The sequence below is a fragment of the Streptomyces sp. Ag109_O5-1 genome, from assembly GCF_003814875.1.
Taxonomy (GTDB): Bacteria; Actinomycetota; Actinomycetes; order Streptomycetales; family Streptomycetaceae; genus Streptomyces; species Streptomyces sasae.
Map to the genome: position 1 here is coordinate 10,780,345 of NZ_RKQF01000001.1, position 113,549 is coordinate 10,893,893.

Genomic DNA, 113,549 nt, shown 5'->3' on the forward strand with positions numbered 1-113,549 from the left:
GGGCATGGGCAGGGTGGCGAACCAGCCGAAGCGGCCCGGGTGGAGGGCGGGGAGCGCGGCGGCGAAGTCGTTGAGGCGCCGGGCCAGTCCGGCGGCTTCGCCGGGGTCGGCGAGGAAGGCGGTGCCGGGGGTGGAGACGGACAGGATCGCGGTCTCGGTGCCCAGCAGGTTCATGAGCTCCAGAGCCGCCTCGGGGCTCCACTCGGGCAGGGCGCGGCCGCCCGCTTCGGTGATGCCGGACCTGGCGAGGGCGTCCCGGTAGAAGCCCGGGACGAGGTGCTGGTGGACATCGATCCGGCGGGGTGACGTGGTCATGGGGCTGGCCCTCGGCTTTCTCGGTACCGGCGACCGCCGCGACGGCCCTTGACCGTCCCTTACGGCGTGCTTACCGTAGCGTTCATTCCAATTGGAGTGGACGCTACAGCAAAGAGCCGTGACAGGAACGACAGCGAGGTGGCTTGGTGACCGGGATCAGCTCCGAGAACAGGGCCCACGACAACGCCTACGACGTGGCGGTGATCGGCTACGGGCCCACAGGGGTGACCGCGGCGAACCTGCTGGGTGCGACGGGCCTCAGGGTCGTCGTGCTGGAGCGGGACGCCGAGGTCTACTCCCGGGCCCGGGCGATCTCCACGGACGAGGAGGTCATCCGGATCTGGCAGCGCATCGGCCTGGCCGACCGGCTGAAGCAGGACATGCTCGCCGAGCGCCCGCTCGACTTCGTCGACGCCCGGGGCCGTACCTTCCTCAGCGCCTCCCCGACATCCCGCGGCCACGGTCATCCGCCGCAGATGTTCATCTACCAGCCCGCGCTGGAGAAGGTCCTCCGCGAGGGCGTCGACCGCTACCCGAACGTGGAAGTCCTGCTGCGCCACGAGTGCCTGAGACTGCGTCAGGACGCCGAGGGCGTGGAGCTGACGGTGGCCGGGACCGCCGACGACTCGGTACGGCGGCTGCGCGCGGCCTACGTCGTCGCGGCCGACGGCGGCTCCAGCCTCACCCGCGCCCAGCTCAACGTGGGCTACGAGGGGCGGACGTACGAGGACCGCTGGGTCGTCGTCGACACCGAGATGCTGAAGCCGTGGCCGGACCACGACCGGCTGCGGTTCCGCTGCGACCCCGCCCGACCGGCCGTGGACTGCCCGACCCCGCTGGGACATCACCGCTGGGAGTTCCCGATCCTGCCCGGCGACGACGAGAAGCACCTGACCACCGACGACGCGATCCACACGATGGTCTCCCGGTACGGCATCGGCCGGGACCGGATCAGGATCCTGCGCGCCACCGTCTACAGCCACCATGTCCGCTTCGCCGCCCGTTTCCGGGCGGGCAGGGTCTTCCTCGCCGGGGACGCGGCGCACGCGATGCCGCCGTGGATCGGCCAGGGCATGGCCGCCGGCGTGCGGGACGCGGCGAACCTGTGCTGGAAACTCGCCGCCGTGCTGCGCGGCGAACTGCCCGAGACGGTCCTCGACTCCTACGAGGCCGAACGCAAGCCGCACGTCAAGGAGGTCACCCGGCGGGCCGTGTTCGTCGGCCGGATCATCACCGAACGCCGGCTCCCGGTGGCCCGCGTCCGGGACACCGCGCTCCGCGCGCTCCGCCCGCTGTCGGGCCTCACCTCCCGGCTGACGGACTCCCACTGGATCCCGGCCGCGTCCTACGCCGAGGGCCTCCAGGCCCACCCCCGCACCAAGGCCTCCGGACACCAGATCCCACAGCCCTGGGTCACCGCACCCGACGGCACCCGGGCCCGCCTGGACGACGTCCTCGCCGGCCGCTGGCTGCTGCTGCACGGCGGCCCGCCCGCCTCGCAGCCCGCGTGGGAGCGGGCGGGAGTCCCGTCACTCGCCGTCCTGCCCGCGGGCTCGCAGCCGGCCGACGGCGCCGTCGTCGACAGCGACGGCGTGCTGCTGGCCTGGCTTGCCGGGCACCGTGCCACCACCGTCGCGCTGCGCCCGGACGCCTACGTCTACGCGGCCGCGCCCGCCGGCGCCCCGCTCCCGCCGCCCCCGGCCGGGTTCGCAGCCGTACCGACCACCGCCGCCGCACGTTAGGGACCGCCATGACCACGCACGCGCCACTTCCGCCGATGCAGGAGTACCTGCTCGACGTCCCGGGCAAGACAATCTTCGTCGCGGAGACCGGCGACGGCCCGCCGGTCCTGCTCCTGCACGGCGGCGGCCCCGGCGCCTCGGGCGTCTCCAACTACAGCCGCAACATCGCCGAGCTGGCCAGGGAGTACCGGGTCATCGTCCCCGACCTGCCCGGCTACGGCCGCAGCACCAAGGGAGTTGACGGTACCGACCCCTTCGGAGACCTCGCCGACGGCATCCGCGGCCTGCTCGACGCACTCGGCCTGGACCGGGCCCACCTGGTGGGCAACTCCTACGGCGGCGCCTGCGCCCTGCGGCTCGCCCTGGACACCCCCGACCGGGTCGACCGGATGGTCCTGATGGGTCCCGGCGGCATCGGCACCACCCGCGCCTTGCCCACCCCCGGCCTCAACAGCCTCCTCGACTACTACACCGGGGACGGCCCTTCGCGGCCGAAGCTGGAGAAGTTCATCCGCAACCACCTCGTCTTCAACGCCGCCGACGTCCCGGACTCGGTGATCGACGCCCGCTACCTGGCGAGCATCGACCCGGAAGTCGTGGCAGCCCCGCCGCTGCGCCGCCCCTCCGGCCCGAACGCGCTGCGCACCCTGTGGAGGACGGACTTCACCCGCGACGAACGGCTGTCCCGGCTGCCCGTTGCGACCCTGGTGCTCTGGGGCGCCGCCGACAAGGTCAACCGCCCTTCCGGCGGCCGGATGCTGGCCGCCCGGATGCCCAACTGCGATCTGTACGAGGTCGCCAACACCGGGCACTGGGTGCAGTTCGAACGAGCCGAACTCTTCAACCGGGTCTGTGCCGACTTCCTGGCAGGCCGTCGATGAACGCCACCTCCGTCTTCGGGGCCGTCCACCTCGGCCACCTCGTCATAGAGACCGACAGGTTCGCCGACTGGCGCCGGTTCGGCACCGACGCCATCGGCATGCACCACGACGACCTCGACACCGGCCTGATGCGGTTCCGTCTCGACGACCGGGAATGCCGTTTCCTGCTGCGCCGCGGACCTGCCGAGGACGTCGTCGCGACGGGCTGGCACGTCGACGACCACGCCGCCTTCGAGCAGATCGAGGCCCGCGTCCGCGCCCACGGCGTCCCCGTGGCCGAGGGCACCGCCGAGGAGGCGAAGCAGCGCGGCGTCGAACGCCTGCTCCGATTCCCCGGGCCCAAGGGCATCACCCAGGAGATCTGCACCACCCCGGTGCGCTCGGCCGAACCCCTGGACATGCTCGCCTCCGGCTGGGTCACCGGCGACGCGGGCATGGGCCATGTGGCGATCACCTCGACCCGACCCGCCCTGATGCACGGCTACTTCGACACCGTCTTCGACGCCCGCCTCACCGACTACATCGACGAGACCATCAGCGGCGTCAAGCTCAAGATCCGCTTCCTGCGCGTCAACGAACGCCACCACTCCCTCGCGATCGCCGCCGTACGCGGCCTGCCGATCGACCCCGTCCGCACCCGCGTCCAGCACCTCAACATCCAGGCCGCCTCCCTGGACGACCTGGCCCGCAGCTACCAGCGCGTGCACGAACTCGGCTTCGACATGGCCCTGTCCGTCGGACAGCACACCAACGACAAGGAACTCTCCTACTACGCCCGTACCCCCTCGGGCTTCGAGTGGGAGGTCGGCTGGAACCCCATCGTCATCGACGAGTCGACCTGGGAACCCGGCACCCACCAGGGCATCAGCGTCTGGGGCCACACCCCGGTCGGCCAGACGATCATCGACAGGCTCGACCGGTTCCGCCTCGGCGTCCGCTCCCTGGCCCACCCGGAGCGGACCGTCCCCGCGCTCAGCGGAGCCGGCATCCCCGACGACTGAGGGCCGCCCGGCCGCTTGACGTGCCGCGCCGGGCGGACCCGGGTCGCTCAGCGCAGTACGGCCGCGAGCAGGTCGGGTCCCAGATCCGTCAGATCAGGCAGATTGAGGGTGTAGCGGACGTAACGGCCTTGCCGGCGGGACGTGAGCAGGCCCGCGCGGCGCAGCACGGCGAGGTGGCGGGACACCTCCGGGGGTGAGAGTTCCCAGAAGTGGGCCAGCTCGGCGGTGGTGTGCGGGCCACGGGCCAGGGTGCGCAGCAGCCGCAGCCGTACCGGATGCGCGAGCGCCTCCAGGCGGAGGGTGACCGTCTCCAGGGAGACCGGCGCCGCCGGACCCGGCTCGGCCACGGGGTACTGCACGACCGGATGCCATCCGGGCGCGTGCACCGCGACCAGGTGCGGGCGGCCGAAGACGCTGGGGATGAAGGTGACCCCCGCGCCACGGGCGGCGGTCGCCTTGTCCTGCACCTTGTCCACGATGATGCAGCCGCCGTCCGGTGCCAGGGTGACCGCGCCGGAGACCGAGGCCAGTGCCGCCCCGATGCCTTGGCGCCTGAGCAGTTCGTTCTTCAGCCGCAGATCGGTGGCGAGTCGCACCGCGACGCCCGCCCAGGCGTCGTCGAAGAACGCCTCGGCGCATGCTTCGAGGGTGTGGCGCACCCGTGCCCGCACCGCGGCCGGGTCCGCGAGCAGCCGTTCCGCGAAGGCCTCCTGCAGTGCGCCGCGGGCCTGGGCCAGGTCCAGGGCCTGCTCGCGCGCGGTCGTGTCGGTGAGCGGCGACGCCCCGCGGAAATGGACCCGGTTGCTGCCGCACGTGGTGACGAGCGCGGCGGTCACATAGGTCTCGTCGTCGATCCGGTCCACGTCGTCCAGTTCCTCGGCGAGGGTCGGCCGGGGCCGCGCCGGGATCAGGAAGTCGGCCTGTGAGGAACGCCAGAGGAACTCCGCCTCCCTGAGCCGCTCGGCCGACTCCGGCCGCAGCCCGGCCCAGACGTCCGCGGCCCAGCCGGCGAACTGCGGATGGTGACCGGGTTCGGCCAGCACATGCAGCATCGCGGTCAGCTCGGCCAGCGGGGAGGCGGCGAACCGCACCGGCTCGGACGGCAGACCGCTGATGTCGATCCTCAGCGTCATCCCCCCATCATCAGCGCCAGGACACCCAGGTGACGGCGTCGATTGACGAAGGACGTCAATCGACGCGCCCTGCACCGGCGGCCGGACGCACCGTCTGACGCCATGACAACCATCACCGGAATCCGGCCCCGCACCCTCGTCCGCGCCTCCGGAGGCCCCCGCTACACCGTCGCCCTGGCCGTGGACGCGCTCGGCACCGGCCTGCTGCGGCCTTTTCTGCTGCTCTACGGCGTTACGGTGCTGAAACTGTCCGCTCCCGTCACGGGCACCGCCATGACGGCCGGCGTCGTCGCGGGTCTCGCATGCATGCCCGCGGTGGGCCGCTGGCTGGACCGGGGCGCACGCAGCACGGTCGTGGCGGCGGCCATGCTGGTACGGGTGCTGGGCGTGGCGCTGTTGCTGGCCGCCCCGGCGGGGGACGTCCGGCTCTTCGCGACGGCGGCGCTCTTCCTCGGCATCGGCAACCAGGCCTGGCCGGCCGCCCACGCCGCTCTCGTGGCCACGGTCGCCCACGGCCGGGAACGCGACACCGCGCTCGCGGGAGCCCGTGCCCTGCGCAACGCCGCCCTGGGCGTCGGAGCACTCCTCGCCACCGCATGCCTGGCCGGCGGCACCACCGCGTTGCGGGCGCTGGCGGTTGTCACCGGGCTCGCCTACCTCGCCGCAGCCTCCTTGGCATGGTCGGTCCACGTACACGCACAGCCGGAGGCCGCCGCACAGGCCGGGGACGGTCACGACGGGCCCGCGCCCCGGATGCGCACGCTGCTCGCCGCCAATGTGATCTACGTCTTCTGCCTCAACGTCCCCGAGATCGCACTCCCGTTGGTCCTGGTGACGCAGCTCCACGCGTCCCCGATGTGGCCGGCGGCCGTCTTCGTGGCCAACACGGTGCTGGTGGTCACCCTGCAGGTGCCGGTCACCGTCCTGATGTCCCGCTACTCCCGGCGGGCCGTGCTGGCTCTCTCCGGCGTGGTGCTGGCCGTGTCCTACCTGGGCTTCCTCGCGGCCGCCGCACTGGGACACGGCTGGGCTGTCCCGGCCGTCGCCGCGGTGTCCGTGGTCTGCACGATCGGCGAGATCATCTACGCCGGCAGCGCCACCGCGCTCGTCACCGCCCTCGCCCCGGCCCATGTCCTGGGCCGGGCCCTCGCTCGCTTCCAGCTCTCCACGGGCTTCGGCCTCGCCGTCTCCCCGGCGGTCATCACCACGCTCGCACCCCACGGCCCGGCCGCCCTCTGGGGCAGTCTCACCGCCGCGACAGTCGTCTCCGCCGCCGTCGTGGCCCGCGAGCAGGAGGAACAGGGAACCCGGGGCGAACTGGAGTGATCACGGCCGCGATCGAGCCCGCGTCGGCAGCCTGAACGAATCACCGGTTCTCGCGTTGCGCCGTCCACGGAACAGGACCGTGCTTCACTTTTTCGCATGGCGACGACTCTCGGCGCACCCCGACCGGACCCTGCCGTCTACATGCTGCGAGGCGCGGCCGGCGTCGGCCGCGCCTACAAGCAGGAGTTGCTGGAACTGCTGGACGTCCGGCCGGGCCAGACCGTGCTCGACGTGGGATGCGGCCCGGGCACGGACCTTCCCGCACTGTCGGAGCGCGTCGGCGTGAGCGGCACGGTGATCGGAGTGGACCGCGACCCGGCGATGCTGGCCGAAGCCCGCCGACGCACCGGCGACCTGCCGGCCGTCGAGATCCGCGAAGCCGACGTCCACGCGTTGCCCGTCGAGCCCGGCACGGTCGACAGGGCCAAGATCGACCGGGTCCTCATGCATGTCGACGAGCCGACCGAAGTGCTGGCGCAACTCCACGCGGCAACGCGTCCGGGATCCCGGATCGCTCTGGCGGAGCCCGACTGGGACACCCTGATCGTCGATGCGGAGGATCTCGAAACGAGCCGCGCCTTCACGCGGTACACCACCTCGGAAGCGGTCCGGCACGCCACCATCGGCCGCAGCCTCGCCCGTCACGCACAGCGCACGGGCTTCGTGGTCGAGACCGTGCGGGCCACCACACCCGTCTTCCTCGACTTCCCGGAAGCGGACCACACCCTGGGACTCGGCCGGAACATGCAGCGGGCCATCCAGGACGGTCATGTGGAAGAGGCCCGCGGCCGCCGGTGGTTCACCTCGCTCTCCGAGGGGCCCTTCTTCGCCTCCTTCACCCTCGTCACCGTGATCTGCTCCCGCTGACGATCCGGGTCCGCACCAACTCCGCCTGAACCAAAGGGAGTCGGCAGCCGGTGTCCAGCCCGCGGGCGCTGCGTCAGTAGATTGGGCCCATGATCGAGAAGACGACGACGGAGCGTTCGGCGCGGTCGCACGCGAAGCCCAGGAGCGGCGGCGGGCTGGCGCGTTCGTCCGCACTGATGGCGGCGGGCACGGTGGTCTCGCGCGCCACCGGGCTGATACGGATGGTGTTACAGGCCGCCGCACTGGGGACCGGTCTGTTCGCCACCACCTACAACCAGGCCAACACCGTCCCCACCAGCCTGTACTTCCTGCTGATCGGCGGTGCGCTCAACTCCGTCCTGGTGCCCCAACTGGTCCGGGCCCGCACCGAGGACCCCGACGGCGGCGCCGCCTTCGAACAGCGCCTGGTCACGCTGGTGCTGTGTGTCCTCGGCCTCGGGACCGCACTGGCCACCTGGGCCGCGCCCGAGATCATCAGCGTCTACCAGCGGGACACGCCGGCCACCCACGACGCGTTCGAGCTGACCGTGGTCTTCGCCCGCTTCCTGCTCCCGCAGATCTTCTTCTACGGTGTCTTCAGCATCTTCGGCCAAGTCCTCAACGCCCGGAACCGGTTCGGCGCCATGATGTGGACACCGGTCCTCAACAACGTCGTCCTGATCACCATGTTCGGGCTCTACCTCGGCCTGCTGACCGTTCCGGAACAGGTCTCGGACATCAGCGGCGCCCAGGTCAGGCTGCTCGGGATCGGCACCACCGTCGCCCTGGCCGTCCAGGCGCTCGCGTTGATCCCCTACGCCATCGCGGCCGGGTTCCGGTTCCGCCCGCGCTTCGACTGGCGCGGCACCGGCCTGCGCAAGAGCGTCTCCGCGGCGCGCTGGACCCTGCTGTTCGTGCTGGCCAACCTCGTGGCGAGCACGGTCGTCACCAGGCTGGCCTCCGCGGCCGACGCGGCCCGGCCGGACGACGGCGTCGGCTTCACCGCGTACAGCTACGCCCAGCAGATCTGGATGCTGCCCCAGTCGATCGTCACCGTCTCCCTGGTGACCGCGCTGCTGCCGAGGATGAGCCGGGCCGTGGCCGAGGACCGGCTCGGCGATCTGCGCACGGACCTGTCCCGGGCGCTGCGGGTCAGCGGTGTCGTCATCGTCCCGGCCGCCTTCTTCTTCCTCGCCTTCGGACCCCGGATCGCCCGGCTGATCTTCGCCCACGGCACCGCCGACGTCGCCGAGACCGTCCCGTTGGGCGAAATGCTGCAGGCCTTCGGCCTGGGACTGATCCCGTTCTCCGCGCAGTACCTGCTGCTGCGCGGCTTCTACGCCTTCGAGGACACCCGCACGCCGTTCCGGATGGCCGTCTGGATCAGCGGTATCGACATCGCGCTCGCCCTGGCCTGCCATCTGCTGCTCTCCCCGCGCTGGGCGGTCACCGGGATGGCCGCCGCCTACTCCCTGTCCTACGGGATCGGCCTGCTGCTGACGGCCGTGCGGCTGCGGCGGCGCACCGAGGGACTGCTCGACGGACGGCGGATCTGCCGTACGTACGCGAAGCTGGTCGCGGCCGCCACCGCCGCCGGTGTCGCCGGCTGGTTCATCACCCGTGCCTGCGACCGGAGTTCGATGTCGGGCTATCTCTCGCTGGCCGCGGGCGGGCTGACGATGGTGCTGCTGTTCCTGGCCTTCGCACGACTCCTGCGCACGACGGAACTGCGCAGCCTGCCGGGACTGGGATGAGTTCCGGGCGGGGCGGCGCCGCCCCGCCCGGAACCGGAGGAGTTCACCGGGTGAGTTCGGCAGGCTCGTCCAGCCGGGTCAGCTTCCGCGGGGCGGCGACCGCGTGGATGCGAGTGACCCGGCCGTCGGCCACCTCCACGCTCACCGTGGCCATTCGGCCACCGGCCTCGATCCGGCCCGCGGGTGCGCCGTTGAGCCACACCGGCGACACCGTGCGGTCCTGCTGTGCGAGCAGCCTCGCCACCAGCTCGGCTCCGTGGGCCGGTGCGAGCGCGGCGTTCGCGAGCCCGCCGCCGTCGGTGACCAGGACCACGTCGGGTGCCATCACCTCCATCAGCTCCTGTACCTGCCCGGTGCGCAGCGCGGCCAGGAACCGCTCCACGACGGTCCGCCGCTCCGACGGGCTCACCCGGACCCGGGGCCGCCGGGCCGTCACATGCTCACGGGCCCGCCGGGCGATCTGCCGTACCGCGGCCGGGGACCTGCCCACCGCCTCCGCGATCTCGCCGTACGGCACCTCGAAGACCTCGCGGAGCACGAACACCGCCCGCTCGGTCGGCGCTAGCGTCTCAAGGACGGTGAGCATCGCGATCGACACGCTCTCGGCGAGTTCCACGTCCTCGGCGACATCCGGGCTGGTCAGCAGCGGTTCCGGCAGCCACTCGCCGGCGTAGTCCTCGCGGCTGCGGGACAGCGTCCGCAGGCGGTTGAGCGCCTGACGGGAGACGATCCGGACGAGATACGCCCGCGGGTCCCGTACCTGCGCCCGGTCGGCACCGGCCCACCGCAGCCAGGACTCCTGCAGTACGTCCTCCGCGTCGGCCGCCGACCCGAGCATCTCGTAGGCGACCGTGAACAACAGACTGTGGTGGGAGACGAAAGGATCCTCTTCGAGCACGTCGGCCATCATGCCGTCGCCGGACGATTCGGGCGCTTCGCCAGCGGGATCTCGCAGGTGTCCGAGAAGCCCTGCGAGGTGACCCCGTTCGCCACATTGGCCCTGGTCGCCAGGTTGACGTAGGCGATCAGCGCGGTGAGCTCGACCATCGCCGGTGCGCCCAGCCGGTCCAGGAGGCCCGCGTACATCTCGTCGGTCACGGTCGGCGGGGTTTCCGTCATGGCCTCGGCGTACGCCATGACATCCCGTTCCAGCGGCGTGAACACCTCCGACTCCCGCCAGCGCGGCACCTGGCTGGCCTTGGTCAGGTCCAGGTTCTCGTTCCGCGCCTGGAAGTAGCCGACGTCCAGGCACCAGCTGCAGCCGACCTGCGCCGCCACCGCCATGTGAGCGAACGACTTGAGGCCCGGGTCGGCCGCGTCCCACGCGCCCACCCTGCCGCCGAACTCAAGGCTGTCCTGCGTGACTTGAGGGCTGTGCCAGAGCACCTCGACGTTCTCGGGCACGGCCCCGAGCTGTTCGACCATGTTCTCCTTGAGCTCGGCGGGGAGTTCGGCCTTCGGAAGGCGCAGCGCCATGCTGTTCTCCTTGTGCGTCGCCGACGCGGTGTGCGCCGGCTGTTCTGCATGAAGACACCGCCCGGCACGCGGATGTGACAGGCTCCGGCCGAATGCGACCTGGGCTCCGTCCCCCGCACACTCATGCGGCCACCGCCAACAGGACGCCGAAGCCGATCAGTACGACGCCCGTGGCCCGCCCCAGCGTGCGCCGGACTTCGGGGCGTTCGAGGACGTGCCGGGCCCTGGAGGCCAGGAGTACGTAGCAGCCCAGCCAGACCAGCGTGAGACCGACGTGCAGGAGCACCAGGAGGGCCATGGCCCATGCGGCGGGCCACCCCGGCGGGGCCAGGGCGGGGAGCAGTCCGGTGTAGAAGACGGCGATCTTCGGGTTGAACAGGTTGCAGAGCAGACCGGTCCGCCGAGCGCTTCCGGCGGTCGGGCCAGGTGGGTCCGCCGCCGGGGCCGGCGCGCCGCGCCGGTGCTCCCGCAGCGCCTGCGCGCCCAGGCTGCTGGGAGGTCGGGCCGGTGATGTTCGACCTGCACCGGCTGCGCCTGCTGCGCGAGTTCAAGCACCGGGGCACGCTCGCCGCCGTCGCCGCGGCCCTGTCATACGCCCCTTCCTCCGTCTCCCAGCAGCTCTCCCAGATGGAGGCCGAGGCCGGTGTCCTGCTGCTGGAGCCGGTCGGGCGGCGGGTGCGGCTGACCGAGCAGGCCGAGATCCTCGTCGCCCACACCGGAGCCGTCCTCGAACGCCTGGAACGCGCCGAGGCCGAAATCGAGACCTTCCTCACCGACCTGACCGGTACCCTGCGCGTCGCCTTGTTCCAGACGGCTGCCCTGGTCCTTGGTCTCCGCCGCGCTCCGGTCTGCTGCACGAGGCCCATCCGCACCTGCGCGTCCACGTCACCCACATGGAGCCGGAAAAGTCCCTTCCGGCCCTCCAGGCCCGCGACTCGACCTGGTCCTCGCCGAGGAGTACCCCGGCAACCCCCAGCGTCGGCCCGCCGAACTCGAACAGCGGGACCTGCTCGACGATCCCCTTCACCTCGCCCTGCCGCCATCGGCGGGCGGCCCGACGACGGAACTGCGGCAACTCGCCGACCACCCCTGGGTGATGGAACTCGAAGGAACTCCGGCACGGCACTGGGCCCTGAGCGTGTGCCGCGACGCGGGCTTCGAACCGGACGTACGCTTCGAGACCACCGACCTGCTGCTCCACCTCCGCCTCGTGGAGGAGGGACTCGCGGCCGCCTTCCTTCCCGACCTGGTCCTAGACGGACAGCCGGTGACGGCCGAGCTGCGGCAACTCCCCGCCGGGCGCCGTGTCTTCACCGTCGTACGCCGCGGGCGGGGCGGGCACCCCGCCGTCGTGGCCTGCCGGGACGCACTCCGACGGGCCGTCGCGCTGCGGACCGACCGGTCGCGAGAAGATCGTCCGTGACCGACCTGTCCACCCGACCCCGGAAGGAACCGACGAGAACATGCGCGTCACCGTGGCCCACGAACCGACGGAGGCGTCCGGATGAGCGACGTCCTGCTCCACACGACCGGCCGGGCCGCACACATCACCCTCAATCGGCCGAAGGCGATCAACGCGCTCTCGCACCCGATGGTGCTGCGGATCGCCGAAGCCCTGACCGCCTGGGAGCACGATCCGGCCGTCGAGACCGTCGTCATCACCGGCGCGGGGGAGCGCGGCCTGTGCGCCGGCGGTGACATCCGTGCCGTCCACGACGACGCCCGCGACGGCGACGGCACCGCCGCGGCCGCCTTCTGGTACGACGAGTACCACCTCAACGCCCGGATCGCCCGCTACCCCAAGCCGTATGTCGCGATCATGGACGGCATCGTCATGGGCGGCGGTGTCGGCGTCTCCGCACACGGCAGCGTCCGGATCGCCACCGAACGCTCGCGGATCGCCATGCCGGAGACCGGGATCGGCTTCGTCCCCGACGTCGGCGGCACCCGCCTGCTCGCCCTCGCCCCCGGCGAACTGGGCACTCATCTCGCCCTGACCGGCGCACAGATCGGCGCCGCCGACGCCCTGCTGTGCGGACTCGCCGACCACTTCATGCCGTCCGGCTCGATCCGGCCCTTCGCCGACGACCTCGCCGAACTGCCCGTACCGGAAGCGCTCGCGAGACATGTACGGTCGGCGCCCGAAGGGGAGTTGGCCGGCCACCGCGCGTGGATCGACGCCTGCTACCCGGCCGACACCGTCGAGGAGATCGTCCAGCGGCTGTCCGCGCACGGCGACCCGGCCGCGAAGCAGGCGGCGGAGACCCTGCTCACCAGGTCGCCGACCTCCCTCAAGGTGACCCTGAAGTCCCTGCGCCGGGCCCGGCGACTCGGCTCGCTGGAGCAGGTCCTGGACCAGGAGTACAGGGTCTCCTGCGCGACCCTCGCCACCCACGACCTGGTCGAGGGCATCCGAGCCCAGGTCGTCGACAAGGACCGCGACCCGCACTGGTCCCCGGCCACCCTCGCCGAGGTCACCGACGCCGACGTCGACCGCTTCTTCGCCCCGCTCGGCGAGCGCGAACTGGGCCTCGCCCCGCCCGGACGAGCCGCGCCGCCGACCGCCCACCAAGCACGAGATGAAGATCACGACCGGTGACGCGGTCTTGGCCGTGCCTCCGACACGCGGTACGGTCTGTCCGATATCGACGACGGCGAGACGGAAGCCGGTGGGAATCCGGCACGGTCGCGCCACTGTATGCAAGAGCCCCCGGGTGCTTGCTAGTCAGACCCGTGGCCGTCGTCATGTGCACCACCGAGTTGGGACGCGAACTCCCAGAGGAGGTCCTGCCATGGCGCAGACCGTCGCTCCGCCGACAGCCAACACCCCTGCCGTTCCCGCCAAGCTGCCGCTGTCCGCGATAGCTCCCTGGGCGGTCTTCTTCGGCATCCTGATGCTCGTCCTGCTCTACTTCGTCGGCGCCGAGCAGGGCGCCACCTCCGTGTTCAACGGCACGGACGTCCACGAGTGGGTGCACGACGCCCGCCATCTGCTCGGTTTCCCCTGCCACTGACGCGAGGGACGCCGTACATCACATGAACTCCGCAACGGTACGGAACCTCCTGGTGCGGGGCATGCTCGCCGGCCTTGCCGCCGGCGTGCTCGCCCTGGTCGCCGCCTACCTGCTCGGTGAGCCGAACGTCGACAAGGCGATCAGCTTCGAGCACGCCCACTCGCACGAGCACGAGATGGAGGTCGTGTCCCGTTCCCTGCAGTCCACCGCGGGCCTGGCCACCGGTGTGCTGGTGTACGGGGTCGCCTTCGGCGGTATCGCCGCACTCGCCTTCTGCTTCGCCCTGGGCCGCGTCGGGCGTTTCTCGCCGCGGGCGACGGCTCTGCTGCTGTCGGGCTGCGCGCTGCTCGCCGTGTACGTGGTGCCGTTCCTGAAGTACCCGGCCAACCCGCCGTCGGTGGGCGACCCGGACACCATCGGGAAACGCACCACCCTCTACTTCCTGATGATGCTGCTCAGCGTGCTGCTGGCGGTCGCCGCGACCATCCTCGGCAAGCGGCTCCAGCCACGGCTGGGCACCTGGTGGGCGACCGTGCTCGCGGTGGTCGCGTTCGCCGTCGTCATCGGGCTGGCCTACCAGTTCCTGCCGGTCGTCAACGAGGTGCCGAAGGACTTCCCGGCCACCCTGCTGTGGCGGTTCCGGCTCTCGGCACTGGCCATCCAGCTGACGCTGTGGGGCGGATTCGGGCTGCTCTTCGGCGAGTTGGCCGAGCGCGTGCTCAACCCGAAGCCGGCGAGGGCTCCGGCCGCCGCACGGAAGATGTCCGCAGCACACTGACGGCGGATGTCCGCAGCCCACCGAACGACACGCGAGGGCCCTCCGGAACCGTCCGGGGGTCCTTTCGTGTGCGCCCACCGGGCCCGCAGGGGCCCTGCGGCTGCTGTGAACCCGCCGTGAACCCGCCGTGTCTTCGGCGTACCGACGGTGCCGCACTCGCGTCCACCGCCGCTGACAAGGAAAGATGGGCGCCGAGCGATCGATCAACGACTGCGGAGGAAGTGGACTCATGCCGCATGAGCGAGCGGGCCGGCCGGCGGCTCCGGAGGACCTCGTCGACGTGGCCCGGCTGGTCACGGCCTACTACGCGCTGCACCCCGACCCGGCCGACCCGGGCCAGCGCGTCGCGTTCGGCACCTCGGGACACCGCGGATCGTCGCTGACGACCGCGTTCAACGAGGACCACATCGCGGCCACCAGCCAGGCCATCTGCGAGTACCGGAGCGGCCAGGGCACCGACGGCCCCCTGTTCCTGGGCGCCGACACCCACGCCCTGTCAGAGCCCGCCAAGGTCACCGCGCTGGAGGTCTTCGCCGCCAACGGCGTCACCGTCCTCGTCGACAGCGCCGACGGCTACACCCCCACCCCCGCCGTCTCGCACGCCATCCTCACCCACAACCGGGGCCGTACGACCGGCCTCGCGGACGGCGTCGTCGTCACTCCCTCGCACAACCCGCCCGCCGACGGCGGCTTCAAGTACAACCCGCCGAGCGGCGGCCCCGCGGCCTCCGACGCCACCTCCTGGATCCAGGACCGCGCCAACCAGATCATCGCGGGCGGGATGAAGGACGTACAGCGCATCCCGTACGAGCGCGCGCTCGCCGCGCCCACCACCGGCCGCTACGACTTCATGGGCGTCTACGTCGACGACCTGCCCAGCGTCCTCGACCTCGACGCGGTCCGGGCCTCCGGGCTGCGCATCGGCGCCGACCCGCTCGGCGGCGCCTCGGTCGCCTACTGGGGCCGGATCGCCGAACGGCACTCGCTCGACCTCACCGTGGTCAACCCGTACACCGACCCCACCTGGCGCTTCATGACGCTGGACTGGGACGGCAAGATCCGCATGGACTGCTCCTCGCCGTACGCCATGGCCTCGCTGATCGAGAAGCGGGACGAGTTCCGGGTCGCCACCGGCAACGACGCCGACGCCGACCGGCACGGCATCGTCACCCGCGACGCCGGCCTGATGAACCCCAACCACTACCTCGCCGTCGCCATCTCCTACCTCTACCGCCACCGCGAGCAGTGGGCGGCGGACGCCGGGGTCGGCAAGACCCTGGTCTCCTCCTCGATGATCGACCGGGTCGCCGCCGACCTCGGCCGTCAACTCGTCGAGGTACCCGTCGGGTTCAAGTGGTTCGTCGACGGATTGGTCAGCGGCGCGATCGGATTCGGCGGCGAGGAGTCGGCCGGCGCCTCCTTCCTGCGCCGGGACGGCTCGGTCTGGACGACCGACAAGGACGGCATCCTGCTCGCCCTGCTCGCCTCCGAGATCACGGCCGTGACGGACAAGACCCCGTCCGAGCACTACGCCGACCTGACCGCCCGCTTCGGCGAACCGGCCTACGCCCGTATCGACGCCCCCGCGAACCGCGAGGAGAAGGCCCTCCTGGCCAGGCTCTCCCCGGCCCAGGTCACCGCCGAGACCCTGGCGGGCGAGCCGGTCACCGCCGTGCTCACCGAGGCGCCGGGCAATGGCGCGGCGATCGGCGGCATCAAGGTGACCACGGAGAACGCCTGGTTCGCGGCCCGCCCGTCCGGCACCGAGGACGTGTACAAGATCTACGCCGAGTCCTTCCAGGGCCCCGACCACCTGGCCCGGGTGCAGGAGGAGGCCAAGGCGGTGGTCGACCTCGCGCTCGGCGGCTGAGGTACCGACCGACTTCGGGTCCCGGCCGGGTCAGCCGCCCGGCCGGGACACGAAGGTGCGCCTGCGCGCCCGGGTCTCGGCCAGCTCCGCGGCGGCCCGGCGGGCGCTCGCGGCGAGATGGGCCGAACCCCAGGCGTGTGCCGTGCGTTCGGCCTGTGCGTAGCCCTCGGCGGCATCCCGGTCCTCGCCGAGCAGCCGGTGCAGATCGGCGAGGGCGTGCGCGAGCGGTCGGCTCGCGTAGGCCGCGCCCGCCGCGCCCGCGAGCTGGTCCCGCACCGGCAGCAGGTGCCCGAGGAGGGCGACCGCGGCCTCGTGATCCCGGTGGAGCACGGCGAGCTGGGCGCGGAAGTCCAGTTCCAGGCCGTACAGATGGTCCTGGAGCGGATCCGGCGAGACGGGTACGGCCCTTGCCTCGTCGAGTCTGCCGAGACGGGCCAGCACCAGCGCATGGGCCACGGCGACCGAGCCGCCCGCCGACTCGTACACGGCATGGACCATCGGCTCGATCTCGGCCACCCGGTCCTGGGCGAGCCGCATGCTGATCAGCCCGAGCGTGCGCAGCCCGGTGGCGTGGTGGGCGCCCACCCGCTGCAGCAGGGTGTCGGCCTCGGCGTAACCGGCCTCCGCCGCCTCGAAGCGGCCGGTCACGACGGCCAGCATCGCGGAGGTCGCGGCACTGAGTCCCTGCGCCCACACCATGCGGTAGCGGCGCGCGAGGACCAGGCCCTGCGCGGTGTGCCGGTGCACCGCGGCCGGGTCGTTGCGGGCGGCGGCGGTCATCGCGTCGAGGTGCTCGCAGACCCAGCGGTAGGCGGGCAGGTCGTGGGCGCGGGCGAGCTCGCGCAACTCGGCGGTCAGGGGTGGTCGCTCGGCGGCCCGGGTCTCGTGCGGCAGCAGCCGCGCCGAGGTCATCAACGCGGCGGCCATCAGCCGTGGTTCGCCGTCGGCACGGGCGAGTGCGAGCTGGGCGTCGGCCGCTTCCAGAGCCCGGGGCGCGTCCTCCGCGGCGACCGCGTCGACGAGGACCTGGAGGACGCGGGAGCGGGTCGGGCCGTCCAGCCCGGTATCGGACGCGAGCCGTTCGAGGCGGGCCAGCGCGGTCCGGTCGTACGGTCCTTCGAGCCGGCTGCGCCAGGGCGCGGGCTCGGTCCACGCCCCGTAGACGGCCGCGACCAGGTCGCCGCGGTCGGCCTGTTCGGCGAGTTCCACCGCCCGTTGCCGGGTGCGCCGGGCCGCGTCCGTCGCACCGGTGCGCACCTGCGCACCCAGCAGCGGCACCAACAGTTCGATCAGCCCGTCGGGTTGGGCATCCTCGCCCATGGCCGCGGTATGGGTGTCGATCGCCTGCCGGATGAGCGCGACGGCGACGTCATGGGCGTACCGCCGTTCGGCGGCCTCGGCGGCCCGCAGTGCGTAGTCGACGGCGAGCGGGGCGTCGGCGGCGCTGCCGGAGCGGGCGAAGTGGTGGGCCAGGGCGGCGAGTTCGCCGGGGCGGTGGTGGCGCAGCAGCCGGGCGACCCGGGCGTGCAGCCGGGAGCGCCGTACGCCGGACAGGCCGGCATAGACGGTGTCACGGACCAGGGCGTGCACGAACCGTACGCGGCCGGGCCCGGGTTCGGCGAGCAGGTCGGCGGCCAGCGCCGCGTCCAGGCCCTCCAGCACCTGTTCCTCGTCCAGTTCGGCGGCGTCGACGAGAAGGGACACCTCGGCCTCCAGGCCCAGCACCGCGGTGAGCTGGACGACCGACCGCGCGGCGGCGGGCAGCAGCGCGAGGCGTCGGCGCAGCACGTCACGCACCCCCTGGGGAACCTCGGAGACCGCGACCAGGGCGCCCTCGTCGGCGAGGAGACGGGCGCTCTCCAGGACGTAGAACGGGTTGCCGCCGGTGCGCTCGGCCAGCGCCGTCACGGTCGCCGGATCCACGGGCGCCCCGCAGACGGCGTCGACCAGGGTGGCGGTGTCGTGCGGGGGCAGGCCGCCGAGCGCGATCCGGTGCGGGGCGGCCGGGGCGAGGTGGGCGAGGGTCTTGACAAGGTGTTCGCCGACCTCGGCGGGGCGGTAACCGGCGACGGTGAGCAGGGGGACCCCGGTGACGGCGGCCGCCGCCTCGACCAGGGCGAGCGTCTCGGCGTCGGCACGGTGCAGGTCGTCGAGGAGGACGGCGAGGGGCGCCCCGGAGGCCGCGGTGCGCAGCCAGGCGGCGAAGGCGCGGTGCATACGGAAGCGGCCCGCGGTGGCCTCGTCGCGGGTCGGGGCGGCCGCGCTCTCCGGCTCCCGCAGCAGCACGGCCAGTTCGTCGGGCCCGGCCGGCGGCACCTCGCGGGCGAGCGCGCCGAGCGCCTCCACCCAGGCCCAGGCAGGCGGTGCGCCCTCGTACTCGGGGCAGCGGCCGATCACCACCCGCCAGCCGGCCTCCCGGAGCCGGACGGCGGCCCGGTCGAGAAACGCGGACTTGCCCGCGCCGGCCTCGCCCGTGACCAGGACGACACCGCCCGCCTGCCGTGCGTCCCGGGCGGCCGTGTCCACGGCACGCAGTTCCGCGCCCCTGCCCACGAACAGACCGCGCCCGGTGCGCGGGGGCAGGGCGACGGCCGCGGGCTCGGGAACGGCCGCGCGCAGCACGTCGAGCCGCCCGTCGAGTACGGCGCGCTCCAGGTCCCGCAGCGCGGGCCCGGGATCGCAGCCGAGCTCGTCGCGCAGCACGGCGGCGGCGCGGCGCAGCGAGGAGAGTGCGTCGGCCTGCCGGTCGCAGGCCCACTGGGCGAGCGCGAGCAGCCGCCAGCCCTCCTCGCGCAGGGGCCCCTCCCGGACCAGTGACTCGGCGTCGGCCGCGGCCTGCGCCGCCCGGCCGGTACGCAGCTCGGCGGCGACGGCGAGTTCGCGGGCCTCGGCGCGCAACCCGGTGAGCCGGGCCACCTCGGCGGCGGCCCAGTCCTCGTCCGCGTGCTCGGCGAAGGCCGGCCCGCGCCACCAGCCGAGCGCCTCGGCGAGCAGCCGCCGGGCCTCCTCGGCCGGGGCGTCACGGGCGCGCCCGACCCAGGTCTCGAACCGCCAGGCGTCCACCGCGTCCTGGGCCGGCCTCAGGGCGTAGCCCGGTGGGACGGTGACCAGAACGGTGGCCGGCGCACGCGGCGGGCGCCCTGGTTCGAGCGACCGGCGCAGGTTGGACAGATAGGCGTGCAGCGACACGGTCGCCTTCGCCGGGGGCTCACCCCGCCACAGCGCGTCCGCCATCCGGTCGACCGGTACCACACCGCCCCGGGCCGCGATCAGCAGCGCCAGCACGGCACGCTGCCGCGGAGCACCCAACTCGACCGGTGCCCCGGTGACTTCGGCACCCAGCGGACCCAGGACTCGCAAACGCAGCACGCCGCGGGAATCTACCCGAGGACCGCTTCGATCCCGTCAACAGTCGATAAACGCAGGCCACTGCGGGACGCCGGGTCGGGTGCCGGGACGAGTGCTGAGACGCGTGCCGGGCGGACGCCAAGTCGAGCGCCAAGCAGACGCCAAGTGGGGTGCGGCACGGTGAATGGTCGACACAGACAGTCGACGCAGACATCCGATCGTTGGAGCAAGCAAGCGTGTCCCTCAACAGCAGCCATGGCGTCCCGGCCACCGCCGAGCGTCCTCATACCCACGAAATGGTCGTGGTCCACCGGGTCTTCCGCCGCGAGTCGGCGCTGCTGCCCCGGTTGGTGCGCGCCGTACCCGAAGGTGACACGGCCCGCGCGGCGCGGATCGTCGGGGCCCTGGGCGACTACACCATGGGCCTGCACCACCATCACCACGCCGAGGACGAACTGATCTGGCCGCTGCTGCGGTCCCGCGCGGCGCAGGACGAGGCGCTGGTGGGCCGGATGACCGAGCAGCACGCGACCATCGACCGCACCCTGGCGGCCGTGGCGGAGTGGACGCCGGTGTGGGAGCGGTCCGCCGACCGGATCTCCGGCGAGGAACTGGCCCTCGCGCTGGAGGCACACCGCACCGCGCTCCTGGAGCACCTCGACGAGGAGGAGCGGTCGGTGCTCCCGCTGGTCGCCGGGCATCTGACCGTCGCCGAGTGGGACCTGGTCGGACAGCGCGGCATGGAAGGGATACCGAAGAACAAGCGCATGCTGGCCCTCGGCGCCATCCTGGAGGAGGCCACACCCGAGGAGAGCGCCTTCTTCCTGGGCAGGGTCCCGCTGATCGGCCGCCTGCTGTGGCAGGCCGTCGGCCGGCGCCAGTACGCGGCCCACCGCCGGACCATGCGCGCCCCGCTGGACGAGGAGTAGACCGGTGACCGTACTCGACTCCGCCCCGCTCGACGTCCTGGACGCCTACCGGACCTGCGAGTTCGTCACCCTGGGCCGCGACGGCTCGCCCGTGGCCTGGCCGACGGCCGTGCGGCGCCGTCCGGACGGGACGCTGCTGCTCAGCACCTCCCTGGCGTTCGCGCAGAAGGCGCTGAACATCCGCCGGGACGGCCGCGTCGCCCTGCTCTTCTCCGACCCCACCGGCAGCGGCCGTACGGATCCCCCGCAGATCTTCGTCGGCGGACACGCCGAATGCCCCGACGAGATCATGACCGGACCCGAAGGCGCCGAGGACTACTGGCGGATGCTGTTCGAACGCCAGCCGCACAGCCGGTCGTACCTCACCGCTCCCATGCGGCCGCTGATGGACTGGTACTACCTGCGGCTGCTGATCACCGTGACGCCCCAACAGGTGGTCGTACGGCCGCCGTTGCCCGCGTCCGGCACCCCCGCTCCGGCCAGTGACCTGGTGGGCGCCGCGCAACTCGCGCGTTTCCCGACGGCCGTGCTCGCCGCGCGCGACGCCTCCGGGGCGCCGGTGCTGGCCCGGACCCGGCCGGTGCCCACGCCCGAGGGCTTCGCCGTGGAGGTGCCGGCCGACTGCCCGGCCGTACCGGGCCCCGCCTCGCTCCTCGTGCACCGGCACGACGAGCGGCTGAACCACATGCACAACGCGCTCGTGCGCGGCGAACTGCGCGAGAGCGCTGCGGGACGGGTGCTGGTCCCGGCCAAGGTGGTGGAGCCGATGGGCTCGGGCCGTGCGACCGACGCGGTGGGCGTGCTCCGCAGCACGAAGCGGGCCACCGACCGCTATCTGTCCCGGCGCGGCCTGCCCCGGCCACGCGTGCGGTGGCCGGAGTTCAAGGCGCTGGCGCAGGACGCGCGCAGGGCCTGACCCCGGTGTGAGCCTCCGGGCCGGCTCCGCCGGAGCCGGCCCGGAGGTGTCCCTCAGTGCGGGGAGGCGGCGCAGGTGACGTCCGTGGCCGGCAACTTCTCGGTCGCCAAGTAGGCGTTGACCGTCGCGTCGACGCAGTCGCTGCCGTAGACACCGAACACCGCGTGCTGGTCCGCGCCGCGCAGGGTCACCAGGCGGGAGCTGGGCCAGTCGCGGTGCACCGCCTGGGCGCCCTGGTAGACGGTGCGCGGATCGCCGGTCGCGTTGACCAGCAAGGCAGGCAGGTCGTTCCTGATCACGGTCGGCCGCTCGCGCGGCGGGTCCCAGAAGGCGCACGGCCCGATGTTGTTGGTCACCGGCCCGAACAACGGGTCCTGCGCGCGGGACCGTTGCACGTCACGCCAGTACGTCTCGGGATCGCGTGGCGCGGCGACGTCACCGCACAGGATGGACATCTGCACGCTGCCGTAGTCCGACATGGATCCGGTCAGCGTGAAGCCCAGCGTGTCCGCGAGCCAGGGGCTCGGGGTGACGGCCTTGCCGGCGGCCGCGTCCCGCAGGTCGCGCATGCCCTGCGCGAAGTCGCCGTACGCCGTGTCGTTGTCCTGGGAGAGGCCGTTGAAGACGACCATCGGGGCGGTGCTCTCGTCCACGCGGTAGTCACCGACCCGCAGCGGCGCCCGTTCGGCGGCGGCCTGGATCCGGTCCACGACGGTCAGCACCGCGTCCCGGGTGCGGCCCAGGCCGTACGTCGTGTTCCGGGCGGCGGTCCAGGCGGCCCAGTCCCGCAGGGCGTGCCGGTTGGCGGGCTCCGAGCCGCGCAGCAGCCGGGGGCTGTAACGGTCGGGGTCCGCCACCGGCGCGTCGAGATAGTGGGGCAACCCGCTGGTGTGGCGCAGGAGTTGCCTTACGGTGATGTGCCGCCCGTCGTAGCCGTGGACGTCGATCAGCCCGGGCAGGTAGTGGTCGACGGAGGCGTCCAGCGAGAGCCGGTGCTCGGCGGCGAGTTGCAGGACGACGGTCGCGGTGAACGTCTTGGTGACGCTGCCGACGCGCAGCCGGTCGGTGGTGTTCATGGGACGGCCGGTGCGGAGATCGGCCGTGCCGGCGGTCTCGGCCCAGCGTCCGCACGGGCCGTCGGCGAGCACCGAGGCTCCGGGGATGCGGTCGTGTGCGGTGAGCGCGGTCAGCGCCCGGCGGACGTCGTCGTGCGTACCGCAGCGCTCGGACGGTCCTGGGGGCGACGGCCGGGCGGTGGCCGCGGGCGCGGCCGCCAGCACGAGCGCCGCCACCGACAACGCCAGGACGGACTTCGTGGAAATCGTTGCCATGCGCCAACACGCTAGGGACCGCCCGGTCCGCGATCACTCCAGCGGGCCGCCGTATCCGGGGTGTGGCCAACCCCCGGGCAGCGGTGGAGCGAACCCCCTGGCGCCTACGCGGATCGGCACTCCGCGAGCCGCTTCTCCAGGAACCGGCGCTCCGCCGCGTTCTCCACCAGCGCCAGCGCCTGTTCGTACGACTCGGCCGCCTCCCGCGTACGCCCCATGCGGCGCAGCAGGTCGGCGCGGGTCGCGGGCAGCAGGTGGTAGCCGGCCAGGTCGTCCTCCGCCGCCAGCTCCGCCACCAGGGCGAGGCCCGCCTCCCCGCCCTCGGCCATGCCCACGGCGACCGCGCGGTTCAGCCGGACCACCGCCGAGGGCACGTACCGCAGGAGTTCGCCGTAGAGGCCGGCGATGTCGGCCCAGTCGGTGCCGGCGGCGGTCGCCGCGGTGGTGTGGCAGGCCGCGATGGCCGCCTGGATCTGGTACGGGCCGGGGCGGCCGCGGCGCAGGGCGCTCTCCAGGAGAGCCGCGCCCTCATCGATCTCCGCCCGGTCCCAGGCCGTACGGTCCTGGTCCTCAAGGGTCACCAGATCGCCCGCCGCGTCCACCCGGGTGTCCCGGCGGGCGTCGTGGAGCAGCAGCAGCGCCAGCAGGCCGACGACCTCCGGCTCGTCGGGCATCAGCCGGGCCAGCAGCCGGGCCAGCCGGACGGCCTCGGCACAGAGGCCGGAACGCATCAGGTCGGCGCCGGCCGTGGCCGCGTAGCCCTCGTTGAAGAGCAGATACAGCACGCCGAGGACGCCCGTGGTGCGCTCGGGCAGCAGATGCGCGGGCGGCACCCGGTACGGGATACCGGCGTTGCGGATCTTCCGCTTGGCGCGCACCAGCCGCTGCGCCATCGTCGCCTCGGGCACGAGGAACGCGCGCGCGATCTCGGGTGTGGTCAGCCCGGCGAGGGTGCGCAGGGTCAGCGCGACCCGGGCCTCGATCGGCAGCGCCGGGTGGCAGCAGGTGAAGACCAGCCGCAGCCGGTCGTCCCGCACCCCGCTGTCGTCGCCCTCGTGGTCCGGGTCGTACGGGTCGTAGGGTCCCTCGTCCCGCGTCAGCACCGCCGCCTCCCGCAGCTTCGCCGCCCCGACCGCCTCCCGGCGCAGCACGTCCAGGGCGCGGTTGCGGGCGGTCGTGGTGAGCCAGGCGCCGGGGCGGCGCGGCACTCCGTCGCGCCGCCACCGTTCGAGCGCCTGGGCGAAGGCGTCCTGCGCGCACTCCTCGGCGAGGTCCCAGTCGCCGGTCACCCGGATCAGGGTGGCGACGACCTGGGCCCACTCCTCGCGGAAGGCGGCGGCGACGGCCTTCTCGACGTCGTCCGTGACACTCACGTGGTGTTCACTCCCAGACCGGCCGCACCTCGACCGAGCCGCCGGCCAGCGCCGCGGGGTGCCGGGAGGCGAGCGCGATGGCCTCGTCGAGGTCGGCGACCTCGATGATGTCGAGGCCCGCGACGTACTCCTTGGTCTCGGCGAACGGCCCGTCGCTCAGCAGCACTTCGTCACCCTGCACCCGGACGGTGGTGGCGTCGGCGGCGGGCCGCAGCCGGGCACCGCCCTTGACGACGTCCCGGGTACGGACCTCGTGGATGTACGAGGTGAAGCGCGGGTCCTCGGCGATCTCGGCGGGGCTGAGCTCCTCGCCGCCGACGGGTGTGCAGATGAACAGGACGTACTTCATGACCGCTCCTTCCCGGCCGTCGCCTCCAGCGGCACCGAGACATGTTCGTGGGCGATGACCCAGCTGAAGCCGGTGTCCCGGTAGCCGGTGGTCACCCGTACCACCCGGTCCAGCGGCTCGCCGGTGACCCGGGTGCCGCGGATCCGGACGAGGGCGTGGCTGAAGGTGCTGCCCTCCCCGGGCCGCACGCGCAGTTCGAGCACCTCGCGGTGCACGGGCCCGCTGAGCGTCGCGAACCACCCCTCGACCGCCTTGCGGAACGCGGCGATCCCGGACTGCGGCTCGGCCGCGGCGGGCCCGAAGGCCTCCACGTCGGGCGCGTAGCAGGCCGTCATCCGGTCGACGTCCCGCTCGCGGGCGGCCGCGGTCAGCTCGGCGTCGATCCGGCGCACGGCCGTCCCGGCGTCCTCCATCAGCCCGTCGTCCCAGAACGGGCGCACCTCCATGGCCCCGATCGTTGCCACGGGGTGCTGGGCGGCGATCCGTACGGCCTCCTCCAGGCTGTCGCAGTCGACGACGTCGAACCCGGCGACGTACTCCTTGGTCTCCGCGAACGGCCCGTCGGTCCGCAGCACCTCCCCGTCGCGCACCCGCACGGTGACCGCCGTGTCCGGCAGCCGCAGCCGGTGGCCGTACAGCCGGACCCCGCGGCGGACGCCGTGCTCCTCCACCCAGGGCTCCACCGGCGCCATCCCGGAGGCGTCGGCGGTGTCGTCGCCGCAGACCAGCAGCATGTACTTCATGGTTCCTCCCGGTCCTCAAGAGCTTCCTACACCCCACCGACGAACGGCGCCGGGCGGAATCGACACACCGTGGTCATGCGTGTGTGTGGCCCCGGTCACTGCCACATCCCGTGCCCCCGGCCCAGGACGCCGTGCGGGTCGTGGACGGCCTTGGCCCCGGCCAGCGTGCCCCACAGGCTGCCGTAGTGCTCGCGCCAGTCCGCGGCGGACATCGGCAGCGCGTTGGCCGGATAAGCCACCGCGCCCTCGGCCCGCGCGTACTCGTACGCTCGGCGGTTGGCGGCCACCATCGGGTCGGCCGCGCCGGGGACGGCCGTGCGCAGCAGGGCGAGCAGATGGACGACCTCGCCGCGCGGGCGCCGGAACAGCGGGGCCCGCAGGGTACGGGTGAGGAGGGGGTAGAGCAGCACCAGGCCGTTCTCGCGCAGGTCCGTGAAGGCCGGGTCCGCGAGGATGCCGGTCACGACGGACGCGGCGGTGTCCTCGGGGAGCAGCAGGTTCAGCCAGGGATGCGGGTGCAGCCACTCGCCGCTGGCGCGCAGGGTCTCCTCGTCGACCGCAACCCGGTCGGCGAACTCGGCGTACCCCAGGTCCTCGATCTCGGCCGTGCCGAAGGAGAGGTCCCCCAGGAGGGCCGTGTCGTCGGGCGGGGTCGGGCCCTGGTGGGCGGCCACGGCCTCGACCATGTACCGCCAGCCGTCGGCGGTGTCCTCGACGGGGCGGGCCTGGCCTTCGAGGTAGCCGAAGCGCCCGTCCGTGGCGAGCAGGCGCTGGTCGGACAGGTAGGCGTCGAGATCGGGGTAGTACAGGCAGTAGCGGCGCACCAGGGCGGGCGCGGGGGACAGCCGCAGGGTGGCCCGGACGATGACGGCGACCTGCCCCAGTCCGGCCAGGACCGTGTGGAAGAGCGCACCATGGCGTTCCGGCGAGCAGACCAGGTGCTCGCCGGCGCCCGTCACCACCTCCAGCTCCAGCACCGAGTCCGCGACCAGCCCGTGCCGGTGGCCGGCGCCGCCCAGCCCGCCGACGCTCAGCACTCCGCCGACGCCGGCCCCCAGGTAGTCGGTGAGGACGGGCGGCGCGAGCCCGTACGGGAGGGTCGCCGTCAGCACGTCACGCCACAGCGCACCCGCCTCGACCTCGACCCGGTCGCCGGTCACCGGCCCGACCGCGCTCAGCTCACGCAGGTCGAGGACGATCCCGCCGGGTGCCTGACCCTGGCCGTACATCGAGTGGCCGCCGGCCCGCGCGGCCACCGGGATCCCGCGCGGCCCGGCGTACGCCAGCGCGTCCTCGACCTCGGCAGCGGACCGCGGCCGCAGCACCCCCAGAGGCGGTGCGCACACCAGGTGACCGAAGTCCTCGGCCGCCTCCCGGAGGGTTTCCGGGCGGGTGTCCAGCAGTTCCACGAACGGTGCGGAGACACGGTCCGACGACGTCACGCGGCACACTCCAAAGAGGCATCGGCCGACACGGGCGGAACCATCTTCGTGGCGGGGCACGACGGACGGACACCGTTTCCCGCTTCGGCACCTCACTCCCACGGTGGGTTTACCGCGCCGGAAACCGGGTCACCCCGCTGTGCACACCGCCGGCACGCCGGGTCTTCCGGTTCGTGACGGAGCCCAGGACGGACTGAGTGTTCCGGGCGGGCGAGGCCCGTGCGGTCCAGGACCGTCGGCGAAACGCCGCCGAGGTGCTTCCCGGAAGCCCCTGAAGCCGCGAATATGCCGCACCATGGACATTCTGCTCGTCGCAAGCGCGTTCAACAGCCTGTCCCAGCGGGTGTACGCCGAACTGTCCGACCTCGGCCACCGGGTGGACGTCGTCCTCGCCGGCCGCGGCCCCGACGCCGTCCGCGCCGCGGTACAGGACCGGCGCCCGGAGCTGATCGTCGCGCCGATGCTGAAGACGGCACTCCCCGAGGACGTCTGGCGGGAGCACACCTGCCTGATCGTGCACCCGGGACCGCCCGGCGACCGCGGCCCCTCCTCCCTCGACTGGGCCATCGCCGGACAGGCACCCCAATGGGGGGTGACCGTGCTCCAGGCCGAGGCGGCCATGGACGCGGGCGCCGTCTGGGCGAGCGAGCCGTTCCCGGTCGAGCCGGTCGGCAAGAGCGACCTCTACCGGGGCGAGGCCGCCGACGCCGCCCTCACCGCCGTCCACGAGGCCGTACGACGGTACGCGGAAGGCTCGTACAAGCCCCGGCCGCAGAGCGACCCCGAGATCCACGGCCGGATCGTCTGGCGGGACGTCTTCCGGCAGGTGCGGCGACGGATCGACTGGGCGGCCGACGACACCGAGACCGTACTGCGCAAGCTGCGCGGCGCCGACTCGCAGCCGGGGGTGCTCGACGAACTCCTCGGCCGGGAGGTGTTCCTGCACGGGGGACACCCCGAGGACCGACTGACCGGGGAGCCCGGTGAGCTGCTCGCGACGCGGGCGGGCGCGGTCTGCCGGGCCACCCGGGACGGCGCCGTGTGGATTCCCGAACTGCGCCCCCGCAAGAACTCCGGCGACCCAGCCCCCTTCCGCCGCCCCGCGGCCGACGTGCTCGCCGCCCCGGACCTCCCGGAGAGCCCCGCCCCGCTCGAACTGCCCCCGGACCGCCGCACCTGGACCGACATCACCTATCAGCAGCACGGCGAGGTCGGCTTCGTGAGGTTCTCCTTCCCCGGCGGGGCGATGAGCACCGACCACTGCCGGCGCCTGCTCGCCGCGTACGAGTACGCACTCGCCCGCCCCACCCGCGTCCTCGTGCTCGGCGGCCGGCGCGACTTCTTCTCCAACGGCATCCACCTGAACGTCATCGAGGCCGCCCCGGACCCCGCCGAGGAGTCCTGGACCAACCTGAACGCCATGGACGACCTGGTCGAGGCCGTGCTGCGGACCACCGACCGGCTGGTCGTGGCGGCGCTCGGCGGCAACGCGGCGGCCGGCGGCGCCATGCTCGCCCTCGCCGCCGACGAGGTCTGGTGCCGCACCGGCGCCGTCCTCAACCCGCACTACCGGCGGATGGGCCTGTACGGCTCAGAGTTCTGGACGTACACGCTGCCCCGCCGCGTCGGCGCCGAGACCGCCCGGCAGCTCATGGACGAGGCACAGCCGGTGAGCGCCGCCACAGCCGCCCGGACCGGGCTCGTCGACCGGCTGGTTCCGGTGCCCGCACAGGACTTCACGACCGAGGTCGAGCACCTGGCGGCCGCGCTCGCCGGCACCCCGGACCTCGATCGCCGGATCGCCGTCAAGGCCGCGGCGCGCCGGGCCGACGAGGCCGAACGGCCGCTCGTCGAGTACCGGAGCGACGAACTCGCCCGGATGCACGCCCTGTTCTTCGACCCCGGCGCCGCCTATCACGCGCTGCGTTCGGACTTCGTCCGCAAGGTCCCCGGCGGTGCCCGGTGACACGGCTGCTGGTGGCGGGCGTCGGCAACATCTTCCTCGGGGACGACGCCTTCGGCCCCGAGGTGATCCGCGCCCTGGCGGAGCGCCCCCTGCCGCCCGAGGTACGGGTCCGGGACTTCGGCATCCGGGGCATGGACCTGGCCTACGAACTGCTGGACGGCTGGACGGTCGCCGTGCTCGTGGACGCGGCCGCCCGCGGCGAACGCCCCGGCACCCTGTCCCTGGTCGAGCCCGAACCGCCCGACGGCCGCTCGCCGGCCCCGCCCGAGGCACACGGCATGGACCCGGCGAAGGTGCTGGTCCTGGCCACCCACCTCGGCGACGAACCCCTGCCCCGCGTCCTCGTCCTGGCCTGCGAGCCCGGCGAGCTGCCGCGCGGCGACGAGGACATCGCCCCCGGCCTGAGCGAGCCCGTCCGGGACGCGGTGCGGCGGGCCGTCGCGGCCCTGCACACCCTGGTCCCGGCGCTGCTGGCGGATCCCCTGGTCACGCCTTCGTTGGCCCGCCCGGAGGAATCCGCGGGCCGCGCCGCGGCCGGGCTCCCGCACACCGCCGCCACCGGCGCGGAGGATCGCTGACGGACCAGTACCCGGACCGGGACCAGCCCGCTCCGAAGGTTCGTCCCGAGCCCAGCGACCCAGGAGCGGAGCACCCATGTGTCAGTCGGAGGAGGTCACCCGGGCCGTCCTGGCCAGGAACGACGGCCTGGCCGCGAGCCTGCGCGACGACCTGACCGCGCGCGGGGTGAGCGTGGTGAACCTGCTCTCCAGTCCCGGCAGCGGCAAGACCGAACTGCTCGGCCGGGTGCTGGCCCGGGCCCGGGAACGGGACGTCCCCGTCGCCGCCTTCACCGCCGACCTCGCGACCGAGAACGACGCCGAGCGCCTGGCCCGTTCCGGAGCGCCGGTGAAACAGCTGCTGACCGACGGGCTGTGCCACCTGGAGGCCCGGCAGGTCCGCGGCCATCTGGAGGGCTGGCTGCCCACCGACACCGCTCTGCTGTTCGTCGAGAACGTCGGCAACCTGGTCTGCCCAGCCTCCTACGACCTCGGCGAACACCTGCGGATCGTGCTGATGGCGGTGACGGAGGGCGAGGACAAGCCCTCCAAATACCCCACCGCCTTCGGCTCCGCGCACCTGGTCGTTCTCACCAAGACCGACCTCGCCGGACCGGCCGGCTTCGACGCGACCGCCTTCGCCGACCATGTACGGCGGGTCAATCCCGGGGTGGAGATCGTGCGTTCCTGCGCCCGCACCGGCGAGGGCGTCGACATGGTCCTCGACCGGGTGCTCGCCGTACGGGACGGCGCCCCCGTGCACCGTCCGCCCCTCGCCCCGCACCCGCACGGTCACGTCCACGCCCCGACCGCCTCGTGACCGCCGCCCCCACCACGGCGGCCGTCCGCCGACGCGTCACCGTGTGCGGGACCGTCCAGGGCGTGGGCTTCCGCCCGTACGTCCACCGCCTGGCCGTCGATCTCGCGCTCGCCGGATTCGTCGGCAACACGGCGAACGGAGTGATCGTCGAGGTCGAGGGCCCGGCGTCCGACGTCGACCGGTTCTGCGAGCGGCTGGCCACCGAGCCGCCGCCGCTGGCCACCGTGACCGCGGTGGGTGTGGAGGAGGTACCTGTCACCGGCGCGGACTGCGGCTTCACGATCCGTGCCTCCGAGCAGTCGGCCCCGGGCCGTACCCTCCTCCCGCCCGACACCGCGACCTGCGCCGACTGCCTGCGCGAACTGTCCGATCCGGCCGACCACCGCCACCGGCACCCCTTCATCACCTGCACCCACTGCGGGCCCCGCTTCACCATCGCCACCGGGATGCCGTACGACCGCGCGGTCACCACGATGTCCGGCTTCCCCATGTGCCCCGGCTGCGCCCGGGAGTACGGCGCCCCGGCCGACCGCCGCTTCCACGCCCAGCCCGTCGCGTGCCCGGACTGCGGGCCCCGGCTGCGGCTGGTGCCCGCCGCCGGCAGCGGAGTGAGACCCGCTCGCGACGGTGACGCCCTCTCACGGGCGCGAGAACTGCTCGCCGCCGGGCGGATCGTCGCCGTGAAGGGCATCGGCGGCTACCACCTGGCCTGCGATGCCGCCGACGCCCGGGCCGTCGACACCCTGCGCACCAGAAAGGCACGCGGCGACAAGCCGTTCGCCGTGATGTGCGCGGACCTCGGCGAGGCGGAGCGGATCGCCGAGGTCGGGACGGGCGAACGGGCCGCCCTCATCAGCCCCCGGCGCCCCATCGTCCTCCTGCGCCCCCGCCGCGGGGTGCGGCTGGCACCGGGCCTCTGCCCCGGCAGCCCGCACCTCGGCGTGATGCTGCCCTACACCCCCGTCCACACCCTCCTCTTCGGCCTCCCCGGCGACCCGCCCGGCCCCCGCGTCCTCGTCATGACCAGCGGCAACCGGTCGGGCGAACCGATCGTCACGGACGACGAGGAGGCCCTGACCCGGCTCTTCGGCCTGGCCGACGCCTGGCTCGCCCACGACCGGCCCATCGCCTCGCCCTGCGACGACTCCCTGCTGAGGGTGCGCGCCGACGGCACCGAGCAGGTGCTGCGCCGCTCCCGCGGGTATGTGCCGCGTCCGCTGCGTCTGCCCGTTCCGGTGCGGCCCGCGCTCGCGGTGGGCGGTGACCTCAAGAACGCGCTGTGCGTCGGCGAGGGCGACCTGGCCTGGTTCGGGCCGCACATCGGCGACATGGGCGACCTGGCCACCCTGGAGGCCGCCACCCGCGCCGAACGGCATCTGCACCGGCTGACCGGAATCCGCCCCGAACTCGTCGCCGCCGACCGCCACCCCGGCTATCACTCGTCAGCCTGGGCAAGCCGGTACGCCCATCAGCTCCCGCCGGCGCACGGCACCGGCACTCGGTTCCCGCCGGAACACACCGGTCGACTCCCGCTGAGGAAGCCGGTGTTCGTCCAGCACCACCACGCCCACATCGCGGCCGCCATGGCTGAGGCCGGCCTCGACGGCACCACACCCGTCATCGGCGTCGCCTTCGACGGCACCGGCTACGGCGACGACGGCACCGTCTGGGGCGGCGAGGTCCTCGTCGCCGACTACACCGGCTACCGGCGCCTCGGCCACCTCGCCCCGGCCCCGCTGCCCGGCGGGGACGCGGGCGTGGCCAACCCGTGCCGGACGGCGCTGGCCCGGCTGTGGGCGGCCGGCGTGCCGTGGGACGCGGACCTGCCCTGTGTCGCCGCCGGCTCCCGCGAGGAACTCAGGCTGCTGGCACGGCAGTTGCCGAGTCAGGTTGGCTGTGTGGCCACCTCCAGCATGGGCCGTCTCTTCGACGCCGTGTCCTCCCTCGCGGGGGTCTGCCACCGCGCGGGATACGAGGCCCAGGCCGCCCTGGAGCTGGAGGCACAGGCCTGCCCGGCCTGGGACGAGGACACGGCCGCGTACCCCTTCGGCGACCGCTTCGACCCGGCCCCCGCCCTGCGCGCGATCGTCACCGACCTGCGGCGCGGTACCCCGGCCCCGGTCATCGCGGCCCGCTTCCACCGCGGCGTCGCACAGACCGTCCTGGACCTGTGCCGGCGCGCACGCGCGGTCACCGGTCTGAGCACCGTCGCCCTCACCGGAGGGGTGTTCGCCAACGCCCTGCTGGAGAGCGCGAGCACCGACCTGCTGCACGGCGCCGGATTCACGGTCCTGCTGCACGGCGAAGTCCCCCCGAACGACGGCGGGTTGGCCCTCGGGCAGCTGATGGTCGCGGCCCATGAACCGGCTGCGGCCCGGGCACCGGCCGAGGCCGAACCGGCTGGGGCCGAACCGGCTGTGGCCCACGAACGACCCGACGACGACCGACGGAAAGCAGTCAGCGACGAGACGGAGTGACCCATGTGTCTGGCAGTGCCCGGCAGAGTCGTGAGCATCGACGACACCGCCGATCCCCTCACCGGCCTGATCGACTTCGGCGGAGTGCAGAAGCAGGCGTGTCTGGAGTACGTCTCGGACGTGCGGGTGGGCGAGTACGTCATCGTCCATGTGGGCTTCGCCCTGCAGCGACTCGACGAGGAGTCGGCTCTGGCCTCCCTCAAGCTATTCGAGGAACTGGGGCTTCTCGAGGAGGAGTTCGGCGACGCCTGGCAGCAGGCGGCCCGGCAGGCCGAGGGGAGCGAGACCCGGTGAAGTACCTCGACGAGTTCAACGACCCCAAGCTGGCCCGCCGCCTGCTGGACGAGATCCGGGCCACCGTGACCCGGCCCTGGGCCCTGATGGAGGTGTGCGGCGGCCAGACCCACTCCATCATCCGGCACGGCATCGACCAACTCCTGCCCGAGGAGGTGGAGTTGATCCACGGTCCGGGCTGCCCGGTCTGTGTGACCCCGCTGGAGTGCATCGACAAGGCGCTGGAGATCGCCGCCCGTCCGGACGTGATCTTCTGCTCGTTCGGCGACATGCTCCGCGTCCCCGGCACCGACCGGGACCTGTTCCGGGTCAAGGGCGACGGTGGTGACATCCGTGTGGTGTACTCACCGCTCGACGCGCTCCAGCTCGCCCGGCGCCACCCGGACCGTCAGGTGGTGTTCTTCGCCATCGGCTTCGAGACCACCGCCCCCGCCAACGCCATGGCCGTCCACCAGGCCAGGCGCCTCGGCCTGACCAACTTCACCCTCCTGGTCTCCCATGTCCGGGTCCCCCCGGCGATCGAGGCCATCATGACCGCCCCCGGCTGCCGGGTGCAGGGTTTCCTGGCCGCCGGGCACGTGTGCAGCGTGATGGGCATGGCCGAGTACCCGGAGCTGGCCGAACGGCACCGCGTGCCGATCGTGGTCACCGGCTTCGAACCGCTCGACATCCTGGAGGGCATCCGCTGCACCGTCCGCCAACTGGAGCGCGGCGAGCACCGGGTGGAGAACGCCTACGCCCGTGCCGTGCGCACGGACGGCAATCCGGCCGCGATCCGCATGATCGAGGAGGTCTTCGAGGTCACCGACCGCTCCTGGCGCGGCATCGGCCGGATCCCCGCCAGCGGCTGGCGGCTGACCGAGGCCTACCGGGACCACGACGCCGAGCACCGCTTCGACGTCACCGGCATCCGCACCGAGGAACCGGCCGAGTGCCGCGCCGGCGAGGTCCTGCAGGGGCTCATCAAGCCCACGGACTGCGCGGCCTTCGGCACCACCTGCACCCCGCGCACCCCGCTCGGCGCCACCATGGTCTCCAGCGAGGGCGCCTGCGCCGCCTACTACCTCTACCGCCGGATGTCCGAACCGGCGCACCCGCGCGAGGAGATGAACCCCGTTGGCTGAGCAGACCCTCGTCGACCCCGCGAACTGGAGCTGCCCGGCGCCGATCCGCGACCAGCCGGTCGTGGTGATGGGCCACGGCGGAGGCGGCGCCCTGTCCGCCGAGCTGATCGAGCAGATCTTCGCCCCCGCCTACGGCAACGCCCTCCTCGCCGGGATGACCGACTCCGCGGTCCTCCAGCTCGGCGGCGCCAGGCTGGCCCTCTCCACCGACTCCTACGTCGTACGGCCGCTCTTCTTCCCCGGCGGCTGCCTCGGCGACCTCGCCGTCAACGGCACCGTCAACGACCTCGCGATGAGCGGCGCCCGGCCCGCCTACCTCTCCGCCGCCTTCGTGCTGGAGGAGGGCGTGCAGCTGTCCGTCGTCGAACGCATCGCCCAGGCCATGGGCGAGGCGGCCGAGACGGCGGGTGTCACCATCGCCACCGGTGACACCAAGGTGGTCGAGGCCGGGCACGGGGACGGGGTGTACGTCACCACCGCCGGGGTCGGCCTTGTCCCCGAGCGAGTCGACATCCGCCCGCAGCGGGCCCGGCCCGGGGACGCCGTCATCGTCAGCGGGCCGATCGGCCTGCACGGGGTGGCCGTGCTCAGCGTCCGCGAGGGGCTGGAGTTCGGCGTCGAGATCGCCAGCGACACCGCGTCGCTCGCCGACCTGGTGGCGACCATGCTGGACGTCACTCCCGACATCCACGTCCTGCGCGACCCCACCCGGGGCGGTCTGGCCGCCTCGCTCAACGAGATCGCCCGCGCCTCGGGAACCGGGGTACGGCTGAACGAGCGGGCCATTCCGGTGCCGGACGCGGTCGCGAGCGCCTGCGGTTTCCTCGGGCTCGACCCGCTCTACGTCGCCAACGAGGGCCGCCTGGTGGCCTTCGTCCCGCCGACGGAGGCCGACGCCGTGCTCGATGCGATGCGCGCCCATCCGCAGGGGGCGGGCGCGACCCGGATCGGCGAGTGCGTGACCGAGCACCCCGGCATGGTGGTCGTGGCGACCGGCCTGGGCGGCACCCGGGTCGTCGACCTGCCGCTCGGGGAGCAGCTGCCCCGTATCTGCTGACGGCAGGCTCCGCTGATGAGATGAGAAGGCGATGACCCCGCCCGTGCCGTACGGCACGGGCGGGGTCATTCGACCGCGATGATCTCCAGTTCCCGGCCGCAGCGCAGCTCGGTGGAGGGCCGGTCACAGCGCGGGCACCAGAAGAACGGCGGCATACCCACCGCGAACTCCTCGGCGCACGGACCGCACCAGGCCCGCGCCGTCACCTGCTCGACCACCAGCCGGGCCCCGGCCAGGGCCGTGCCGTCGCGGGCCATCTCGAAGGCGAAGTCCAGGGCGTCGGGGACGACCCCGGACAGCTCGCCGACCCGGACGGTCACCGCGGAGACACGGTCCGCGCCGTCCGCCCGGGCCCGTTCGTCGGCCTGCTCCACGATCGCGGTCGCGATCGACAGTTCGTGCACGACCCGCTCACGGATACCGGTGACCGGCGCGCAGCCCGCCCGCGATGCGCCAGATCTTCATCTCGCGCACCAGGCTGGGGATACCGGTGGCGAGCAGCGCCAGGGCCAGGGCGCCCACCACGGCGATCTCCGCGGTCAGCACGGTCTGGGCCGCCGTTCCTGTTCTCTTGCGTCGGTCCTTCATGTGGGGAACTCCCTGATCTGTGTCATCCGGGCGGGATGTTCGGCATGACGTCCAGAAGGGCGTCGTGGCGCTTCCAGCTGATGTTGGTCGAGCGCCGCGCGTCGGCGGTGCCGTCCTGGTGGTGACCTGTCTGCTTCTTGTAGGGACCCTCGTTGCCCTGGTGTATGCCGGGCACGTGGGACGGCGTGTCGGGCCGCGCCTGAGGGCGGCCGACTCGGATGTTGCCCATGGGGTTTCTCCTTCCTGTGGTGCCGTTCTCCGAGGCCGCTCGGCTTCGCTGCCGCTCGGTCTCATGACCGCTCGGTGAGCTCCTCGAAGAAACGCTCGACGGCCGGCCACATCCGGCCGCCGCCGGACAGGCCGCGCCATTCGCGGCGGATCACGGCGAGCATGCGGAAGCAGTCGTCGATCGGTGTGATCCAGTGGTGGTCCTGACCGTGGACGGTGTTGACCAGCAGCGCCTCCACGTCCGGTGTCATGCCGGCGAGCGGCGGACAGCCGGCGACCGCCCGCCGCCAGGCCGCCGCGTCCACCTCCCAGCGCATGGCACCCGCCGGGCTCGGCCCCTCCGCGGTGACCGAGCCGTCGGCGCGCGGTACGAAGAAGACCAGCCCGACCGGGACCCCGAGGGCCGCCGTGTCGACCTTCGGGAGGCGGACCCGGCGGGTGGGGACCAGCCGGAGCCGGCCCTCACCCTGCAGGGTCTCGGCGAACAGCACCGAGCAGGGACGGCAGGCACAGCGGACCTCGGCCTGCCCGGTGTCGTACAGATGCGGATGGTCCTCGGCCACCGGAGCGGCGCACAGGTCGCACACCTCCGCCCCGGCAGCCGTCTGCAGGTCGGCCGAGGAACGGATGAGGCGGGCCAGGGCCCCTTCGACGCTCACCGGGCCTCCTGTGACCGGCGCAGGGAGTCCAGGGGGACGAAGGCGGGCGCCGGGGGCTCGGGCACCGGCTGCACGTCGGCCAGCTCGGGAGCCGCGGCGAGCACCGCCTCCCGGACGACGTCGGTCATCTCCGTCGTACCTCCGCCGCACCCGGAACCGCAACCGCCGCCCGTGGCCAGCCGCACCCGGCCCACCTCGCCCTCCACACCGGCCCATTCGACGTCGCCGCCGCGCTCGCGCACGGCGGGGCGCAGCCGCTCGACCGCGCGGGCGGCCCGGCACTCGGGGGAGTCGGGATGGATGTCGTGCAGGACCATGAGGTGGTCGAGGAGCTCGTCGTCGGCGAGCCGCTCGGCCAGCGGTGCGTCGGCGCCGTCGAGGACCCGGGCGAGCGCCTCGCCGTAGACCTCGGTCAGCAGGCGCACCGCCTCGACGGCCGAGCTGCCGAGCGGGCCCGGGGCGGACTCCAGGCTCTCCAGCAGCGAGTCGAGGCGGGCCAGCCGCGCCTCGACCGCCGGGCCGTCGAGCCGCCCGATGCCGGCCATCACATCAGCCGTCACATCAGCCATGACTCGCTCCGTAGGTCGGCGAGTGGGTGACGGTCAGCGTCTTGCCCTTGCCCGTGTACATGTGGACACCGCACGGCAGACAGGGGTCGAAGCTGCGGACCGTACGCATGATGTCGACGCCCTTGAAGTCGTCGGGGCCGTTCTCCTCGAAGATCGGCTGGCCCATGACGGCGTCCTCGTAGGGGCCGGGCGTGCCGAACTTGTCGCGGGGGCTGGCGTTCCAAGGGGTCGGCGGGTACGGGTGGTAGTTGGCGATCTTCTTGTCCTTGATCACCAGGTGGTGGGAGAGGACCCCGCGCACGGCCTCGTGGAAGCCGCAGCCGATCGCCTCGTCCGGCACCTCGAAGTCCTCGAACACCTTGGTGTCGCCGGACCGGACCAGCCCCATCGCCTCGTCCAGGAACTGCAGGGCCATGGCGGCCGCGTAGGCGACGAAGTACGGCCGGGCGCGGTCCCGTTCGAGGGTGTTGGACCACTTCGGGATCTTCCACTCCAGCGTGGTCTCCGGCAGGCTCTCGCCCTTGGGCAGCGAGATGCGGACGCTGTGGCCGGTGGCCTTGATGTACGGCGTGTCGACGATGCCGCTCAGCGCGGTCGACCAGAGCCGGGCCAGCGGGCCGCCGCCGGTATCGAGGGCGAGGTGGTCGCCGGTGCGCTGGTCGAACCAGCGCGGGCTCATCACCCAGCTGTAGTTGCCCTCGAAGTCCCGCTTCTGCGGCACCGGGAGGGTCGTCTGGTTCCACGGGTGCCGCATGTCGACGGGGTTGCCCAGCGGGTCGTGGGTGACGAACGGGTCCTCGTTGACCCAGTCCTCGTAGAACGAGCTGCCCAGCATGATCCTGAGGCCGAGGTTGATGTCGACCAGGTTGTTGGTGACCAGCTGGCCGTCGACCACGATGCCCGGGGTGACGTACATGGCCTTGCCCCAGCGGTCCATGTTCTCGTACTTGTAGTCGACCACCTTCGGGTCCTGCCAGGCGCCCCAACAGCCCAGCAGGATGCGGCGCTTGCCGACCTCCTCGTAGCCGGGCAGCGCCTCGTAGAAGAAGTCGAAGACGTCGTCGTTCATGGCGACGGCCTTCTTCACGAAGTCGATGACGTGCATCAGCCGGCTGAGGTAGTCGGTGAACGCGGTCGGCGACGGCATGGTGCCGACACCGCCCGGATAGAGCGTGGAGGGGTGCACATGGCGGCCCTCCATCAGGCAGAACATCTCGCGGGTGGTCCGGGAGACCTTCAGGGCCTCCTTGTAGACCTCGCCCTCGAAGGGGTTGAAGGCCTTCATGATGTCCGCGATCGTCCGGTAGCCGTGGATGTCACCGCGCGGCGCGGTGGTCTTCTGCGCGCGGGCCAGGACGCTCGGGTTGGTGGCCTTGACCATCTGCTCGCAGAAGTCCACGAAGACCAGGTTGTCCTGGAAGATCGTGTGGTCGAACATGTACTCGGCCGCCTCGCCGAGGTTCACGATGTGCTCGGCCAGCGGCGGCGGCTTCACGCCGTACGCCATCTGCTGGGCGTAGTCGGAGCAGGTGGTGTGGTTGTCGCCGCAGATGCCGCAGATGCGGGAGGTGATGAACCCGGCGTCGCGCGGGTCCTTCCCCTTCATGAAGACGGAGTAGCCGCGGAAGAGGGAGGAGGTGCTGTGACACTCCACCACCTCCTTGTTGGCGAAGTCGATCTTCGTGTAGATGCCCAGGTTTCCGATGATCCGGGTGATCGGATCCCAGGACATGTCCACGATCTGCGCGGGCTTGCGCCCTTTCTGCCGGGCCTCGGTTGTCATCGGTGTTCGCTGACCTTTGCTGTGGGGGGACTTGGGTGGGGGACGACGCGTGGTGTGTCAGGGGCGCCAGCGCGGGGCGTAGCCGCTGGTGAGCTTGCGCTTGTTGTGGCGCCACCTGGGTTCGTGGTTCACCAGCTCGTTGGTGAAGCCGCGCAGCCGGCGGATGACCGCGCCGTACGGCTTGATGGCCAGCGAGGAGAGTGTGCCGCCGGGCGGCTCGTCCATGAACGGCATGAACGCGTCGGGGAAGCCGGGCATGGTGCAGCCGATGCAGATGCCGCCGACGTTCGGGCAGCCGCCGACGCCGGCCATCCAGCCCCGCTTGGGCACGTTGCAGTTCACGACCGGGCCCCAGCAACCGGTCTTCACCAGGCACTTGGGTGAGTTGTAGTCGGCCGCGAAGGTCGCCTGCTCGTAGTAGGCGGCGCGGTCGCAGCCCTCGTGCACCGTGCGGCCGAACAGCCACTGCGGGCGCAGCATGTGGTCCAGCGGGGGCGGGGGCGCGGTGCCCGCGGCGTGGTAGAGCACCCACACCAGGGTCTCCATGAAGTTCTCCGGCTGGACCGGGCAGCCCGGGATGTTCACCACGGGCAGTCCGCCCTGTGACTTGTACTCCCAGCCCAGGTAGTCCGCGAGGCCCATGGAGCCGGTCGGGTTGCCGGCCATCGCGTGGATACCGCCGAAGGCGGCGCAGGTGCCGACGGCCACGACCGCCCAGGCCTTGGGCGCGAGTTGGTCGATCCACTGGTTGAGGGTCTGCGGCTGGCCGGTCTCCGGGTCGTTGCCGAAGGAGGTCCAGTAGCCGTCGCCCTCGATGATGTTCTGGTTCGGGATCGACCCCTCGATGACGAGGATGAACGGCTCCAGCTCGCCCCGCGCCGCCTTCCGGTAGGGAGCGAGGAAGTCCTCGCCGCCCAGGCTCGGCGACAGCACCTTGTTGACCAGGTTGACCTTGGGGACGCCCGGGATCAGACCGAGGACCAGGTCCTCGATGGAGGGCTGGTCGGCGGCCGTCACGGAGACCGTGTCCCCGTCACAGCTCATGCCCTCGGAGATCCAGAGGATGGTGATCTCGTCGAACCCCTGGTGTTCCCCGGCTCGGCCGGGTTCGCCGCCGACGGCGGTGGTGCCGCTTGTGGTGCTCATACGCTAGGCCTCCGATGGAGAGGGCCCCGGGGACGGCGTGGTCGCCGCCTCTGGATCCGGGACGTCGGTGCCCCCGAGCGGCTCGACTTCGTCGGGCCGGAAGTAGTGGAAACGGCCGTACCAGCCGTGCAGTTCGGCCGCCGGATCGTCGTCGACGGTGACGGCGAGATGAGTGCTGCCGTCCACGTCGTGGAAGACGGCGGCCACGGTCGCGGTCCGTCCGGCCAGGAACATGTCCTGGGCGTCGGCACCCTTGCCGCGCGGACGGAGCCGCACGGGGCACCCGCCGCCGACCCGCACGCCACCGACCAGGACCGTGTCGGTGGCCGGAGAGAGCCCGTCATCGACACCCTCCTGCCACCAGACGGGCCGGCCGGTGACGGGGGGTTGGCCGTGGGGTCGGCTGGTGGGTCGGCCAGCGTCGAGGGGTCGGTCGTCGGGTCGGCCGGTGACGGGGGGTTGGCCGTGGGGTCGGCCGGTGCCGGAGGGTTGGCCAACGGGCCGGTTGCCGACCGGGGGTTCGCCGCCGAGGCGGTTGCTGATCGGCGACTCGCCGCCGGTGCGGTCGTTGCCGGTTCGCCTGCCGCTGGAGCGGCGACCGCCGGTTCGGTGGTCGGTGGCCCGGTCGTTGTCGGTTCGGTCGGCGCTCGTTCGGTCGCTGCCGGTGTGGTCGTTACGCATGTGGTCGCCGTCGGAGCGGTGATCGCCCGTTCGGCCGCCGCCGGTTCGGTCGCCGCCGGTTCGGTGGTCGGTGGCCCGGTCGTTGCCGGTTCGGTCGGCGCTCGTTCGGTCGCGGCCGGTGTGGTCGTTACGCATGTGGTCGCCGTCGGAGCGGTGATCGCCCGTTCGGTCGCCGCCGGTTCGGTCGCCGCCGGTTCGGTGGTCGGTGGCCCGGTCGTTGCCGGTTCGGTCGGTACTCGTTCGGTCGCTGCCGGTGTCGTCGTTACGGATGTGGTCGCCGTCGGAGCGGTCACCGTCTGTTCGGTCGCCGTCTGTTCGGTCGCCGTCGGTCCGGGTGCCGCCGTTCCTGTTGTTGCCGGGGCGTTCGTCGGCAGGCCTGAGTGAGCGGATTGCCCCGTGGAGGCGTCCGAGCACCTCCGGTGGCATGGTGTCGACGCGGTCGAGGATCTCGGCGGCCCGCGGATCCGTCGCCCGTGCCTCGCGCTTCTCCTCGTCCGTCAACAGCATCGTGCGCAGCGTGAGGATCTCGTCGATCTCACCGGCGTCGTGCAGGTCCCCAGGGCTCTCCGGCGCCACCTGCGGATGGTCGGGGAGGATGATCGGCGAGGAGAGCAGCAGGGCGGACGCCGAGCCGTCCTCGGGCGCGGTGGCGGGCGGTGCGCCGCCCAGCACCGGGAACGTGAAGTCGTTACGGCAGCTTCGGGCGGCCTCCTGGAGGCCGGTGCCCGGGTCGATCAGGGAGACGAACTCCGCGCCCTCGACGCCGAGGAGGGTGTGGGTGGCGATCAGGGCGTGGCGGAGCGTCCGGTCGCGGGGGGCACCCGGATCCGCCGTCAGCCCCTCGTTGGCGGTGCGCACCCGGAGCCGGAAGAGGCCCTCGCCGAGCCGCTCGGTCACGAGCGTGGTGCTCGCCCGCAGCTCTTCCCGGCGCCGTACGATCCGCCCGGCGCCCGAGGGCAGCGCCTCCGTGTCGACACCGGCCGGTGAGCCCACGGCAACGGTGTGCTCACCGCGGTCCAGGCGGTCCAGCGGGACCGCGAGGTCGGTCTCCCGTGGCACCGCCTCCTCGAAGGTCAGCTGCACCGTGCCGTCGTCGCAGGTGAGCGAGTCGACAGGCTGCCCCCGGCCGTTCTCGACCTGCTTGTGCTGCAACTGCAGATACCGCACCCGCAGCCGCAGGACCGCGTCCGGTCGGCGCACCCGCAGCAGGCACTCCGTCTGCTGGTACCAGGAGTCGGCCGAACCCGACACGCCCGGGCTGACCGGGCCGTCCGCCTCCACCCGGTCCCGGGGGAGAAGGACCCCGAACTGCCAGCGGGCACGATTCTTGGGCGAGGACCGCCGATAGGGGTAGAGGAGGTAGCCCTCGTAGAGGACGGCATCGGCGACGGCGCTCAGCTGTTCGAAGATCGGTGCGGGACGGTCGGAGCCGTCCACCGGGGCAGTGCGGGGCGCTCTGCCGTCGACCAGTCCCTCGGCCATGCAGCCTCCTCGGATCCGTAGGCGCGCCCATACCTTCCACCACGGTCACATCGGTCACGCCGACTCGCCTCTTCTGGCTGAGCGGGGTTAGGCCGTACGGGTGGGCTCGGGGGTGCGCCGGATCAGCCTGCGGAGGCGGTCCGCGAGGGGTGGTCCGGGCGGACCGAGAAGGCGATGTCGCCGACCTGCGCCACGATCGCGTCCCGCACGAGGAGCAGGCTCGGCACGGTGCTCTCGGCCGAGGCCCCGGGTGCGGCCACCTTGGCCGTGCTCCACCGCCGGGCGCCGGTCCGCCGGTCCAGGGCGAGCAGCCGGCCGTAACGGTTGACGAAGTACAGCTCGTCGTACGTCGACGAGTACACCGGCGTGGACAGGTTCTCGATCTGGGTCTCCCGCTGCCACACCCGGCCGGCGTCGCCCGGCCGGAGCGCGGTGACCGTGCCGTCGGGCCCCACGATGCACACGACGCCGTCGACCAGGGTGACCGTGCCGTGCCGGACGGCCTTGAAGGGGACCTTGACGACGGCGCCGGTGGCCGGGTCCACCCGGATCAGGCCCGTGTACGACAGGTTCTGCAGGTCGGTCGACTCGTAGGTGTCGGCCGGCGGCTTCTGCACCGCGAAGAGCAACTCCCCGTCCACGCTGCCGAGGGGGTGCGACAGTGCGGGCAGGGTGGCGAGTTCACGGGCCGTGCCGTCGGCCGGGTCGAGGCGCAGGACGCTCATCGAACCGTGGGTGGGATCGTCCTCGGCCGAGCACAGGCCGTACGGCACACCGTCCACGACCGCCGGATCGCATGCGGGGCCGGAGGCGGACTTCGCCGGGGTCCGCCACAGGGCCCGGCCCGTGCGGGCGTCGAAGGCGGCCAGGTGCGACCTGTCGTCCGGCACCACGAGCACACCGCCCTTGAAGAGGAGCGCGGGACGGTCCTGACCGGTGTTGACGTCGGTCGACCACAACTGCTTCCGGGTGCCGGGGTCGAGGGCGACCAGCCGCTGAGGGTGGAACGTGTTCTCCGAGTACTTCTTGTCGTACGTGTAGAGGATGCCGTCGCGGGCGCCCGCGGCCAGCGTGGTCTGGAGGTTGGTGCCGTACCGCCATACGACGCGTCCGGTGGCGGCGTCGATCCGGGCGGTGGTGAAGCCGGTCCCCGCGCAGTACACCGAGGAGCCGTCCGCTGTGCAGCCGCTCTGCGTGCTGTCCAGGAAATTGCCCCCACTGCCCCGCACGGTCTTGAGCAGGCTCGCCCGCCAGGGCCGGTAGCCGATGGGCAGCGTGGGGGAGGGCGGGGTGGAACTCCGTTGGGCGGCAGGGGCCTTCGCGGGGGAGTCCGAGTCCGTCACCACGGTGTAGACGGTCAGCGACACGGCGGCCACGGCCAGGGCCGCGCCGAGGGCGGCGAGGCGGCGCCGACGTCTGCGGACGGGAACCGCGGTGGTGCCGGTCTCGCGCGAGGGGCCTGGAGCGGTCGGCGGGGGCACGGCGGCGGAGTCGGGCAGGGTCGCCAACAGCTGCTGCAGTTCGGCCAGTCGGGGCCGGAACTCCGGATCCTTGGTCAGGCAGCGCTCCGCGATGTCGCTCAGCGGATACGGGACCCCCTCCAGCGTCGGCGCCTCGTGCATCACCTGATAGCCCGTCAGGTACGGGCTGCCGCCGTCGAAGGGGCGGTTGCCGGTGGACGCGTACACCAGGAGCGAGCCCAGCGAGAACACGTCCGAGGCCGCCGTGACGTCACGGGGCGCCGTGAACTGCTCCGGGGACATGAAGGGCGGTGTCCCGATCAACCGGCCCGTCACGGTGAGGAGTTCGTTGTCGGCCGCCCTGGAGATGCCGAAGTCGATGACCCGCGGCCCGTCCTCCGCCATCAGTACGTTGCTCGGCTTCAGATCCCGGTGCACCACTCCGGCCTGGTGGATGTCCCGCAGCGCCTCGACCAGTCCCAGCCCGAGCGCGCGCAGCTTGCGCCCGCTCAACGGCCCGTCCTCCGCGACCACTTCGGCGAGGGTGCGGCCGGGTACGTAGAGCGTCGCCATCCACGGCTGCTCGGCGTCCGGATCGGCGTCGACCACGGGTGCGGTGAACGCGCCGCTCACCCGCCGGGCCGCGGCGACCTCCTGCTTGAAACGGGTGCGGAACTCGTCGTCGAGTGCGTACTGGGCGTGGACGACCTTGACCGCGACCTGCCGTCCCGAAGGGGAGTGCGCGAGATAGACGACGCCCATTCCGCCGCTGCCCAGCCGGTCGACGAGTGTGTAGCCGCCGATGGAGCCGGCGGCCCCCGATTCCCCGGTGCTCAGCGGCATTCCCGCTCGCCCTTCCCACTACCCCTGCGCCACAAGGCCGTTCAGGAGGCTCAGCCTAGGCCCTGCCGGTGCTGGAACCCGAACCGCTGCGACACTTCGGGACGAGGTCAGGGGGCGACGAACAGGGCGGGGAAGCGGGGCCCGAGCCAGGGTTTGCGGCCGAAGGCGAGCACCTGGCCCCGGGCCATGGCGAGCCAGGGGTTGCGCCGGCCGAGGGCGATGAGCAGGAAGGCGACGGGATCGATGACGATCGTGCAGTCCGGGCGTTCCTGCGGCTCGGGCGCCACATGCACGGTGCCGTCGGTGAGGGTGACCCCGAAGGCGCTGTCGCCACCGCGCAGCCGGATCGTGTAGCGGGCGGTCAGTCCGGCGGTGACCGAGCGGTCCGCCACGGCCGGCATCACCGAGAGCATGAACGGCATGCACCACCCGACCCGCTCGGCATCGACCATGTGCGGGCGCCGCAGCGCACGGGCGAGGTCGTAGCCGTGGCCCAGCATGTGCGTGAGCAGGTAGGAGCCGAGTACGGACCGGTCCATCGGGCCGAGCGGGGTGACCGGCGCAGGACCGTCCGCCGTGGCGGCCAGGGCGTCCACACTGCGCTCGGCCTGTGCCGTGATCATCGCCGCGAGCGGCTCGGCCCGGCGTTCCCCGAACACGGCCAGCGACTCGGCGTTCGCCGCCGCCAGGCTCTGCGGGGTGCCGTTCCCGTACGGGCGTTCCCGGCCCTCCGCCAGGTCGGCCATCAGCTCGTTGGCCAGCGCCAGATGGGCCGCCGCCTCGCCGACCGTCCACTCCGACCCCGGTACGGCGGCACTCGTGTCGGCCGCGCCGACCAGCACCGCCGCGATGTCGGCGGCGCTCTGCCGTATCGCCTGCCCGAGCCCTTCGCGCAGCGCTCCCTGGACGTTCTGCCGTGCCGCCTGATCCACGCCGGTTGCCCCTTTCTGTCGCGCGGTACCCAATCAGACGTTCGGGCGCACGACAAGCCCCGGGGGTGGTCAGCGAGAGCAGTGCTCGCGCGGTGCGTGCGGAGGAGGCCATCGGAGGTGGCGCCCCGCGGCCGTGCAAGGACTGGGGTGTCACCACGGTTCGAGCACGCCGGGAGTCGGGTTGTGTGAGGCATCGCAGGGATGCCACGTCGCCACGCCGGAGGGCTGAGCCATGACCACCCCGATCCCCGTCTACTTCATCCACGGGCTGTGGCTGCACAGCGCCTCCTGGCAGCCGTGGGTCGATCTGTTCCGTCAGGAGGGCTACGAGCCGTCCGCCCCGGGTTGGCCGGGGGACCCCGACACCGTGGCGGAGGCCCGGGCGAACCCGGAGAGCATCGCCGACCACGGCATCGACGACGTCGTGGAGCACTACGCGGCACTGATCGCCGCACTGCCGTCGCCGCCCGTCCTGATCGGCCACTCCTTCGGCGGCATGATCGCGCAGAAGCTGCTCGGCCAGGACCGCGCCGCCGCGGCCGTCGCGATCGACGCCGCGCAGATCAAGGGCGTACTGCCGCTGCCGTTGTCGGCGCTCAGGGCCACCCTCCCGGTGTTCAGGAACCCCGCCAACAAGCGCCGCTCGGTGTCCCTGACCGCCGAGCAGTTCCGGTTCGCCTTCGGCAACGCGATCCCCGAGGAGGAGTCCGCGGAGCTGTACGAACGCTGGACCATCCCCGCCCCCGGCAAGCCGCTCTACGAGGCGGCCTCGGCCAACTTCAACCCGCACTCCCCGGCGAAGGTCGACACCGAGAACTCCGGGCGGGGCCCGCTGCTGCTGATCTCGGGCGGCAAGGACCACACCGTTCCCGAGACCGTCACCCGCGCCACCCTCAAGCAGTACCGGCACTCCGACGCCGTCACCGACATCATCGGCTTCCCCGAACGCGGGCACTCCCTGACCATCGACGGCGGCTGGCGCGAAGTCGCCGAGACGGTCCTGGCCTGGCTGGGCCGGCAGAACCTGGGGACCGCGCGATGACGACGAGCACCTCCGGGCCCGCCGCCTGCGACCTCGGTCTGGCCGGGCAGACCGCCGTGGTCACCGGGGCCGGGCGCGGCATCGGCCTGGCGATCGTCGAGGCTCTTCTCGGCGCCGGAGCTCGTGTCGTCGCGGGTTCACGGAGCCGCAGCGACGGCCTTGACGCCCTGGTCAAGAACGGTGCCGAACTCACCGTCGTGGAGCTGGACCTGACCGAGCCCGACGCCCCGGCCGCGCTGGTGGCGGAGGCGGTCGCCGGGTACGGCGGCGTGGACGTGCTGGTGAACAACGTCGGCGCGGTGCGCCCGCGGGTGGACGGCTTCCAGGCCGTGTCCGACGCCGACTGGGACTGGGCTTTCACGATCAACTTCATGGCCGCCGTGCGGGCGACCCGTGCAGCGCTGCCCCACCTGATCGCGAGCGGCGACGGACGGATCGTCACCGTCTCCTCGGTCAACGGGCGTCTGCCCGATCCGCTGGTCATCGACTACAGCGCCGCCAAAGCGGCGCTGACGAACTTCTGCAAGGCCCTGTCCAAGGAGGTCGGGCCGGAGGGCGTCCGCGTCAACACGGTGAGCCCCGGCCCGGTCGAGACGGCGCTGTGGAAGGGCGCGGGCGGTGTCGCCGACACCGTTGGGCAGTCGCTGGGCGTCGACCCGGGCGAGGTGGCCCGCAACGCCGCCGGGGCGGCGGCCACCGGCCGGTTCAGCACCCCTGCCGAAGTCGCCGACCTCGTGCTCCACCTGGCCAGCCGGCGCTCGGGAAACATCACCGGCGCCGACTTCGTGATCGACGGCGGCATGACCGACGCCCTCTGACCGCCGTACAGCCGCAGGGCCCGCAGCCGGACCTCCCCGCCGCCCGGCCCTGCTCAGCCCCGACCGATGGAGTCGCCTTGACCCGCTTCTTTCCCACCTTCGAGCCGACGCCGGAGCGTGAACCGTTCTGGTTCCTCGGGGGCCAGGCCAGGATTCTGCTGCCCGGCAGCGCCACCGAGAACAGGCTCAGCCTGATGGAGTTCGCGGACCCGGCCGGGCACGCACCGCCGCACCACGTCCACGAGGACGAGGAGGAGGTCTGGTTCGTCCTGGACGGCGAGGTGACCTTCTTCGTCGGCGACCGACGCCACGATCTGACACCCGGCCAGGTCGCCTACGGACCGCGCGGTGTCCCGCACAGCTACCTGGTGCGTTCGCCCGAGGGCGCGCGCCTGGCCGTCCTGTTCAGCCCGGCCTGGATAGAGGAGTACTTCAGGGCCAACGGCACCCCGGTCGCCGAGGCCGGCGACCTGCCGCCGGCCTTCGACCTGGGCGCGGTGGTCGCCTCGGCCGAGGCGTTCCACCTGCGGGTCACCGGCCCGCCGCCGACGTCGTGAGCGCTGCCCCCTGACCGACGGGCCCGCGCGGGGCAGCGGCGGGACCGCGCGTACGGACATGGCCCCCGCGCACCTGCGAGCAGGCGCACCGGCCATGGTCGAACGCCGTGACAACGGGCCCTGAAGGGGCATGCCGGCGGCTCGATCCCGGCGATGACGGACGGCGCGCGGCCGACGGGCTGCTGCCGCAACCTGCCGACGTGGCCGGGCCGTTGGGGGACGCCGCCGGGCCGCCGGGCGGCTGCTCCCCGGCGGCCGGGTGGAAGAACCGCGCGGACACTGGCTGGTCCTGGGCCGAGGCGAATTGAGAGCCCGGCGCACCCTGCTCTCCCGTTCAGATCGTCGGCCGCGGCGCAGTACCCTGACCTTCCAGACAGGCCGAGTCCGGGGACCCGGCTGATGGGGGGAACGTGGAGCTCATCGGCCGGGATGATCAGCTGGATCTGTTGCGCCGGCTGCTGGCCGAACCGCGGAGCCACGGGAGCGCGGTGCTGGTCCGCGGGGCGCCCGGCATCGGGAAGACGGCGTTGCTGGCCGAGACCGCCGCCCTTGCCGAGGGGCTCGGTTACCGGGTCCTGCGCACCAGCGGTGTCGAGGCCGAGAGTGACATCCCCTATGCCGGTCTGCAGCTCGTCCTGCGCCCACTGGCCGCAGGAGCCACCGAGCTCGCCGCGCCGCACCGGCAGGCCCTCGACACCGCTCTCGGTCACGCCGAGGCCGGTGTCCCCGACGTCTTCCTGGTCGGTCTGGCGGTTCTCAACCTCCTGGCCGACGCGGCCGCGGCCGCACCGGTGCTGGTCCTGGCCGACGACGCCCAGTGGCTCGACGACGCCACCGCCTGCGTCCTGGCCTTCGTGGCGCGCAGGGTCGGCACCGAGCCGGTGGTCATAGTGGGAGCCGCACGCGACGGCTACCGGTCGCGTCTGAACTCCGACGAACTCACCTCGGTGACCCTCGGCCCGCTCACCGACGGCCAGGCCACGGAGCTCCTGGCGGACCGCGCCCCCGATCTGCGGCCGACCGCGCACCGCCGACTGCTGACCGAGGCCGCCGGGAACCCGTTGGCCCTGACCGAGCTCTCCCGCACCCTCGGCGCGTCGGCGGATCCGCACGTCTCCCGGCTGCCCCTCACCGAGCGGCTCGAACGGGCCTTCACCGACCGCCTGGAGACCCTGCCCGACATCACCCGCAGCCTGCTGCGGATCGCGGCCCTCGACGACAGCCCGTCGCTCCCCGAGATCTACCGCGCGACCCGGCAGCTCACCGGTATGAAGGCCGGAACCGCGGAACTCGACCCGGCCGTGCGCGCCCGGCTCGTCCAAGTCGTCGGCACGGAGCTGCGGTTCGGGCATCCGCTGATGCGCTCGGCGATCCACCAGACCATGCCCGCCGGCGTCCGCCACGCCGCGCATGCCGCACTCGCCGCCGTGCTCGACGAACATCCGGACCGGCAGCTGCGCCACCAGGCCGCCGCGGCCGACGACCCGGAGGAACCGGTCGCCGCCGCGCTGGAGGACGCCGCTCACCGGGCCGCACACCGGGGCGGCATCGCGGCGGCCGTCACGGCCCTCGAACAGGCCGCCGCACTCAGCGAGGACGCCCACCGCAGAGCGGAACGGCTGCTGCGCGCCGCGGACTTCGCCGTCGAGCTCGGCCGGCCCGAAACCGTGACCCGGCTGCTGGACCAGGCACTCACCGGGCCGTTGTCACGACGGCAGCACGCCACCGTCGTCTGGCTGCGCGGCAGCTTCGACGAGGGACTGCACAGCCACTCGTCGGGCGCCAACTCCCTTACGGCACTCGCCGAGGAGATGGCCGCGGAGGACCGTGCGCTGGCGCTGCGGATCCTGTGGAGCGCCGCGCAGTTGTGCTTCTGGTCCGACCCCGGCCCCGAGGGGCGCCGCAAGGTCCTGCAGGCCGTGGAGCGGATGGAACTGGACGAACTCGATCCGTGGCGGCTGGCCATCTGTGCCTACGCCGCGCCGATCGACCGCGGCACCTTCGTCCTGGACCGTGCCCGGCATGCCGCCCTGCAGGAGGGCGACGGTGGCCGCGCCTACCGCATGCTCAGCACCGCGTCCCTCCTCGCCGGCGGCTTCGACCTGGCTCGGGAGTTCTCCACGGTCGGCGGCGCACCGCTGCGCGCCCAGGGACGCCTCGGGCTGCTCGCCCGGACGGTCGGCGCGGACGCGTGGAGCGCTCTCGTGGTCGGCGACCTCGGCGCCGCGATCGCCGCGACCGAGGAGTCACGAAAGCTGGCGCGCGAGACCAGCCAGACGATGATGTACGCGCTGATGACGGCCACCGCGGCCAAGCTGGCCGCGCTCCGCGGTGACGCGGACTCCGCCCTGGAACTGGCCGAGGAGGCGGAGGAGATCGGGCTGCCGGCCGGTGCACGGCCGGTGCTGGCCACCGCGTCGATGGCCCGTGGACTGGCCGCGCTAGGCGCGGGGCGGTTCGAGGAGGCCTTCGGCCATTTCCGCCGGCTGCACGATCCGGCGGATCCCGCGTTCCAGGTCGCCCTGCGGCTGACGGCCGTGGCCGACCTCGTCGACGCCGCGACGCACTGCGGGCGGCCGGCAGCCGTACTCCCGATCGTCGCAGAGCTGGAGGAGGTCGCCACGGTGACCTCCGCGCCGGTGCTGCACGCCGATCTGCGGCTGGTCCGGGCCCTGCTGGCCGCCGACGAGGACGCGGACCTGCTCTTCGCGGGCGCGTTGAGCGCCGATCTCAGCGCCTGGCCGCTGATCAGGGCCCGTACCCGCCTGGCCTACGGCGAATGGCTCCGGCGCCGGCGGCGCAGTGTCGAGTCCCGCGACCACCTCCGTGCCGCCCGCGACATGTTCGACGCGCTCGGCGCGATCCCCTGGGGGGAGCGGGCCCGCCGGGAGCTGCGCGCCGCCGGCGAGACCAGCCGCCGCAGGGCCCCGGACGCCAGGGACCAGCTGACCGCCCACGAGCTGCAGATCGTCACGCTCGCCGCCGACGGGCTCACCAACCGCGAGATAGGCCAGCGGCTCTATCTGTCGCACCGCACCGTCAGCTCCCATCTCCACCGGATCTTCCCCAAGCTGGGTGTGGTCTCGCGCGCCGAACTGCGGACGGTGGTCAGCGCACTGCGCTGACCACCGTCACATGACGCTCGCTTCCGTCCGTACGGCGCTCCTAGCGTTTTCCAGGTCAGGACATCGACAAGCGGGGGAGCGGTCCCATGGTGTGGAACGGCGTCCAGCACGCGTCCGGGCCGCCGTTGGTCGGCCGCCACGCCGAACGCGACGCCATCGCACGGCTGCTCGGCGCGGTGCTCGACGGCCTCAGCGGAGCACTGGTCCTGACCGGCGAACCCGGGATCGGCAAGACCAGGCTGCTGGAGTACGCCGCGGACCGGGCCGCGGAACTCCGCGTGGTCCGGCTGACCGCTGTTGAGTCCGAGACAGGTCTCGGCTACGGCGCGCTGCACCGGCTGCTGCGGCCGTTCCTGAACCGGACGGGCCGGCTGCCCGGGCCGCAGCGGGCCGCGCTGGACGCGGCACTGGGCCTGGTGTCGGCGCCGCCCGCGGACCGTTATCTGGTCGGGCTGGCGACGCTGACCCTGCTGTCCGAGGCCGCCGCCGACCAGCCCCTGCTGTTCCTGCTGGACGATGCGCAGTGGCTGGACCGGGAGTCCGCCGAGGCGCTCGCGTTCACCGCCCGCCGGCTGCACGCCGACTCCCTGGGCCTGATCATCGCTGTCCGCGACGGGCTCGGTGCCGGCGGTCTGTTCGACGCGCTGAACGTGCACTCCGTGACCGGTCTGCCCGAGCCGGAGGCCAAGGTCCTGCTGTCCGCCGTCCCTCGGCGGGTGGACGAGGACGTGGCCGAACGGATCGTCGCGGGCAGCGGCGGCAACCCGCTCGCGCTGCTGGAACTGGCAGACGCCCTGACCTCCGAGCAACTCTCCGGTATCGCCCCCTTGCCCGATCCGCTGCCGGTGAGCCGGCTGCTCGAGGGCCACTTCCTGCGCCTGGTCAGGGCCCTGCCGCCCGAGACCGCAACCCTGTTGCTGCTGCTCGTGGCGGCCCCCTCGGACGACACGGCGATGATGTGGCGGGCCGCCGGGCGGCTGGGCCTGTCCGCCCGCGCCGTCCAGCCCGCGGTCGCCGCGGGAATCCTCGACCGGGACATACCTACGGCCTTCCGGCATCCCCTGATCCGCTCGACGGTCTACGCCGGAGCCGCACCCGGCGAGCGCCGCCGGGTGCACGCGGCCCTGGCCGCCGCCTGCGACGCCGTCCGGGACACGGACCGCCGTGCCTGGCACCGGGCCGAGGCCGCCGAAGGCCTGGACGGCCGCGTCGCCGACGACCTGGAGGCCGCCTCCGAGCGAGCCCGCTCCCGCGGCGGCTACTCGCAGCAGGCCCTGTTTCTCTCGCGCGCCGCCGAGTTCACCGGCGAACCGGACAAACGGGCCGAGCGGCTGCTCGACGCGGCGCGGGCCCACCTGATGGCGGGCGACGCGCCGGCGGCACGGACCGCACTGGACCTGGCCGGCGCCGACATCCACGGCCCGGTGATGCGCACGCGCGAGCTGCGGATGCGAGCGACCGCGCAGATGTTCCAGATCGTCGTCGCCGACGTCCCCGCGATGCTGATGGACGCCGTGACCAGGCTGGGGCCACAGGACCCACGGCTGACCTGGGAACTGCTCTGCGAAGCGCTGCACGCCGCGATGGTCGCCCACGACCGCACGCGGGGCACGTCGCTGACCGAGGTCGCGACGGCCGCCGTCGCCGCGCGGCACGCCCCGGACTCCACCGTGGGCGGCCGCGACCTGCTGATGGAGGGTCTGGCCCGTCGCGTGGCCGAGGGCTACGAGCACGGCGCGCCCGTACTGCGCACGGCCCTGGACGGGCTGCGGAGCGGCGGCCGGATCGGGGACGCGAACAGTCCGTTCGCGGTGATGCTGTCCATGGCCTGCGACGACCTGTGGGACGTCCAGGCGGGGCGTGAACTCACCGACCGCCTGGCGACGGCGGACCGCGACGCCGGCGCGCTGTACGCGCTGTCCATGACGCTGCTCGTCGAGGCGCGCTACGAACTCTGGGCCGGACGGTTCACAGAGGCCGAGGTCCGCTACGCCGAGTTCGACGACATCGCGGCGGACACCGGTTTCCCGGGCGGCGGAGACATCAACCGGCTCCACCTGTTCGCCCTCACCGGCCGGGAGGCCGAGCTGCGGGCGGCCGCACGGCGCACCGCGGAGATGAGGGGCATCGGCCATGGCCTGCTCCAGCTCCTGGCGCAGCACGCGCTGACCCTGTTCGAGCTGGGGCAGGGCCGCTACCGGCAGGCAGGGAAACACGCTCGCGCGGTCTTCGAGGAAGACCCCCCGGCCTGCGGCAACCTCGTTCTGCCGCTGCTCATCGAGGCCGGGGTGCGCACCGGCGACCGAGCCGGCGTGGGCGAAGCCCTGGCCCGGCTGGAGGAACGTGCCCCGCTCGCCGGTACTCCCTGGGCACTGGGCACCCTGGCCCTCGGCCGGGCGCTGACGGCGGACGGCGACGATGCCGAGAAGTCCTACCAGGAGTCGGTCGAGCTGCTGGGGCAGGGCCCGCTGGCCCTGGAACAGGCCCGCTCCCGGCTGCTGTTCGGCGAGTGGCTGCGCCGTTGCAAGCGGCGCTCCAACGCCAGGAAGCAGTTGCGCGCGGCCTACGAGAGCTTCGACGCCTTCGGCGCGGTGCCGTACGCCGAGCGGGCCCGGATCGAGCTGCTGGCCACCGGCGAGACGGCCCGCAGGCGGACGGAGGAGACTCGGTTCGATCTCACACCACGGGAACGGCAGGTGGCCTCCATGGCCGCCTCGGGGCTGACCAACGGGGAGATCGCGACCCGGTTGTTCGTCACCGCCTCGACCGTCGAGTTCCATCTGAACAAGGTGTTCCGCAAGCTCGGCGTCACCTCCCGGAAGCAGATCCCGCACGCGATCGGCGAACCGGGCCCGGCGACCGAGCACTGACCGTCAACCGCCGGATCCTGCGGGGGCCGACCGCTGCTCCGGGGTCCGACCCCGGTGCGAGCCGCGGCCGCGGATGATGGGCTGGGGCTTCACCAGGTACGGAGGAGACTGAGATGACCGGCGGCGGAGCGCACGCGATGACCGACCACACGGGTGCCCGGCTGCGCCACGGCCGGCAGACCGTGGACGGCGTCGATCTCCATTACGCGCTGGCCGGCTCGGGCGAACCCGTGGTGCTCCTGCACGGGGTCCCGAAGACGATGTTCTTCTGGCGCCACGTCATTCCGCTGCTCACGCCCCATCACACGGTCGTCGCGCTCGACCTCCGGGGCTTCGGAGGGTCCGCGCGCCCGCCGTCCGGCTACGACACCCGGACCCTGGCCGGCGATGTCGCCGCAGTGATGACAGCGCTGGGCTTCGAGAGGTTCCGCGTGGTGGGCGAGGACTGGGGCGCCGCCGTCGCGTACGCCGTCGCGGCATTCCACCGGACGAGGGTCGTGCAACTCGTCTACCAGGAGACCAGGTTGCCCGGCCTTGACGTACCGGACCTTTCTCCGCTGCCACCCGAGGACCCCCGAACCGGCTGGCACCGCGCGCTGTTCGCCTTGCCGCACTACCCGGAGCTGCTCATCGCGGGCCGGGAACGGGCGTTCTGGACGTACTTCATGCGCCGGATCATGGCGGATCCCAGCGCGTACAGCGATGCCGACGCCGACGAATACACGCGCGGCCTCGAACAACCGGGTGGGAACCACGCCGTCTTCGAGCTCTACCGGGCCACCGAGACCGACGCGGAGCAGAACCGGCCCCAGTTCGCCGACCCGCTGACCTGCCCGGTGCTGGCGGTCGGCGGCCGTGCGTACCTGGCCGCCGAGCCGGGTCATCAGATGGCGCAGGTTGCGAGGGACGTACGCAGCACCGTCATCGAGAGCGCCGGACACAACATCCCGCTGGAGGCGCCCGAGGAACTCGCCCGTACCTACCTCGACTTCTTCGCCGGCCGTGACCAGGGGACGACGGAGTGACGTCAAGTCCCTTATCGGGTACGGCAGTCGGGGTAGATTCGGTCAGATGAACGATCCCGGTGTCATCATCCGCGCTGCCGAATCCGCCGACTCTGCCGACATCTACCGCCTCCTGACCGGGTTCGTGACGAGTCACCGCCCCGAACGCGCCGTCTTCGACCGCACCACGTTCCCCCGGATCATCGAGGCCGCCGCCGTGGGCGGCGCCGAGTTCCTGGTCGCCGAGCGGGGTGCACGCGTGGCCGGATACGTCCTCGCCGTACGTATGCCCACCCTCTTCGCGGGCGGCACGGTGCTGGAACTGCTGGAGCTTACCGTGGACGCCCCGTTGCGCGGCCGTGGCACGGGCTCCGCACTGATCCGGGCGGTGCAGGCGCGGGCGAAGGAGGCGAACGACGTGGAGGTGACCGTACCGACACGCCGGGCCGCCGTGTTCTACCGCGCCCTGGGATTCCACGAGACCGCCGCCTACCTCAAGTGGCCCACGGCCTGAGGGAACGAACAGAAGCGCGCGGAGACCAGGACCCAAGTGCGTATCGGGAGCGCGCTCTTCGGGTGCCCCGCCGCTCATGCGTCGCCGAAGGGATCTGCTTTGGTATAGACCTTGACTCCAAATCAACAGGACAGCACACTGTCGCGCAAACCTCCACGAACGGTTCGACCGATCGTCATCCCGTGAGAGCGCTCTCACGTTGTCTTCGTCCAACGGCTCCGACTACTCGACGGTGTTGGAGGCCACCACCGGCGCGGCCCATGGACGTCCAGGTGAAGGGCGGCCTGTCTACCGGCGCGGTGCACGTGCGGGCCACCCGGACCAACAGCCCCAGCAATGCCACGGACTTCGTGCACCCCCAGGACATCACCCCGACCGGCGGCGTACTCCCAGCTCAAGACCTGCTCCGCGGCCGAGGTCGCCGCGATGATCGAGGGTGTGCTGCGGCACTGCACCGAGATGGTGGTCGACCGCCAGTACACCGACACCCACGGCGCAGCCGTCGTCGGGTTCGCCTTCGCGCACATGCTCGGCTTCAACCTGTTCCCGCGCCTGAAGAACATCGGCTCCGCCCGCCTTTACCGGCCGGCAGCCGGCGAGGACGAGGCCTGGCCCCGCCTCCAACCCGTCCTGTCGTCCAAGACGATCGACTGGGACCTGATCACCCAGTAGTACGACCAGATCGTCGGACAACGGGCCGATCACCGTCACGCAGTAGTCCTGGCACCATACGCGCGGTTCGCGTTCAGCGCACTGGGAAGCCGAACGAATACCCCTGTTCCTTCAGCCACGGCAGCACCTCGCGCAGCGCGGCCACGGTCTCGGAGCGGTCGCCGCCCGCGTCGTGGAAGAGGACGGTCGGGCCGTTGGGAATCTCGCCCTTGACCGTGGCGACGATGGTGGCCGTACCGGGGCGTTCGAAGTCCTTGGAGTCGACGTTCCAGCCGAGCGGCCGCATGCCGTGCGACGCGGCGAGCTTCCTGCTGTACGGCGTGAAGGCGCCGCCCGGGGCCCGGTAGTAGAGCGGCCGTACGCCCCCGGACGCCTTGGTGATCATGCTCTCGGCGTTGAGGATCTCCTGCGACTGGTAGGCCTCGGACTTGTGGTCCATGGTGGTGTCGTGCGACACCGTGTGGTCGCAGAGCCGGTGCCCCGCCGCCACCACCGCCTTGACCAGGTCCGGGTGCGCCTGCGCCTCGGGGCCGATCATGCAGAACGTGGCCTTCACGCCGTACTCCTTGAGCACCTGGAGCACCTGGGGCGTCCAGACCGGGTCCGGACCGTCGTCGATGGTGATGTTCACCCCGCGGGCGCCCTGGTCCGAGGCGTGCGCGATCTCCACCGACACGGGGGCCGCCTTGGGGACCGTCCGGTGCGCCGAAGTCTTCGGTCCAGCCTGCCCGTTGACCGGGCCGGCCTGCGCGGACCACAGCGAGGCGGCCACGGTCACCGCCGTGACCCCGATCGCCGCCCCGATTACCTGGCCGTACCAACCCCGCCCGCCGTGCCGCGCCATGCCCGCCCCGATCCCTGCTTGTTCCGTCGATCCCGTGCATTCGTCAGGACGGAATACGGCGGCCACCGGATCCATCCGTTACCGATCACGGACAATTCCGCGAGAGTACCGCGACAGGCGCTCTGCGAATCTCCTAACGCCCGGCGGGGCGAACGGTGTTGGCGGCGATGGAACAACATACGGAACGACATGGGGCGCAGCGGCCGGTCGACGGCCCGGCGCCTGGTCACACGTGACGGTCGGAGGCCTGGTCCGCAGGCCTCCGACCGTCAGTGGAGCCGAGTGTCAACTCCCGTGCAGTGCAGCCTTGATGGCGCCGATCGCGGTACGGCGTGCGATATCGGTGGCGTGGCAGTCGCGGAGGCTGTCGAGCATCAGGAAGTCATGCACCATGCCCAGCACGCGTACGGCGGTGACGGGGACACCGGCTTCCCGGAGGCGGGCCGCATAGGCCTCGCCCTCGTCGCGCAGCACGTCCGCCTCGTCGGTGATCACGAGGGCGGGCGGCAGGCCCCTGAGCTCGTCGAGGGAGGCGCGCAGTGGAGCCGCGTAGCGTTCCTTGCGCTGGGAGTCGTCGCCGGTGTACTGGTCCCAGAACCAGACCATGCCGTCCCGGGTGAGGTAGTAGCCCTCGGCGAACTGCAGGTAGGACGGCGTGTCGAAGTTCGCGTCGGTGACCGGGTAGAGCAGGATCTGCGCGGCGAGGGAGATGCCGCCGCGGTCCTTGGCCATCTGGGCCAGCACGGCCGACATACAGCCGCCGACGGAGTCGCCGCAGACGACCGCGCGGGACGGGTCGAGACCATGCTCGGCGCCGTGCGCCACGACCCACTGGGCGACCGCGTAGTTCTGCTCGATCTGGGTCGGGTACTGGGCCTCGGGCGCCAGGTCGTAGACCGGGAAGACGGCCGCCGCCTGCGCGCCGACGGCGAGTTCGCGGACGAGCCGGTCATGGGTGTGCTCGTCGCCGAAGACCCAGCCGGCCCCGTGGATGTAGATGATCACGGGGAGGGGACCCGTGGCACCCGCGGGTTTGACGATACGGGTGCGGACGTTGCCCCATTCCCCGGCGTCGACGTCGGCCCAGCTCTCGTCGATCGCGGGTCTGGGCACGCCCTCCCCGGTCTGCAGGCCGGCCAGGATGTCGCGGCCCTGGGGCGGTGGTACCTCGTAGATCCGGGGGTGGGGCGCGGTGCCGTCGGCGAGTTCCTGGGCTGCCTTCTCCAGGTACGGGGTGGGCGGCGGGGGCAGATCTTTCATGATGAACCTCCAGAACGTACCGGCGCCGGCCCGGTGCGGCCGTTCGGTCGCTCGCTTCCACAGCTCATCCTGCCCGAGGACCCAACGGAGGGCGCGTCGGCGATCGGGGCCTGCCGGGTGCCGTCCGGGGTCGGCCGGGTGTCGTCGCAGCCCGGACTGGCGCCGGAACCGGGCACCGGGAATCACGCACTTCGCGTGGTTTCCGACCCCCGGCACCACGCGCCCCGAGGGCAACTGGACAACGGCTCCGGGGCTGGCCAGTATGGGGCGCACGAATCCGGTGATTGGACTCACGCGGGCCACAAGCAGCGCAAGCCGGCCCCTGTCGAGTGCCTTGGGGTTGACCATTGGACGAGCTGTTCGGGCGGGACGAGGAATGCGGTCGGCGGACAGCAGCGCTCGACGACGCCCGACGGGGGATGAGCGGGGTCCTGGTCCTGCGCGGCGGGCCGGGAACCGGCAAGAGCACGCTGCTCGACCACCTCCAGACCAGAGCGGCCCCCGACTTCGAGATCATGCGGTTCGACGCCGTGGAGTCCGAGACGGAACTCGGCTTCGCCGCCCTGCACCAGCTTCTCAGACCGCATCTGGCCCAGCTGCCCAAGCTGCCCGACCCGCAGAGCGAGGCCCTCCGCCAGGTCTTCGGGCTGCAGGAGCGGACCAGTCCGCCGGACCGGTTCCTCGTCGCCCTCGCCTCGCTGGGGCTGGTGGCCGCCCGCGACGACGACCGGCCGCTGCTGTGCCTGGTGGACGACGCCCACTGGCTGGACGAGGAGTCCGCCGCGGTGCTGGCCTTCGTGGCCCGCCGGCTGCACGCCGACGCCATCACCATGGTCTTCGCCGCCCGGGACCACCTCGACCGCGTCGACCACCTGGCGGGACTCCCCGAACTGCCGGTGACCGGCCTCGGTGCGGACGCGGCCGGACGGCTGCTGGAATCGGTGGTCTCCGGCGTCCTGGACCCCGATGTCCGCGACCGGATCATCGCCTCGACCGCCCAGCGGCGGCGACGAAGTGCCCCCCAGGAGGCCCGGGTCGCCCGGCTCGCCGCCGGCGGCGCCACCAACGGGGAGATCGCCGCCCAGCTCTTCCTCAGTGTGCACACGGTCGACTGCCACCTGCGCAAGGTCTTCCGGAAGCTCGACGTCCACTCCCGGCGCGAGCTGGCTGCCCGCCGCGACCGCATCACGTCGGCGTAGGCCCCGGGAACGGCCCGTGTCACGTGGTGGCGACGACCGCCGACTACGGACTGTACGGGATGACATGACCCCGCGTTCCGGCGGAGGGTGATCGAGAGGGCAGGCGTCCGAGAGGTGAGGGCCATGACGTCACCGTCGTCCGAGGCGGAGATCGTCAAGGGCCGCGCAGGAACCCGGAGGAGGTGCCCATGCACGACCTGCTCGCCTTGGCGGTACAGGCTCACAGGCTCACGGCGGTGCCGGCACCTGGCGCGAGCTGTCCCGTTTCCGCGCCCGGGTCCACTTCGGCGGAGCCATCTGGGCGGTCAAGGGCAGGCAGGGCGCCTTCCGCGACATCACCGTCAGCGGGGACACTCGCCGACAGCGCCTGACCATCGCCCCGTACCCCGGACGGGGGCGGCACGCCACCTGGGAGCCGGGCCGCCAGACCCTCCGGCAGGACGACGGCGTCTGGTGGCCGAACAACTCGGCCTCCGGGCCCGGTTCGCCGCCCACACCCGGCAGACGGCCTGGGACGAGTTCCACGCCGCCTACTTCGCGGCGGAGGTGCTGTGGCACTGCCTCACCATGCCGTTCCACCTGCTGAGCTGCGACATCCGCACCGAGCAGGCCCGCCCCTGGCACGAGGAGGGCGCGGTCTGGCCGGCCGTCCGCATCACCTACCCGGACGGCTTCGCCGCCCCGTAGAGACGGCAGACCCTCTGCGTCGACGAGGACGGCCTGCTGCGCCGGACCGACCTCGGCCTCGACCTGCTCGGTCCCGGCGCGGCCGTAGCATACGCTGCGCGGCACCGGATCTTCGACGGCATCGTCGTCCCCACCCGGCACCATGTCTACGTCCGGAACCCGGACGGCACGCGGGTCACCGAATACACGTCCCTGGCCATCGACATGGACGACGTGCAGTTCGTATGACGGGAAATCCGAAGGGAGTTGCTCGTGGCAGCCGGTGACAGCGCGCCCGGCCGCTGCCACGACGAGGTGTGGGGGACCCGCACCGTCGGCGCCTCACCGCGCCTCATCGCACCTCGCCGGGTCCTACGAGCGGACCCGGACGCGGTCACCCCGGTCCCTCGCCGGCCTGCCTGCCACCACACCGGAGTCGGAGGCGTGCGCCAGGCAGCAGGCTGAGGCCGTGGGCTCAGCCGGCCGTGTCGGCCTCCCGGACCAGTTCGATCGCCCTGCCCAGCGTGGTGAGCCGGGCCTCCGGCGTCTCCCCGGCCGGATACAGGCGGACGGTGTCGACACCGGCGTCACGCCAGATGGCGAGGCGCTCGCGCACCATGGCCTCCGTGCCGATCAGTGTCGTACCGAGCACCATCTCGTCGGTCACCAGAGCGGTCGCGCCGTCCCGGTCGCCGGCCTGCCAGCGTTCGCGGACCTCGGCGGCGACCTCGGCCCAGCCCTGGCGGCTGTAGGCGTTGTTGTAGAAGTTGGTGGAGGCCGACCCCATCCCGCCCAGGCTGAAGGCGAGTTCCTTCTTGCGCCCGGCGACCATCGCGCCGAGCGCCTCCTCGTCGGGCGCGAAGGCGACCTCGGCGCCCTGGCAGACGTCCAGGTCCGCGCGGGTACGGCCGCTGCGGGCCAGGCCCTCGTCGAGATGGGCGAAGTAGGCGTCGCCCGCGCCCTCCGGCACGAAGCTGGTGCCCAGCCACCCGTCGGCGACCTCACCGGTCAGCCGGAGCATGGCGGGGGACAGGGCGGCCAGGTAGACGGGGATCGGGTGCTCGGCACGCATCGACAGCCGCATCGGGACGGCCTCGCCGCCGGGCAGGGGGAGGGTGAACTCGGTGCCGGAGTAGGAGAGCCGGCCGCCGTCGACCACCCGCCGGACGATCTCCACCGTCTCCCGCATCCGCCGCAGCGGCCGGGCGAAGGGCACACCGTGCAGCCCCTCGATCACCTGCGGGCCGGAGGCGCCGAGGCCTAGCAGGAAGCGCCCGCCAGACAGGTTGGAGAGCGTGACGGCCGTCTGAGCCACGGCAGTTGGCGTCCGGGTGCCCAGCTGCATGACACCGGAGCCGAGCAGCATCCGGTCGGTGAGCGCCGCGTAGTAGCCGAGCGCGGAGGGTGCGTCGGAGCCCCAGGCCTCGGCGACCCAGCAGATGTCCAGGCCCAGCTTCTCGGCCTCGACGACGAAGTCGGCCTGCTGGGACCAGTGTTCGCCGCCCGAGGCCTCGATCGTGGTGGCGGTCCGCATCACGCCTCCGCCCGCTGCTTGATCTGCGCGAGGGTGGCGGTGATGCCACGCTCGAACTCCCGCAGCCGTACGAACACGATCTTCTGTTCCTTGTCCGGCATCCGGTCGATCGCCACGGACAACCCGGAACGTCCCGGCCCCAGTTGCATCCACTGGGAGAGTTCGGTCCCGCCGTCCTCGGGGCGGAGCCGGAACCGCCACACCGCGGAGGGGTCGGCGGGGTCCTGCACGGCCCAGGCCAGCACCGACCCCGGTTCGCACTCGATCACATGGGAGGTGGTCTCCCACTTGCCGAACGCCTCGTGCTCACTGCGGCCGACGAACCTGGCCCCCACCGCCGGGCCGGAGGCGCCGTCGAGCCAGGCGACCGACCGGAGCTCCTCGCTCATGTCCGGCATCAGTTCGATGTCGCTGACCAGGGCCCACACCCTCTCGGGCGGGGCGTCGATCCAGGTCCGCACCTCGACCGTGGGTTTGTCCGTGTAGCGCGCGCCTGTCCACTCCAAGACCGTCGGCCTCCTCGCCATTAAGGGGTCTGACCTCCAGAGTTGCTAGATGAGACCCACTCTGTCAAGAGGCGTAGGGGGTCGCGGCGGGCTCAGTCGGTGCCGAACCGCCGTCGGATGTCCGGGCGCTGCCTGAGCCGCTCCGGGTATCCGGGCCCCATCCGCATCGAGGTCTCCTCGGACCGCAGCGGTGTCCGGCACAGGGAGCAGACGACCTCGGGGACGGTGTCGTGGTCGCATGCCTCGTGGTGGAACACCACCGGGACACCCTGCTCCCCGGCCAGCCAGCGGTCGCCCCACGCGGACATCGCGGCGAGCACCGCGAACAGGTCCCGCCCCTTCTCCGTGAGGACGTAGTCGTAACGCGGCGGCTCGCTCCCGTACAGCCGCTTCTCCAGGATCCGCTCGTCCACCAGCAGGCGCAGCCGGTCGGTCAACGTGTTGCGGGCGATGCCCAGTTCCTGCTGGAACTCGTCGAAGCGACGGATCCCGTAGAACGCTTCCCGCACCACCAGCGGCGTCCAGTGGTCACCCAGCAGATCGACGGCCCGTGCGATGGAGCACGGCCACTTGGCGAACGACGTCCGTTTCATGACCTTACGATAGTCCGTACCGTAGAGAGTTTCACCATGAAACCCAGCTGATGGTGGCTGTTCACGTAGCGTCCCGCCCGGCGAGACTACGAGGTTCCCGTGATGTGGCCGCCATCGCGCACGGGCAAATCTGGGCCCACTGTGGTCAGTTCACCCAACGCACTGTTGTGCCCGGGCCTGCCGGCGGTCGTCCTAGGGGTCGGCGTGGCAACCGTCCCGGGCCGGGCGGTACCGCTGCGTGGGCGTTCCGACCAGCTGTCGCGGGGGCTGAGCGTGCTGCGTCGTACGGTCCGGCACCGTCGGAGCGGCATCGTCCTCGTCACCGGCGAACCCGGCATCGGCAAGAGCGCGCTTCTGGACGCCCTGGCCTGCGAGGCCCGGCGGCTGGGGTTCGTGGTCGGGAGGAGTGCGGACCGGCTCGGCGGCCCGCCTTCGGTACCGGTCCGCCGGATGCTCGACGGCGTGGGCGGCAGCCCCTCCCTCGCCGTGCGGGTCCTGGAAGGACTGGTCCGGGCCGCGGCGAGTCCGCCGAACGCGTGCCCGACGAGTTCATCGCGGGTGTACGCCAATCGCTCGCCGGGCTCGGTCCGGCGGCCGCCGACGTGGTGCGGATGGCCGCGGTGCTGGGGCGGACGTTCGCCGTGGACGAGATGACCGAACTCCTCGCACCCCGGCACGGACAGCCGGCGGTCACCGCCGGGGTGGAGGCGGCCCTCGCCTCCGGACTGCTCAGCGCTGTCGAACATCTGGTCGGTTTCCGTCACGGCCTGGTGCGCGAGACCGTCTACAACGCCTTGTCGGACGGGATCCGGCGCCGCTTCCACCGCAGCTGCGCCCAGTTCCTGATCGACGGCGGGCACAGCCCCCTGGAGGCGGCCCCGCACGCCCGGCGCAGTGCCACGCCCGACGACGAGGCCGGCATCAGGATCCTCCCAGCCGCCGCGGACGAGGCCGTCCCGGCCATGCCCGAGACCGCCGCGGAACTGATCACCGAGGCGTTCCGGATGGTGCGTCCGGGCGGCAGGATGTGGCTGGAGACGGGCCGGCGCTGTGTGGAACTGCTCGGCCGGGTCCAGCATGCAGCCGACGCGGTGCGCATCGCGGAGAGCCTGCTGCGGCGGACCGGCGACCCGGGGGCGACGGCCCGGATCCGGGTGCTGATGTCACGGGCGCAGTGGCTGACCGGGGAGCTCGGCGACTCCGCCGAGCGGATCGGCGAAGTGCTGGCGCTGCTCAGTGCGCTTTCACTGGTCATGACGTGTTCCTCCGCCAGGGTGGGCGGCCGGACGGCTCCCTCGGCCCGTCCTCCGGCCGTGATCCGGCTCGCGGCGCGCAGTCGAGTCCGGTGCGCACCGCCTCGTACGGCGTCCCGTGACGCTCGTAGTCACCGGCCCGCCCACACCACGAACCCACGGGATGCGAGCGGCCCGGGCACGTAAAACCATGAACTCCTGTACGGCGGCAAACCATGGAACACGGAACGAGGTGTCCGAGCATGAAGATCGAGGGATCTGTCGCGCTGGTGACCGGAGCCAACCGGGGGATCGGGCTGGCGTTCTCGCGGGCCCTGCTGGCCCGGGGCGCCGCCAAGGTGTACGCGGGCGTCCGGCGGCCGGAGGACTTCGACGAGCCCGGGCTGGAGCCGCTGCGGCTCGACGTCACCGACCACGAGCAGATCGCGGCAGCCGCCCGGACGGCGTCCGACGCGACCATCGTGATCAACAACGCCGGCATCCAGGCCGGGCCGAGCCTGCTGGAGGGCTCCCTGGACGGCGCGCGGCGGGAGCTGGAGGTGAACTACCTGGGCACCTGGGCCGTCTCGCGGGCCTTCGCGCCGGTGCTCGCCGCCCACGGTGGCGGAGCCCTGGTGAACATGCTGTCCGTGGCCTCGTGGCGGGCGAACAACCGGTTCCCCGGCTACGCCGCCTCGAAGTCGGCGCAGTGGTCCCTGACCAACGCGCTCCGGGTCGCCCTGCGGGAGCAGGGGACGCTCGTCGTCGGCGTGCACGTCGGCTGGGTGGACACCGACGCCACCGCGGGCATCGACGCGCCGAAGGCGGATGCGGCCGAGGTGGCGGCGCAGACCATGGACGCGATCGAGAGCGGCGAGCCCGAGGTACTCGTCGACGACACGGCCCGCCGGGTGCGCGCCGCGCTGTCCGGTCCGCTGGATCTCCTCTACCCGAGCGCCTGATCGTGCGACGGTGGACCCTGGAGAGCGACCCGACACAACGGTGAGGTGGAGCCATGCAGACCGACTTCGACGTCGTCGTCCTGGGAGCCGGGCCGGGCGGCTATGTGGCCGCGATCCGCGCCGCCCAACTGGGCCTGCGCACCGCCATCGTGGAGGCGCGCTTCTGGGGCGGCGTGTGTCTGAACATCGGCTGCATCCCCGCGAAGGCACTGCTGCGCAACGCCGAGGTCGCCCAGCTGATCCAGCACGACGCGGAGAAGTTCGGAGTGAAGATCAGCGGGGAGGTGAGCCTGGACTACCGCGCCGCCTACGAACGCAGCCGCGTGGTGGCCGACGGCCGCGTCAAGGGTGTCGGCTACCTCATGCGCAAGAACAAGATCGAGCAGTTCGACGGGCAGGGCACCTTCCTCGACCCCCACACCCTGCACGTGCGGATGCAGGACGGCGAGACGACACTCTCCTTCCGCTCCTGCATCATCGCGACCGGCTCGACCGTGAAACTGCTGCCCGGTACGACGCTGGGCCGCCGCGTCGTCACCTACGAGGAGCAGATCCTCTCCGACAGCCTCCCGTCGAGCCTGGTCATCGCGGGCGCCGGGGCCATCGGTGTCGAGTTCGCGTATCTGCTGCGGTCGTACGGCGTCGACGTCACGTTGGTCGAGTTCCTCGACCGGATCGCCCCGCTGGAGGACGAGGAGGTCTCGGCCGAGCTCACCCGGCGCTTCAAACGGCAGGGCATCAAGGTCCTGACCTCGACGGCGGTGCAGTCCATCGAGGAGACCGAGGACCGGGTCCGGGTGACCGTCCGCAAGGGCGACACGGAGCAGGTCCTCGAAGCGGAGAAGGTGCTCCAGGCCACCGGCTTCCAGCCGCGCACCGCCGGCTACGGCCTGAGCAGCACCGGGGTACGGCTCACCGAGCGCGGTGCCATCGACATCGACGGGTACTGCCGCACCAGTCAGCCGCATATCTACGCCATCGGTGACGTCACCGCGAAGCTGATGCTGGCGCACACCGCCGAGGCGATGGGCATTGTCGCCGCCGAGAGCATCGCCGGCGCGGAGACCATGGAGCTGGACTACCGGATGATCCCGCGCGCGACGTTCTGCCAGCCCCAGATCGCCAGCTTCGGCTGGACCGAGGCCGAGGCCCGCGCCGAGGGCTTCGACGTGCGCGTGGCGAAGTTCCCCTTCACGGCCAACGCCAAGGCGCACGGCTTCGGCGACACGGTCGGCTTCGTGAAACTGGTCAGCGACACCCGGTACGGCGAACTGCTCGGCGCCCACATGATCGGCCCGGACGTGACCGAGCTCCTGCCCGAGCTGACCCTGGCCCAGAAGTGGGACCTCACGGTCAACGAACTCGCGAGGAACGTCCATGCGCACCCGACCCTGAGCGAGGCGGTCCAGGACGCCCTGCACGGGCTCGCCGGACACATGATCAACCTCTGACGGCACCGCGCGGGCCGCTCCTACGCACCCGCGCGAACGGACTACGCGCGTCACGGGATCCCGCACGGTCCCGTGACGGGCAGGATCGCAGTGCGGCCACCGGGCCGCTGTTCCACGGAAAATCCGGTGCCTGTACTCCACAGGACAGTCCGACGCACGACAGAGCGAGGATCGATCTCATGCCCATGATTGACGTGTACGCAGCCAAGGGGATCATCAAGGACCGCAAGGGACTGGCCCGGGATCTCGCTCAGGCGATCATGCGCTGGGAGAAGGTCCCGGTCATCCCGTTCTTCACGGACAACACGGCCGCGTTCGTCCACGAGCTGGACGCGGACGGCTTCTCCACCGCGGGCGGCGGCACCGACCACGTGCGCGTCAACGTCACCACCAACGCCGGCGCACTCGACCGTGAGCAGCAGCTCGGCTTGGTCAAGGAGATCTCCGGACTGGTCGCCTCGGCCGCGGGGAACCCCTCCCTCGCCGAGCGCACCTGGGTCACCCTGACCGAGGCGGTTCCCGGCGGCTGGAGCATAGGCGGCCACGCCTACACCAACGACGAGATCGTCCAGCACGTGCGCGCGTTGCTGGGCAAGGGCTGACCCTGCTGCTCGCTGGCACGCGCTCTCGAAGTCGTCGGGGAGCGTTGGACGTTGCTGGTCATGCGGGACGCCTTCTACGGCGTCCGGCGTTTCAAGGACTTCTTCGCACACCTCGACGCGCCGCGAACCGTCCTGAGTACGCGGCTGTCCGCCCTGGTCGACGCCGGCCTGCTCGAACGCCGGCCCGACCCGGAGCACGGCGGCCGCCACCTCTACGAGGTGACCGACAAGGGGAAGACGCTGTGGCCGCCCCTGTATGCCCTGCGTGCCTGGGGCGAGCGGTACGCGGGCGACGACCGCGAGCCCCGCCGGATGTTCACACACGCGGGTTGCGGCGACCCGCTCGACCACACCGCTCGCTGCGTCGCCTGTGATGTGGTTCCGGAACCCCAGGACGTCATGCTCGTCCCGCTGGGCGCACCGGGGGAGAGGGCGCGCACGGATCCGGTCGCCGTGAGCCTGCAGAAGCCCCACCGCCTGCTCGACCCTCTGCCGGACAGGCGGCCCGCGGCCGGCTGAGCGCGCGCGGACGACCCCGGCGGGGCGCCGGCCTACGGGCCGGTCGCGCTTTCGATGGCGGTCGTACTATGACATGACGGTTCCGAAGCCGCCCCGAGGAGTGACCGTGGCCCGCCCTCGCACCACCGCACGCACAGTGGAGCACCCCGACCTGTCCGAGGTCTCGCTCCAGCAGGTGCTGGAGGCGCTGGTGGACCCGGTACGCCGACTGGTCGTGTCGCAACTGGCGCGCGCGGGCGAGGACCTGAGCTGCGGGACGTTCGACGCGCCGGTGTCGCTCTCCACGCTGACGCACCACTTCACCGTGCTCCGCGAGGCCGGTGTGATCCGGCAGTACTACGTCGGCACCGCGAAGATGAACACGCTGCGCACCGAAGAGATGGAACAGCGCTTCCCCGGGCTGCTGTCGGCCGTGCTGGCCGCTGCGGCCCGGGAGGGCGAGGCCGGCGCGGTCTGAGGTCGCAGGTCAGGAAGCCGCCATCCTGGCGGCGGCGTCGTAGATGAGCCGGGCGTGCAGCTCGAACAGGGACACCAGGTCGACGGAGTCGCCGTTGACCTCCCGGTGCACGAACAGGCCGTCGGCGCCGGCCACCGCGTAGGTGGTCAGGGTGTCCACGTCGGCCTCGTCCAGGCTCGGGAAGAGGGCGGCGATCACCTCGGCGATCCGCCGCTGGGAGATCGCGCGGACCTGGAGGAAGACCGTACGGCCGCGGGGCTCGGTGGGGCGGCGTTCCAGCGCCAGCATCAGGCCGAGGCGCAGGAAGTCCGGCGCGGCGACCAGTGACCTGGCCACGTTCGCGGCCATCAGGGTGACCCGTTCCAACGGGGTGCCCGCGTCGTCCCCGGGCAGTTCGACGGCGGTCAGCCAGGTCTCGAAGCTGCGCTCGATGACGGCGGCGATCAGGTCGTCCTTGTCCTTGAAGTGCCAGTAGATCGAGCTGGCGGGCAGCCCGCACTTGGCGCTGACGGCCGCGATCGAGGTGCCGTCGTAGCCGCGCTCACCGGCGATCTCGACGGTGGCGTCGAGGATGCGCTGGCGCGACTCCACCCCGTTCGCACGCTTCCTGCGCGTCGTCTGCGGCACGGTCATCTCTGCGCCCTCCGGAGATCATGGCGGCCGCCGGGGCAGGCCGTAGCTGAAGTATCCACTCTAATTGGAGCAGCCCCTACAGCAGCACTGGCGAGGACGGGTGGGCGGTGCTCATCCGATGATCGTGTCGACGACGTCGAGATCCGGCAGTTCGAGCGAGCAGATCCGGGCCGCCTCGTCCGCGGGGATGCCGAACCGGAGCAGCAGACCGCGCACCACCAGGTCGGCGGAGGCCGCGTCGTCCCGGTCGGGCTGGGCGTGCGGCAGCGCGCCGAGGGCCAGTACGGCACCGGCCGTCACCGCCAGCGGCCCAGTGGGGGCCGCCGGCCACCAAGGACTTCCTGGGCGTCGCCCCCGGCCGCGAGTCGCTCGCCGAACTCCGCTCGATCATCACCGCCCTCCGCGCCCACGACAACGAACTCGACCTCGAACGCCTGCGCGGCCTGCTGAAAGTGGCAACCTCATGACCGTCTCCGTCCTCCGCACCACCGACCGGTGGCGGGCCGCCGTCGACGACCACCACGCCGTACTCGTCGACACCACCGCGACCACGACCGGCGAACTCCTCGCCGACGTTGCCGCGGTCCACCGGGCGCCGGCCGCCCCCGCCGTGGAGCCGCGCCCATCGCGGAACTTCCGCTCGTCTCCCCGGTGACGGCGCCCTGCCGGGTCGTCGCCCAGATGACCAACTTCGTCTCCCATGTCCGCGACTCGGGCATGGACCCCGACACCGTCCCGCTGACCTTCTTCCGCAAGACGTCCGGTTCGATCAGCGGCCCGTACGACGAGATCGTGAAGCCCGGCCATGTCCGCTTCCTCGACTACGAGATCGAGCTCGGCCTGGTCGTCGGCCGCCCCCTCGACGTCGGTGCGACCGTCACCGCGGCCAACTGGAAGGACCACATCGCCGGAGACGTCGTCACCAACGACGTCTCCGCACGCGACCTACAGCTGCCCAAGACCCAGTTCTACGAGACCAAGTCCTATCCGACCTTCACCCCCGTCGGCCCGGCCCTGGTCCTGTTCGACGCCGGTGAACTCCACCGCCTCGCCGAGCTGCAGCTGGTCCTCAAGGTCAACGGCGAGATCCGCCAGAACAGCGACCTGACGGACATGATCTACAGCCCGCTGCGGGCCCTCCAGGAACTCTCCCGCTTCCAGGCCCTGGCCACCGGCGACCTGATCCTCACCGGCACCCCCGTCGGCCCGGCCCTCAAGGCCCCGCCCAAACCGGTGGAACTGCTCGCCGCGTTCCTGCCCCCGGCGACGAAGTGGAAGGCCTCGCACATCCCGCCGTCACCGGCGCCCAGGCCGTCGGGCAGCCGGACCGGCGGGCGGGCGAGGGACCGGTCGCGTATGTGACCGTCGCCGACGCCACGGTGGGGGAGGAGGAACTGCGCACCTGGGCCGCCGCCCACGTCGGCGAGGCGGCCGCCGACCGCCAAGTCCCGCTGACGGTCGTCGACGTGCGCGACAGCCACGCCCGCGCCCTCGGCGAGCGTGACCACGTCCTGGTCCGGCCCTCAGCCGTGCCCCACGCGCGCCTCCATGACCGCGACCAGCCGGTGCAGCGCCTCGGTCACCCGTGCGCGGTCCTCGCCCAGACCGGCCAACAGGTCGAACTCGATGGAGAGTTGCCGGGGAAAGAGGTCGTCCACCGCCTTGGCGCCGGCCTCGGTGATGGTGACCAGGGCGGCGCGCCGGTCGGCGGGGTTGGGGGTACGGGTGATGAAGCCGCGCTTCTCCAGCTTGCCGAGGGTCTTGCTGACGCCCGCCCGGGACAGTCCCAGCCGCTCGGCGAGGCTCCGGGCGATGAACGGCTCGGTCGCGTGCCGGAGCGGGATCAGCATGTCGACCTCCGGCGCGGTGAGAGCGGCGCCCGCGTAGAGGGGTTCGACGGCGCGGCTGAGCACACCGTTGGCGTGCTTCAGCAGACCGACCAGCTCCATGGGGGAGGTGTCCAGGTCGGGGTTGTGGGCGGCCCACTGGGCGCCGACATCGGCGGCGGACGGGGCGGAGGAGGGGGTGGGCATGCGGCTCGTCTTCTCGCTCTCCATATTTGTTAGCCAGTGAACTATCAGTTACCTTTAATTTCATGGTAGCTCCGTCATCCTCGCGCAACCGCGCCGACGCCGTCCCTCACACCGCCGGACCTGCGCCTTCGGGTCGTACGGCCACCGCTCTCATCGCCGTGCTCGGCGCCCTGACCGCCGTCGCGCCGCTCGCGACCGACATGTACGTTCCCGGGTTTCCCGCACTGGGAGAGGCGTTCAGGGCGAGCAGTTCGGCCGTGCAGCTGACGATGACCGCCTTCCTGGCCGGGCTCGTCGTCGGCCAGCTGGTCATCGGCACGCTCAGCGACGGACTCGGCCGGCGCCGGCTGCTCATCGGAGGGGCGGCCGGGTTCGTCCTCTTCTCCCTCGCCTGCGCCGCCGCCCCGAACATCGCCGTGCTGACCGGCGCCCGCTTTCTGCAGGGCGTGGCCGGTGCGGCGGGCATGGTGCTGGCCCGGGCCGTCCTCACCGACCGCTTCCACGGCCCCGAACTCCCCAGCTACTTCGCGGTGTTGTCCCAGGTGGTCGGCGTGGCCCCGGTCGCCGCGCCCGTGCTCGGCGGGGCCGTGCTCTCCATGTCCACCTGGCGGACGGTGTTCGTCGTACTGGCCGTGCTCGGTGTGCTGCTCCTGCTCGCCGTGGTGCGGGCGGTCCCCGAGTCGCTGCCGCCCGAGCGGCGGCACGGCGGCGGACTCGCCGGCACCTTCCGGGCGATGGGCGCGCTGCTCGCCGACCGGACCTTCATGGGATACGTCCTGGCCGTCGCCCTCGTCTCGGCCGCGCTGTTCGCCTACATCAGCGGTTCGAGCTTCGTCTTCGAGAACCTCCACGGGGTCTCCTCGACGACGTACTCCCTCATCTTCGCCACCAACGCCGTCGCCATGCTGGCCGGCGGGGCGTCCTTCGCACGCCTGGCCGGGCGTGGCGTACGGCTCAACGCCATGCTCTCGGCCGGAGTCGGCATCGCCCTGCTGGGCGCGCTGGCGCAGGTTCTGCTGGTGGTGACCGCGGGGGAGACCCTCGCGGGAACCTGGATCACCCTGTTCGTGACCGCCGGCGGCATAGGCCTGGTCTTCCCCAGCGCCATGAGTATCGGCCAGGCGGTGGGTCGTGCGGCTCCGGGCGCGGCCTCCGCGCTCCTCGGCGGCCTGCAGTTCCTCTTCGGCGCCCTGGCCTCCCCGCTGGTGGGCGTGTTCGGGGAGGGCAGCTCCCGGCCGATGGCGGTCATCATGCTGGTCGCGCTGGGCGCGGCCGGGCTGGTGCTGGTGGTTCTCGCCAGGCCCTGGGAAGGACGAGGGGAACCGACGGCGACGGTGTAGGGCCTGACGACTCATCCGGACAAGGACTGCCGTGGATCACGCAGTCGGCCGGGGGGAGGAGTCGGATCCGTCCGGCGCTCTCAGGTTCGGGGCTCGGTGTGGTGGTGCTCGACCGAGTCGCCGTGGGCCACGAACACGTCGGCGACCATCGCCGGTGGGAACAGGCCGTGTTCGACGACGCCGGGGGTGGCGCCGAGCAGTGCCGCCAGGCCCGCGAGGTCGTCGACGGCACCGTGGTAGTCCGCGATGACGCCGCCGTCGGGGCTGCGTGGTACGTCACGCAGGGAGACCGGGTGGAGCAGCCGCATGGTCGCGGCCAGCCCGAACTCGAGCAACTCGAGCGGGACCGGCGGGTGCAGTGCCGTCACTCGTTTGCTCGAGTCGGCGATCACGACGAAGCGGTCGGCGGCCGCGGCGACGATCTTCTCCCTGGTGTGCGCGGCCCCGCCGCCCTTGACGAGCCAGCCGTCCGGCGCGATCTGGTCCGCACCGTCGATCGCGATGTCGAAGCGGTCGATGCTGCCGAACGGTTCGACCCGCAGACCGAGCGTCAGGGCGGCCTCCTCGGTCCGCGGCGATGTCGCGACACACCGGAGGGACAGACCGCGGCGGGCCAGTGCGGGCAGGAGGTGGGCGACGGTGGAGCCGGTGCCGAGGCCGACGGTCATGCCGTCCTCCACGAGCTCGGCCGCGGCCTCGGCGGCACGTTGCTTCTCATGCTCGACGCTCACGGTCCTTCCTCCTCTCGGACCTGGACCACGGGTCACAGGATGAACTGCTCGACAGCGTTGGCGAAGCCCTCGTCCTCGTTGCTGGTCGTGACCCGCCTCGCCGCGCGCTGGACCTCGTGACCGGCGTTGCCCATCGCGATGGAGAGTCCCGAGTGGGCGAACATCAGTACGTCGTTGGGCATGTCGCCGATCGTAGCGATCTGTTCGGGGGGAATCCGGAGCTTGGCGGACCAGTATGCGACGACACCGCCCTTGTTGGCCTGGGGATGCGTCACATCGAGGTAGTAGGGCTGCGAGCGGGCGGCCGAGACATGGTCGCCGAACTGCGCGCGAGCCGCGACCGCGGCCGCCTCGACGACCTCATGGTCGTCGCTGACCCCGACGATCTTGGCGGTGCCCTGCTCCAGCCCCTCGAAGCCGGCGACGAGCGTGGGTGCGAACTGCACCGTCCAGCTCTCGCGATCCACGTGCGGCCCCGACAGGTCGCGGACGTACCAGTCGGCGCCCCGGTAGATCCAGACGCTGAGGCCGAACGACTCCATCAGCGCGACGACCGGTGCCACCACCTCCGTGGGGATGACCTGCTGCTCGACAACGGTCATATCCGGGTTGACGATGAGACCACCGTTGAAGGCGGCCAGTTCGGTGCTCAGCGCCAGGGGCTCGATGATCATGGCCATGCCGCGCGGTGGTCTCCCGCTGGTCACCGCGAACACGACGCCGGCGTCGTGGAGCTTGTGGACCGCCTCTACCGCGCGGTCGGTGAGGACCTTGTCGTTCGTGACCAAAGTACCGTCGACATCGGCAAGGAACAGGCGGATCGGGCGGGTTGGCATCGCACCTCCGTGAACTCCGGGCGTAGCCGTGTGTCTCTCGAACGGAAGGGAAGGTCAATGCCCTTTTGGGCATGCAATTCTTTTGTATACCCATTGGGTTTTGGTATAACCAGATAAAGGTGATGTGGCGACTATAATTAATATGCGCTATTCTTAAGGATTGTATGGCGAAACTCTTATAGGGTCTGGCCGTTCAAAATTCACACAACACATCTTGGGCCGGCCCCTGAGGGGAGCGGGCAGTGGTGCAGGAAAGTCTGGACAGGGCGGCCCACGTGCTGGGGGTCGACATCGGCGGGACCGGTATCAAGGGAGCGCCGGTCGACCTCGAGTCCGGCGGCCTGACCGGTGAGCGGGTCCGGATCCCGACCCCGCAGCCGGCGACCCCGGGAGCGGTCGCGGATGTGGTCGTGCAGGTGCTCTCTCAGATCGGCGTCCCAGGACCGGTCGGGCTGACGCTCCCGGCCGTCATCCGGGGCGGCAGGGTCCAGACGACGGCCAATATCGATCCGGCCTGGATGGAGACGGACGCGGCCCAGCTCTTCGCACAGGCGACCGGCCGCGACGTGCGGGTGGTCAACGACGCCGACGCGGCCGGGATCGCCGAGATGCGCTTCGGCGCCGGCAAGGGGCGCAAGGGCGTCGTCGTGATGGTGACCCTGGGCACCGGTATCGGCAGCGCCGTCTTCTCCGACGGGCTCCTGGTGCCCAACAGCGAGCTGGGGCATCTGCCGCTGCACCACGGGGATGCCGAGGACTGGGCCGCGGAGTCGGTGCGTGAGCACGACGACCTCTCCTGGAGGAAATGGGCGCACCGTCTGGACACGTATCTCGCCCTCGTCCAGCGGCTGCTGTGGCCCGACCTGATCATCATCGGCGGCGGCGTCAGCAAGAAGGCGGACAAGTTCCTGCCGTACATCGAACTCAGGACCGAGACCGTGCCGGCGCAGCTGCTGAACGACGCGGGAATCGTCGGTGCGGCGCTCTTCGCCCCGGCAGGGAAAGTCCAGCCCTAGTCTGCCGCGCTCGACATGGGCGAGCGTGACCGAGCCTGAACTCGGCCACGGCTCGCCCATGAACGCGCTGAGTACTACCGCACGCTCAAGGACCAGGAGGCACCACATGGCGACAGACAAGCCCATGCAGCTCGGGATGATCGGGCTCGGCCGGATGGGGGCGAACCTGGTGCGACGGCTGATGCGCGACGGCCACCACTGCGTGGTGTCCGACGTCAAGGCGGCCGCGGTCGCCGAACTGGCCGGCGAAGGGGCGACGGGCGCGGACTCACTCCAGGATCTCGTTGCGAAACTGGACAAGCCACGGGCCCTGTGGCTCATGCTTCCGGCCGCGATCGTCGACCCCATCCTCGACCAGCTCGAACCGTTGCTGGAACCCGGCGACATCCTCATCGACGGCGGCAACTCCTACTACCGCGACGACATCACGCGTGCCAGGCGTCTTGCCGACAAGTCGCTGCACTACGTCGACTGCGGGACCAGCGGTGGTGTCTGGGGGCTGGACCGCGGCTACTGCTTGATGATCGGCGGCGAGGACGAGGTCGTGGCCCATCTCGACCCGATCTTCAAGACGATCGCCCCCGGCGAGGGCAGCGCCGAGCCGACACCGAGCCGGACCCGGACCGACGGCACCGCCCCGTCCGGGTACCTGCACTGCGGGCCGAACGGCGCCGGGCACTTCGTGAAGATGGTCCACAACGGGGTCGAGTACGGGATGATGGCCGCGATCGCCGAGGGCCTCGCCGTCATCAAGCACGCGGACGCCGGCCAAGGCCGGCAGGAGGTCGACGCGGAGACGACACCACTGCGCGATCCGTGGGCCTACCAGTACGACATCGACGTCGGCGAGGTGGCCGAGGTCTGGCGGCGCGGCTCGGTCGTCGGCTCCTGGCTGGTCGACCTGATCGCCGACGCCTTCGCCAGGTCGCCCTCCCTCGACGCCTTCGCCGGGCGGGTCTCCGACTCCGGGGAAGGCCGCTGGACCGTCCTCGCCGCGGTGGACGAAGGCGTCCCGGTACCGGTCATCACCACCTCGCTCTACGAGCGCTTCGAGTCCAGGCAGGCCGGGGAGTTCACCGACAAGATCCTCTCGGCGATGCGCTCCGAGTTCGGCGGGCACGCGGAGAAGAAGGGCTGAGCGCCGTGCATCACGAACTGGAGGTCGTCGCCGACCCCGATGCGGTCGCCGGCACCGCGGCGGCGTTCGTGGCGCGGCTGGCCCGGGCCCGCGTGCAGGCCCACGGCCGGTTCACGTTCGCCGTCAGCGGCGGGCACACCCCCTGGGCGATGTTCGCGCGGCTCGCACACGAGGACGTCCCCTGGGAGCACGTGGCCGTGTTCCAGGTCGACGAGCGGGTCGCGCCCGACGGCGACCCGGACCGCAACCTCACCCACCTGCGGGAGAGCCTCGGAGCGGCTCCGGCCGAGGTCTTCGCGATGCCCGTGAACGACCCCGACCTCGACGCGGCGGCCGCCGCCTACGGGCGGTCGCTGCCCGAGCGGTTCGACCTCGTTCACCTGGGCCTCGGTCCGGACGGGCACACCGCCTCGCTAGTGCCACAGGACCCGGTGCTAGACGTCTCGGACCGGCCGGTGGCCCTCACGGCGCCCTACATGGGCCACCAGCGCATGACACTCACCTATCCCGCGCCGACGCGCGCCGAGCAGGTGCTCTGGCTCATCACCGGAGCGGACAAACGCGAACCGCTGTCCAGGTTCGTCGCGGGAGACCGGTCGATTCCCGCCGGCCGGGTCGAGGCGGCGGCGTCGCTCGTCCTCACGGACGCGGCGGCGGCCGGCCGGAGCCCCGCCCACGCCGGCGACCGGCCGCCGGCAGGACCGTGACACCCGGCTGCGTTGCCGTGCCGGCCCCGTAAGGAGGATGAGGTGGCTTCGAACTCGTCGAACGTTCCCGCCGACGTACTGGTCATTTTCGGGATCAGCGGCGACCTGGCTCGCAAGATGACGTTCCACTCGCTCTACCGGCTCGAGCGGCGCAAGCTGCTGACCTGCCCGATCATCGGAGTGGCGCGCGACGGATGGTCCGACGACGCGCTGCGTGACCACGCCCGCGCGGCGGTCGAGGCGGCGGGCGAGCCGCTGGACGAAAGCGTCATGGCCCGGTTCGCCGCCCGACTCGGCTATGTGCAGGGCGATTACGCAGACCCGGAGACGTACCATCGCCTCGCCCGGGCGGTCGAGGACAAGCGGCACCCGGTCTTCTACCTGGAGATCCCGCCGTCACTGTTCGCCCGGGTGACCGAGGGACTGGCGGGCGTCGGGCTGACCAAGGGCGCCCGGGTCGTCGTGGAGAAACCGTTCGGGCACGACCTCGCGTCGGCGCGCGCCCTCAACGCCGAGCTGCGTCAGCTCCTCGACGAGGACCAGCTGCTGAGGATCGACCACTTCCTCGGCAAGGAGCCGGCGATGGACATCCAGTTCCTGCGGTTCGCCAACTCCGTGTTCGAGCCGGTCTGGAACCGCGACCACATCTCCTGCGTGCAGATCACCATGGCCGAGGACTTCGGGGTCGAGGATCGCGGTCATTTCTACGACCCGGTCGGCGCGCTCCGCGACGTCGTGCAGAACCATCTGCTGCAGCTGCTCGCCCTGGTGGCGTCCGAGCCGCCGTCGGCCGCCGGCGCGGACGCGCTCCGGGACCGCCGGGTCGATGTGTTCCGGGCGATCCCCGACGCCGACCCGGCCCACTACGTCCGCGGGCAGTACGAGGGGTACCTTCAGGTCCCCGGCGTGCGTCCGCACTCGCGCACCGAGACGTTCGTCGGGTTGCGGCTGGAGATCGAGAACTGGCGCTGGTCCGGGGTGCCGTTCTTCATCCGCGCCGGCAAGTCGCTCCCCGAGCGGGTGACCGAGATCCGGATCGTGTTCAAGCGCCCGCCGCGACTCGCGTTCGCGGAGCGGTTCGCGCCCGAGCCCGGCCAGTGGATCCTGCGGATCGATCCGAGCCCTGGCGTGAACTTCCGCATCCAGGCCAAGCAGCCGGGCAAGCAGGACACGCAGCTGGTGGACCTCGACCTCCTCTTCGAGGCCGCGCTCGGTGAGGCACCCGAGCCGTACGAGCGCCTGCTCAGTGATGCGATGCAGGGCAACGCGAGCCTGTTCACCCGGGAGGACTCGGTGGAGGAGACCTGGCGGATCGTCCAGCCCCTGCTGGAGGCGCCCGGCGACCCCGAGAGCTATCGGCAGGGGACCTGGGGACCGGCGGGAGCGAACAAGCTCGTCGCCGGTCACCCGGGATGGCACGAACCCTGGCTGCCACCGGGAGCGGGGAGGGCGGCGGCCGGGTGACCGGGGGAGCGAGACCTACCCGCAGTTGGTGATGAGTGTCTCCGGGAGGGATTTCCGGCCCTCCAGGGGGACCGTCGCGGACCGGTCGCCGTCCGTGGCCGCGGACGCCGCAGAGCGTGCGAGGAACCGTTGCCCGGACTCCCGGGGCGAGACACGGCCGCACTGCACGTCCCAGTAGCCGTCACGCCGGGTGAGGAAGACCGCGCACAGGGGCGGCACGGTGAGATGCCAGAACGTTCTCGCCGGTACGGCCAGAGCGTGGATGAGCACGGCCCGGACCACCGCTGCTTCGACGACGGCCACCACGTGGCCCGTCTCGGGCGCCATGCTGCTCAGCCAGCCCGCCGAGCGGCGGCACAGCTGGCGTACGGACTCCCCTTCGTGGGGAGCGGCATCCGGATCCGTGAGCCAGGCGGAGAACCCGTCGGGGTCGGTTGCGGCGACCTCGCCGACCGTGCGACCGCGCCAGCTGCCCACGTCGAGATCGCGCAGCATGGGCTCGGACGCCGCCACCAGGCCGATGGCGTCAGCAGTCTGCGCGCAACGGATCGAGGGTGCCCGCACGGCCGGCACACGGGGAGAGAGCACTGCTCTCGCGGTGCCTGCCAAACGCAGTCCGCGCTCGCTCAGCGGAGCGTCGCCGAGGAGTGGATCCAGCGTGGCGTCACCGCCCGGCGCGCACAGAAACGTCAGATGGATCGACATGGGACCGACCTCCTTCATGGCCCGGCATGGCTCTGGACGGTGTGAGACCCACGCGAAGGTCGCTGGATCGGGCCTGTCCGGCCGGCGGGCGCACCGGGCAACGGATGGAACGGCCGACACCACGTCGTGCCTCACCTGCTCCACAGTCGGCGCAAGCCCCCGGCCGCACCATCCGTCAGGTGTCCGAAACCACCCGGCCGACCGGCCGATGGTCTGCCTCGTCGGCCCGGCCGGAACCGGCATCCCCCGGGCCGGCGGACAGTCGTCCCGGCAGCCGTGCTCACCGGTTCCGTTCGATGGGCAGTTCGAGGAGGAGCTCGTAGCCCCCTTGGGCCGTGGGGCCGGAGGTGACGGTGCCGCCGAGCAGCTCCGCTCGCTGGGCCAGGCCGATCAGGCCGTTGTGGGCACTGGGCAGGTCGAACGCGAGCCGGGTGGGGGCGGTGTTCGTGACGGTGGCACACAGGGCACCGTCCCGGTGTCTGATGCGGATGGTCGCGGCGGCGCCGGGGGCGTGTTTGCGGACGTTGGTCAGCGCTTCCTGGACGGTGCGGTAGACGGCGCGCTGGACCGTGGGCGGAAGGTCCTCGGGCAGGTCGGTCTCCAGCTTCGCCTCGATGCCGCTGGCCTCGACCAGGTGCTCCAGGTCGGCGAGCGAAGGCTGCGGGGTGAGCTCCGTGGGCCTGCTGCCGGAGGCCCGCAGCACGCCGACCATGTGCCGCAGTTCTTCCAGGGTCTGCACGCTCAGGCGGCGGATCGTCGCGGCGGCCTGTCTCGTCTCGGCGTCCCGGCCGCCCACCTGCAGGGCTCCGGCCTGTACGGCGATGAGACTGACCTGGTGGGAGACCACGTCATGCATCTCCCGGGCAAGCTGGGCGCGCTCCTTCGCCAGCACGCTCTGTGCGGTCAGCAGCCGTTCCTGCTCGCGGGCCTCGGAGATGTCGGCGAGCCGCAGCGACAGTTCGCGCCGGGCCTGGACGAGCTGGCCCAGGAACACCGGGGCGGCCGCGGTGGCCAGGGTGTAGCTGAGGTGGAACACGTTGTTCGTCTGGGACAACTCGGTGGCGTCCAGGGACGACCACGGCCAGGGCAGGAAGTCGATGATCGCGTAGAGCAGCGCGCAGCCGGCCAGCAGGAAACGGTGGCGGTTCAGGGAGGAGAGCGTGTACAGCGCGGCCATCGGGGCGACCACGGCGTCGGTGACCAGGGCGGTGGGCAGCGTGAGGACGAAGGTCGTCAGAGGCAGTCGGTGACGCAGCATCAGGGCAAGGGCGCCGAGCAACGCGCAGGCAGCCGTCGGCCGGTCCTCGACATCGATGTGACTCCATCCGTCCGCCACCGCGAAACCGACGAGACCGATGTCGAGCAGCACCGTCGGCGGCCGTCGCAGGCTCACCGGGCGTCCTCCTCCTGGGAGGGAGCGAGCAGGCCCGCGCGCTCGGCGATCAGCGCCGCCTGGACACGGCTGCTCACCCGCAGTTTGCCGAGCACGCTGGTGACATGGCCCTTGATCGTGCCGGTGCTCAGGTGCAGCCGTTCGCCGATCTCTGCATTGGCGAGCCCCTCGGCCATGAGGACGAGCACGGCACGCTCGCGCTCGGTGAGCCGAGTGGTGAGACGGACGGCGGCGGGCTCACGCACACTGTTGTCGAGGTAGCCGCCCACCACCAGGCGAGTGACCTTGGACGACAGTACGGTCCCTCCCTCGGCCAGGGTGCGCACCAGGTGGGGAAACTGTTCGGGGTCGGTGTCCTTGAGCAGGAATCCGGCGGCGCCCGACCGCAGAGCGGTCGCCACGTATTCGTCGGTGTCGAACGTGGTGAGCATGGCGACCACCGGAGCCTGCGGCATACGGCGGAGGTCGGCCAGGATCGTGAGCCCGTCCACGTCCGGCATCCGGATGTCGAGCAGGACGACATCGGGTCGCAGCTCCCGCACGGTCCGTACGGCCTGGCCACCGGGTACCGCCGCGACGACCTCGATGTCGTCCGCCGTCTCGAGAATGTGCGTGAAACCCGTGCGGATCAAGGCTTCGTCGTCGACCACCAGTACCCGGATCACCCGCGCTCCACTCGTCGCATGCCCCGGTCGATGCCTACCCCGCGGGAGCCTTCTCCTGGCGACCGGCACGGAGAACCCGCCGGTTGGCGGCGCGACCTCAGCCGGTCGGCGGGGGCGGCGCGCCCGGCCCGCCCGTGGCGCAGCCGGGACCTCCGCACTCGCCTCACTACGCTGAGCGACGGGAGACCACACAGTCCAGGACAGATAGGGAGACCATGGCCCTCGACCTCGACATCGACAGCCTCCGTCAACTCATCGGCGATGGTGTCCACGACAAGGTCTACCCCGGCGCCGTCTGGGCCGTCGGTGACCGCACCGGAAACATGGCCATCGGCACCCCAGGTGTCCTGGATCCCGACCGGCCCGACGAACCGATGCGGCACGACACCGTCTTCGACGTCGCCGGACTCACGGAGGTCCTGGCGGTGTGGGCGTCCATCGGATCCCTCGTCGAGGACGGAAAGCTGCATCTCGACGAGGAGCTGGGGGACTTCTGGTCCGAGGTGAGCGGCCACCCGCTGGGCCGGGTGAGCACCCGCCACCTGCTCACCCATACCGCAGGCGTCCCGCTCCGGACCGACCTCATGAACCTGTACGGCACCGACCCCCGGGACATCCGCGACGGCGTCCTCCACGAAGCCGTGCGCCGGCCGCCCGGGGAGGCCGTGGAGTACACCGACCGCGCCGCCCTCGTCCTCGGCTACCTCGCCGAAGCGCTGTCCGGGCAGAGCCTCGACGTCCTCGCCGCCACCGGAACGTGGCAGCCCCTCGGCATGACACGCACCTGCTACGGCCCCCTGCCCGGCGAGACCGCCGTCCGCTGCGCGCCGACCGAACTCGACGACCTCACGGGTGCCCGCCTGAGGGGCACCGCCCAGAGCCCGCCGGCGCGCCTGCTCGGCGGATCCTGCGGTAATTCCGGAGTGTTCTCCGTCCTCCCCGACATCGCGGTCTTCCTCCGCCACATGCTGCAGCCGAGGCAGGACGGCGGGCAGCCGGGCTTCGGCCCCGCCTGGACCCAGGAGTCGCTGCGGATCCAGACCGGCGAACTCGCACCCGCCCGCGGACTGTTCTGGTGCCCGGCCCCGGGAACCGTCCCCGCGACCGACGACATCTGGGTGCACTACGGCTCCACGGGAACAGGCGCATGGCTTTCCCCGAAACAGGGCCGCTGGGCGATCCTGCTGACCAACAAGCTCTACTGCTCCAGGGACCACGGGCCCCTCACCCACGTCCGCGACGCATTCCGCTCGCTCGCCTTCGCCTGACCGCGCGCGCCGCGACCACGGTCGGTGGTCCTGCGTCGAACCGCGCACCGCGACCACGGTCGGTGTTCCCTCGCCGAACCGCGGGTCCGCACCTCGACGAGCGGCCGAGCCCGGACTGCAAGAACTCCGCCTGGCCCGAGTGACCGGTCCGCGGCGGGAGCTCAGCCGGACGGCGGTCCGAGCAGACCGTCCACGATGTCGCGGAGCGGGCCCATCAGGTCGTCGGGCGTAGCGTCGGCCAAGGGCCGCAGACCCACGGCGGAACGTACGACAGCGACCCCGACGCCCAGCGCGACCAGGAGCTCCGCCCGCAGCAGGGCGTCGGGTGCCGGTGCGGCACCCGACGCTTCGAGCACCTGCCGGCCGAACTCCTCCAGCGCCCGCCGGCGCAGCTCGGCCACCTGCTCGTCGCCGGAGTCCCGCAACAGCAGCAGCACCGGATGCTCGCCGAACTCCGCCCACGCCCCGGCCGCCAGCTGACGGCTGAGCGCCCCGGCCAGGGCGGCACGGTCGTGCGGGAACTCCGCTTCGCCGCCCAGGAACCGGGGCGCCGACGCCAGCGCCGCCTTGAACAGGCCCTCCTTGGAGCCGAAGTACCGCTTGATCAGGGCCAGGTTGACCCCGGCGTCCGCGGCGACGTCCCGCAGCGTCGTGCGGTCGTACCCCAGCCGGGTGAACCGGGCGCGGGCGGCCAGCAGCAGGGCACGGCGCGTCGCCGCGGCGTCCCGGCGCCGGTGCCCGTCGGGCTGATCGGCCTGATCAGCCTGTTGGGCCTGATGGGTCACGCCGTCGCCCTGATCGGTCACGTCGTCCGATGACACACCGGCTCCTCTCGTCGACGCCCCCGTGGACCCTTCGAACGGGTCGAGCGGCTCGCCATCAGGTAATCATGCGTTGACTTCGTTCCGGAGCGGGGTAACGTTGCCAAGTAATCGCCTGATGACTAACGGGGTCGCGTAGAAGGAACGGTGACGGTGCCTCAGCAAGCCCTTCTTGTCATGGATGTCCAGCAGGTCGTCGTCGACCGCTTCCCCGACCCCGACTACCTGCCACGCCTCGGCAAGGCGATCGACGCCGCCCGCGCGGGCGGCGTCCCGGTGATCTACGTGGTCGTCGGCTTCCGCCCGGGATACCCGGAGGTCAGCGCCCGCAACAAGATGTTCCGCGGCCTCGTGGGCGCCGCCGCGAGGCTGGCCGGTGACAACCCGTCCACGCAGGTCCATCCCGAGGTGGCTCCCGCGCCCGGCGAGCCCGTCGTCACCAAGCGACGCGTCAGCGCGTTCGCCGGCAGCGATCTCGACATGGTGCTGAGGGCCGGCGAGATCGACCACCTCGTCCTCACCGGCATCGCCACCAGCGGCGTCGTGCTGTCCACCCTGCGCCAGGCGGCCGACCTCGACTTCGAGCTCACCGTCCTGTCCGACGCCTGCCTCGACTCCGACCCGGAGGTGCACCGGGTGCTGACAGAGAAGGTGTTCCCGAAACAGGCGGAGGTCACGACCGTCGACGCGTGGGCGGCGGCACTCTGACGCCCGCCGTCAGGCGAGGGTCACCTCGACCGGCAGCTTCTTGATCCCGTTGACGAAGTTGGAGCGCACCCGAGGCACCTCGCCGATCAGGCGGATGTCGGCGAGCCGGGGGATCAGCTCCTCGAACATGATCCGGATCTCGGTGCGCGCGAGCAGGTTGCCCAGGCACAGGTGCGGGCTGCCCTTGCCGAAGGTTACGTGGTCGTTGTCGGTGCGGGTGACGTCGAAGTCGTACGGGTTCCCGAAGACCTCCTCGTCGCGGTTGCCCGAGGCGTACCACATGACGACCTTGTCGCCCTCCTTGATGTTCTTGCCGCCGAGCTCGACGTCACGGGTCGCGGTACGGCGGAAGTGGTAGACGGGGGACGCCCAGCGCAGGAACTCCTCCACCGCCGTCGGGATCAGCGACGGGTCGTCCTTGAGACGGGCCAGCTGCTCCGGGTGCTGGAGGAGGGCCAGCATGGAGTGGGTGATGGTGTGCCGGGTGGTCTCGTTGCCGGCCACCACCAGGAGCAGGAAGTAGTTGTCGAAGTCCTGGGCGGAGAGCGGGACTCCGTCGCGCGGGGTGGTGTTGACCAGCTTGGAGATCAGGTCGGTCCCCTCGCCGCCGCGTCGCTGCCGGGCCAACTCCCGCCCGTACTCGAAGACTTCGAGCGAGGCGGGGGAGCGGAACGGCAGATCGCGGTACTTCTCGCTCTCCGCGCTGTGCAGCAGGACGTCCGCGTAGTCGGGGTCGGTGTTCCCGATGATGCGGTTGCCCCAGTCGATCAACTGCTGGTTGTCCTCCGGCGGTACGTCGAGGAGCCGGGCCAGCACGTTGATGGGGAAGTCCGCGGAGACCTCGCGCACGAAGTCGAACCGCCCCTTCGCCAGCGCCGCGTCCAGAGTCTTCGCGGTCAGCCCGCGCAGGAAGTCGGTGTAGCTGTTGATGACACCGGCGCCGAACTGGCGCTGGATCACGCTGCGCAGGGCGCGGTGCCGGACGCCGTCCAGCTCCAGGATCGAGGCGCGCTTCTTGATCTGGTCCTCGTCGACCTCCTCCAGGTTCACGAACCTGGTGGAGGTGAAGGTCTCGGCGTCCCGGTCGACACGCGCGATGTCGGCGTGCCGGGTGAGCGCCCAGAAACCGGAGTTGGGCGCCCCCTCGGGCTGCCAGTGCACCGGGTCCTGGTGGCGCAGGGTGTGGAACATCCGCCAGGGGGTCACCCCGTCGGTGAAGTTGTCGAGATTGGCGAGGTCGACATCAGCGAGGCGCATGGCCTCGACGCCGGTGGTTGTGGTCATCGTCGGTCCTTCACAGGTGGTAGGCGTACTCGGTGAACTCCCAGTCGGTGACATGCCGTTGGAAGCGTTCGACCTCGTTGCGTTTGTAGGAGAGGTAGGAGTCGGTGAAGTCCTTGCCGAGCAGCTCGGCCAGGTCGGTGTCCGCCTCCAGCGCGTCCAGCGCGGCGGACAGGTCCATGGGCAGCACGGCCGCCTTCGCGGTGTCGTAGCCGTAGCCCTCCAGCGGGGCGGGTGGCTCCTCGCCCGCCAGGACGCCGAGCAGGGCGGCGGCCGTGGTCGCGGCGATCGCCAGATACGGGTTGGCGCTCGCGTCGCCGAGCCGCAGTTCGAGCCGGGCGCCGGTGCCCCGCTCGGGCGGTACGCGGACCATCGCGCTGCGGTTGTCCAGGCCCCAGTCGATCAGCCAGGGGGCCAGGGTGTCCGGGCCGAAGCGCTTGTACGAGTTGACGGTCGGGTTGAGCAGTGCGGCCAGGGCGGGCGCGTGGGCGAGGATGCCGGCGATCGCGTGCCGGGCGGTGGCCGACAGGCCGTACGCGCCGGACGGATCGTCGAAGGTGTTGCGGCCCTCGGGATCGGCGCACGACAGATGCAGATGGAAGCCGGAGCCGCCCGCGTCGTTGAAGGGCTTCGCCATGAAGGTGGCGAGTCGCCCCTCGCGCCGGGCCAGTTCCTTGATCGCGGCCTTGAAGCGGAACGCCCGGTCGGCGGCGGACAGGGCCTCGGAGTGCAGCAGGTTGATCTCGAACTGCCCGCCGTCGAACTCGTGATTCCCGCTCAGCACCCCGATGCCGAGCCCGCGGACCTGGCGCAGGGTGCGCAACAGGTGGTTGTCGGGGTCGGCGCGCAGCCCGGCGGTGTAGACGACACCGGGGGTGGCGCCGTAGCGGCGCCAGCCACCGCCCGCTTCCTGTTCGCACAGGAAGTACTCCAGTTCGGGCCCGACGACCGGGCTCAGCCCGTGCTCGTGGCACCGGTCCAGGACCGACCGCAGCAGGTCGCGCGGCGACTCGGGGGCCGGTGCCCCGGTTGCCGGATCGACGACGTCGGCCAGACAGGCCGCCACCCCCGGCTCCCAGGGGAGCGCGACCAGGGTGCCCAGGTCCGGCCGTACGCAGATGTCGGGCAGACCCGCGTCCAGACCGCCGCTGACCGGGACCACATCACCCTGCGGGCTGGTGTGGTAGACGGCCCGGCAGAAGGCCAGCCCGTGCTCGACCGCCCTGGGCAGTTCCTCCAGGAGCACATCTCGGGCCCGGTCGGTGCCGATGAGGTCGGGGTATGTCACCCGGACGACATCGATGCCGTCGGCGGCGAGCCGGTCCATGTGCCGGCGGACTTCTGACAGGTCTTGATCGCTCACCGTTGTCTCCTCGGGCGGACGGACGTCGGGGCACCACCTCCGGGAATCCGGGAATCCGGGGCTCCAGGGATCCCGGGAGGCGGGTGGCGTGGCAGGTGGTGGCCGGGGCGCGATGTCGCGGGCAGCTCCCGGCCTGGTGTTTGAAGCCAAACGGTAGGCAGGGGCCCACCCTGCCGCAAGAGGGCGAGGCAAAGAATTTATCCATACGGATAGGTATTGACCAGGGGGTGCTGGCTGCCTACCTTGTTTGAAGCCAAACGAGTTCGGGTCGCGGTTCGCCGCAACCCGTTGGCAGGGCCCGGTCGGTACGACCGGCCGGGCCCACTACTTCCCATCCCTTCCCTTCGCTTCCGCTCCCTCAGGAGGACCGGCCATGAAGGTCGTCGTCGACATGAACAAGTGCCAGGACCACGGCCAGTGCGTCTTCGCGGCTCCCGACGTCTTCTCGCTGGACGACGCGGGCCACCTCGTGTACGTCTCCGACCCGGACGACGCGCTGCGCGACGAGGTCGAGGAAGCGGCCGACGTCTGCCCGCTCCAGGCCATCCGGATCGAGGGCTGAGATGAACGCGCGCATCGTGGTGGCCGGTGCCTCCATGGCCGGCCTGCGCGCCGCCGAGCAGCTGCGCGCGGCGGGCTGGACCGGCGCGATCACCGTCGTCGGCGACGAGCCGCACATGCCCTACAACCGGCCGCCCCTCTCCAAGGAGGTCCTGGCCGGCAAGGTCCCCTTCGAGTCCCTCGCCTTCCGCCCGCGCGCGAGCGTGTCGGACGTGGAGTGGCGGCTGGGGCGGCGGGTCGTCTCCGCCGGGCTGGACGAGCGGACGGTCCGGCTCGACGACGGCGGCGCGCTGTCGTACGACGGACTGGTCGTCGCCACCGGGATGCGCCCCCGGCGCCTGAACTGCCCGGGACCGCTCGCCGGCCGGCACACGGTCCGCACCCTCGACGACGCTCAGGGCCTGCGTGAGGAGCTGACCCGGCCCGGTGCCCGGGTCGTCGTGGTCGGAGCCGGCTTCATCGGCTGCGAGGTCGCCGCGACCGCGGTGGGACTCGGTGTCGCCGAGGTGACGGTCGTCGATCCGCTGCCGCTGCCGATGGCCGGGCCGCTCGGAGAGCTGCTGGGCCGGGCACTGCTCGCGCGGCACGAGGACCGTGGAGTGCGCTTCGCGCTGGGCGTGGGGGTGGCCGGGTTCACCGGCGAGGACCGGGTCACCGGTGTGGTGCTGAGTGACGGTTCCGTGCTCCCCGCGGACGTGGTGGTCGAGTCGGTCGGATCGGTCGCCAACACGGAGTGGCTCGACGGCAACGGTCTCGATCTGCGAGACGGCGTGCTGACCGACGAACTGCTGCGGGTCGGCGGCCGCCCGGAGGTGGTGGCCGTCGGTGACGTGGCCCGGTTCCCCAACGCCCGCTACGACGGCGTCCCGCGCCGCGTCGAGCACTGGTCCATCCCGACCGACAGCGCCAAGCACGCGGCGAAGGCGCTGGTGCGTCATCTCTCCGGAGAACAGGAGGAGTCGACGCCGTTCGCGCCGCTTCCCACCTTCTGGAGCGACCAGCACGACTTCCGGCTCCAGTCCTTCGGCGCGCCCGTGCTCGGCAAGGACGACGTCCGGGTGCTCGACGGCGACTCCGACGGGGACGTACTCGTCGGCTACCACCGCGACGGCCGGCTCGTCGGCGTCGTGGCGCTCGGCGGCCAGGCCGTCGCCGCGTCCGCCGCCCGTTACCGCACCGAACTGCTCAAGCAGCCCGCCCTCACTGTTTAAGGAGCCCCAAGTGGCCAGTCTCCGTGGTTACTTCCATCCGAAGACGGCGAGCGGTGCCTCGTCGCTGATTCCCTCGCCGCCGTGGCGGTACTCCGGTGACCTGCTCACGATCGAGTACCGGACCGACCCCGCGCGGGTGCGCGAACTGCTGCCCGAGCCGCTGGAGTTGGCCGACGAGGATCCTGGCGCGGTCGCGCTGATCTGGGCCGACTGGCAGTCGTGCTCGGCGTCGGGGGAGGAGCTGCTCGACCCGGTGCTCTCCCAGTACAAGGAGGCGTTCGCGGTCGTGCGCTGCAAGTACCGGGGGCAGACGTACTCGCGGTGCGTGTACATCTGGGTCGACAAGGACTTCGCGATCGCCCGCGGGCTGCACCAGGGGTATCCGAAGAAGCTCGGGTCGATCCACCAGACGCGACCCCATCCGTACGGGCCCGCTCCGCGGATCGAGGCCGGCGCCCGGTTCGGGGCGACGCTGGCGGCTGCGGACCGGCGGTTGGCCCAGGCGGTGGTGACGCTGCGGGAGCCTTCCGGGACGAACGGGTTCGTCAATGGACATCCGATGGCTCATCACCGGTGGCTGCCGTCGATCGAGAAGGGGAAGGGGCTGGCGCTGGATGAGTTGATCGAGTCGGGGGCGGCGTCCTTCGAGGGCGGTCAGCCGTGGGTCGGTGACGCCGAGTTGGAGCTGTTCGAGGCGCCTACGGAGGAACTGGCCCGGCTGGAGATCCGGGAGCCGATCGCCGCGTACTACCGGCAGGTCGGGGTGGTGTGGGATGGAGGGCGGCTGCTGGAGAGCGGGACGTCCGGAGCGGCTGCCGGGTGAGGCCGGTGGTGTGGTGCGGGTGTGTTGTGGCTGGTCGCGCCCACGCGGCGGTAGCCGCACATGCAACACAGCCCCGCGCCCCTAGGTAAGCGGTAGTCCCCTTGGCCAAGATTGGATCCTCGCTCATGTCCTACAAGACCATTGTCGCCGGAGTCTCCGTCGACACCCGGCACTGGATCGGCGGTGAACGTGTCGCCTCCGCCGAGACGTTCACCGACCACTCACCCATCGACGGGCAGCCGATCGGCGAGATCGCCCGCGGCGGTCCCGCCGAAGCCCGAGCCGCCGTCGCCGCCGCCAAGGCGGCCTTCCCCGGCTGGGCCGCCACCCCCCGTGCCGAGCGCGCGCGCCTCCTCCATGCCATCGCCGACGGTGTCGAGAAGCGGATCGAAGAGCTCGCGATCGTCGAGACCACCGACAATGGCGCTCTGCTCCGGTCCCACCGCCGTGGCGTCATGCCCCGCGTCGCTCACAACTTCCGGTTCTTCGCCGACTGGCTGCTGACGCTGGAGCACGACGACTTCGAGACCCGCGGGCACACCAACCACGTCAGCTGGGACCCCGCCGGCCCCTGCGTGCTGATCACCCCGTGGAACGCCCCGCTGATGCTGGCCACCTGGAAGGTCGCCCCGGCGCTCGCCGCCGGGAACACCGTCGTCCTGAAGCCCGCCGAGTGGTCGCCGCTGACCGCCTCCCTCCTCGCCGACATCGCCGCCGAGGCCGGACTGCCGGCCGGTGTCCTGAACGTCGTGCAGGGTTACGGCGCCGAGATCGGCGACGCGCTGACCTCGCACCCGGACGTGCGCCGGATCAGCTTCACCGGGTCCGTGCCCACCGCCCAGCGGATCGCCGCCTCGGCCGCCGCCAATCTGACACCCCTGAGTCTCGAACTCGGCGGAAAGTCGCCCCTGTTGGTGTTCGCCGACGCCGATCTCGACCTCGCCGTGGACCTCGCGGTGGAGCAGTACGACAACGCCGGGCAGGTTTGTCTGGCGGGCACTCGGTTGCTCGTCGAGGAGTCCGTCGCCGAGGAGTTCACCCGACGGTTCGTGGCGAAGGCCAGTGCCTTGCAGCAGGGTGACCCGCGGGACGAGAGCACCGATGGCGGGCCCAATATCCACCCCCGTCAGCTGGAGAAGATCGATGGGTTCGTGCAGCGGGCGATCGCGGCCGGGGCCCGTGCCGTGATCGGAGGCAGCCGCAACGACGGGCAGTTCTACGCGCCCACCCTGCTCACCGATGTCGCGCAGGACAGCGAGGTCGTCCAGGAGGAGGTCTTCGGGCCGGTCCTGACCCTCCAGACCTTCGCCGACGAGGACGAGGCCGTCCGGCTCGCCAACGACACCCGGTTCGGGCTCGCCGCCACCCTTGCCACCGGCGACCCCGAGTGCGCCGAGCGCGTCACCGCACAGCTGGTCGCGGGCACGGTCTGGGTCAACTGCTTCTTCGTCCGCGACCTCCAGGCACCCTTCGGCGGCTCCCGCCTCTCCGGTGTCGGACGCGAGGGCGGCACCTGGAGCTTCGACTTCTACTGCGACCTGAAGAACACCGTCACCGCACCGAAGGGCTGGAAGGACCATGGGTGAGATCGTCGGGGCGGGGCTCCTCGCCCACGTCCCCACCATCGTGCTGCCGGAGGCCGACCGGCTGGAGCTCAACGAGGGCAAGGAGATCACCCTCGTCACCGGTCTGCGGCAGCTGCGCCGGGAGGTGTTCGAGCGGGACGACTACGACACCGTCGTCGTCCTGGACTCGCACTGGGCGACCACCGTCGAGTTCGTGGTCACCGCCCAGCAGCGGCGGGCCGGGCTGTTCACCTCCGAGGAACTGCCGCGCGGGATGTGCCGGATGCCGTACGACTTTCCCGGGGATCCCGAACTCGCCCGCAACATCGAGAGGTTCGCCGACAAGCACGGCACCTGGATCACCGCGATCGACGACGAGTACCTGCCGATCTACTACGCCACCATCAACCTCTGGAAGTACCTGGGGGAAGGCCTGCCCGACAAGCGGTGGGTGACCATCGGGGTCTGCCAGACCGGGGACATGGAGGACCATCTGCGGCTCGGCCGGGCGCTCGCCGACGGGATCGCCGCCACCCCGGGGCGGCGGGTGCTGCTCATCGCCTCCGGCGCCCTCTCCCACACCTTCTGGCCGCTGCGCGAACTGCGCGACCACGAGGCCAGCGATCCGGTGCACATCCGTACGCCCGAGGCGCGGGAAGCGGACTGCGAACGCATCGGGTGGTTCAAGGAGGGCCGGCACGACAAAGTTCTCGACACCATGGACGCGTTCTGGAAGTTCAAGCCCGAGGCGAAGTTCTTCCACTACCTGATGATGGCCGGCGCCCTCGGCGAACAGGCCTGCGTGGCCAAGGCCCGGCAGTACGGGGAGTACGAGAACTCCGTCGGCACCGGCCAGGTCCACCTGTGGTTCGACCGGCCCGCCGACGGCTGGACCGGCACGGGCGAGCCCATGACGACCACCGCACCCCACCACCCGCACCGCCGCGCCTAGGAGGCCCGCCCATGCCCGAATACCGCCGCATCCTCCTCGACGGCGCCGCCGTCCAGGTCACCGTCGACGGGGACGAACTCGTCGCCGGGGACGGGCGTCGAGTGAAGACCGAGGACGCTCAGCACCTGCCGCCGGTCGTGCCGTCCAAGGTCGTCGCCGTACATCTCAACCACCGCAGCCGTGTCGACGAGTTCCGGATCGAACTGCCCGACACCCCGACCTACTTCCACAAGCCGACGTCCTCCCTCAACTCCCACAAGGGCGCCATCGTCCGGCCCGAGGGCTGCAAGTGGCTCAACTACGAGGGCGAGGTCGCCATCGTGATCGGCAGGACCGCGCGGAACGTCTCACCGACCGAGGCGGGGGAGTACATCGCCGGGTACACCATCGCCAACGACTACGGGCTGCACGACTTCCGCGACACCGACGCCGGGTCCATGCTGCGGGTGAAGGGGTCGGACACGCTGTGCCCGCTCGGCCCGGGGCTGGTCACCGACTGGGACTTCCACGGCAAGCGGCTGCGGACGTACGTCAACGGCGAGGTCGTCCAGGACGGATCCACCGACGAGATGAAGTGGGACATGCACTACCTCGTCGCCGACATCGCCCGCACGATCACGCTGTACCCGGGCGATGTGCTGCTCTCCGGCACCCCGGCCAACTCCCGCCCGGTCCAGCCCGGCGACGTCGTCGAGGTCGAGGTCGAAGGCCTCGGCAAGCTCACCAACCACATCGTCACCGGACCCACCCCGATCCGTACCGACGTCGGGGCGCAGCCCACCGAGTCCGAGGAGGTGCTGTCCACCGCGCTCGGCGGCGACTGGGAATTCCGTGGCATCCGCCCGCCCCGCCGGTAGGTGCCTCGACCTGCGGCGGGGCCCGGCGGGTAGGGTCGCGCCCATGACCGAATCCGCCGGGACCCCGCAGCCGTCCGACGCCCGGTCGCGCAAGCGGCTCGGGTACGGGGAGGGGCGCGAGGCGCTGCTCAAGGCCGCGGTCCGGGTCGTCGGGCGGCGGGGACTGCGCCACCTCACCTACCGTGCCGTGGCCGAGGAAGCCGGCGTCACCCATGGTCTGGTCGTCCACCACTTCGGCTCCCGGGACGCGCTGATCGAGGAGTCCCTCGCCTACGCCGTGCGCCTGAGCCTCAGCAGCAGCCTGCTGGAGCCCGGCACCGGGAAGCCCGAGGACTTCGTGAGCGGGCTGACGGACATGGTCGAGGACGAGGCGGACGTGCAGGCGTACCAGTACGAGCTGCTCCTGGAGGCCCGCCGCCGCCCCGAGCTGCTGCCGCAGGTCCGCGAGCTGTACGACGAGTACTTCGGCGCCTCGCAGCGCGAGCTGGCCCGCATACTGCCCGACGACGCGAGCCCGGCGTTCAACCGGCTGGTCTTCGCCGCACTGGACGGCCTGGTGCTGCACCAGCTCACCGGTATCGGTGACCGTGCCGACACCGAGGCCGCCCTGGCCGAGCTGCGTGCGCTGCTGCGCACCCTGGGTGAGCGGCCGCCGGAGAACCGCGACTGAGCGTGCCCGACCCGGAACCCCCCGTCGCGGTCGCGCCGGGGGGTTCGCCATGCCCCGGGAGCGGTGGGTTTCCCCGGCGTAAATTCCCTTCCCGACCCCCTTGCCAGATGGATAGCTCCAGCACACCATAAGGCAACTCGTTTGGCTCAAAACGAAAACTCCTCCCTTCCCCTCAGCAGGTGATCCGAGTGGACAGTCAGACGGTCGACGCCTCTCCGCAGACCGGAGAGGGCCGCCCCGCGGCCACCCTCAAACGCAACGCCCTGGGTGTCCTGGGCATCCTCTTCTTCGTCCTGTCCGCGCAGGCGCCGCTCACGGGTATCGCGGGCGCCGTCCCGATCGCCGTCGCCGTCGGCAACGGAGCCGGAGCCCCGGCCGCCTACGCCATCGCCGGAGCGGTGATCCTGCTCTTCTCCGTGGGCTTCGTGGCCATGGGCCGGCACGTCGTGAACGCCGGCGCCTTCTACACGTACATCGGCAAGGGACTGGGGCGGACGACGGGCAGCGGCAGCGCGGCCGTGGCGCTGTTCGCCTACTGCACGGTCCAGGCCGCGATGTACGGCCTGTACGGATTCACCGTCAGCGGGCTGGTGGAGCACTACTCCGGCGCGCACATCGCCTGGTGGGTGTGGGCCCTGGCGACCATGGCCGTCGTCCAGGTGCTGGGCGCGGCAGGCATCGAACTGGGCGCCAAGGTGCTCGCCGTGTTCGTGCTCGCCGAGTTCAGCATCCTGCTCGTCTTCGCGCTGGTCACCTTCTTCAAGGGCGGCGGACCCGAGGGCCTCGACTTCGGCGGTACGTTCTCGCCGGGCGCCGTGCTCCAGGGTGCGCCCGGCGTGGCCCTGATGTTCGCCGTCGCCTCCATGTTCGGCTTCGAGGCCACCGCCATCTACGGCGAGGAGGCCCGCGAGCCCCACAAGACCGTCCCCCGGGCCACCTATCTGTCGGTCACCGTGGTCACCGGCTTCTTCGCCTTCGTCTCCTGGATGCTGGTCTCGTCGTACGGCCCCTCGAAGGTCACTGCGGCCGCGGGCAAGGCCCTCTCCGGCGGTGACTCCACGGTGTTCGTGTTCGCGCCGATCGCCGCCCAGTTCGGCGGCTGGGTCAACGACGTCCTGCCGATCCTGCTCGCCACCTCGCTCTTCGCCGGTATCCTCGCCTTCCACAACTCCGCCAACCGCTACCTGTTCTCCCTCAGCCGCGAGGGCCTGCTGCCGGAGCGGCTGCGCACCCTCAACCACCGGCACTCGCCCTGGGTCGCGGGCATCGTGCAGACGGCGATCGCGGTGCTCCTGGTGGTGCCCTTCGCCCTCGCCGGCAAGGACCCGGTCCTCACCCTCTTCTCCTGGTTCAGCGGTGTCGGGGTCCTGGCCTGCATGCTCCTGTACTTCCTGACCTCGGTCTCGGTGATCGTCTTCTTCCGCCGCCGGCGCCTCGACACCCGGCCCTGGAACACCCTGATCGCCCCCGCCCTCGGCGCACTCGGCATCGCCGCCGTGATCTGGCTCGTGCTCACCAACTTCACGACCCTCATCGGCGGCGACGCCACCACGGCCACCTGGCTGGTCCTGGCCGTGCCCGCGGTGCTGCTCCTCGGAGCGGGGACCGCGCGGATCGTCCACGGTCGCTGACCCACCTCCGCCGGGCCCGGCCGCCGAGCGGCCGGGCCCCGACCTCCCGACGGGATCACCATGCTGGATCTGACCCACGACGAACTGCTCGGCCGGGCCAAGGCGCTCGACCTGCCCGCACAGCACCACATCGACGGGACCGACGAACCCGGCGGAGGAGCGGCCTTCGAGGTCGTCTCGCCGCGCGACGGGCAGGTCCTCACCCGGGTCGGCGACGCCGGCCAGGCCGAGGTCGACCACGCGGTGGCCGCCGCCCGGCGCGCCTTCGACTCCGGCCCCTGGCCGCAGCTGGCCCCCGCCGAACGCGGCCGGATCCTGCTGCGCATGGCCGAATTCCTCGAAGAACACCGGGAGAGGCTCGCCCTCACCATCACCCTGGAGATGGGCAAGCCGATCACCGAGGCGTACGCCATCGAACTCCGTGCCGCGATCAACACCTTCCGCTGGTACGGGCAGTTGGCCGACAAGCTCACCGACGAGTCCCCGCGGACCGCCCCCGACGCCCTCGCGCTGGTCACCCGCGAGCCGACGGGTGTCGTCGGCGCAGTGGTCCCCTGGAACTTCCCCCTCACCCTTGCCAGTTGGAAGGTGGCCCCGGCGCTCGCGGCCGGCTGCACGGTGGTGTTGAAGCCGTCCGAGTCCTCTCCGCTCTCCGCCCTGCTGCTGGGCCGGATCGGCACCGAGGCCGGACTTCCGCCGGGCGTCCTGAACGTCGTCACCGGTGACGGCCCCACCGCCGGGCGGGCCCTCGGCCTCCACCCGGACGTCGACGTCCTGGCCTTCACCGGCTCCACCGCCGTCGGCCGCCACTTCCTGCGCTACTCCGCGGACTCCAACCTCAAGCGGGTCTGGCTGGAGCTGGGCGGCAAGTCGCCCAACATCATCCTTCCCGACGCCCCCGACCTGGACCGGGCCGCCGCGACCGCCGCCTGGGGCATCTTCTTCAACCAGGGCGAGATGTGCACCGCGCCTTCCCGGCTCCTCGTGCACTCCTCGATCGCCGAGCGGGTGACGGACGCGATCGTGCGCCGGGCCGAGGAGCTGCGGATCGGCGACCCCCTCGACCCGGCGACCGAGATGGGCGCGCTGGTCGGGGAGGCCCACCTGGGGCGGGTGCAGGACCACATCACCACCGGGTGCGAGCAGGGCGCCCGGCTGCGCACGGGTGGCGCACGCACCCTCGCCGAGACCGGCGGCAGCTATCTGCGGCCGGCCGTCTTCGACCGCGTCGACCCCGGTATGCGCCTCGCCCGGGAGGAGATCTTCGGCCCCGTCCTGTCCATCCTGGCCTTCGACGACCTCGACGAGGCGGTACGGCTCGCCAACGCCACCGAGTACGGCCTCGCCGCCGGCCTGTGGACCTCTGACCTGTCCACCGCCCACAAGGTCTCGCGCGCGCTCAAGGCCGGGACGGTCTGGGTCAACTGCTACGAGGAGGGCGACCTGACCGTCCCCTTCGGTGGCATGAAGCAGTCCGGCAACGGCCGCGACAAGTCCGCCCACGCGATCGACAAGTACACCGAACTCAAGACGACCTGGATCCAGCTGTGACCCGTCCGCTCATCGCCGTACCCGCCCGGTTCTCCGCCACCACCTCGGCCCTGCGGTTCGCCGCCGAGGTCAACGCCCGGTCCCTGATCGAGGCGGTCTGGCGGGCCGGCGGCGAGCCCGCGAGCATCCATCCCGCCGACACCGGCGCGGCCGACCGGCTGGCCCGCTTCGACGGAGTGCTGCTGCCCGGCGGTGGCGACCTCGCCCCGTACCGCTACGGCGCAGGCGACACCCACGACAGCGTCTACGACGTCGACGACCTCCAGGACACCTTCGACCTCGAAGTCGCCCGCCACGCCGTCGAGTCGGGCCTGCCCCTGCTCGCGATCTGCCGTGGACTCCAGGCCGTGAACGTGGCGTTGGGCGGCACACTGGAGCAGGACATGGACACCGGCCATCGCCATCTGGTCCACCCGGTGCGTATCCGCGCCGGCTCCTGGCTCGAACAGGCCACCGGGGCCGAGAAGCTGGACGCCTCCTGCTACCACCACCAGCGTGTGGACCGCCTCGGCACCGGCCTCACCGTCACCGCGGCCGCGGCGGACGGCACGGTCGAGGGCGTCGAACTCGCCGACGGCCGGGGCTGGTTCACCGCCGTGCAGTGGCACCCCGAGGACACCGCGCACGAAGACCCCGTCCAGCAGCGGCTGTTCGACGCGTTCGTCCGGGCCGCGGCCGCCTGATCAGCCGCCCTGATCAGGCCTTGGGGCGTCGTCCGCTGCGGCGCGGCGCGGGCTCGGCCCCGTCCAGCAGCTCGCGCCGTCGCTCCTCGCCGTGCTCCTCCACCTGGAGCACGACCCGCCGCAGCCCCTCCGCGAGGCTGCGGCACTCGGCGTCGCTGAGCCCGGAGGTCACGAAGGCCTCCTCCTCGTTGAACGCCGGGAACACCCGCTGCATCAGCTCCTCGCCCTTGTCGGTGAGGCTGAGCAGCACCAGGCGGCCGTCGCTCGGATGCCCGGCCCGGCTCAGCAGCCCACGCGACTCCAGTGTCCGGGCCACCCCGGTGAGCGTGCCCTTGGAGATCCCGGCCTCCTCCGCCACATGCCGGGTCTCCGACTCGCCCCACACCCATACGACCCACAGCACCACGAACGCCGTCCAGGTCAGGTCCGAGCCGCGCAGCACCGAGTTCTCCAGGTGCTGGCGCACGGCGGAGGCGGCCCGGTAGATGTTCGCCACGGCGGCCATCTGGTCCCGGCGGATCGGGGTGCCGCCGAGCTTCGCCGAGGCGAGCTTCTCGGCTTCGGTGATGGACCGCTGACCGGGCACGGACGACTCCTTCGCAATCTTCGCCGGGGACCGTGCGGGCCGGGACGGCCACACGTTCGTTCGGCCTCAAATTGTACGGTCGCCGGGCCGCGGTCGGACCGGACGCTCACCTGGTCCAGTAGCGGAGGTTGCGGAAACGTGCCTCGGCGCGTCCGGAACCGTGGTTGTACACGCCGTTCTTGAAGTAGCGGGTGGCCGGGCCCCGGTCGTCGACCGTCAGGACGAGGGAGTCGTCGAAGTAGACCCTGATGGTCCCGGTCCCGGCGCTCGCCTCGTGGGCGATCTTCACGTTGAACCAGGTGTCGTACGCGTCGGTTCTGAGCGCCGTGCCGTCGTAGCGCCGCACGGTGCCGCCGCCGGTGTCGTACACGTCGAGCATGATGTCCGTGGCCGGGGTTCCCGAGGGGTGGACGCTGCGCAGGATCTGGACGAAGGTCGCGCCGTCGGTGCCGGACGGGAGGTACACGTCCCCGTCCCACATGTGGTCGCCCGTGCTGTAGTCGACCTTCCAGCGCATCTCGGTGCGCGGGTCGGTGTCGCTGCCCTCCTCGAACGGCTCGTCGGTGGCGTACACCCACATCCGGTCGACGCCCCCGGTGGAACTGTGCCGGTCGCTCAGGTCCAGGTTCCAGGGCTTCTGCCAGCTGTAGGTGAACGAGGTCTGCGTCCAGCCACTGGTCGGGTCGGTGGCCGCGACGGCGGCACCGGCGGTGAGGGGGAGCGCGACCAGCGCTCCGGCACCGGCCCGTAAGACGGATCTCCGGTTCATGGACGGTCCTTTCCTGTGCGCGAGTCGGAGGCGGGACGGAGAAGCGGCAACGCGAACGCAGGCAACCGCAATACATCGGAGGAGTCAAGGATCTGGGCATGGGTTATTCATGTGAACGTGAAGGTCGTGGCGGGTAGGCGGCCAGGGTTGGTGAAATCCGATGACTGTTGGGGTTGTTGACAGACCTGTGTGAGGTCCCTAGGTTCGCCGATACACCCGATGTATCGATGATCCGTCAGGTCTGGAGGACGACGATGACCTCACAGCCGGAGGAACGTTCACCGGTGCCCCGCAGAGCCGTACTCGGCACTGCCCTCGGCGGAGCAGCGGCCGCGGCCCTGCCCGCGACCGCCCACGCGGCCGCGGCCGACGCCCGGGCCGCACACCCCTGGAAACTCCGCGACACCATGACCACCGACACCGCCTGGGACCGCTTCCTGCGCGGCCAGGATCTGCTGTGGAGCAGGCTGCCGGCCCTCTGGTACGAGGGACCGTTCCTCGGTGACGGGCTGCTCGGCAGCATGGTCTACCAGGAGCCGGGCGCCAACCAGGTCCGTTTCACCGTGCAGCACGGCCGGGTGCAGGACCACCGGCCGGAGTTCGGCAGCGGCTGGGGCACCGCCCGTCTCCCGGTCGGCCACCTCACCCTCGAACCGGTCGGCACCATCACCGGCGTCGACTGGCGCCTGAGCCTGTGGAACGCCGAGCTCACCGGCACCGTCACCACCACCGCCGGCACCCTCACCCTTGCCGCCCTCATCCACGACGAGGTCCTCGCCGTCCGCGCCACGGCCGACGGCGGCGAACAGGTCACCTGGACCTTCCATCCCGAGGAGGCCATCAGCCCCCGCAAGATCCAGGAGTCACCGCCCGCCGGCTACACCGCCAACCCGCCCTGGACCACCCGGACCACGGCCGACGGCACCGAGCAGGTGCTCCAACCTCTCACCGGCGGCGGCCAGACGGCCACCTCCTACCGCCGTACCGGCGACGAACTGCTGCTGAGCGTCGGCCACAGCTTCCCCTCGGACACCGCCGCCGAGCGCGACTCCCGGCGGAACCTGCACAGTGCCATGTCGTACAGCGCCCTCAGGCGACGGCACGCCCGCTGGTGGCACGCCTTCTACCGGAAGAGCTTCGTCTCGTTCCCCGACCAGCGGCTGCAGAGCTTCCACTGGATCCAGCTCTACAAGGTCGCCTCCGCCAGCCGCGCGGACGGCCCGGTCATGGCCACCCCCGGCCCCTGGCTGGAGCCCACCCCCTGGCCCGCCGTCTGGTGGAACCTCAACGTCCAGCTCGAATACTGGCTGATCCACGCCTTCAACCACCCGGAACTGGACTCCCTCGCCACCACCCTGCGCCAAAGCCAGGAACAGCTCACCGCCAACGTGCCCGCCGCCTACCGCACGGACAGCTCCGGCATCGGCCGCAGCTCCGACATGTTCGCCACCCGGGAGGTGGGGCAACCGGGAACCGGCGCCGAGACCGGCGACCTCACCTGGGCGCTGCACAACGTCTGGCTGTCGTACCGCCACTCCATGGACAAGTCCCTCCTGCGCGACACGATCTACCCGCTGCTGCGCCGCACGATCAACTACTACTGGCACTTCCTCACCCCGGGCAGCGACGGCAAACTGCACCTCCCGAGCACGCTCTCACCCGAGTACCCCGTCGTCCCGCCGCAGGACACCAACTACGACCTCGCCCTGATCCGCTGGGGCTGCCAGACCCTCCTCGACTCCGCCGAACTGCTCGGCGTCGACGACGAGTTGAAGCCCCGATGGCAGGAGATACTGGCCCGGCTCACCCCGTACCCGGTCGACGACAACGGCTTCATGATCGGCGCCGACACCCCGTACGCGCAGTCCCACCGCCACTACTCGCACCTGCTGATGGTGTACCCGCTGTACCTCGTCAACTGGGACCAGCCCGAGAACCGCGACCTGATCACCAAGTCCGTGGTCCGCTGGCACGCGCTGACCGGCGCGCACCGCGGCTACAGCTACACCGGGGCCGCCTCGATGTACGCCATGACCGGCGACGGCGACACCGCGATCGGCTACCTGCGGAAGTTCTTCGACCCCACGACCCGCTATCCGTGCCGGGCCAACACCCACTACACCGAGGCCGGTCCGGTCATCGAGACCCCGCTGTCCGCCTCGCAGTCCCTGCACGACATGTTCTGCCAGAGCTGGGGCGGGATCGTCCGCGTCTTCCCGGCCGTACCGACCGCCTGGACGGACCTCACCCTGCACAACTTCCGCACCCAGGGCGCCTTCCTGGTCAGCGCCGTGCGGAAGGCGGGCAGCACCAGGTTCATCCGGATCCGCAGCCTGGCCGGTGAGCCCCTCAAGCTCCGGCACGGCCTGACCGGCCGGCTCACCGCCCTGCTCGACGACGGCACCCCGGCCCGCACCCACGACCTCGGCGACGGCACCCTGGCCATCGACCTGCCCCGCGGCCGAGAGGTGCTCGTGTACTCCGGCTCCCGCCCCGACCTCGTCATCGCACCCGTCGCCGTCAGTGAACCGGGCGCGGCATGGGGACTGCCGTAACCACCGACCAGAAGGCAGGGTTCTCATGGCTGTTCCCCCCAGAAGAACCGTGGTCGCCGCGCTCTGCGCCGGACTGGCGGCCACCCTCCTCACCACCGCGCCCGCCGCACGGGCCGAGCAGCGGCAACCGCACGCCTGGACCGTCTCCGAGGCCGCCCACGCACCCCGCGCCCGGATCTCCCTCGACGACACCACCGGCGCCCTGCGCCTCGCGGTCACCCGCGACGGCCGTACGGTCATCGAGCCGTCACCCCTCGGGATCGTGACCGAACAGGCCGACCTGTCCCAGGGGTTGCGCTTCCTGCACCGCAAGGACCGTACGGTCGACGAGCGTTACCGGGCGAAGTCCGGCAAACGCCTGGACCGCAGGGTGCACATGAACGAGACCCGGCTGTCCTTCGCCACCGCAGCCGGCGCCCGCCTCGACCTGGTCGTCCGCGCCTCCGCGGACGGCATCGCCTACCGATACGTACTCCCCGCCCAACTCGGCGACGTCCTCGGCGAGACCTCCGCCTTCGACCTGCCGTCGGACGCGGGCGCCTGGCTCAGCACCTACCGGGTCGACAACGAGGGCCAGTTCAACCAGTACACCGCCGCGACCGCCCCCACCGGCGCGTACTCCGACCAGGCCCTCTTCGCCACCGACGGCGGCTACACCCTGCTCGCCGAGTCCGACCTCACCGGCACCTACTCCGGCGCGCGGCTCGCCCACACGCAGGGCACCGGCACCTACCGCGTCCAGCTCGCCGACGACCGCGTCCACACCGACGGCCCCCTCACCACCCCCTGGCGGGCCATGATCACCGGCGATCTCGCCACCGTCACCCGGTCCACCTTCACCGACGACCTCGCCCCCGCCTCCAAGGTCGCCGACACCTCCTGGATCCGCCCCGGCACCGTGCTGTGGACCTGGCTGGCCGGCGGCCGTACGGCGGGGCAGAGCCTCGACGCGCAGAAGGCGTACGTCGACTACGCGGCCCAACACCACTGGCCCTACGAAGCCGTCGACTCCGGCTGGTACTTCAAGAAGGACGAGTGGGACGTCACCGACCCCGACTGGCAGACCGACAGCTGGATGCCGGAACTCGTCGACTACGCGCGCGCCAAGGGCGTCGGGATCATCGTCTGGGTCCACCAGCGCGACCTCGACACCCCCGAGGAACGCGCCCAGTGGCTGCCCACGCTGGAGCGCTGGGGCGTCAAGGGCGTGAAGATCGACTTCATGAACTCCGAGGCGCAGTCGATGTTCCAGTGGTACGACACGATCCTCGCGGAGACCGCGGCCCACCACCTCATGGTCGACTTCCACGGCGCCACCCTCCCCAAGGGCATCCAGCGCACCTGGCCCCAGGTGATGACCATGGAGGCCGTCGGCGGCGAGGAGAAGCGCACCAACACCGCCACCCACCTCACCACCCTCCCCTTCACCCGCAACGTCATCGGCTCCATGGACTTCACCCCCGGCGGCTTCCAGCGCGTCGGCCTGCGCCCCAATTCGGACGCGGCCGAGGCCGGACTCACCGTCGTCTACGAGTCGGGGCTCCAGATGTTCGCGGGCACCCCGGAGTCGTACGACGCCCGGCCCCTGGCCCGGGACTTCCTCGACCAGGAGCCCGCGGCCTGGGACGACACCCGCCTGCTGGCCGGCAACCCCGGCCAGGAAGCAGTCCTCGCCCGCCGCAGCGGGGACCGCTGGTTCCTCGGCGGGGTGTACGCCGGCGCCGCCCGCACCGCCACCGTGCCGCTGACCATCGGCCGCGGACGCTGGCTGGTGGAGACGATCAGGGACGGCGCCGACGGCCTCGTTCAGGACCGCCAAGTCCTCAACGGCGGTGACGAGTTGAGCGTCGACGTCGTCGCCAACGGCGGATTCGCCGGGATCGCCTGCCGGTGGCACCCCGGCATCACGACCTGCTACCGCTGACCGGCCGCTCGTACGCGGACGCCGTTCCCGGCAACGGCGTCCGCGCCGGGCGGTCCTGGAGAACGTCCAGGATGTTGTCGACGGCCAGGTCCACCATGGCCGCCCTGTGAGCGGGGCAACGGGAGTGCCAGGCGGGCGACGGTGCTCAGCGCGCCGCGCGGGCGCCCCGGCGGGCGTCTCGCAGCACCTTGAGGGTGCCCGGCAAGGACGGTGACGCCGAGCCGCGCAGGATCCCGGCACCGCGCGCGAGCACCGCCTCGGCGGTGAGGAGTTCGATCTCGATCAGTGCGCCCACCATCGGCCGGCCGGCCGGCGGGATCAGACCGAGGAGCTCGCGAGCCGAGCGCAGGTCGGTCCGTGCGGCCTCGACCTCGTGCTCCACGAGTGAGCCCAGGCCGGGGGAGGCGTGGCCTGCCGCGAGTTCCTCCTCCGTGACCGAGAAGTGCTTCAGGGTCTCGGCGGGAATGCCCGGATGCCCCTCCCGTATGTCCTCGGCGAGGTCGTTGACGAAGTCCAGCCGCTGGCTGCCGTCGATGAACGTGCGGCAGCCGGCGCGGAACGCGCCGTCGGGATCGGGCTCGGGGCCGATCAACGCCGCGACCAGGAGAAAGCCCGGAAGTGAGTAGGCGTCCAGGTAGGCCTGGTAGTCGGCCTCGGTCGCGAAGCCCGCGAACTCCAACTCGGCGCCGGCGGTGGCCAGATAGGAGTCCACGACCTCCCGGTGCCGGGGATGCGCGCTGAGTGTGTGCAGCAGGGTGCGGATCAGGGGTTCGTCGGTCGTGCCCGTCTCCAGGGCGGCGCGCACCCGCTGTTCCCAGGCGGCCCAGGCCGGCGCCCGCTGCGGCTTCGGGCCGGTGTCCATGAGGTCGTCGCCGTGGTGCATCAGGGCCGTGGTGGCCAGGACATGGGGCAGTACCGCCGGCGGCAGCAGCATCCGGCAGGCCAGGTAGGCGCTGCGGCGGTACCGCCGCACCACGCCCCGTTGGGTGCTGTAGTCCCGGCGCAGCTCCGGCTCCCGGATGCCGGCCGCGGTCAGGCTCTGATTCCACGTGCTCACGAGATGATCGTAGAGGTATGCGCGGAGAGCGGAGCCCGACCGCGGAGGGCTCTCAGGTGAGGGACTTGAGGAACTCGGCGAGTGCCGCGTTCACCTCGTCCGGGCGCTCCTGCTGGGTCCAGTGGCCGCAGCCCGACAGCTTCAGGGGCTCGCGTACCAGGTTGGGCATCAGAGCGGGGAGCTGCGCGATGAGGTCGGGCGTACCAGGGAACGCCGCGACCAGGTCCTGGTCGCCGTAGACGTACAGCGCGGGAGTGGTGACGACCGCACCCTGCCAGGGAGCGGTGAGTTCCCAGTTGCGATCGAGGTTGCGATACCAGTTGAGCGCCCCGGTGAAGCCCTGGGAGAAGCTCTCGGCGAGGGTGTCGAGGTCCGCCTCGGTCAGCCACTCCGGAAGCTCCTCCGGCTCCTGCATGTCCGCGAGCCAGCCGCGCTCGGGGTCGACCAGCGGCTGCGCGACCTCACCGGAGCCGTCGCCCGCTGTCGTGGTGAGGAACTTCCGCAGAGTGGTGCGCGGGTCGCGGCCGAACTCGGCGTCGGCGACACCGGGGAGGTTGAAGTAGTTCCAGTAGAAGCGGCCGCCGAACATCTTGTTCATGATCTGCAGCGGCGGCTCCGAGCTCCGGAACGGCGGCGGCACACTCAGTCCGGCCACCCCGCGGACCATGTCGGGCCGCAGCAGCGCGGTGTGCCAGGCCACCGGCGCACCCCAGTCGTGGCCGACCACGAACGCCTGCTCCTCGCCCAACTCCCGGATCAGCCCGACGACATCGCCGACCAGGTGGAAGATGCTGTACGCGTTGACGTCCTCGGGGTGGTCACTGCTCCCGTACCCGCGCTGGTCGGGCGCGACCACCCGGTAGCCGGCCGCGGCCAGCGGGCCGAACTGGTGCTGCCAGGAGTGCCAGGACTCGGGGAAGCCGTGCAGCAGCACGACCAGCGGGCCGGAACCCTCTTCGGCGATGTGCAGCCGGATCCCGTTCACGTCGATCATTCGATGCTGAACCATGTGCACGAGCGTACGCTCAGTGATCTTCGGTCACCGTCTCCGGCCTCCGGACAGGCGCGGATCAGGACGTTCTGCCGAGTGCGGTGGACGTGGCGTCGAACGCGTGCGTGACCTCCGGCTCGGTGCCGGGCAGCAGGAAGGCACGGGCCCTGTCCTCGAAGCGGCGGTCGGTCTCGGTCAGCCGGGCGTGGTGCTGGGCGAGATGCTCCGCCCAGGAGCCGACGAGGTAGTTCTCGATGAACCGGCCGGGTGCGTTGCCGTCCTCGTAGAGGCCCCACGTCAACGCTCCGGTACGGCGCCGGGAGCGGGCGACCTGGTCCATGGCATGCGTGAAGGCGGCCCGGTCTTCGGGGGCGATGCGGTAGACGACGGAGACCAGGACCGGGCCGTCGGCCGGGCCGGGCTCGTGGACCAGCGGCGGGGTGGGCCAGTGGTCGGACGGGGTCGGGTCGATGCGGGCGGCGTCGTACAGCGGCCACAGGCGCACGCTCGCCGCGGCCGGCAGCAGCAACGCGGCCGCGATCAGCAGGGCGGTGGTCAGCCCCAGCCACTGGGCGAGGGCGCCCCACAGCGGTGCGGCGAGGGCCTGGCCGCCCTGGAAGACCAGCAGGTAGACGGCGAGGCCACGGGCCCGTACCCAGCCGGGCAGCCGGGTCTGGGTCGCCGCGCTGAGAATGGACAGCACGCCGATCCAGGCCGGCCCGGCGGGCAGCAGCGCGAGCACCACGACCCAGGGGACGTGGACCGTGCCCAGGACGACGAGTACCGCGGCGAAGACGGCGGCTCCGGCGGCGAGGGTGCCGTTGGCGCCGAGCACCTTGTTCAGCCGGGGGAGGAGGAAGGCGCCGCTGACCGCGCCGATCCCGACGGCGGCGAGCAGCAGTCCGTATCCGCCGGAGCCCAGCTTCAGCGAGTCGCCGGCGACCAGCGGCAGCAGGGACCAGACGGCGGCGGCACCGGGGATGAACAGGGCCGTGCGCAGCAGGACACGGCGGACGCCGGGCGCGTTCCACACGTAGCGGCGCGCCGCGTACAGGGCGGTGAAGAACCCCTCGCGCTGGGCGGCCGGGACGGGCGGGGCCGGAGCGCGCTTCCACAGCAGCAGGACGATCACGATGCCCAGGAAGGACACCGCGTTGAAGGCGAAGGTCCAGCCCGCGCCCGCCGCGGCGACGAGCACACCGCCGACGGCAGGCCCGATGGCACGCGCCAGGTTCATGTTGACCGCGCCCAGTGCGGAGGCCTGCCCCAGCTGGCCGCGGTCGACGAGTTCGGGCTGGATCGCCTGCCACGCCGGGCCCATCAGGGCGGTGCCGCAGCCGAGCAGGAAGGTCAGGGCGAGCAGCGCTCCGGGGGCCAGCGCGTCGGCGAAGGCCAGCACCGCCAGGACCGTCGCCACCGCGCACATCGCGAACTGGGCGACCACCAGCAGCCGGCGCCGGTCGAAGCGGTCGGCGAGCACACCGGAGGGCAGGGCCAGCAGCACGACGGGCAGGCTGGACGCCGTCTGGACGAGGGTGACCAGCGTGGCCCCGTGGCCCAGGAGCAGCCACTGGGCGCCGACCGTCTGCATCCAGGTGCCGACGTTCGACACGAACTGCGCGATCCACAGGGCCCGGAACACCGGGGCGGCCAGGGGCGCCCAGGCCGACTCCGCCCGGGCGGCACCGCCGGGCTCGGGTCTCGTGCGCACTGCCATGTCGCCGCTCCCGCGAGGGTTGGGTCCCGGGTGCTCAGGTCCACGCCGCCGGGCCGGAACGCCGTAAGCCTGCCAGAAGCGACCGGCCAGGACAGCTGCCGGAAGCAGTCGGCGTCCTGGCTCCGCATCGATGCACCGCATCAATTGACCGGAAACGATCGGCGGGAGAGATTGATTCCCATGGAGCTGCGGCATCTGAGGTACTTCCTGGCGGTCGCCGACACCCACAACTTCACCCAGGCCGCCGCCCGTTGCTATGTGGCGCAGTCGGCGCTCAGCCAGCAGGTCGCCCGGCTGGAGAAGGACGTCGGCGCCCCGCTGTTCAGCCGCACCAGCCGCTCGGTACGGCTGACCGCCGCCGGCGAGCTGCTGGAGCCGCTGGCCCGGCGCATCCTCGCCGACGTCGACAACGCCCAGGCCGCCCTGGACGCGCTGGCGGGACTGCGCCGGGGCACTCTGCGGCTGGGCCTGGTGCAGACGATGGCCGTGTCCTTCGACATCGTGGAGGTGGCGGCCGAGTACCGCGCCCGCTACCCCGGCATCGACCTTCAGGTGTCCAACGCGTCCAGCTCGCGCATGGCAGCCGAGGTCCTCGCGGGAACGCTCGACGTCGCCGTGGTCGGCCTTCACTCGGGGCAGGTGCCGGAGGGCCTGGAGTACCGGGTGCTGGGCAGCGCCCCGCTGGTCCTCGTGGTACCGCACGACCACGCTCTCGCCGACCGTGAGGCCGTCGGTCTCGCCGATCTGCCGGAGAGCCATCCGCTGATCCAGTTCACCCGTGGCAGCGGCCTGCGCCACCAGGTCGAGGCGGCCTTCGACCGCGCGGGCATGGCGGCGGGGCAGCACTTCGAGGTCGGCCAGATCCTCGACATGCTCCGGCTGGCCGCACGAGGCCTCGGTGTGACCGTGGTACCCCGCTCCTCCGTCGTCGGCCCCGGCTCCGTCCTGGGCCTGGACACCGCCGACGACCTGCCCCGGGGCGCCCGGATGCTGCGTCTGACGGACGACGAGGCCGTCCACCACATCTGCGCGGTGTACGACGGGACCCGGCTGGCACCGGCCGCCGCGGCCTTCCTCGACGTCCTCGAACACCACGGCACCGACGCGTCGGCTGATCGGTCGGCCTGACTGGTCGGGCAGACCTGTCGGGCAGACCGGTCGGCCTGATCGGCTGGTCTGACCAGCTGGGCTGACCGGTCGGCTCGATCGCTCGCTCTGGTCGGTCGGCTCGCTCGATCTATCGGTCCGGGCGATCGCTGTGCGCGGATCCATATCTTGGACAGCGCGGCCGGTCCGGCCGGACGCTGGAGGGGACGCACCGCCAGAGGTACGCCCTCCCCCTCCGAATGGACCTCCATGTCGATCAAGGATGCCGTCCACCCCGTCCTGCATGAGGCACGGGCCACCGTGCTGCCCGACCCGGCCGACCGCCACGGTCCGCTGCCCCCGCTGATGCTCGTCCTCACCGTGGTCACCGGCCTCGTGGACGCCTTCAGCTACCTGGTGCTCGGCCATGTCTTCGTCGCCAACATGACCGGCAACGTGGTCTTCTCCGGCTTCGCGATCACGGGCGCCCCGGGCTTCTCCCTGGCCGCCTCGCTGGCCGCGCTGGCCGCCTTCGCGGCGGGTGCCCTGCTGGGCGGCCGGATCGCCCATCGGGCCTGGGCGCACCGCGGCCGCGTCCTGCACCTGGCCCTTGTCACGGAGACGGCCCTGGTCCTGGCGGCTTATGCCGTCGCCCGGTTCGCCGCGCTCCTGGACGCGGCCGGGACCCGGCACACGTTGATCGCGCTCCTCGGGCTCGCCATGGGTGTCCAGAACGCGACCGCCCGCGCACTCGCCGTACCGGACCTGACCACCACTGTCCTGACCCTGACGATCACCGGCATGGCCTCCGACAGCAGGGCCGCCGGAGGCCGCGGTGGCAGGAGCGGCCGCCGGCCCCTCTCGGCGCTGGCGATGTTCGCCGGTGCCCTGGGCGGTGCCTTCGCCGTCCGGCTCGGCAGCCCGACCCTGCCCCTGCTGCTCGCCGCCCTGCTTCTCGCGGGCAGCACCCTGGACGCGTTCGCCCTGACCAGGTCCGACGCGAGGTGGACCGACCCGCTCTGAACCGAGGTCCTGCGGTGGCCTATTTCCCGCTGGTCACCGACGCTCGGGTCGGCCTTCCCAGCGCCCAGAAGACGACACCGAGCAGCATGAACCCGACGAGCGGGACCAGCTCCGTCAGCAGGTACTTCCAGCGCTCGGCGTGACTCCAGCCGTCCGGCGCGTAGGCGGAGCCGAACCACTGGTCGCCGGCCCCGGGCGCGACGAGCTGCACGCTGGCGAAGACGATGAGCAGGGTGAGGACGATGCTGATGACCCAGGGGAAGGGCGCCCGGTAGGGGCGGGGCGTGTTCGGGTACTTCCGCCGCAGGAACGGGAGCGCCGGGAAGATGCCCAGGTAGCTGACGAGCGTGGTGGAGACGGCGAGACCGAGGACCGCGCCGAACAGCTTGGCCGCGCTGCCGTTGGTCAGCTGGTGGGCCAGGATCAGGACGGCGGTGGAGACCAGCCCGCTGAGGATGTTCACCCGGACCGGGGTGCCGAACCGGCTGGAGATGACCCCGAGGAAGCGGGGCGCCGCGCCGTCGTAGCCGGAGACGGCCAGGGCGCGGTCCGAGCCCATGATCCAGGTGACGCCGGAGGACAGCACCGTGAGGATGAACATGATCGCGGCGAGGTCTCCGAGCACACTGCCGGCCCCGCTGAGCGTGGCCGTGCCGTCGGCGGAGACATGGCCGCCGTACACCGTGAAGACCTGCCGGATCGCATCGAGGAACCCGCCGAGGCCGGTGATCGCCTTGACGGGCAGGACCAGCAGGATGCCGAGGATGGGCAGCGCGTACAGCAGGACCGAGATGATCGCGCTGCGGAAGATGCCGTAGGGCACGTCCTTCTGCGCGTCGGTCATCTCCTCACCGGCCGTGTTGGGCAGCTCGAAGCCCACGTAGTTGAACATCAGGACGGGCACCAGGCCGACGAATCCCGCGTACGTCGGCGAGAAGTCGCCGAGCCCGAAGCCGTGCAGGCCGTGCTCGACGCCGTAGACCACGACCGTCACGGTGAACAGGCCGAGCAGGAGGATACGGCTCCACGCGCCGATCGTCGGGATCCACTTGCCGACGTCGAAGGAGAGGATGGCCGCGAGCACGCCCACCCAGACGAAGACGAGGGTGAAGGCGTAGAAGGCGGGGGTGCTCAGGTCCTTCCCGCCGTTGAAGAAGGTGGTGTACGCGGTCGCCGCCGAGACGGCGAGGGTGCCGCCCAGCCACACCGGGTTGGTGATCCAGTACAGGAAGTTGTTCACCGCCCCCGCGAGCCGCCCGAAGGCCCGGCTGGTCCAGATGTAGGGGCCGCCCTCGTCGGGGAACGCGGCCCCGAGTTCGGCGATGAGCAGCGCGGACGGCACGAAGAACACCACGGCCAGCACGATCAGCCAGGTGAACGCCTCGGCACCGGACGAGGCCACGGTGCCGATGGTGTCGACCCCGACGATGGTGCACAGCAGGAAGAAAAGGATGTCGAACCGGCCGAAGTGCTTGCGCAGCTTCTGCCGTTCCGTCTGCGCCGCGGCCGGCGCGTCGACCGGCTCGGATGCGATGGGGCCAGCGGTCACCGAGAGCTCCAGCTTGCTTGTGATAACGGCGGGATTCGGCCAATGATCCGCCGCGCCGCACAACCTCACAAGCACTCAGGGTCAAGTCGTGACCATCACTTCTTCAATCACCGCCGACGGAAATCTCACCGAAACACGAGCGCCGCGAACACCCGCTCCCGCTGCCGGTCAGTCAGCCGATCGGGTGCCGCGGCCCGGCCGCGCGGGTGTTTCGCGGTGGTCGGCCACTCGCCTCGTGTCTCCCGGGCAAGAGATGGCGAGAGTGAGGAGGGCGTTCGGTGAATCCTGGGAGCGGCGCGGCGGGAGAGCGGTTCGCGGACGCGGTCGACGCCCGGTTGCCCGTCCACGACGGGGCCGGACAGTTGCTGCGCAAGGCCTTCCCCGATCACTGGTCGTTCCTGCTCGGCGAGATCGCCCTCTACAGCCTGATCGTCCTGGTGCTGACGGGCGTGTGGCTGACGTTCTTCTTCACGCCCGAGATGAGTGAGGTCGTCTACCAGGGACCGTACGTCCCGCTGCGCGGGCGGCTCATGTCGGGAGCCTTCGACTCCACCCTGCGCATCAGCTTCGACATCCGCGGCGGACTGCTGATGCGGCAGGCCCATCACTGGGCCGCGCTGGTCTTCGTCGCCGCGATCGGCGTGCACCTGCTGCGGATCTTCTTCACCGGTGCCTTCCGCCGCCCCCGGGAGATCAACTGGGTCATCGGCGTCACGCTCTTCGTGCTCGCCCTGTCCGAGGGCTTCGCCGGCTACTCGCTCCCGGACGACCTGCTCTCCGGCACCGGCCTGCGGATCGCGCAGGGCATCATGCTGTCGATCCCGGTGATCGGGACGTATGTGAGCACGCTCGCGTTCGGCGCCCAGTACCCCGGCCACGACATCGTCCCCCGGCTGTACAGCCTGCACATCCTGCTGCTGCCGGGCGCGCTGATCGCCCTGGTGACCGTCCATCTGATCCTGGTCTTCTATCTGAAGCACACTCACTGGCGCGGGCCGGGCCGCAGGAACTCCAACGCAGTCGGCAAGCCGCTCTTCCCCCGGTTCACCGCCTCCTCCCTCGGCCTGTTCCTCACCGTCTCCGGAGTGCTGGTGGCGCTCTCGGGGGTCGCCCAGATCAACCCGGTGTGGAAATACGGCCCCTACCGGCCCGACCAGGTGTCGACCGGTTCCCAGCCGGACTGGTACGTCGGCTTCCTGGAAGGCTCGCTGCGGCTCGTCCCGCCCTGGGAGACGAACGTCGCCGGTCACACCCTGATGTGGAACGTGCTGCTGCCGGCCGTCGTGCTGCCCGCCCTGTTCTTCCTCGTCCTGTACGCCTACCCCTTCGTCGAACAGCGGCTGACGGGGGAGTGGCGTCAGGAGCAGCATTTCTGCGACCGCCCCCGGGAACGGCCCGTCCGCACCGGCCTCGGTGCGGCCGGTGTCACCTTCTACGCGGTGCTGTTGCTGGCCGGTGGCAACGACGTCGTCGCGCTGTCCTTCCGGATCTCGGTGAACGCCCTGACCTGGGTCTTCCGGATCTCCCTGATCGTGGCGCCGATCGCCGCCTTCTTCGTCACCCGTACGCTGTGCCGGGCCCTGCTGCACGCAGAACAGGAGCGGCTGACCGAGGGCGAGGAGGTCGGCGAGGTACGCCAGACCCTCACCGGCGGCTACGAGAGCGGCCACCGCCCGGTGACGTCGTTCCGGCCGGGCGCCCCACGCAGACCGCTCAGTCCTCCTGATCGGCCCCCCGGTTCACGTACTGGAACACCAGCCCGGCCACGCCCCGAGCCAGAACACCGAAGCCGATGAGGAACAGCCACAGCCCGAACACCACCCCGGCCGCCGCGACGGCGAACCCGAACGCGGTGACGACCGGCCAGGGGCTGTGCGGCGGGAAGAACTCCAGCGGACCGGCGGAGTCCGCCACCTCCGCATCCGCACGGTCCTGCGGGCGCGGGCCGCGCCGGACGTAGTGCGTCGCGCAGAAGAACGACACCACAAACGCCATCCCGAAGGCCACGATCAGCGCCGCCGTACCCGCCGGGTCGGCATGCGACCACACGCCGTAGAGCGCCGCCGCGGCGGCGAAGAAGACGGCCACACCGCCGAAGAGCAGCGCCTCGACCTTCACCGCGGAACCTCCGGCTCCGTCTCCCGGGCGACCTCCGGATGGTGCAGGTCGAACGCGGGAGACTCCGACCGCACCCGGGGCAGCGCCACGAAGTTGTGCCGCGGCGGCGGGCAGGAGGTGGCCCACTCCAGGGCACGGCCGAACCCCCACGGGTCGTCCTCCTCGACCTGCCGTCCCTTGTGGGCCGTACGCCAGACGTTGTGGAGGAACGGCAGCGTGGAGACGCCGAGCAGGAACGCGCCCGCCGACGAGATGGTGTTGAGGAGGGTGAAGCCGTCGGCCGGCAGATAGTCGGCGTACCGGCGGGGCATGCCCTCCGCGCCGAGCCAGTGCTGCACAAGGAACGTCATCTGGAAACCCGGGAAGAGCAGCCAGAAATGCAGCTTGCCCAGCCGCTCGTCCAGCATCTTCCCGGTGAACTTGGGCCACCAGAAGTAGAACCCGGCGAACATCGCGAACACCACGGTCCCGAACAGCACATAGTGCAGATGGGCGACGATGAAGTACGAGTCGGTGACATGGAAGTCGATCGGCGGCGACGCGACCAGCACCCCGCTCAGCCCGCCCAGCAGGAACGACACCAGAAAGCCCAGCGACCACAGCATCGGTGTCTCGAAGGAGAGCGAGCCCCGGTGCATGGTCCCGATCCACGCGAAGAACTTGATGCCGGTCGGCACCGCGATCAGGAACGACATCACCGAGAAGAACGGCAGCAGCACCGCTCCGGTGGCGAACATATGGTGCGCCCATACGACCGCGGACAGCATGGTGATGGCGATCGTGGCCCCGATCATCGGCAGATAGCCGAACATCGGCTTGCGGGAGAACACCGGGAGGATCTCGGAGACGATCCCGAAGAACGGCAGCGCGACGATGTACACCTCGGGATGCCCGAAGAACCAGAAGAGGTGCTGCCACAGCAGCGCCCCGCCGTTGTGCGCGTCGAAGACGTGCGAGCCGAACTTCCGGTCGCACTCCAGGGCGAGGAGGGCGGCGGTGAGCACCGGGAACGCGGGCAGCACCAGGACGGACGTGAACAGCACGTTCCAGGTGAAGATCGGCATCCGGAACATCGTCATGCCGGGCGCGCGCAGGCACATGATCGTCGTGGCGAAGTTGACCGCGCCCAGGGTCGTCGAGACACCGGTGACCACCAGGCCCATCACCCACAGGTCCGCGCCCGCGCCGGGGGTGTAGTACGCGCTGTTGAGCGGGGCGTAGGCGAACCAGCCGAAGGCGGCGGCACCACCGGGCACCAGGAAACCCGACACCACCATCAGGCCGCCGAACAGGTACATCCAGTACGACAGCGCGTTCAGCCTCGGGAAGGCCACGTCCGGCGCCCCGATCTGAAGCGGCATCACGGCGTTCGCGAACCCGGCGAACATCGGGGTCGCGAACAGCAGCATCATGATCGTGCCGTGGATGGTGAAGAACTGGTTGTAGGTCTCCTGGCCCATGAACTGCAGCCCGGGCCGCGCCAGTTCGGCCCGCATGCCCAGCGCCAGCAGCCCGGCGAGGAGGAAGAAGCAGAACGCCGTCACCATGTACAGCCGGCCGATCACCTTGTGGTCGGTCGTGGACGCCCAGCCCAGCATCCGGCGGCCCAGCGGTGCCGGAGCGAAGGGAGGCGCGGGCTTTTCGCCGACGCGTTGCGACAGTTCGCTCATGGTCCTCCGCAACACAACAGACATGACCGGTAGATGAGGTTTTGCGCACTCCTGGGCGACGCTACCGGTGCACCGGCGAATGCCACGTCCGCCACGCCTCGTCTCCCGGGCATTCGACGCGGCACGCCGGGTGCCGGGCGCCCGATGCGCGGGACACTGACCGGGCTCGGTGGCAGGCAGGGAACCCCCGGGCCCGCGTGGGCCCGGGGGCGTGTACGAACGGCCGTTCTCGCAGGCA

Annotated in this window: 106 protein-coding genes, 4 pseudogenes and 1 riboswitch (1 of these 111 running past the window's edge); of the genes and pseudogenes, 64 read left to right on the top strand and 46 right to left on the bottom strand. The window is 71.7% G+C overall.

What is annotated here, in order from left to right:
• Positions 1–315, bottom strand: the start of a protein-coding gene (locus tag EDD90_RS49075; RefSeq protein WP_123979485.1) for an amidohydrolase family protein. It extends 735 nt beyond the left edge of the window; only the first 315 of its 1,050 coding nucleotides appear in the window; it begins with the start codon at positions 313–315; the stop codon falls past the left edge of the window.
• A gap of 146 nt (positions 316–461) precedes the next feature.
• Here EDD90_RS49075 and EDD90_RS49080 point away from each other — a divergent pair, with 146 nt between their 5' ends.
• The 3 genes from EDD90_RS49080 to EDD90_RS49090 are packed head-to-tail and all read left to right on the top strand — an operon-like array spanning position 462 to position 3,939.
• Complete coding sequence (locus tag EDD90_RS49080; RefSeq protein ID WP_123979487.1) at positions 462–2,057, top strand: bifunctional 3-(3-hydroxy-phenyl)propionate/3-hydroxycinnamic acid hydroxylase; 1,596 nt, start codon at positions 462–464, stop codon at positions 2,055–2,057.
• 8 nt (positions 2,058–2,065) lie between these two features.
• Positions 2,066–2,938, top strand: a complete 873-nt coding sequence (locus EDD90_RS49085; protein ID WP_123979489.1) for an alpha/beta fold hydrolase — start codon at positions 2,066–2,068, stop codon at positions 2,936–2,938.
• Positions 2,935–3,939, top strand: a complete 1,005-nt coding sequence (locus EDD90_RS49090; RefSeq protein WP_123979491.1) for a VOC family protein — start codon at positions 2,935–2,937, stop codon at positions 3,937–3,939. The genes EDD90_RS49085 and EDD90_RS49090 overlap by 4 nt, the downstream gene beginning before the upstream one ends.
• A gap of 47 nt (positions 3,940–3,986) precedes the next feature.
• Here the strand turns inward: EDD90_RS49090 and EDD90_RS49095 are convergent, their stop codons facing one another.
• Positions 3,987–5,072 (bottom strand): DUF5937 family protein, encoded by a 1,086-nt coding sequence (locus tag EDD90_RS49095; RefSeq protein WP_123979493.1) that lies wholly within the window; start codon positions 5,070–5,072, stop codon positions 3,987–3,989.
• Positions 5,073–5,174: 102 nt separating this feature from the next.
• Between EDD90_RS49095 and EDD90_RS49100 the strand changes: the two genes are divergently transcribed.
• From EDD90_RS49100 to murJ, 3 genes are all read left to right on the top strand, one after another.
• Positions 5,175–6,398 carry an MFS transporter gene (locus EDD90_RS49100; protein ID WP_123979494.1) on the top strand — a complete coding sequence of 408 codons (1,224 nt, stop codon included), beginning with the start codon at positions 5,175–5,177 and terminating at the stop codon, positions 6,396–6,398.
• A gap of 96 nt (positions 6,399–6,494) precedes the next feature.
• Positions 6,495–7,265 carry a methyltransferase domain-containing protein gene (locus EDD90_RS49105; protein WP_123979496.1) on the top strand — a complete coding sequence of 257 codons (771 nt, stop codon included), beginning with the start codon at positions 6,495–6,497 and terminating at the stop codon, positions 7,263–7,265.
• Positions 7,266–7,354: 89 nt separating this feature from the next.
• Entirely contained in the window at positions 7,355–8,998 is a 1,644-nt protein-coding gene (murJ, locus tag EDD90_RS49110; protein WP_123979498.1) for a murein biosynthesis integral membrane protein MurJ, read from the top strand.
• Positions 8,999–9,041: 43 nt separating this feature from the next.
• On the opposite strand, the gene sigJ is transcribed toward murJ, so the two are convergent.
• From sigJ to EDD90_RS49125, 3 genes are all read right to left on the bottom strand, one after another.
• Positions 9,042–9,905: an RNA polymerase sigma factor SigJ gene (sigJ, locus tag EDD90_RS49115; RefSeq protein ID WP_123982444.1), complete on the bottom strand. Its 864-nt coding sequence runs from the start codon at positions 9,903–9,905 to the stop codon at positions 9,042–9,044.
• Complete coding sequence (locus EDD90_RS49120; RefSeq protein WP_123979500.1) at positions 9,905–10,474, bottom strand: carboxymuconolactone decarboxylase family protein; 570 nt, start codon at positions 10,472–10,474, stop codon at positions 9,905–9,907. Before EDD90_RS49120 ends, sigJ begins: the two co-directional genes overlap by 1 nt.
• A gap of 121 nt (positions 10,475–10,595) precedes the next feature.
• Positions 10,596–10,961, bottom strand: coding sequence for a LysE family transporter (locus EDD90_RS49125; protein WP_123979502.1), 366 nt, complete (start codon positions 10,959–10,961; stop codon positions 10,596–10,598).
• 23 nt (positions 10,962–10,984) lie between these two features.
• On the opposite strand from EDD90_RS49125, the pseudogene EDD90_RS59255 reads away from it, so the two are divergent.
• A pseudogene (locus EDD90_RS59255) lies at positions 10,985–11,113 on the top strand (LysR family transcriptional regulator); the annotation flags it as partial.
• On the opposite strand, the gene EDD90_RS59260 reads toward EDD90_RS59255, so the two are convergent.
• Positions 11,063–11,188: a hypothetical protein gene (locus tag EDD90_RS59260; protein ID WP_398927966.1), complete on the bottom strand. Its 126-nt coding sequence runs from the start codon at positions 11,186–11,188 to the stop codon at positions 11,063–11,065. The pseudogene EDD90_RS59255 and the gene EDD90_RS59260 overlap by 51 nt on opposite strands.
• A gap of 112 nt (positions 11,189–11,300) precedes the next feature.
• Here EDD90_RS59260 and EDD90_RS49130 point away from each other — a divergent pair, with 112 nt between their 5' ends.
• The 5 genes from EDD90_RS49130 (at position 11,301) to pgm (ending at position 16,136) form a co-directional block, all read left to right on the top strand.
• The gene (locus tag EDD90_RS49130; protein ID WP_398927969.1) at positions 11,301–11,897 is read left to right on the top strand and encodes a LysR substrate-binding domain-containing protein; all 597 of its coding nucleotides are present in this window, start codon (positions 11,301–11,303) and stop codon (positions 11,895–11,897) included.
• An 81-nt stretch (positions 11,898–11,978) separates the two neighbouring features.
• A complete protein-coding gene (locus EDD90_RS49135; RefSeq protein ID WP_123979504.1) occupies positions 11,979–13,073 on the top strand; it encodes an enoyl-CoA hydratase/isomerase family protein in 1,095 nt (364 codons plus the stop codon).
• Between the two features lie 16 nt (positions 13,074–13,089).
• A riboswitch (cobalamin riboswitch) is annotated at positions 13,090–13,230 on the top strand.
• 36 nt (positions 13,231–13,266) lie between these two features.
• On the top strand, positions 13,267–13,488 hold the full coding sequence (locus EDD90_RS49140; protein ID WP_123979506.1) for a CbtB-domain containing protein: 222 nt from the start codon (positions 13,267–13,269) through the stop codon (positions 13,486–13,488).
• A 22-nt stretch (positions 13,489–13,510) separates the two neighbouring features.
• Positions 13,511–14,266: a CbtA family protein gene (locus EDD90_RS49145; protein WP_123979508.1), complete on the top strand. Its 756-nt coding sequence runs from the start codon at positions 13,511–13,513 to the stop codon at positions 14,264–14,266.
• A 229-nt stretch (positions 14,267–14,495) separates the two neighbouring features.
• Positions 14,496–16,136 carry a phosphoglucomutase (alpha-D-glucose-1,6-bisphosphate-dependent) gene (gene pgm / locus EDD90_RS49150; protein WP_123979510.1) on the top strand — a complete coding sequence of 547 codons (1,641 nt, stop codon included), beginning with the start codon at positions 14,496–14,498 and terminating at the stop codon, positions 16,134–16,136.
• A 30-nt stretch (positions 16,137–16,166) separates the two neighbouring features.
• Here pgm and EDD90_RS49155 read toward each other — a convergent pair whose 3' ends face one another.
• The gene (locus EDD90_RS49155; RefSeq protein ID WP_260328570.1) at positions 16,167–19,505 is read right to left on the bottom strand and encodes a BTAD domain-containing putative transcriptional regulator; all 3,339 of its coding nucleotides are present in this window, start codon (positions 19,503–19,505) and stop codon (positions 16,167–16,169) included.
• A gap of 215 nt (positions 19,506–19,720) precedes the next feature.
• Between EDD90_RS49155 and EDD90_RS49160 the strand changes: the two genes are divergently transcribed.
• Both EDD90_RS49160 and EDD90_RS49165 read left to right on the top strand, forming a co-directional pair.
• Positions 19,721–20,413 carry a hemerythrin domain-containing protein gene (locus EDD90_RS49160; RefSeq protein ID WP_260328571.1) on the top strand — a complete coding sequence of 231 codons (693 nt, stop codon included), beginning with the start codon at positions 19,721–19,723 and terminating at the stop codon, positions 20,411–20,413.
• A gap of 4 nt (positions 20,414–20,417) precedes the next feature.
• Positions 20,418–21,329 carry a pyridoxamine 5'-phosphate oxidase family protein gene (locus EDD90_RS49165; protein WP_123979512.1) on the top strand — a complete coding sequence of 304 codons (912 nt, stop codon included), beginning with the start codon at positions 20,418–20,420 and terminating at the stop codon, positions 21,327–21,329.
• 53 nt (positions 21,330–21,382) lie between these two features.
• On the opposite strand, the gene EDD90_RS49170 is transcribed toward EDD90_RS49165, so the two are convergent.
• The 5 genes from EDD90_RS49170 to EDD90_RS49190 form a co-directional block, all read right to left on the bottom strand.
• Entirely contained in the window at positions 21,383–22,660 is a 1,278-nt protein-coding gene (locus EDD90_RS49170) for a serine hydrolase (protein WP_123979514.1), read from the bottom strand.
• A gap of 104 nt (positions 22,661–22,764) precedes the next feature.
• Positions 22,765–24,033, bottom strand: coding sequence for an RNA polymerase sigma factor (locus EDD90_RS49175; RefSeq protein WP_123979516.1), 1,269 nt, complete (start codon positions 24,031–24,033; stop codon positions 22,765–22,767).
• 7 nt (positions 24,034–24,040) lie between these two features.
• Entirely contained in the window at positions 24,041–24,382 is a 342-nt protein-coding gene (locus EDD90_RS49180) for a YciI family protein (RefSeq protein WP_123979518.1), read from the bottom strand.
• A complete protein-coding gene (locus EDD90_RS49185) occupies positions 24,379–25,125 on the bottom strand; it encodes a nuclear transport factor 2 family protein (protein WP_123979520.1) in 747 nt (248 codons plus the stop codon). Before EDD90_RS49185 ends, EDD90_RS49180 begins: the two co-directional genes overlap by 4 nt.
• A gap of 95 nt (positions 25,126–25,220) precedes the next feature.
• Positions 25,221–26,567, bottom strand: a complete 1,347-nt coding sequence (locus EDD90_RS49190) for an FAD-binding protein (RefSeq protein WP_260328572.1) — start codon at positions 26,565–26,567, stop codon at positions 25,221–25,223.
• 295 nt (positions 26,568–26,862) lie between these two features.
• Here EDD90_RS49190 and EDD90_RS49195 point away from each other — a divergent pair, with 295 nt between their 5' ends.
• The 7 genes from EDD90_RS49195 to hypE all read left to right on the top strand — a co-directional run bounded on the left by EDD90_RS49195 (position 26,863) and on the right by hypE (position 34,862).
• Complete coding sequence (locus EDD90_RS49195) at positions 26,863–28,533, top strand: hydrogenase maturation protein (RefSeq protein ID WP_123979522.1); 1,671 nt, start codon at positions 26,863–26,865, stop codon at positions 28,531–28,533.
• Positions 28,530–29,111, top strand: a complete 582-nt coding sequence (locus EDD90_RS49200) for a hydrogenase maturation protease (protein ID WP_123979524.1) — start codon at positions 28,530–28,532, stop codon at positions 29,109–29,111. The genes EDD90_RS49195 and EDD90_RS49200 overlap by 4 nt, the downstream gene beginning before the upstream one ends.
• Before the next feature lie 76 nt (positions 29,112–29,187).
• Positions 29,188–29,910: a hydrogenase nickel incorporation protein HypB gene (gene hypB, locus EDD90_RS49205; protein WP_123979525.1), complete on the top strand. Its 723-nt coding sequence runs from the start codon at positions 29,188–29,190 to the stop codon at positions 29,908–29,910.
• Positions 29,907–32,387: a carbamoyltransferase HypF gene (gene hypF / locus EDD90_RS49210; RefSeq protein ID WP_123979527.1), complete on the top strand. Its 2,481-nt coding sequence runs from the start codon at positions 29,907–29,909 to the stop codon at positions 32,385–32,387. The genes hypB and hypF overlap by 4 nt, the downstream gene beginning before the upstream one ends.
• A 3-nt stretch (positions 32,388–32,390) precedes the next feature.
• Positions 32,391–32,681, top strand: a complete 291-nt coding sequence (locus EDD90_RS49215; RefSeq protein WP_123979529.1) for a HypC/HybG/HupF family hydrogenase formation chaperone — start codon at positions 32,391–32,393, stop codon at positions 32,679–32,681.
• A complete protein-coding gene (hypD, locus tag EDD90_RS49220; RefSeq protein WP_123979531.1) occupies positions 32,678–33,805 on the top strand; it encodes a hydrogenase formation protein HypD in 1,128 nt (375 codons plus the stop codon). Before EDD90_RS49215 ends, hypD begins: the two co-directional genes overlap by 4 nt.
• Positions 33,806–33,872: 67 nt before the next feature.
• Positions 33,873–34,862, top strand: coding sequence for a hydrogenase expression/formation protein HypE (gene hypE / locus EDD90_RS49225; RefSeq protein WP_123982448.1), 990 nt, complete (start codon positions 33,873–33,875; stop codon positions 34,860–34,862).
• A gap of 65 nt (positions 34,863–34,927) precedes the next feature.
• Here the strand turns inward: hypE and hypA are convergent, their stop codons facing one another.
• From hypA to EDD90_RS49275, 10 genes are all read right to left on the bottom strand, one after another.
• The gene (hypA, locus tag EDD90_RS49230; RefSeq protein WP_123979533.1) at positions 34,928–35,266 is read right to left on the bottom strand and encodes a hydrogenase maturation nickel metallochaperone HypA; all 339 of its coding nucleotides are present in this window, start codon (positions 35,264–35,266) and stop codon (positions 34,928–34,930) included.
• 7 nt (positions 35,267–35,273) lie between these two features.
• Positions 35,274–35,450: a hypothetical protein gene (locus tag EDD90_RS56030; RefSeq protein WP_185149493.1), complete on the bottom strand. Its 177-nt coding sequence runs from the start codon at positions 35,448–35,450 to the stop codon at positions 35,274–35,276.
• A 22-nt stretch (positions 35,451–35,472) separates the two neighbouring features.
• Positions 35,473–35,679: a hypothetical protein gene (locus EDD90_RS49235; RefSeq protein WP_123979534.1), complete on the bottom strand. Its 207-nt coding sequence runs from the start codon at positions 35,677–35,679 to the stop codon at positions 35,473–35,475.
• A 61-nt stretch (positions 35,680–35,740) separates the two neighbouring features.
• The gene (locus tag EDD90_RS49240; protein WP_123979536.1) at positions 35,741–36,337 is read right to left on the bottom strand and encodes a DUF5947 family protein; all 597 of its coding nucleotides are present in this window, start codon (positions 36,335–36,337) and stop codon (positions 35,741–35,743) included.
• Positions 36,334–36,906, bottom strand: a complete 573-nt coding sequence (locus EDD90_RS49245) for a NifU family protein (RefSeq protein WP_260328573.1) — start codon at positions 36,904–36,906, stop codon at positions 36,334–36,336. Before EDD90_RS49245 ends, EDD90_RS49240 begins: the two co-directional genes overlap by 4 nt.
• Entirely contained in the window at positions 36,899–38,689 is a 1,791-nt protein-coding gene (locus EDD90_RS49250; protein ID WP_123979538.1) for a nickel-dependent hydrogenase large subunit, read from the bottom strand. Before EDD90_RS49250 ends, EDD90_RS49245 begins: the two co-directional genes overlap by 8 nt.
• A 57-nt stretch (positions 38,690–38,746) precedes the next feature.
• Positions 38,747–39,835: a hydrogenase expression protein HypE gene (locus EDD90_RS49255; protein ID WP_123979540.1), complete on the bottom strand. Its 1,089-nt coding sequence runs from the start codon at positions 39,833–39,835 to the stop codon at positions 38,747–38,749.
• A 3-nt stretch (positions 39,836–39,838) separates the two neighbouring features.
• Positions 39,839–41,998 (bottom strand): hypothetical protein, encoded by a 2,160-nt coding sequence (locus EDD90_RS58040; protein ID WP_260328574.1) that lies wholly within the window; start codon positions 41,996–41,998, stop codon positions 39,839–39,841.
• Positions 41,999–42,120: 122 nt separating this feature from the next.
• Complete coding sequence (locus tag EDD90_RS49270; RefSeq protein WP_123979542.1) at positions 42,121–44,301, bottom strand: serine/threonine-protein kinase; 2,181 nt, start codon at positions 44,299–44,301, stop codon at positions 42,121–42,123.
• Positions 44,302–44,408: 107 nt separating this feature from the next.
• The gene (locus EDD90_RS49275) at positions 44,409–45,233 is read right to left on the bottom strand and encodes a maleylpyruvate isomerase family mycothiol-dependent enzyme (RefSeq protein ID WP_123979544.1); all 825 of its coding nucleotides are present in this window, start codon (positions 45,231–45,233) and stop codon (positions 44,409–44,411) included.
• Between the two features lie 232 nt (positions 45,234–45,465).
• Between EDD90_RS49275 and EDD90_RS49280 the strand changes: the two genes are divergently transcribed.
• The 8 genes and pseudogenes from EDD90_RS49280 to EDD90_RS49315 form a co-directional block, all read left to right on the top strand.
• Entirely contained in the window at positions 45,466–46,275 is an 810-nt protein-coding gene (locus tag EDD90_RS49280; RefSeq protein WP_123979546.1) for a carboxylesterase, read from the top strand.
• On the top strand, positions 46,272–47,093 hold the full coding sequence (locus EDD90_RS49285; protein WP_123979548.1) for an SDR family NAD(P)-dependent oxidoreductase: 822 nt from the start codon (positions 46,272–46,274) through the stop codon (positions 47,091–47,093). The genes EDD90_RS49280 and EDD90_RS49285 overlap by 4 nt, the downstream gene beginning before the upstream one ends.
• 77 nt (positions 47,094–47,170) lie before the next feature.
• Positions 47,171–47,650 (top strand): cupin domain-containing protein, encoded by a 480-nt coding sequence (locus EDD90_RS49290; RefSeq protein WP_123979550.1) that lies wholly within the window; start codon positions 47,171–47,173, stop codon positions 47,648–47,650.
• A 410-nt stretch (positions 47,651–48,060) separates the two neighbouring features.
• On the top strand, positions 48,061–50,775 hold the full coding sequence (locus EDD90_RS49295; protein ID WP_123979551.1) for an AAA family ATPase: 2,715 nt from the start codon (positions 48,061–48,063) through the stop codon (positions 50,773–50,775).
• A gap of 86 nt (positions 50,776–50,861) precedes the next feature.
• Positions 50,862–53,645, top strand: a complete 2,784-nt coding sequence (locus tag EDD90_RS49300) for an AAA family ATPase (RefSeq protein WP_123979553.1) — start codon at positions 50,862–50,864, stop codon at positions 53,643–53,645.
• Positions 53,646–53,758: 113 nt separating this feature from the next.
• Positions 53,759–54,670: an alpha/beta fold hydrolase gene (locus EDD90_RS49305; protein WP_123979555.1), complete on the top strand. Its 912-nt coding sequence runs from the start codon at positions 53,759–53,761 to the stop codon at positions 54,668–54,670.
• 46 nt (positions 54,671–54,716) lie between these two features.
• The gene (locus tag EDD90_RS49310; RefSeq protein ID WP_123979557.1) at positions 54,717–55,163 is read left to right on the top strand and encodes a GNAT family N-acetyltransferase; all 447 of its coding nucleotides are present in this window, start codon (positions 54,717–54,719) and stop codon (positions 55,161–55,163) included.
• 384 nt (positions 55,164–55,547) lie between these two features.
• Positions 55,548–55,832, top strand: a pseudogene (locus tag EDD90_RS49315) (Tn3 family transposase); the annotation flags it as partial.
• A gap of 76 nt (positions 55,833–55,908) precedes the next feature.
• Here the strand turns inward: EDD90_RS49315 and EDD90_RS49320 are convergent.
• Both EDD90_RS49320 and EDD90_RS49325 read right to left on the bottom strand, forming a co-directional pair.
• The gene (locus EDD90_RS49320) at positions 55,909–56,679 is read right to left on the bottom strand and encodes a polysaccharide deacetylase family protein (protein ID WP_123979561.1); all 771 of its coding nucleotides are present in this window, start codon (positions 56,677–56,679) and stop codon (positions 55,909–55,911) included.
• A 285-nt stretch (positions 56,680–56,964) separates the two neighbouring features.
• On the bottom strand, positions 56,965–57,939 hold the full coding sequence (locus tag EDD90_RS49325; RefSeq protein WP_123979563.1) for an alpha/beta hydrolase: 975 nt from the start codon (positions 57,937–57,939) through the stop codon (positions 56,965–56,967).
• 347 nt (positions 57,940–58,286) lie between these two features.
• Here EDD90_RS49325 and EDD90_RS49330 point away from each other — a divergent pair, with 347 nt between their 5' ends.
• Positions 58,287–59,138 carry a LuxR family transcriptional regulator gene (locus EDD90_RS49330; RefSeq protein ID WP_123979565.1) on the top strand — a complete coding sequence of 284 codons (852 nt, stop codon included), beginning with the start codon at positions 58,287–58,289 and terminating at the stop codon, positions 59,136–59,138.
• A gap of 453 nt (positions 59,139–59,591) precedes the next feature.
• The gene (locus EDD90_RS49335) at positions 59,592–59,825 is read left to right on the top strand and encodes a hypothetical protein (protein WP_123979567.1); all 234 of its coding nucleotides are present in this window, start codon (positions 59,592–59,594) and stop codon (positions 59,823–59,825) included.
• A gap of 454 nt (positions 59,826–60,279) precedes the next feature.
• Here the strand turns inward: EDD90_RS49335 and EDD90_RS49340 are convergent, their stop codons facing one another.
• The 3 genes from EDD90_RS49340 to EDD90_RS49350 all read right to left on the bottom strand — a co-directional run bounded on the left by EDD90_RS49340 (position 60,280) and on the right by EDD90_RS49350 (position 62,437).
• Entirely contained in the window at positions 60,280–61,338 is a 1,059-nt protein-coding gene (locus EDD90_RS49340; protein WP_123979569.1) for an LLM class flavin-dependent oxidoreductase, read from the bottom strand.
• Positions 61,338–61,844, bottom strand: coding sequence for an SRPBCC family protein (locus EDD90_RS49345; RefSeq protein ID WP_123979571.1), 507 nt, complete (start codon positions 61,842–61,844; stop codon positions 61,338–61,340). The genes EDD90_RS49340 and EDD90_RS49345 overlap by 1 nt, the downstream gene beginning before the upstream one ends.
• A 92-nt stretch (positions 61,845–61,936) precedes the next feature.
• The gene (locus tag EDD90_RS49350; protein ID WP_123979573.1) at positions 61,937–62,437 is read right to left on the bottom strand and encodes a helix-turn-helix domain-containing protein; all 501 of its coding nucleotides are present in this window, start codon (positions 62,435–62,437) and stop codon (positions 61,937–61,939) included.
• Positions 62,438–62,641: 204 nt separating this feature from the next.
• On the opposite strand from EDD90_RS49350, the gene EDD90_RS49355 reads away from it, so the two are divergent.
• The 7 genes from EDD90_RS49355 to EDD90_RS49385 all read left to right on the top strand — a co-directional run bounded on the left by EDD90_RS49355 (position 62,642) and on the right by EDD90_RS49385 (position 67,660).
• Entirely contained in the window at positions 62,642–63,091 is a 450-nt protein-coding gene (locus EDD90_RS49355; RefSeq protein WP_185149494.1) for an ATP-binding protein, read from the top strand.
• Positions 62,974–63,876: a hypothetical protein gene (locus EDD90_RS49360; protein ID WP_123979577.1), complete on the top strand. Its 903-nt coding sequence runs from the start codon at positions 62,974–62,976 to the stop codon at positions 63,874–63,876. Before EDD90_RS49355 ends, EDD90_RS49360 begins: the two co-directional genes overlap by 118 nt.
• A gap of 56 nt (positions 63,877–63,932) precedes the next feature.
• Positions 63,933–64,631, top strand: a complete 699-nt coding sequence (locus EDD90_RS49365; RefSeq protein WP_123979579.1) for an SDR family oxidoreductase — start codon at positions 63,933–63,935, stop codon at positions 64,629–64,631.
• Positions 64,632–64,684: 53 nt separating this feature from the next.
• Entirely contained in the window at positions 64,685–66,082 is a 1,398-nt protein-coding gene (lpdA, locus tag EDD90_RS49370; RefSeq protein WP_123979581.1) for a dihydrolipoyl dehydrogenase, read from the top strand.
• Between the two features lie 179 nt (positions 66,083–66,261).
• Positions 66,262–66,684, top strand: coding sequence for a hypothetical protein (locus EDD90_RS49375; RefSeq protein ID WP_123979583.1), 423 nt, complete (start codon positions 66,262–66,264; stop codon positions 66,682–66,684).
• Positions 66,685–66,696: 12 nt separating this feature from the next.
• Positions 66,697–67,203: a helix-turn-helix domain-containing protein gene (locus EDD90_RS49380; protein ID WP_311737281.1), complete on the top strand. Its 507-nt coding sequence runs from the start codon at positions 66,697–66,699 to the stop codon at positions 67,201–67,203.
• Between the two features lie 106 nt (positions 67,204–67,309).
• Complete coding sequence (locus EDD90_RS49385) at positions 67,310–67,660, top strand: helix-turn-helix transcriptional regulator (RefSeq protein WP_260328575.1); 351 nt, start codon at positions 67,310–67,312, stop codon at positions 67,658–67,660.
• Positions 67,661–67,669: 9 nt separating this feature from the next.
• Here the strand turns inward: EDD90_RS49385 and EDD90_RS49390 are convergent, their stop codons facing one another.
• Together EDD90_RS49390 and EDD90_RS49395 are read right to left on the bottom strand one after the other, a co-directional pair.
• Positions 67,670–68,293 (bottom strand): TetR/AcrR family transcriptional regulator, encoded by a 624-nt coding sequence (locus EDD90_RS49390; protein WP_123979589.1) that lies wholly within the window; start codon positions 68,291–68,293, stop codon positions 67,670–67,672.
• Positions 68,294–68,404: 111 nt separating this feature from the next.
• A complete protein-coding gene (locus EDD90_RS49395; RefSeq protein ID WP_185149495.1) occupies positions 68,405–68,593 on the bottom strand; it encodes a hypothetical protein in 189 nt (62 codons plus the stop codon).
• 8 nt (positions 68,594–68,601) lie between these two features.
• Here EDD90_RS49395 and EDD90_RS58045 point away from each other — a divergent pair.
• The 4 genes and pseudogenes from EDD90_RS58045 to EDD90_RS58735 form a co-directional block, all read left to right on the top strand.
• A pseudogene (locus EDD90_RS58045) lies at positions 68,602–68,760 on the top strand (2,3-dihydroxybiphenyl 1,2-dioxygenase); the annotation flags it as partial.
• Positions 68,757–68,948, top strand: coding sequence for a hypothetical protein (locus EDD90_RS58730; RefSeq protein ID WP_185149714.1), 192 nt, complete (start codon positions 68,757–68,759; stop codon positions 68,946–68,948). The pseudogene EDD90_RS58045 and the gene EDD90_RS58730, both read left to right, overlap by 4 nt.
• A gap of 62 nt (positions 68,949–69,010) precedes the next feature.
• Positions 69,011–69,655, top strand: a complete 645-nt coding sequence (locus EDD90_RS56510; protein ID WP_311737282.1) for a fumarylacetoacetate hydrolase family protein — start codon at positions 69,011–69,013, stop codon at positions 69,653–69,655.
• Positions 69,634–69,681 (top strand): annotated as a pseudogene (locus tag EDD90_RS58735) (hypothetical protein); the annotation flags it as partial. The gene EDD90_RS56510 and the pseudogene EDD90_RS58735, both read left to right, overlap by 22 nt.
• Before the next feature lie 135 nt (positions 69,682–69,816).
• Here the strand turns inward: EDD90_RS58735 and EDD90_RS49415 are convergent.
• Positions 69,817–70,326, bottom strand: a complete 510-nt coding sequence (locus EDD90_RS49415) for a MarR family winged helix-turn-helix transcriptional regulator (RefSeq protein ID WP_123979591.1) — start codon at positions 70,324–70,326, stop codon at positions 69,817–69,819.
• Between the two features lie 62 nt (positions 70,327–70,388).
• On the opposite strand from EDD90_RS49415, the gene EDD90_RS49420 reads away from it, so the two are divergent.
• Positions 70,389–71,666: a multidrug effflux MFS transporter gene (locus EDD90_RS49420; protein ID WP_123979593.1), complete on the top strand. Its 1,278-nt coding sequence runs from the start codon at positions 70,389–70,391 to the stop codon at positions 71,664–71,666.
• A gap of 80 nt (positions 71,667–71,746) precedes the next feature.
• Here the strand turns inward: EDD90_RS49420 and rpiA are convergent, their stop codons facing one another.
• Both rpiA and EDD90_RS49430 read right to left on the bottom strand, forming a co-directional pair.
• Entirely contained in the window at positions 71,747–72,397 is a 651-nt protein-coding gene (gene rpiA, locus EDD90_RS49425) for a ribose 5-phosphate isomerase A (protein ID WP_123979595.1), read from the bottom strand.
• Positions 72,398–72,429: 32 nt separating this feature from the next.
• Positions 72,430–73,233, bottom strand: a complete 804-nt coding sequence (locus tag EDD90_RS49430; RefSeq protein WP_123979597.1) for a Cof-type HAD-IIB family hydrolase — start codon at positions 73,231–73,233, stop codon at positions 72,430–72,432.
• Positions 73,234–73,475: 242 nt separating this feature from the next.
• Between EDD90_RS49430 and ppgK the strand changes: the two genes are divergently transcribed.
• The 4 genes from ppgK to zwf all read left to right on the top strand — a co-directional run bounded on the left by ppgK (position 73,476) and on the right by zwf (position 77,558).
• On the top strand, positions 73,476–74,249 hold the full coding sequence (ppgK, locus tag EDD90_RS49435; RefSeq protein WP_311737259.1) for a polyphosphate--glucose phosphotransferase: 774 nt from the start codon (positions 73,476–73,478) through the stop codon (positions 74,247–74,249).
• Positions 74,250–74,355: 106 nt separating this feature from the next.
• Positions 74,356–75,387, top strand: coding sequence for a phosphogluconate dehydrogenase (NAD(+)-dependent, decarboxylating) (gene gnd, locus EDD90_RS49440; protein WP_123979599.1), 1,032 nt, complete (start codon positions 74,356–74,358; stop codon positions 75,385–75,387).
• Positions 75,388–75,392: 5 nt separating this feature from the next.
• On the top strand, positions 75,393–76,094 hold the full coding sequence (pgl, locus tag EDD90_RS49445) for a 6-phosphogluconolactonase (RefSeq protein ID WP_185149496.1): 702 nt from the start codon (positions 75,393–75,395) through the stop codon (positions 76,092–76,094).
• A gap of 42 nt (positions 76,095–76,136) precedes the next feature.
• Positions 76,137–77,558 carry a glucose-6-phosphate dehydrogenase gene (gene zwf, locus EDD90_RS49450; RefSeq protein ID WP_123979603.1) on the top strand — a complete coding sequence of 474 codons (1,422 nt, stop codon included), beginning with the start codon at positions 76,137–76,139 and terminating at the stop codon, positions 77,556–77,558.
• A 15-nt stretch (positions 77,559–77,573) separates the two neighbouring features.
• Here zwf and EDD90_RS49455 read toward each other — a convergent pair whose 3' ends face one another.
• The 3 genes from EDD90_RS49455 to EDD90_RS49465 form a co-directional block, all read right to left on the bottom strand.
• Positions 77,574–78,263, bottom strand: coding sequence for a histidine phosphatase family protein (locus tag EDD90_RS49455; RefSeq protein ID WP_123979605.1), 690 nt, complete (start codon positions 78,261–78,263; stop codon positions 77,574–77,576).
• Positions 78,264–78,543: 280 nt separating this feature from the next.
• Positions 78,544–79,656 (bottom strand): sensor histidine kinase, encoded by a 1,113-nt coding sequence (locus EDD90_RS49460; protein ID WP_123979607.1) that lies wholly within the window; start codon positions 79,654–79,656, stop codon positions 78,544–78,546.
• Positions 79,653–80,321: a response regulator transcription factor gene (locus EDD90_RS49465; RefSeq protein WP_123979609.1), complete on the bottom strand. Its 669-nt coding sequence runs from the start codon at positions 80,319–80,321 to the stop codon at positions 79,653–79,655. Before EDD90_RS49465 ends, EDD90_RS49460 begins: the two co-directional genes overlap by 4 nt.
• A 215-nt stretch (positions 80,322–80,536) precedes the next feature.
• On the opposite strand from EDD90_RS49465, the gene EDD90_RS49470 reads away from it, so the two are divergent.
• On the top strand, positions 80,537–81,589 hold the full coding sequence (locus EDD90_RS49470; RefSeq protein ID WP_123979611.1) for a serine hydrolase: 1,053 nt from the start codon (positions 80,537–80,539) through the stop codon (positions 81,587–81,589).
• A gap of 161 nt (positions 81,590–81,750) precedes the next feature.
• Here the strand turns inward: EDD90_RS49470 and EDD90_RS49475 are convergent, their stop codons facing one another.
• A complete protein-coding gene (locus EDD90_RS49475; RefSeq protein ID WP_123979613.1) occupies positions 81,751–82,410 on the bottom strand; it encodes a TetR/AcrR family transcriptional regulator in 660 nt (219 codons plus the stop codon).
• A gap of 153 nt (positions 82,411–82,563) precedes the next feature.
• Here EDD90_RS49475 and EDD90_RS49480 point away from each other — a divergent pair, with 153 nt between their 5' ends.
• Complete coding sequence (locus tag EDD90_RS49480; RefSeq protein ID WP_123979615.1) at positions 82,564–83,118, top strand: cysteine hydrolase family protein; 555 nt, start codon at positions 82,564–82,566, stop codon at positions 83,116–83,118.
• A 9-nt stretch (positions 83,119–83,127) separates the two neighbouring features.
• On the opposite strand, the gene EDD90_RS49485 is transcribed toward EDD90_RS49480, so the two are convergent.
• Positions 83,128–84,402, bottom strand: coding sequence for a cytochrome P450 (locus EDD90_RS49485; RefSeq protein WP_123979617.1), 1,275 nt, complete (start codon positions 84,400–84,402; stop codon positions 83,128–83,130).
• A gap of 10 nt (positions 84,403–84,412) precedes the next feature.
• Positions 84,413–85,762, bottom strand: a complete 1,350-nt coding sequence (locus tag EDD90_RS49490) for a glutamine synthetase family protein (protein ID WP_123979619.1) — start codon at positions 85,760–85,762, stop codon at positions 84,413–84,415.
• 373 nt (positions 85,763–86,135) lie between these two features.
• Here EDD90_RS49490 and EDD90_RS49495 point away from each other — a divergent pair, with 373 nt between their 5' ends.
• From EDD90_RS49495 to EDD90_RS49540, 10 genes are all read left to right on the top strand, one after another.
• Complete coding sequence (locus EDD90_RS49495; protein WP_123979621.1) at positions 86,136–86,324, top strand: ferredoxin; 189 nt, start codon at positions 86,136–86,138, stop codon at positions 86,322–86,324.
• A 1-nt stretch (position 86,325) separates the two neighbouring features.
• Entirely contained in the window at positions 86,326–87,534 is a 1,209-nt protein-coding gene (locus tag EDD90_RS49500) for an NAD(P)/FAD-dependent oxidoreductase (RefSeq protein ID WP_123979623.1), read from the top strand.
• A gap of 10 nt (positions 87,535–87,544) precedes the next feature.
• On the top strand, positions 87,545–88,357 hold the full coding sequence (locus EDD90_RS49505) for an acetoacetate decarboxylase family protein (protein ID WP_123979625.1): 813 nt from the start codon (positions 87,545–87,547) through the stop codon (positions 88,355–88,357).
• Positions 88,358–88,482: 125 nt separating this feature from the next.
• Positions 88,483–89,943: an aldehyde dehydrogenase gene (locus EDD90_RS49510; RefSeq protein WP_123979627.1), complete on the top strand. Its 1,461-nt coding sequence runs from the start codon at positions 88,483–88,485 to the stop codon at positions 89,941–89,943.
• The gene (locus EDD90_RS49515) at positions 89,936–90,874 is read left to right on the top strand and encodes a 3,4-dihydroxyphenylacetate 2,3-dioxygenase (protein ID WP_123979629.1); all 939 of its coding nucleotides are present in this window, start codon (positions 89,936–89,938) and stop codon (positions 90,872–90,874) included. The genes EDD90_RS49510 and EDD90_RS49515 overlap by 8 nt, the downstream gene beginning before the upstream one ends.
• A gap of 11 nt (positions 90,875–90,885) precedes the next feature.
• The gene (locus EDD90_RS49520) at positions 90,886–91,731 is read left to right on the top strand and encodes a fumarylacetoacetate hydrolase family protein (protein ID WP_123979631.1); all 846 of its coding nucleotides are present in this window, start codon (positions 90,886–90,888) and stop codon (positions 91,729–91,731) included.
• Positions 91,732–91,774: 43 nt separating this feature from the next.
• On the top strand, positions 91,775–92,401 hold the full coding sequence (locus EDD90_RS49525; RefSeq protein ID WP_123979633.1) for a TetR/AcrR family transcriptional regulator: 627 nt from the start codon (positions 91,775–91,777) through the stop codon (positions 92,399–92,401).
• A gap of 188 nt (positions 92,402–92,589) precedes the next feature.
• A complete protein-coding gene (locus EDD90_RS49530; protein ID WP_123979635.1) occupies positions 92,590–94,032 on the top strand; it encodes an APC family permease in 1,443 nt (480 codons plus the stop codon).
• Between the two features lie 60 nt (positions 94,033–94,092).
• Entirely contained in the window at positions 94,093–95,583 is a 1,491-nt protein-coding gene (locus tag EDD90_RS49535; protein ID WP_123979637.1) for an aldehyde dehydrogenase, read from the top strand.
• Entirely contained in the window at positions 95,580–96,266 is a 687-nt protein-coding gene (locus EDD90_RS49540) for a gamma-glutamyl-gamma-aminobutyrate hydrolase family protein (RefSeq protein ID WP_123979639.1), read from the top strand. Before EDD90_RS49535 ends, EDD90_RS49540 begins: the two co-directional genes overlap by 4 nt.
• A 13-nt stretch (positions 96,267–96,279) precedes the next feature.
• Here the strand turns inward: EDD90_RS49540 and EDD90_RS49545 are convergent, their stop codons facing one another.
• Positions 96,280–96,852 (bottom strand): MarR family winged helix-turn-helix transcriptional regulator, encoded by a 573-nt coding sequence (locus EDD90_RS49545; RefSeq protein WP_123979641.1) that lies wholly within the window; start codon positions 96,850–96,852, stop codon positions 96,280–96,282.
• 106 nt (positions 96,853–96,958) lie between these two features.
• Positions 96,959–97,621 carry a polysaccharide lyase family 7 protein gene (locus tag EDD90_RS49550; protein WP_123979643.1) on the bottom strand — a complete coding sequence of 221 codons (663 nt, stop codon included), beginning with the start codon at positions 97,619–97,621 and terminating at the stop codon, positions 96,959–96,961.
• A gap of 254 nt (positions 97,622–97,875) precedes the next feature.
• Here EDD90_RS49550 and EDD90_RS49555 point away from each other — a divergent pair, with 254 nt between their 5' ends.
• Both EDD90_RS49555 and EDD90_RS49560 read left to right on the top strand, forming a co-directional pair.
• Complete coding sequence (locus EDD90_RS49555) at positions 97,876–100,176, top strand: glycosyl hydrolase family 95 catalytic domain-containing protein (protein WP_123979645.1); 2,301 nt, start codon at positions 97,876–97,878, stop codon at positions 100,174–100,176.
• A gap of 25 nt (positions 100,177–100,201) precedes the next feature.
• The gene (locus EDD90_RS49560; protein WP_185149498.1) at positions 100,202–102,100 is read left to right on the top strand and encodes a glycoside hydrolase family 97 protein; all 1,899 of its coding nucleotides are present in this window, start codon (positions 100,202–100,204) and stop codon (positions 102,098–102,100) included.
• A 145-nt stretch (positions 102,101–102,245) separates the two neighbouring features.
• Here EDD90_RS49560 and EDD90_RS49570 read toward each other — a convergent pair whose 3' ends face one another.
• The 3 genes from EDD90_RS49570 to EDD90_RS49580 form a co-directional block, all read right to left on the bottom strand.
• Positions 102,246–103,157, bottom strand: coding sequence for a squalene/phytoene synthase family protein (locus EDD90_RS49570; RefSeq protein WP_123979647.1), 912 nt, complete (start codon positions 103,155–103,157; stop codon positions 102,246–102,248).
• A 52-nt stretch (positions 103,158–103,209) separates the two neighbouring features.
• Complete coding sequence (locus EDD90_RS49575) at positions 103,210–104,166, bottom strand: alpha/beta fold hydrolase (RefSeq protein WP_123979649.1); 957 nt, start codon at positions 104,164–104,166, stop codon at positions 103,210–103,212.
• A 61-nt stretch (positions 104,167–104,227) separates the two neighbouring features.
• Positions 104,228–105,865: an MFS transporter gene (locus EDD90_RS49580; protein WP_123979651.1), complete on the bottom strand. Its 1,638-nt coding sequence runs from the start codon at positions 105,863–105,865 to the stop codon at positions 104,228–104,230.
• Between the two features lie 180 nt (positions 105,866–106,045).
• Between EDD90_RS49580 and EDD90_RS49585 the strand changes: the two genes are divergently transcribed.
• Entirely contained in the window at positions 106,046–106,993 is a 948-nt protein-coding gene (locus EDD90_RS49585; protein ID WP_123979653.1) for a LysR family transcriptional regulator, read from the top strand.
• A gap of 228 nt (positions 106,994–107,221) precedes the next feature.
• On the top strand, positions 107,222–107,974 hold the full coding sequence (locus tag EDD90_RS49590; protein ID WP_123979655.1) for a DUF1275 family protein: 753 nt from the start codon (positions 107,222–107,224) through the stop codon (positions 107,972–107,974).
• A 19-nt stretch (positions 107,975–107,993) separates the two neighbouring features.
• On the opposite strand, the gene EDD90_RS49595 is transcribed toward EDD90_RS49590, so the two are convergent.
• Complete coding sequence (locus EDD90_RS49595) at positions 107,994–109,523, bottom strand: APC family permease (protein ID WP_123979657.1); 1,530 nt, start codon at positions 109,521–109,523, stop codon at positions 107,994–107,996.
• Positions 109,524–109,801: 278 nt separating this feature from the next.
• Between EDD90_RS49595 and EDD90_RS49600 the strand changes: the two genes are divergently transcribed.
• Positions 109,802–111,319 carry a ubiquinol-cytochrome c reductase cytochrome b subunit gene (locus EDD90_RS49600; protein WP_123979659.1) on the top strand — a complete coding sequence of 506 codons (1,518 nt, stop codon included), beginning with the start codon at positions 109,802–109,804 and terminating at the stop codon, positions 111,317–111,319.
• Here EDD90_RS49600 and EDD90_RS49605 read toward each other — a convergent pair.
• A complete protein-coding gene (locus EDD90_RS49605) occupies positions 111,237–111,641 on the bottom strand; it encodes a cytochrome c oxidase subunit 4 (RefSeq protein WP_123979661.1) in 405 nt (134 codons plus the stop codon). The two genes, EDD90_RS49600 and EDD90_RS49605, sit on opposite strands and share 83 nt — an antisense overlap.
• Complete coding sequence (gene ctaD, locus EDD90_RS49610) at positions 111,638–113,311, bottom strand: cytochrome c oxidase subunit I (protein WP_185149499.1); 1,674 nt, start codon at positions 113,309–113,311, stop codon at positions 111,638–111,640. Before ctaD ends, EDD90_RS49605 begins: the two co-directional genes overlap by 4 nt.
• Positions 113,312–113,549 lie beyond the last annotated feature (238 nt).

Bases quoted from the DNA above. Each gene is read 5' to 3' on its own strand.
- EDD90_RS49085 (WP_123979489.1), top strand. From the start codon at position 2,066: ATGACCACGCACGCGCCACTTCCGCCGATGCAGGAGTACCTGCTCGAC.
- EDD90_RS49090 (WP_123979491.1), top strand. From the start codon at position 2,935: ATGAACGCCACCTCCGTCTTCGGGGCCGTCCACCTCGGCCACCTCGTC.
- EDD90_RS49095 (WP_123979493.1), bottom strand. From the start codon at position 5,072: ATGACGCTGAGGATCGACATCAGCGGTCTGCCGTCCGAGCCGGTGCGG.
- EDD90_RS49100 (WP_123979494.1), top strand. From the start codon at position 5,175: ATGACAACCATCACCGGAATCCGGCCCCGCACCCTCGTCCGCGCCTCC.
- EDD90_RS49105 (WP_123979496.1), top strand. From the start codon at position 6,495: ATGGCGACGACTCTCGGCGCACCCCGACCGGACCCTGCCGTCTACATG.
- murJ (WP_123979498.1), top strand. From the start codon at position 7,355: ATGATCGAGAAGACGACGACGGAGCGTTCGGCGCGGTCGCACGCGAAG.
- sigJ (WP_123982444.1), bottom strand. From the start codon at position 9,905: ATGGCCGACGTGCTCGAAGAGGATCCTTTCGTCTCCCACCACAGTCTG.
- EDD90_RS49120 (WP_123979500.1), bottom strand. From the start codon at position 10,474: ATGGCGCTGCGCCTTCCGAAGGCCGAACTCCCCGCCGAGCTCAAGGAG.
- EDD90_RS49135 (WP_123979504.1), top strand. From the start codon at position 11,979: ATGAGCGACGTCCTGCTCCACACGACCGGCCGGGCCGCACACATCACC.
- EDD90_RS49140 (WP_123979506.1), top strand. From the start codon at position 13,267: ATGGCGCAGACCGTCGCTCCGCCGACAGCCAACACCCCTGCCGTTCCC.
- EDD90_RS49145 (WP_123979508.1), top strand. From the start codon at position 13,511: ATGAACTCCGCAACGGTACGGAACCTCCTGGTGCGGGGCATGCTCGCC.
- pgm (WP_123979510.1), top strand. From the start codon at position 14,496: ATGCCGCATGAGCGAGCGGGCCGGCCGGCGGCTCCGGAGGACCTCGTC.
- EDD90_RS49170 (WP_123979514.1), bottom strand. From the start codon at position 22,660: ATGGCAACGATTTCCACGAAGTCCGTCCTGGCGTTGTCGGTGGCGGCG.
- EDD90_RS49180 (WP_123979518.1), bottom strand. From the start codon at position 24,382: ATGAAGTACGTCCTGTTCATCTGCACACCCGTCGGCGGCGAGGAGCTC.
- EDD90_RS49185 (WP_123979520.1), bottom strand. From the start codon at position 25,125: ATGAAGTACATGCTGCTGGTCTGCGGCGACGACACCGCCGACGCCTCC.
- EDD90_RS49195 (WP_123979522.1), top strand. From the start codon at position 26,863: ATGGACATTCTGCTCGTCGCAAGCGCGTTCAACAGCCTGTCCCAGCGG.
- hypB (WP_123979525.1), top strand. From the start codon at position 29,188: ATGTGTCAGTCGGAGGAGGTCACCCGGGCCGTCCTGGCCAGGAACGAC.
- EDD90_RS49215 (WP_123979529.1), top strand. From the start codon at position 32,391: ATGTGTCTGGCAGTGCCCGGCAGAGTCGTGAGCATCGACGACACCGCC.
- hypE (WP_123982448.1), top strand. From the start codon at position 33,873: ATGGGCCACGGCGGAGGCGGCGCCCTGTCCGCCGAGCTGATCGAGCAG.
- EDD90_RS56030 (WP_185149493.1), bottom strand. From the start codon at position 35,450: ATGAAGGACCGACGCAAGAGAACAGGAACGGCGGCCCAGACCGTGCTG.
- EDD90_RS49235 (WP_123979534.1), bottom strand. From the start codon at position 35,679: ATGGGCAACATCCGAGTCGGCCGCCCTCAGGCGCGGCCCGACACGCCG.
- EDD90_RS49245 (WP_260328573.1), bottom strand. From the start codon at position 36,906: ATGGCTGATGTGACGGCTGATGTGATGGCCGGCATCGGGCGGCTCGAC.
- EDD90_RS49250 (WP_123979538.1), bottom strand. From the start codon at position 38,689: ATGACAACCGAGGCCCGGCAGAAAGGGCGCAAGCCCGCGCAGATCGTG.
- EDD90_RS49255 (WP_123979540.1), bottom strand. From the start codon at position 39,835: ATGAGCACCACAAGCGGCACCACCGCCGTCGGCGGCGAACCCGGCCGA.
- EDD90_RS58040 (WP_260328574.1), bottom strand. From the start codon at position 41,998: ATGGCCGAGGGACTGGTCGACGGCAGAGCGCCCCGCACTGCCCCGGTG.
- EDD90_RS49270 (WP_123979542.1), bottom strand. From the start codon at position 44,301: ATGCCGCTGAGCACCGGGGAATCGGGGGCCGCCGGCTCCATCGGCGGC.
- EDD90_RS49280 (WP_123979546.1), top strand. From the start codon at position 45,466: ATGACCACCCCGATCCCCGTCTACTTCATCCACGGGCTGTGGCTGCAC.
- EDD90_RS49285 (WP_123979548.1), top strand. From the start codon at position 46,272: ATGACGACGAGCACCTCCGGGCCCGCCGCCTGCGACCTCGGTCTGGCC.
- EDD90_RS49300 (WP_123979553.1), top strand. From the start codon at position 50,862: ATGGTGTGGAACGGCGTCCAGCACGCGTCCGGGCCGCCGTTGGTCGGC.
- EDD90_RS49305 (WP_123979555.1), top strand. From the start codon at position 53,759: ATGACCGGCGGCGGAGCGCACGCGATGACCGACCACACGGGTGCCCGG.
- EDD90_RS49310 (WP_123979557.1), top strand. From the start codon at position 54,717: ATGAACGATCCCGGTGTCATCATCCGCGCTGCCGAATCCGCCGACTCT.
- EDD90_RS49320 (WP_123979561.1), bottom strand. From the start codon at position 56,679: ATGGCGCGGCACGGCGGGCGGGGTTGGTACGGCCAGGTAATCGGGGCG.
- EDD90_RS49325 (WP_123979563.1), bottom strand. From the start codon at position 57,939: ATGAAAGATCTGCCCCCGCCGCCCACCCCGTACCTGGAGAAGGCAGCC.
- EDD90_RS49340 (WP_123979569.1), bottom strand. From the start codon at position 61,338: ATGCGGACCGCCACCACGATCGAGGCCTCGGGCGGCGAACACTGGTCC.
- EDD90_RS49350 (WP_123979573.1), bottom strand. From the start codon at position 62,437: ATGAAACGGACGTCGTTCGCCAAGTGGCCGTGCTCCATCGCACGGGCC.
- EDD90_RS49365 (WP_123979579.1), top strand. From the start codon at position 63,933: ATGAAGATCGAGGGATCTGTCGCGCTGGTGACCGGAGCCAACCGGGGG.
- lpdA (WP_123979581.1), top strand. From the start codon at position 64,685: ATGCAGACCGACTTCGACGTCGTCGTCCTGGGAGCCGGGCCGGGCGGC.
- EDD90_RS49375 (WP_123979583.1), top strand. From the start codon at position 66,262: ATGCCCATGATTGACGTGTACGCAGCCAAGGGGATCATCAAGGACCGC.
- EDD90_RS49390 (WP_123979589.1), bottom strand. From the start codon at position 68,293: ATGACCGTGCCGCAGACGACGCGCAGGAAGCGTGCGAACGGGGTGGAG.
- EDD90_RS58730 (WP_185149714.1), top strand. From the start codon at position 68,757: ATGACCGTCTCCGTCCTCCGCACCACCGACCGGTGGCGGGCCGCCGTC.
- EDD90_RS56510 (WP_311737282.1), top strand. From the start codon at position 69,011: ATGGACCCCGACACCGTCCCGCTGACCTTCTTCCGCAAGACGTCCGGT.
- EDD90_RS49415 (WP_123979591.1), bottom strand. From the start codon at position 70,326: ATGCCCACCCCCTCCTCCGCCCCGTCCGCCGCCGATGTCGGCGCCCAG.
- EDD90_RS49420 (WP_123979593.1), top strand. From the start codon at position 70,389: ATGGTAGCTCCGTCATCCTCGCGCAACCGCGCCGACGCCGTCCCTCAC.
- EDD90_RS49430 (WP_123979597.1), bottom strand. From the start codon at position 73,233: ATGCCAACCCGCCCGATCCGCCTGTTCCTTGCCGATGTCGACGGTACT.
- gnd (WP_123979599.1), top strand. From the start codon at position 74,356: ATGGCGACAGACAAGCCCATGCAGCTCGGGATGATCGGGCTCGGCCGG.
- EDD90_RS49455 (WP_123979605.1), bottom strand. From the start codon at position 78,263: ATGTCGATCCATCTGACGTTTCTGTGCGCGCCGGGCGGTGACGCCACG.
- EDD90_RS49470 (WP_123979611.1), top strand. From the start codon at position 80,537: ATGGCCCTCGACCTCGACATCGACAGCCTCCGTCAACTCATCGGCGAT.
- EDD90_RS49485 (WP_123979617.1), bottom strand. From the start codon at position 84,402: ATGACCACAACCACCGGCGTCGAGGCCATGCGCCTCGCTGATGTCGAC.
- EDD90_RS49495 (WP_123979621.1), top strand. From the start codon at position 86,136: ATGAAGGTCGTCGTCGACATGAACAAGTGCCAGGACCACGGCCAGTGC.
- EDD90_RS49500 (WP_123979623.1), top strand. From the start codon at position 86,326: ATGAACGCGCGCATCGTGGTGGCCGGTGCCTCCATGGCCGGCCTGCGC.
- EDD90_RS49510 (WP_123979627.1), top strand. From the start codon at position 88,483: ATGTCCTACAAGACCATTGTCGCCGGAGTCTCCGTCGACACCCGGCAC.
- EDD90_RS49515 (WP_123979629.1), top strand. From the start codon at position 89,936: ATGGGTGAGATCGTCGGGGCGGGGCTCCTCGCCCACGTCCCCACCATC.
- EDD90_RS49520 (WP_123979631.1), top strand. From the start codon at position 90,886: ATGCCCGAATACCGCCGCATCCTCCTCGACGGCGCCGCCGTCCAGGTC.
- EDD90_RS49525 (WP_123979633.1), top strand. From the start codon at position 91,775: ATGACCGAATCCGCCGGGACCCCGCAGCCGTCCGACGCCCGGTCGCGC.
- EDD90_RS49535 (WP_123979637.1), top strand. From the start codon at position 94,093: ATGCTGGATCTGACCCACGACGAACTGCTCGGCCGGGCCAAGGCGCTC.
- EDD90_RS49550 (WP_123979643.1), bottom strand. From the start codon at position 97,621: ATGAACCGGAGATCCGTCTTACGGGCCGGTGCCGGAGCGCTGGTCGCG.
- EDD90_RS49555 (WP_123979645.1), top strand. From the start codon at position 97,876: ATGACCTCACAGCCGGAGGAACGTTCACCGGTGCCCCGCAGAGCCGTA.
- EDD90_RS49560 (WP_185149498.1), top strand. From the start codon at position 100,202: ATGGCTGTTCCCCCCAGAAGAACCGTGGTCGCCGCGCTCTGCGCCGGA.
- EDD90_RS49575 (WP_123979649.1), bottom strand. From the start codon at position 104,166: ATGGTTCAGCATCGAATGATCGACGTGAACGGGATCCGGCTGCACATC.
- EDD90_RS49580 (WP_123979651.1), bottom strand. From the start codon at position 105,865: ATGGCAGTGCGCACGAGACCCGAGCCCGGCGGTGCCGCCCGGGCGGAG.
- EDD90_RS49585 (WP_123979653.1), top strand. From the start codon at position 106,046: ATGGAGCTGCGGCATCTGAGGTACTTCCTGGCGGTCGCCGACACCCAC.
- EDD90_RS49590 (WP_123979655.1), top strand. From the start codon at position 107,222: ATGTCGATCAAGGATGCCGTCCACCCCGTCCTGCATGAGGCACGGGCC.
- ctaD (WP_185149499.1), bottom strand. From the start codon at position 113,311: ATGAGCGAACTGTCGCAACGCGTCGGCGAAAAGCCCGCGCCTCCCTTC.